Here is a 91,502-nt window from a genome sequence, read left to right as displayed (position 1 = left end):
AAAGCACTAACAACAAAAGTATTAGCTTGTTGACTACTATGTTTCAATCCCGCGAGGGGGTTTCATTGATTTGAGAGTTGTGTAGGGACGTATTGCAATACGTCCCTACTAATGTTTGTTTCAATCCCGCGAGGGGGTTTCTTTGATGAGTAAGGAGTTATGAGTAAGAAGTAATAAGGTTGGGATGTTTGTTTGATGAGTAATGAGTGATGAGGAAGAACTAATAAGGTTAGGAAGTTTCAATCCGGCGAGGGGGTTTCTTTGATTTGAAAGTCCCACCTGGGGCGGTTTTTTATTGAGTATATGGCCCTAGTTTCAATCCCGCGAGCGGGTTTCATTGATTTGAAAGCCCATTGGCTGCGAGGCTGGGTTGGTCAGAGGAAGATTAGTTTCAATCCCGCGAGCAGGTTTCATTGATTTGAAAGTTGTGTAGGGACGTATTGCAATACGTCCCTACTAATGTTTGTTTCAATCCCGCAAGCGGGTTTCATTGATTTGAAAGCTATAGTCTTCTGTGTATTTCAGCTAGGAAGATATGAGTTTCAATCCCGCAAGCGGGTTTCATTGATTTGAAAGTAATAAAGATAAGCCATTTGAAGACATAAATAGGTGTTTCAATCCCGCAAGCGGGTTTCATTGATTTGAAAGTGGAACTATCCAGGGCGAGTTACCCGAGGATTATGTAAAGTTTCAATCCCGCAAGCGGGTTTCATTGATTTGAAAGTCGGGTTGCATACAAAGACGCTCGCGGCATATTGATTGTGTTTCAATCCCGCAAGCGGGTTTCATTGATTTGAAAGTCGGGTGACAACTGCTACCCCTGGGTAGTGGTTACAGAAGGTTTCAATCCCGCAAGCGGGTTTCATTGATTTGAAAGTTATACCTTGATAACTAAAGAAAAAGAGCTAATTGTGTTTCAATCCCGCAAGCGGGTTTCATTGATTTGAAAGTTAACAAGGTCTCAAGTTCATTCTTGCTGGAGATTACTGAGTTTCAATCCCGCAAGCGGGTTTCATTGATTTGAAAGTTGTTTCTGCCGGGTTGCAGCCGGTAATAGTCGATGTTTCAATCCCGCAAGCGGGTTTCATTGATTTGAAAGTACCTCTACCTCTACCGGGTCTACCTCTATCGGGTTGTTTCAATCCCGCAAGCGGGTTTCATTGATTTGAAAGCGGTACAGCCCGGACGCGCGCCGGAGCCCTAGCGTGGTTTCAATCCCGCAAGCGGGTTTCATTGATTTGAAAGCAAAAGAAAGGAGTAAATATTCGCCAGAAAGTTACGAAAGTTTCAATCCCGCAAGCGGGTTTCATTGATTTGAAAGTTTATCAAAGACTCAGCTACTATCCTTGGCTCTTCAACTGTTTCAATCCCGCAAGCGGGTTTCATTGATTTGAAAGTCTGTCAACAACTAACTTATCTGAAGTAGCAAGAGTTGTTTCAATCCCGCAAGCGGGTTTCATTGATTTGAAAGACCGACCGCCAAAAGTTAGTTGTAGAGCCATTCCCACCGGCGATTTTGGCGGGGGAGGTTTAAAACCTTGTTTCAGGGGTTGTCCGAAGACTCTAGAATTATGGTCAAAGGTCTGAAACTATTAACTTGTCAAGGTTCTGAGGTTTTGGCGGGAGGTGGGGGGTTTTCGCCTGTGCTTTCCCCTGCCAAAAAAATACTAACACCATCACAGCAAATTTGCAACACTGCTGTAGAAAATTACCTGTGAATGCTTTTAGGTTGACACGGTGTTTAGGCTAGGGCTATTTCTGTCCTTTTTTTTTAGAGTTCTCACTGAATCACATATTCTTGGGATGTTGGTTTTTCCTTGGGGGTCTTTTTTCACTTTTACTTGACATTTTTTTCGGTGGAATGTTGATATTGTTTATTACTTGGCTTTTTCATTTTGGCTACATCACTCCACCGTCAACACTTAGTCTGTAATAAACCTTGATGTAGGTAAAACCCAGAATTAACCATGGGCTAATTCTAGCAACCCAGGGGGGGGAGTAATTTCAATACGACGACATTGTAAATCTACCACCGGGGCAATTTCTTTGACAAATGGTATTAAAAGGTGCTTTGGGGATTTGGAGTGTAATTTTTCTGCCTCAACAATGTCATTTTCTTCGTGCAGCTTGACTTCTAACAAATCATTACCGGCAGAAATCACATCTACAACCGTACCCACAAGTTTCCCTGATTCCTGCATAAACACCAACATTCCCAATAAATCAGCAACGTGATATTCATCCTCACCCAATTCCGGGCGATGGCTTGCCGGTACCATCAACTTATAATTGCGTAAAGCCTCAGCCTGGTTGCGATTTTCCACCCCAGCTAAGGAAATTACACATAAATTTTTCCCTTCTACATAACGTCCTGACAACAACTCCACTGGTTGTGGTTCCTGGTGACCAGGATGCCATAACCAACGTGTTCCGGGGACTTCAAAACGTTCGGGAAAATCTGACTCGGGATAAACCCGCAACTCTCCACAAAGACCTTGGGGGGCAACAATTTTACCAATTTCTAACCAATCATCAAGATTGGCTGGTTTCTGGGAATTAGGAATTGGGGAAATTTTCTTCCCGGTTTTTTCCTTGTTACCTGTTTTTGTGTTACGGTTTTTTGCGCCTTTGCGGTTCATTTCCATGATTTTAGCTACTAAAGCACCCTTGAATTGAAGGGCCCAGTACTTAGGTTAGCGTGGCCAATTGGGAATTACTACGCGGTGACAATAGCCTGTTGATAAACTTGTTCTGTCACTTGTGCTAAACGTTTCATACCCTTGACAATTTCCTCATCAGTACCGGTCAAACTAATACGTAAACATTGGTGCTTGTGGTGCCATTCCTCCCGCAAACCAGGGAAGAAGGTACTACCAGGTACAACAATTACACCCACTTGCTTAAGTTTTTGGTAAAGTTCCCAGTCAGTAATAGGTAGGTCTTGTAGCCATAACCAAGCAAATATGGCTCCTTCACCGCGATGGAGAAACCAAGGTAAATCCTTGGGCATTGCTGCATCTAAGGTATTTTCTAGTACAGCAAACTTTTGCTGGTAGAAAGGACGAATTACTTCTGCGGCAATGTGGGCTAAAGCACCGGAGTTAATGGCAATGGCGGCTATGGCTTGTCCATAGCGGGATGGATGAATGCACAAGTTGGTTTGAAAGCACTCTAACACTTGGATCATGCTTTCATCACCAATGGCCACACCAATGCGTTCACCGGGTAGTCCCACTTTTGATAAACTCATGCAGTGTAAGATATTCTCACCAAACACTGGTGTCATTTCTGTAAAGTTCAAAGCTGGGAAAGGCGGTGCATAGGCGGAATCGATGAGCACAGGTACATTGTAAGGTGTAGCCAAAGCAGCAATTTTTCTCACTTCATCGTCAGAAAGCACATTGCCAGTGGGGTTACAGGGACGAGAAAAAATTACACAACCTGTGCTTTCTGTAATTGATAGTTGGCTGAAATCTGGACGATATTTAAATCTGTGAGCAGCTGCATCAATATCCAAAGTTGGTTTATAGGCTTTGAGGGCTTGTGGCACTAAACAAACACCGCCATAACCCGTATAGTCGGGGCTGAGGGGCAAAACGATTTCTTTGAGTTCGCCGTTGTTTGTGAAACCACCGAAGGCATTGGCGGCGTAGAAGTAGAGGCTTTGGCTACCGGGTGTAATGAGGATATTACTACTTTTCAAGTTTAAACCGTAGCGTTTATTAAAGTCATTGGCCAGGGCTTCAATTAACGGTGCATAGCCTTGACTAGAACCGTAACGACAAACCACTTCCCCATATTCTGAACTAGCGAGCAATTCCGCTGTGCAGTGTCGCCACAACTGTTCTACCTCTGGCAAAATCAAGGGGTTACCAGCGCTCAAATTCATGAATTCTTGCCCTACCCCTGCTTGTAATGTTTCAATAATGTCTTTCATAATTGCTCTTACGCCGGTTAAGTTAGACATCTGAGCGCCAATTTGAGTGAGGGCAGGGTTCATAGGTTTCCTAAAAATAGCAATGAGGTTGAAGTTGACAAAATTATGGATTTATGGCAGCGGATTGATATTATAGTTTAGGTTCGCCGCCTGTAACTAATGTACCAATGTCATGGAAAAAAGTAATTTGCCAATTTTATGGTTAATTTACAAAACATTATTCAAACTTCCACACCTAGGGACTGCTGTGTAGACCCTAGCCCATTCATCGGGGGAGAGGGGTTTTGGTTCTATTTTCTTTATGGCAAAACAATCACAAGCTGCGGTGATTAAAGCTGTAATAATTTTGTCTAAACTCAAATTTTCGGGTAATTCCATGGTGGGGAGAGATTCTTCACCAAACACTTGAGTAAACAATTCAGCATCGGGCTGTAACCGGATGGAACCATGTTGCAAAATCACTTCACCGGTTCGCAGTTGGGCGCTACCAATGAGCTTATACCCATTTGATAATACTAAATCTGCACTTGTAGCTGTACCAAAACAGTTAGGGTTGTGGATATAGCCCCGACCAGCTGTACCGTAACTCAATTCAACACCGAGCGATCGCCACCCTTGAATTAAAAACTGACAAATTTTTTCATATGCTTGGAAACGGGTACCGGTTATTCCCGAAGTAATGACAGCATAAGTTAAATCACCTTGATGCAGCACCGCCCTACCCCCGGTGGGACGACGCACTAAATCTAGTTTTTTCCTTTTCCAGATTAAATTTTGCCAAAATGGGGGGTATTGGCGTTGGTGATAGCCGAGAGAAATGGCAGGAGGCGACCAAGTGTAAAATCTTAGAGTGGGGGGGTGCTGTCCAGATTTGTGCTGTTCTAACAACCATTTGTCAATGGCCATCTGCACATCCCCAGAAGCTTCCAGCAAGGGAATCAGTCGCCAAACCTGCTCACCTTCAAAATTTTTAATTGGGTTCAACACTGATATTTACAAGGGTGGAAGTGAGATAATTTGCATCAGTTCATCAGTTCAAGGGAATTATCATAGTTTTAACCATTACCAAACTGAGATTGTAGAATTTCATCGTTGTCATCAGCGATGGTACCCACAATGGTAATTAACCGTGAAACCTCAGCTGGAGACAAGTCTTCTACACTGCGTGTTGATATAACCACCACACGATTTTCAATAATACCAAAACGGGCTTCTAGGGTACCGGTGCAGTTCATTTTTAAAAGATGTCGCATTAAATTGAGTTCATCTTTAGCCGGTAAGTTTAGCACCGACGACCACACTGTTATGGTATCGTCATTACTTTGTCCTGTGAGTTGGATGAAAACTTCCACACTCCCGTAGTTAAATTTCCACACATAACCGTCTTCTGGGCTGTGGCTCACCATGGCGCTATTGTCTTGTTCCAAAGATTCAATGACATTTTCAATTACTTCTATGTGGTTAATAGTCACCGTGTCTAAGTTGATTTCACCACTTGTTAGGGTTTCTTGGTAGTTTGCCATAGAGATTTTTGTCTTTATTTAGTTACTGTTTCATCTACACATACTCTATAACCTCGGAACAATAATTGCTTGTGGCAGTAACTGTAATAAATATGACATTTTATTTTTCCTAAAATTACCCTACATTTTTCAGAAAATGGTATATTATGTTAAAAGTTTCAGCCTATGCTATAATATGTCTGCTTTCTTCTCTAAGGTGCAAACCTGTGATGTCCGTCAGCTAGGTATTAATCCAAATCACTGGTATGTAGCTGCACTTAGTAGTGAAGTCACCAATAAGCCGATAAGTGTGGTAATTTGGCACCAGGCCATCGCACTTTATCGAGACAATACAGGTAAAATTCACGCCCTGGAAGACCGTTGTCCCCATCGCCAGGTTAAACTGAGTCACGGGCGGGTGGTGGATAGTGAGTTAGAATGTGCATATCACGGTTGGCGCTTCAATTCATCTGGTGAGTGTGCGGCTGTTCCTTACTTAGCAGCAAATCAAAAGTTACCAACTTGTAAAATTCGTCATTACCCAGTTAAAGAACAAGATGGTTTTATTTGGTTGTTTCCCGGCAATGGAGAACCATGTGTAGAACCTCTGGGTTTACCAGAATGGGAACATCTCAATTATATTGCTTCAGTTGCTGTGATTAATGCCCATGCCCATTATTCTTATTTAATTGAAAACTTGATGGATATGTATCATGGACATTTGCATCAAGATTTGCAAGCTTGGGCAGAAGCATCTTTACAAGATATTCATGAAAATGACCATCGTGTAGATGCTCATTATATAGCTCAAAGTTATTACAAAATAGATAAAATTTGGTCTATATCCCAGCTGTTTTTTCCTAATTTGAGAAAATTACACCCAGAACCATTGGATGTAAGTTATATTTATCCCCATTGGGTTTCTAGTTTGGGGAAAGATTTTAAAATTTATTGTTTATTTTGTCCGGTAAGTCAAACACAAACAAAAGCTTATTTAGTTCATTTTACATCATTAAACTCCTTTTGGCGATTACACAAATTGCCTGTGTGGTTTCGGCGATTTGTTAAAAATAACTTATTTGGTACAGCCCAAAAGTTACTTGAAGGTTTAATAATTCAAGATGTGGAGATGATTGAGGAGGAACAGCAGGGGTATTTGCACAATCCCCACAGGCGCAATTATGAGTTAAATCGGGCTTTGGTCAGTGTGCAACGATTGATGCAAAGTCAGGTGGAACACAGTTGAACTGGGAAACTACAGTAAAAATCTTAAAAATCAATTTTCAAGTTGTTAACAAAAGGTAAATTTCTAAGGATTTTGCGAAGTTAAAAGCTAAGTATATTAACAATAATAACTCCTAAACTCAATAGTTATAAATGTGATTATCAGTATTGATATAACCAATAATCAAGTAAAATTAGACAGGATATAAAGTAAGTTTATTACCATAATAAATTTTAGTTCTGGTGATAGATTCCGGAGCGGCATTTAAGGGAGTAATGTAGAAAAATAAAGTCTGTCTATTTGCTAGGTAATTTGCAATAAGTATAATGATGGAAATTCAGTGGGAAATAAAGCGTATAGAAGAACTGCGCCAGTTGTTGCAACAAGCTAGCTATGCTTATTATGTTTTAGATGCACCAATTATGGAAGATGCAGTCTATGACCAGCTTTATCGAGAATTACAAGAACTAGAAACTAAGTATTCAGAATTAATCACGCTAGATAGTCCTACTCAGCGCGTGGGTGAGAAACCAGCTACACATTTTACTTCCGTACGGCATAATATCCCCCTATACAGTCTCGAGAATGCCTTTAATATTGATGAATTGCAAACATGGGATCAGCGTTGGCGGCGACAAGTACCCAAGGTAGACCAGGTGGAATATGTTGCTGAACTGAAAATAGACGGTTCCGCTTTGGCTTTGACCTATGAAAATGGCTCATTGGTTAGAGGTGTAACTAGGGGCGATGGGGTGGTGGGGGAAGACATTACTCAAAATGTGCGGACAATTCGCTCAATTCCCTTGCGTTTGAATTTTGCAGGTTCAAAAAGCCTGCAAAAAGTCGAAGTACGGGGTGAGGTGTTTTTACCTTTGGAAATGTTTAAACAAATTAACATAGAACGACAAAAAGCTGGGGAAAATTTATTTGCTAATCCCCGGAACGCCGCAGCTGGTACACTGAGGCAATTGGACTCCCGGGTTGTGGCTCGCCGGGGGTTGGATTTTTTTGCTTACACATTGCATATTTCTGGTATGGATGACGCGAGTATTGCTAATACTCAATGGGAAGCTTTGGAATTATTGGCAAAAATGGGTTTTTCTGTTGACCCTAATCACAAACTTTGTCGCTCAATGGCAGAAGTAGCAGAATATTATCAATATTGGGATACACAACGGCTGAATTTACCCTACATGACTGATGGAGTAGTGGTGAAGTTAAATTACTTTAAGTTGCAAGAACAGCTGGGTTTTACCCAAAAGTTCCCCCGATGGGCGGTGGCCTTGAAATACCCGGCGGAGGAAGCGCCCACACGGGTGGAAAATATTTCCGTAAACGTGGGAAGAACTGGGGCTTTAACTCCTTTGGCAGAAATGCGTCCAGTACAATTAGCAGGAACAACAGTTTCCCGGGCTACTTTACATAATAGCGATCGCATTGTGCAATTAGATATCCGCATTGGTGATACAGTAATTGTTCGTAAAGCTGGGGAAATTATCCCGGAAGTTGTACGGGTATTAAAAGAACTGCGTCCAGATGATACTCAACCTTTTGAAATGCCTACCAATTGCCCAGTGTGTGCCCAACCGGTAGTGCGAGAATCCGGTGAGGCGGTGACTCGCTGCGTTAATGCTTCCTGTCCGGCTATTCTCAAGGGAGAAATTGAACATTGGGTGAGTCGGGATGCTTTAGATATTAAAGGAATGGGGGAAAAGTTGGTACATCAACTTGTAGATAGAGGTTTGGTGTATTCTGTTGCTGATTTATATGACTTGACTGTGGAAGAATTATGTGGATTGGAAAGGATGGGACAAAAATCAGCACAAAAATTAATAGATGCGGTGGCGCAATCAAAAAACCAACCTTGGTCTAGAGTGTTGTATGGTTTAGGTATTCGTCACGTTGGCAATGTTAATGCCGAATTGTTAACCCAGAAATATCCCACCGTCCAACAGTTAGCCGCAGCCAAGCAATCAGACATTGCAGGTATTTACGGTATTGGTGCAGAAATTGCTCAATCTGTATATCAGTGGTTCCGCATCGGTGCTAATCAACTGTTAATTGAACGTTTAAAAAATGCAGAACTACAATTAGCTGTCACAGAACCAAGAACAACAGTTAGCACAGGTAATCAAAACTTAACTGGAAAAACTTTTGTCGTTACGGGCACTTTACCAACGTTATCACGGGATGAAGCCAAGAAGTTAATTGAAAATGCCGGGGGTAAAGTCACTAATTCTGTCAGTAAAAAAACTGATTATTTACTGGTGGGGGAAGATGCTGGTTCCAAGTTAGCAAAGGCCGAAGCTTTGGGAATTACTCAGTTGAGTGAAGCCCTGTTGTTGCAAATGTTAGCAAATTAACAAGACATAAGGTACTATTTCCACAGCATTTTATTTCTGTACTTATGAATAAATGCAGTGGATTTCTTGTTTCCCTCTTAACCTAACTATGGGATGATATTTGAACTTTACCACAGTAATCCCCTTGGAAAAACCGATTAATTTTATTGAAACTTACATTTAAATACGGAAGTAAAAGGAATTTTTATTTGTTATCCTCCAGTGAGAGCGCAATTTGGGAATCTACAAGTGGGGGACAGTCAACAGTCACCAGTGAACAGTCAACCCAGACCTTATTAATTTAATTGTCCAGGGTGTCTAAATAACTACCAAAGCCAACCCCTAGTGAAACAACATCACCGAAACAGTTGAGCGATGAATAGTTTGTTTGATAATTGGACAAGCAACCTGAAAAGAAATTCGCTCTTGCTGGTTATAGCAATACTGCTACCAACATTGGTAATTAATGCTTCTACCATTGTAGCAGAGCGAATTTATTCGACTTTTTCTGCCCTAGAAACCTCCATTTCAGTTACAGCTTTGGAGAAATATGCTGAAAATGGTGTAGTTGCTAATGAATTAGCACTTTATCAACAATATCTTCCAGGAAAGCAGCTGCAACAATTGCTTGCAATTTTACAGACACCTGTGAAAGTAAGCCCAACTGTGGTGTCTCAATTTCTCTACACACCTCAAGGGGAATTTCTGCTACAACGTTTGGCTCAAGTAATACAACCAGAATCTAGTCAAGGACAAGGAGGACTTTACCCTTTAAGGTCAGCATTTATTTCCGCCGCTGCTGAACCGGGAGGTTTAACATTATTAAATCTGTTACGCAAATATCCCCATAGCAGTATCCATATTGATTTAAAGCGTAGCTTTACCATAGCTAGGGAACTACAAAAAGTAATTAGTCACACTCAACAGGCCATGGCAACGGTGATACAACAGTCTAATATCGAGGCTGCTAGCACACCAAAACCCCTAGACTTCTTAAAACTAGCAGATTTAGGTAACCAAGGACAGTTTCATCCACAAAAACACACACTGAGATTTTTTGACTCAAAACGCCATCGGCTTTTATTGACCGATGTTTACATACCCAATGTCCACAATCCTGCTCCTGTAATCGTCATTTCCCATGGTTTGGGTACAGACAGCAGTAACTTTGAATATTTAGCTACACATCTAGCTTCCCACGGATTAGCAGTAGTTGTTCCTAATCATCCCGGTAGTGGTCCTCAACAATTGCAAGCATCATTGCACAAACACCCCAGTGAACTTATAGAACCAGATGAATTTAAAGACCAACCCCTAGATGTGACCTATATTTTAAATCAACTGGAAAACATTAACCCCTCTGATTTACCCTTTCAAAATCCATTGAATCTGCAACAAGTGGGAATCTTTGGTCAATCTTTAGGAGGGTACACAGCCTTAGCTTTAGCTGGGGCTAAAATTAACTTTCAGCAATTAGCACAAGACTGCACACCAGAGACCCTGGAAAAATCCTGGAATATGTCTTTATTATTCCAATGCAGTGCTTTAGCCTTGAATAAGAACTTTAATCAAGACTACAACTTGCAGGATCACCGCATAAAAGCAGCCATCGCAGTGAACCCCATCACTAGCTCTATTTTTGGTAAAGCTGGTTTAAGCCAAATCAAAACTCCTGTCATGATTATCGGTGGTAGCGATGATACTGTTGCGCCGGCGTTGTATGAGCAAATTGAACCCTTTTCTTGGTTGACTAACTCCCAAAAATATCTGGTGATGCTTGTAGGTGGAACTCACTTTTCTATCATTGGTAATGGAAAGCCAGGAAGTGAGCAAGTATCATTACCCGAAGATTTAGTTGGCGATGCTTGCCAAGCACGTCACTACATGAATGTTTTAAGTTTACCTTTCTTCCAAACTTATGTTGCTAACAAGCCACAATACCTCCCCTATCTGAATGCAGCTTATGTCAAGAATATTTCCCGTGAATCTATAGCCTTGAGTTTCCTCCAATCCCTGGGGAAACTGAATTAATATCAGGTAAGCTACTCACCGCCGCTGGCTGGCTTAATTATCTGCTACAATAATTAAATTTACAGTGCAAGGTTTTCTTAATTTAAACAAACCCTTTGACTGGACATCTCACGACTGCGTGGCGCGGGTGCGAAAGCTCCTGCATCTTAAACGTGTGGGACACGGAGGAACCTTAGATCCAGCGGCCACGGGAGTTTTACCAATGGCACTTGGTAGAGCCACAAGATTGTTACAATATTTGCCAGACCATAAAGCTTACCAAGCTACTATTCGCTTTGGTGTCCAAACCACAACTGACGATTTGCAAGGTGAAATTATTAATTCTCAACCTTGTCCCGCATTGAATTTTCCAGACGTAACCACTGCATTGGCACAATTTCAAGGTAAGATTACACAAGTACCACCAATTTACAGCGCCATTCAAATAGATGGAAAACGTCTGTATGACCTAGCACGTCAAGGGGAAACCGTGGAAGTTCCTCAACGGAAGGTAGAAATTTTTCACACAGAAATCTTACATTGGCGAGAAGGAGATTTTCCAGAATTGGATATTGCCATTGTCTGTGGTGGTGGTACATATATTAGAGCCATCGCCCGTGACCTAGGGGCAATGTTAGAAACTGGTGGTACCCTCGCGGCTTTAATCCGCACGGAAAGTGGTGGTTTCCAGCTTATAGATAGTTTGACTTTAACTGACCTAGAAACACAATTGCAAGCAGGGACATTTCAACCTAGTGTTCCTGATGTGGCTTTGCAGCATTTACCATCTGTAACATTACCAGCCATACCTGCTCAAAAGTGGTGTCATGGGCAAAAAATACCTCTAACTGTAGATTTTTCTGGTATAACCAGAGTTTACAATCAAGAAGCTTGCTTCCTGGGTATAGGAAAACTAGAGAACGATGCATTAATACCCACCACAGTGTTGAGTTAATGAACAAGCACAGTTCTTGCCCACTTTTGGTGATCTTAGTTGAAGGAAACCAGAAGGAAGAAAAATATCAATGCAGCGCATTTTATCTAAGTACGTAGAGAAGGGCCGGGAAGATACCAAGGCCACAAGATTTATGATATTAAGGTTTGTACTTTATTTACTTGAAAAGTGCTGTGTAATTGAGATATTGAGATACTTCAAACTTCACTTCATCCCTTGGATTTAAACCAGCAAAAAGTTGAAGAAAAAACCCTTTCCCAGATCCCAAGGGTGGGTTTTTTACATTGTCGTCATTATGAGTCCCTACCTCTGTGAGTTCACCCCCAGTGGCGACACAGCTTTACCCGGGGGAGAAGTCAAAGATTTGAAGTTAAACCCACACGCAAAGTCAACCCAGGACTGTAGATACGATTAACTCGTTCATACTGCTCACCAAGTAAATTTTCTACATAAACTGTCAGTCCCACATGAGATGTTAAAGGAATTCGACCACTTAAATCTAAATTCCAGAAAGAAGGTACAAAATCTCTGTTGGTTTTACCAGGTTCATTAAAAAAAGCTCGGCGAGTACCACTGTTATAAGTAACATACAAATTAGCTTGCCAGCCTGAATTTTCATAACCTATACCAGCTTGGGCCACAGAATAAGGGATAAAACCTAACTGTAAACCTTTTTCTGCCCCTGTTTTAATTTGAGCATCTGTGTAAGTATAGTTAAGAAAACTTGACCAGTTATTAGCAATTTGTAATCTTAATGCTGTCTCTAAACCATGAGTATTTACTAACCCAATATTTTCCCATTTACCATTGATAATTCCCAAACGATTATCTAAACTACTGCCAAAGTAGGTCAACTGTCCCATGAAATCATTTGTCAGTTTCACATCCACTCCAGCAGTCCAAGATGAACCTGTTTCCGGGATTAAATCTGCATTAGGTTGCCAACCATGAACTGTATCATACAGATATAATTGGTCTAAATCGGGATTACGCTGTCCCCCAGCCCAACTTCCCCTAATTGCTACTGTGGGTGTAAAGGTATAACGAAAGCCCCCACTGGGATTGAGGTAATTACCAAATTGGCCATCAAAGCTTTGTCTTAGCCCTAGGTCTATCTGGAAGTTATCACTAATGTTTACAGTATTAACGGCAAATAATGCTGTATTTAAGACATTTCTCTTTTCAGTCTCGTTCTGGGCAATTCTATCTGGTCTGGTGCTGAAAGTATCACCGTTTAAGTTAGTGTTTTTTAAATCTAATCCCCAGCGAAATTGATGGCTGGGTGTTAATTGCCATGTATGGTCAACTCTAGCGGTGAGTTGTTGTGTGTCTAAAACACCTGAACGGTCAAATTCTTGTCCAGCAAATACTGTGGGGCCATAAGTACTAAAATAATCCCTATTATAACCAAGTGTGGTTGTGACATTAGAACCTTTTCCTTGACCCCATTGAGTTTTCCAAGATAAACCCACATTCAAGCCATCATGATCTAGTCTATCTCTTTGCAAGGGAAACCCGAAATAAACTAAGCCGCGACGACTGCTCAGTGTTTTGACATCTAAATTTAAAGAATTTTCAGTGTCTAAATCCAAAGTAATTTTGCCAAAGTAAGTACTGGTGGCTGTATCTGCATTGGATAAAAATCCTTGAGGGTCACGATTGGCTGCGCCAAGGGGAACGGGATAACGATTATCTATAAAGTACCTTTCAAAGCTGAAGTTATACTGAGCATCCCCAAGTGATCCACCATAACTCATCTGTTGATTATTTAAATTTAATGAGCCAACTTCCACACTACCGGTGAATCTTTCTTGACCATAACCTTCTTTAGTGATGATATTCACCACACCACCAAAGGCTGATGAACCATACAAAGCGGAAGTGACACCACTATATAGTTCTACTCTTTCAATGGCCTCCACAGGAATGCTGTTTAAGTCAGTTACACCATGATAGGTGTTGACATTATTATTAATTGGTCTACCATTAATTAGAAATACAGACTGATTAATAGAAGCACCCCGATAATATGTACCTGTGTGAATATCAGCACCGTGTCCCACATCGTTAATGGCGAAACCAGGCATTCTTTTTAATACGTCCGCTACACTGGTAGCACCCTGTTTTTGAATTTCTTCTTGATGAATTACGTGAACAGGGGTAGATTCAGGCAAAGAGTATTTTTCGCCAATTACTTCTATGAGAATATCTGTATCTTTGTTGGAAATTGATTCTGTTTCTGTCTGAGTTTCCGGGTTAACTTCAATGGGTATGGATTGTTGAGTTAATAATTGAGCATTGGTCATAGGTAACTCAATTTCACTCAAGTTAAAAATAGTTGAATTGGTCTGTCCTGTGTCAGTGGCTAAAGCAGGAAAAGCTGTTAATAAAGTTGGTAAAGCAGCTGGTAGGAAAAAAAAATACTTGTTCACTTGGTGTTATTACGTTGAGTAAAAGTCACTAAGTGATATTTTTGCTTCCATCATCAATTGAAGTCAAAAGACATTCTGTCATAGTTAGACAAGTTGAGAGTGAGTTCACCCTTGAGGATGTTCTACCCCACAAAGTAATGAACCCGCTCTGTAAAATGGCAATTAAATTAATTGATGTTTGGTTCAATTTCCCCTGGTTGAGGCTGCTGGAAATGAACAGAGTCTCCCGGATGTGCTATTGCGGCCTTGGGAATTTCTATCACTGGGTTATTCAACGCCACCATCAGGGGAGAAGTTGAAACTACGGATTTGTTTGTATCTGGTGTAGACTTCACTGGTTGTTGTGCCAGTTGCGGTGTCTTGAATTCATTACCTGATAGCAAACCAAATATAGCACCGACGACACAAGTTGCCACAGCAACTCCTCTAAATACCCAAGTTGAGAGGGTACGGTGACGGTCAAGCTTTAGTACTTCCTGGGCTGTTACTTCTGGGCTTTGTTCATCTACTGGTACTGGGAAAGTCTGCAACCGTCGTCGCAAATTTATCAGTCTGCTGTACAGGCGTTGAACTGAGGCATCGTTTTCCAGCCACTTTTCTACTTCCCTGCTTTCAGCAGCTGTTACCTCTCCGTCAAGGTAAGCACTTAATAACTCGAAGCGATCGCGCTTCACTATATCCATAGCACCCGTCGATTCATTGGTATGCTGGCCTGTCCCTTTTGACAAATCTTGTGGATTTAGCCTGGGGGAACAGTCATTAAATGGAGAATTAGTATTCATTATAGCATTATGACCAATTCATATGCGGGTAAAGTCAGTGGAAAATCCTGATAAGTTGATTGAATTCACTCCTAATGAAACCAGGACTCTAAACTAACATCACAATTCTTTACCTATGTTTAAATTTTGCTATTAAGCATCCAGATAACTTTGCAACTGAGTTTGCAATCTGGATCTAGCCCTGGCGATTCTGGATTTCACCGTTCCCAAAGAAACACCAGTAATTTCAGCAATTTCTTCGTAGGCCATACCTTCGATTTCTCTCAGGACAATGGTAGTGCGAAACACTTCTGGTAAGTCCGCAATTGCTTCTCGCAGTTGGTCGTAAAATTCCCTAGTTGTCAATTCCTCCTCGGGTCCAGGAGTATCTCCAGGGATTTCCCAATCCATTTCCCCGTCTTCCAGGGTGCGGGGAGCATCTAGTGATAAAGGAGTAGCTACCCGCTTTCGTTTACGCAACTCGTCGTAAAACAAGTTGGTAGTAATGCGGCTTAACCAACCACGAAACTTCCCTGGCTCTTGTAATCGGTTAACGTTACGATACACTCGAATCCACACCTCTTGAGCTAAATCAGCTCTATCAGGCCAATCCGGAGCCAGGTGGTATAAGACTCGATCAACTTGACTTTGATAGCGGCGCAACAGTTCTGCAAACGCAGCACGATCAGGACGCAGTCCCACTTGACAGCGTAAAATTAAATCGTGATTAGAGAGTTTTTCAACTTGCACCGATGCTTCATGGTATCTTGCATCAACAGTTGACCAGGATACAGTAATCGATTGGCTCATAGATCGTACTGAACTTTAAATCATCCCTACCTATTAGACAAGCTAATGGCTGCAATGTTCCTTCCCCAGGGACGGATTCGTGACTGGTACATGACAGTATATAAAGTGAGAAACATTAATAGCTAAACCAAAAGCTTGTTTTCAATGTTTATCATACCATAGCCCCATTTTGTGCAATTGTTTTGCATTTTGAAAATTATGGTAATTTTACTGATAATTTGGCAACTAACACTATCTGACCATATACATTTGACAAAAATCGGTAAATATGCGTCCATGATTTTGTGATCAACTCCATGGCTAAGACTATATTTGCGGTTTCATGGCCAAAATCTCAGTCTTCTGACAGACAAAACCGCGAATTTTTAAGCTTTATGTTTTAAATAATCAATTTCTTTGCTCTTTGAGAAACCCCATAACATAGTTTTCTAGATTCCTAGGGGTCTTTTCAAGAGTCCCTAAAATTTCACTTTTGTTAATATGGATGGATGTAACCACAAAAAAAGTTATTTTTCCGGTGTTTTAACCATAGTTTTTGTTGATATTTCTGTGTGTTGTGGACTATGAATACCATCATGATGTGCATTAATCACCCGGACTTGAAGAAAGAAATTCAAGGAGAATGTAATTGTGACTGCTAGGAATAATTTTTCAAACATGATTTTTCTTTCACCCACACGATTAATGATGAATTGTGGCATCATAAGTGTTCCTGTGGATAAAATTTTTCACATAGTGTTAGTTTCCTCAACACCATGGGCACAGTTATAAGAGAACAGATAACTAACTATAAATTACTGATAATTTGGAATGTACTTATGAACCAACTAGTCCACCGGATTTGTCAGGGATAAAAAATAAGCGATGGCAATGGTAAGAAATGAATCTGTAGCGCGTATAGTCATGTTTCTCTGCTTTGGCACAGCCATCTTATCACTAGCTGTCCATTGGCGCATGACCATTACTCAAGGGCAGTTTGAACCACCAGCTTCCGCCCCAGGAAGCCCACTGGACATTGCCCGTGGCGCGTCTACACCTGGTGATCAGCCTAGTCAGGAGCGAGCTTTCCAGAGGAGTTTTGTACCCCATCAGTCGGTTGCAGTCAGCCAGAAATCAAGAGACCTCACAGAGTTATCCTCAAAGATGCGATCGCTGTTTTCCGCAGCAAGGAAGAATTCCCAGGCTTTATCTTCACAAAAATCATCTCAAACCGAAGTGGTGGTGAATTTAAGCCAGCGCCGTACCTATGTTTACAAAAGAGGTGAAGTCATAGCTAGTTACCCCATTGCTGTAGGTAAAAAAGGTTGGGAAACCCCCACAGGTTCTTTCCGGGTAACGGACATGGAAGAATATCCCATTTGGGAGCACCCTATCACTGGGGAAATATTTCCGTCGGGAGTTAATAGTCCTTTAGGATCCCGATGGATTGGTTTTTGGTCAGATGGACGAAATGCCATTGGCTTTCATGGTACGCCAGACACACATTTGTTAGGATCTGCAATCTCTCATGGCTGCTTAAGAATGCGTAATGATGATGTGCGCTTGTTATATAAACAGGTAAATATTGGCACGATTGTATCAGTACGCAATTGATTTTGACTGTAGACAACCTCGGTTTTTTAATCCAGTGGATTAAAAAACCAGGGTCTAAGCCCCTCAACTCATAACCCTCATAAATCTTGACTTTTGAGTTTATTAATCAACGCCATCAAACCTCCAGGGCACTGGATCAACAGATTGACCATTGACATATAGACCCCAGTGTAAATGGGGGCCTGTGGAAGCACCTGTTGAACCCACTGTGCCAATTAATTGATTAGGTTTAACGAAATCACCTTCTTTAACTTTAATGGTATTGAGGTGTAATAAAATACTAGTTACTCCTTGACCGTGGTCAATGCCAACGGTGTTACCGTGAACTCGAAAGCCTTCAGATACCGTACCCACCAAAGCCACTGTTCCAGCAGCTGGAGCAACCACGGGTGAACCCTGAGGACTAGCGTAGTCAACGCCACGATGGTAGTAATCATTGGCAAATTTGCCATTGTAGTAGCGACGTACACCATAAATTGTAGTAATTGACCCTTTGTTGGGTTGGAGGAATGGGCCGTTCCAATACTTTTGCGCTGTTTGCAGTTGTTTAAAAGCTGCCACCCGCTGGAGTTCATGTTGTGTGGCTTTCACCCCAGCGCTGCGGGGTGGCAAATTAATTCGTTGTGTGGGAAAACTACGATTACGCAAATTGACTGCCAAATTTCGCACCTGACCAGGGACGGAAACTTTAATTGCCATAGTTCCGGGTTTATTTAAGGGAGTTGTAGGAATTAAAGCCCGATATTTATTGGGAGCCATGGCAAATACCGGATAAGAATCTTCACCTACAAACACCATGGGATTACTATTATTGTCGGGATTATTAACGTTAATCACCACAGATAAAGTATCCCCCAGTTGAGGATTACTGGGGGTTACCTCTGCTTGTAACGCGTTTACAGGCAAAGCCAAGATAATTATAAGGACAGATGCAAATATGCCGATAAAAAGATGTTTAATATAACGTTTCAATTTCCAGCTTGTGAAGTTAAAATCAAGCAATCTTTTCTGTGATGATTTGGTATTATTATCCATGGTCATAAAGCTACAACACAATTTCTTAGTTTTATTCCCCAGGTACAGAGGTTTTTTTAACAGTACATGGTACTGAGTAATTTGAAGAAATACCAAATGTGGTATCCCCTCAAGAAAACAACAATTATCTCACAGCACCAAATAAAATAGCCAAGTCAAACAAATTAAGTACATAGGAAACCTAGACCCACATATGTGGACTCTTGAAGAATTCCCCGCCTTCTAGCTGTGGGGACTGTGGACAGTAATTTGCCATCTTCCATGTGAACAATACGGTCAGCAATGTCTAGAATGCGATTGTCATGGGTAACCATTAAGATTGTACAACCTTGTTCTTTGGCAAGTTTTTGCATCAAGTTCACCACATCTCGACCTGATTGACTATCAAGAGCCGCAGTAGGTTCATCTGCTAACACAAGTGGGGGGTGACTAACTAAAGCTCTGGCGATGGCCACTCGCTGCTTTTGTCCACCGGACAACTTATCAGGATAATAATGAAGATGATTCCCTAGGCCCACTTGCTCTAGCATAAGGGACGAACGCCTCTGCATCTCCCCCAAGGCAATGTGCTGGTGCAATTCTAAACCCATTATCACATTCTGGAGGGCTGTCAAACTACCATGCAAATTGTGTCCTTGGAAAATATAACCGTTATGCTGTCGCCCCTGGACTAATTGTTCTGCACTAGCACCGCAAAGTTCTCTGTTCAAAACCTGCAAACTACCAAACTGGGGGGATCTCAGTCCACCCACCAAAGTTAGTAAAGTGGTTTTTCCTGAACCAGAAGGCCCCGTCAAAATAATAATTTCACCACATTGAATTTCCAAATTGATGTCAAATAAAACTTGCTTACGCAATGAACCTTGTCCAAAGTAATGGTTGAGATTATGGATGGAAATGACTGGAAGCATAGCAATTTCAAACTTAAGCTTTTATAGTTGAATGTGGCAATGGGGAGTTATTGACCCTCTAAAACATATCAGCCGGGTCAGCACATCGTAATTTACGCGTGGCGATGGCCCCGGAAATTGAACACATAATGATAGTTAAAATTAGTACATGGAATCCCCGGATGACTGTCATATACATGGGCAAATTTGTGGCGGTGCGGGTGATTTGGTAAAGTCCCAAGGATACTGCTACTCCGGGAATAAAGCCTAATGCTGCTAAAATTAAAGCTTCTTCAAACACTACACTTAGCAAGTAGGAATTACGATATCCCAAAGCTTTAAAAGTAGCGTATTCTTTTACATGGGCATTGACATCAGTGGAAAGCACTTGATAAACGAGAATTACCCCCACTGCAAACCCCATTGAAACCCCCAGGCTAAAGATAAACCCAATGGGAGAGTTTGTTCTCCAAAAGTCATTCTCAAACTCAATAAATTCCCCGTGGGTCATGACCTTCACATCATCTCTGAGGTAGGCTTGCAAATCTAATGCTACCTTTTTCGGGTCATAACCTGGTTTTACCTGTATTAAACCTAAGCTAATACTGCTGGAGGGCCGTGTGGAAAATAACCGTAAAAAGTTTTGATCGCTAGTCATTAAGCTACCATCAGAACCAAAAGAAGCACCCACGGTAAACAAACCACTAATGGTAATTGTGTGCCCTTCTATTTCCGTAGTCAGTTTTTTACCTTGGTCAATTTGAGCAATAGCTTTTTGGTAATCTCCCCTAGCACTACGGTCAAACAAAACAGTACTCGGTAGCTTGATTGACTCTAATTGTTCATTGACATCGGGTAAATCAAAAGCCGGTTTATCTGGATTAAAACCAATAACTTGTACGGATGTTTGACGGCGTGTTTGGGGATTTTTCCAAATAATGTTATTGACATACATTGCTTCCGCTGAATGCACTCCGGGAATATCCATTGCTTGATAAAGCCGCCGCCGGGAAAATGGAGGCATATTTTGCAAACTACGAGCTTGGGGACTAGTTAAAACAATGTCTGCTTGCAAACTGCGATGTAGTCTGGTGTTGCTGTCATACAATGCAGTTTGAAAGCCCATTTGCATAAACATTAAAACATCCGCAAAGGCAATACCTGACAACGCCACCAGCAAACGGCTTTTTTCGTGACTGAGTTGCAACCATCCAAGAGGTGTACGCCGCCGGAGTTGTTTAATTAGTCCGATCATATGAAGTGATGTGTGCTGAGTAGGGATGTGAATGTTCTTAATTGCCAATTACCAATGACAAATTAAAAATTAGATAATTGAATTACTGCCTTAACTTGCATATTGGTTAAGTTGGCAGCTTTTTGACTGGAAGTTTGATCTAGTCGGATATAAACTTCCACCACTCTGTTGTCAATATTGCTGGCGGGGTCAGTGTTAATTACATTTTGCCGTTGCACTTGCAAGCTTTTACGATCCACGGTTCCTTGCAATTCAATGGGCAGAAAATCACCAAATACCTGCACTTTCTGCCCTGGATGAACTTTGCCAATATCGCTTTCGTAAACTTCAGCAACAACATACATTTCAGTGGTTTCGCCAATATCAGCAATACCATTACTAGAAATTAATTCTCCTGGGCGGGAGTGGATCTCGAAGATTTGACCACCTTGAGGCGATCGCACGTAAGCTTGTTGGACATTGACTTGTGCCCGTTTCATGGCTGCTATAGCACGACTCACTTCTGCCTCAGCTGCTGCTATATCAACCTTTGGTACCTCAGCAATTTGATCCAGTGTTGCTAGAGCTGCTTTAATTTGTTCCTGGCTGGTTAATTCAATGTGAATCAACTGTGTTTGTGCTTCTTGCAAATTTTTTTCGGCTGTTTCTAATCTTAAGCCTTTGCTGTCTCTTTGGGACGCTGATATTGCTCCCTCTTGATATAGTTCTTCATATCGTTGATTTTCCACCTCAGCGTTACGCACTTCGGCTTGTAATCGAGCCACCATAATTTTTTGAGCAGCAATATCACCTTGGCCTTTTGCTTGCAATCGAGCAATTGTGGCTTTTTGTGCTGATATTTCTCCAGGTTGAGCACCGGCTTTAATGCGGTTTAACTTTGCCAACTCCACTTTCACTTGTTCTTCAGCCTCTTTCAAAGCTGCTAACAGGCTATCTCGGCTGTCTAAAATCGCTATTACCTGCCCAGCTGTGATTCTATCCCCCTCCTGTACTAAAATTTCCCTTACCCGACTTCCTTCAGGGGAAGTGGTAGCAGAGAGTTTAATCACTTTTCCTCTTGGTTCAATACGTCCTAGGGCTGTGACTGTTTTTGGCTCAGGTAGTACTGTTGCTGATTCTGGTGACCTTTGGTTTACTCTATCCTGAAATTTTAATGCTGTATAAACACTACTACCAATCACAGTTAAAGATACAACCATAGCTATAAAAAACGGTGGACGTAAAATAGATTGGGAAGATATTGATCCATCTAGCTTTGAGTTCTGCACAATAGCATACCTTTGAAGCAATTCCAAATAAGCTGATTCAAATCAGAAAAAAATCAAATTTTGGTAAATGTTCCGCTTAACTCTCTTTTATCACTCAGCACAGGAAAAAAAATCATGCTGTCCCTGAATTTTGGACATAATCAAAGATTGTTTCCACACCTATGGATACCAATCTCCAGTGTCAATTAATTCTTTCCTGTTCTCCACTTTTCTGATCAACTGTAAATTTCCCTGGGTAGATTATTCAGATACCACTTTTACATGGACAGCAAAATGCTATATGGTATACAAAACTAAACTGTATAGTTCTATAATAGAATTATACTAAACCGACTAGTTTAGTCAAGAGATTCTTGAGTGGTGCTTCCCCACCAGCAAAAAATCAGGATCAAATAGTCAAGAATCACCAATGCTCAAAGTTTGATAAAATAAGGGTTACTTGAATATGGCACGCCCAAAAATTGGGGAAATTGACCGCTCACATTCAGCAGACAAAATCGCACAAATTCTCCAAGGGGCCATGCAAGAATTTTTAGCTCATGGCTATGCTTCCACCAGTATGGATCGAGTAGCAGAAGCGGCTGGAGTTTCCAAGGCCACAGTATATAGCCACTTTCAAGATAAACAAGGATTATTCAAAGCATTAATTGAGAAACTAGCAAGAAAGCGGTTTCACTCCATCTTAGGGACAGAACCTCTCACAGGAGAACCCTATATTGTACTGCGGCGATTAGCAGCAACAGCACTGGAACAGATGATTAACGATCAGGAATACCAGTCATTTGAGCGCCTGTTGATGGGAGAATCAGCACGTTTCCCTGAGTTAGCCCAGGTTTTTGTTCACAGCATTGCTAAACCATCCATCGAGACTATCAGTAAATATTTAGCTGCTCACCCTGAATTAAAGATACCTGACCCAGAGGCTACAGCCAGAATTTTAATTGGCTCTTTAGTGCATTTTGTAATTACTCAAGAGATTATGCATGGCAAGGACATCATACCAATGAAAAGCGATCGCTTAATAGATGCCTTGACACACTTAATTGTTAATTGTGCTGAGTAAATTTACTATGGTAATTTTCTCTCATAAAAAAACTCATTTAATGCACCAACTCCTTTGGGAGCATAAAATTTATGTCCAGAAATAGTAAGATAGGTAATACCCCAGGCTTCAAAATTAATAGGAATTTTACCAAAGGACATAGTGAGAAAATTGGCTAATTTTTTAACTATAAATCCAATTAGCACTAAACCCATGAATAGTAGCTAAAGAAATTAGAGGTTGAAGAATTGTTTCATAAGCATTAGTTAAAATTTCTAAATTTAGTAAATCATCTGATTGGCTAACTTTCAATTCAGATACAAATGTTTCAGTATATTTTAACCATTGATTTCTAGCGATATTTTTATAAGAAATACTTAAACCCAAATGTTGTAACTTAATAAACTCAGGAAAATATTGTTGAGATGGTAAATTATTAGATTTAGAAGAATTAACAGATTGTGTAGTAGGGATTAAATTCCATAATTGATCATGTGCAACAAATGACCAAGGCAAATAATGATCTAGTGAAATATTATTTTTATCTAATTTAACTTTAGAGTAAATACACTCAATATTTTTATTTTCTAAAATAGTTTTCCAATACTTAGTTTGATTTACTAAAGAATCTCTCTGTTGGGGCATAAATAACTTATTTACCACATTAGGAATATTTGGATTTCTTTCCTGCATATAATTTAACCATTCCCAAAATACCCACCCTCTAACTATTTGATAATTTTCCTCTAAATATGTTATCCAGTCAGGATGCAAAATAATAGCATTACAATTTTTTTGCTCTTCAGCGTTAAAGCAATATAAAGGCTTTTTACTATCAAAATGGTTTTTTGATAAATTAATAATCCTTGGGTTCACATCATAATCTTTAAATCCTTTTGTTTCTTGATTGAAAAAAGGACGAATTAAACGATAAGGAACATAACGACTAATGAAGATTACAATGTCATCAATTTTTTGGCTATTAATAGTTGTTCGCAAAAGTTTTTTATCTACATCTTTAAATTGTAGAATTGGTTCTGTAATTTGTAGTTCTAAACTATCTAGTTTATTGGCAATATGGTCTTGTCTTCCAAAAGATAGGTTAAAATATTTATGGGAATACCAAGCATTAGCTAACATTTCAACAATAATTTCTTGAAAAATAATTGGTGATAATGTATCAAAATTTCTTCTTTTAACAATGTCTAGCAATGATAAAAAATAAAGATATTTATAAGAGTTAGTTGTGTTATTAAAGATTTGGGCTAGAAGGGTAACGTCTACTTTATCTGATAACGGTAAATTTTGGATAAAACCTATACTCTTATCAGCTATTAAATCTCCCAAATATCCTTGAATAAAATCATTAGCAGCTGATTTACTAATATTATTTAATACCGTAACAATTTCAGCTACATTTTCAGCAGTGGGATCAATTTTTTCATAGTACCAACAAAAGACAATAGAAACCTCAACACCTAAACCCCTTGCCAGTTTGCTTTGGGTAATGTTGTAATAGTCTAAAACTTGCTTTAGTGCTTTTCCTGCTTTGCCCATAGTTTCCATCTTAATGGATCAACAAGACTCTATTACAGTGGTCAGACTTAAGGTGATACTGTTGTTAACCAGCAATAAACATATTTTTTGTCCATTCCTACCCACATTGACCGCTGACATTCAAAGAATCTTAATTTCATCGCTAATTCTCTCTCATGAAAGAACTCATTATCTTGTAAATTGTTTAAGTTGTTCTTAGTAAATGTATAAATTTTCATCAGGAAAAATATCATGGCTAAGGAACCAGACAATCAAATTAATCAGCCAATCAGTCAAGACCCCCATTTACGAAAAGAGCCAACAGTAAAGGAAAGAAACTTAACAGTAAATCCAGGGGATATCATTGTCCATGAGTCCCAATCAGTGGAAGAGAAAGCCCAACAAGTAGCTCTAGATGTACCAGACATTACAGGTGACCGCATTACAGTCCCCACTTACTTCGTGGTAGAATACCCTGACGGCACAAAAAAAGCACTTCACCATGTCAGAGATGCAGAAGAAATTTCTGATGTTATTCGCCAAGCACGAATGGACGAACACGGAAATCGTATTTGGTGGTAATTGCTAGATTTGTGAATATAATCCCTGATTTTAACTAACTAAGGTGATAGCCACTGAACTTCAAACCCTTAAAAAGCAGAAATCCTAATGGAATCCCCTGGCCATTCCTGGATAATGAATATATAAGCTGTTGTTTGTTCAACCTTGAGTGAATCTAACCTCGTGCGTAATCTCCAAGCAACTCACATAAACCGCGCCCGTGCTAGTCTCAGACAAGCCCTGTCTTGGTATGGATATCTATGCAAGTCAGGACAGTTTTCCTCAAATCCAGAATTAGTAGCCTTGCTAAAACCAGAATTAGAAGCCCTAAACTTCACACTCAATAAACTGGACTCTAATGTAATCAGAATTGCGGCTTTTGGTTTGGTGAGTCGGGGAAAATCAGCTGTGTTAAATGCTTTATTAGGAAAAAAGATTCTCCAAACAGGCCCCCTCAACGGTGTCACCCAATGGCCGCGTTCCGTGAGTTGGCACCCAGGAGGTAAAGTATTAGTAGAGTTAATTGATACACCTGGTTTAGACGAAATTAAAGGTGAAACCCGGGGAAAAATAGCCCGAGAAGTGACACGTCAGGCTGATTTGATTTTGTTTGTGGTTTCCGGTGATATTACCAGAACCGAGTATCAAGCTTTGCTGGAATTACGACAAGCACAAAAACCATTGATTTTGGTATTTAACAAAATAGATTTATACCCAGAAACAGACCGTTCTGCCATTTATGAAAATTTGCAGCAATTAAGCTCAGGACACCCCCAAGCCGATCCTTTACTACCCGATGAAATAGTCATGGTGGCGGCGGAACCACCACCTAGGGAAGTGCGGGTTGAGTGGCCTGATGGCCGTGTCACCTATGAATGGGAAACACCAAAGCCCCAAATAAAACAACTACAACAAACAATCTTATCTATTTTAAATCGGGAAGGGCGATCGCTTTTGGCTTTAAATGCACTTATTCAAGCACGGGATGCTGAAAAAGCCATAGCCCAAAAGACTATGAACTTACGCGCACAAGAAGCTGAAGATATTATTTGGAAATTCACTAAATATAAAGCTTTGGCAGTAGGATTAAATCCTGTACCCATATTAGATGTAATCTGCGGTGCAGTTGCGGATTTAGTTTTGATTCGTTCCCTAGCACGATTATATGGCTTACCTGTGACTAGCTATGAAGCAAGCAAAATCTTAAAGACCATTTTCTTCAGTTCAGGTGGTTTGCTGTTAGGAGAAATAAGCAGTAGCGTCATGCTAAGTTTAGGTAAGAGTACTGCTGTTATTGCTAGTGGTGAAAATCCCCTCAATATTACTGCTTATGCTGGTACCGCCATGGCTCAATCCGCTATTGCAGGTTATGGTGCATACGCCGTGGGTAAAGCAGCTCAAGTTTATTTAGAAAAAGGTTGTACTTGGGGACAATTGGGAGCTAGTACAGTAATTCAAGAAATTTTATCTCAAGTTGACCACCAGACAATTCTGTATCGCTTGCAACAGGAATTAGGAGCAAAATATCAATAATCAATTTCAGTGAAATTTTGATAATGAAAAGCCTAAACTACCAACTTCAGATGGAAAGTTGAGAAATTGATGAAAATAAACATCAAGGCGAAAAACCCTAGCCGAAAACTTAATTTCTGTGACTTTTTCCCTTGATTTGAGGGTGTTAACTACCAGAATATTTCTAGAAGTCTCACTAAACTGGAAGTACTAGTCCTGATGAACTTGGCTAGAGGGTAGGTACTCAGGAAAGCAACAGTTAAAAAGTCTCACTCAACAAAGGTGAAAATATCATGACAAAAACCCTAGAAGCTCTCCAATCTGCTGTTAACTCAGGGACTAAAACTCTTGATGAAGCTATTTTAGAATCTATTGAGGAAGCTCGTGAAACCTGCAAACTTGAAGGAAAAAATTCCCACGGCTGTGCTGTAGCTTGGGATATCGTAGAAGAATTACAAGCTGAAAAAGCTCATCAACACCAAGCAAAACAACGCAAAACTGCTTTAGAAAGCTACTGTGAAGCACATCCAGACTCTATAGAGTGTCTTATCTACGATGTTTAACTTCCTCGTAAATCAGCAATGGCTGATTGGGTAATTTGTTTAATCCCATGTAAATCAAGCACTGGTGTATCACTTTCCATTCCTAACCACAACAGATACTCAATATTCCCAGCCGGTCCAGTAATCGGTGACCAAGTTAAGCCTTTGTATTTCCATCCTAATTCACAACCCACTTGCAACACTTGGAAAATGGCATTAGCTTGGTCATCAGGATCACGGACAACGCCTTTTTTACCAACACGGGATTTTCCCACTTCAAACTGTGGCTTCACCAGCAATACCGCATCCCTCGGATACTTAGTTAATCGCCACAAAGCAGGCAAAATCTTAGTTAAGGAAATAAATGATACATCCACCACGGCTAAATCAGGTATCTGGACACCTTCACCACATACACCATACAATTCGTTGGGGGTGAGATTACGTAAATTAGTACGCTCTCTTAAAATCACCCGTGGATCATTTCTTAAACCCCAATGCACTTGTCCATAACCCACATCCACACCATAAACCAATTTTGCTTCAGCTTTTAGCAAGCAATCAGTAAAACCCCCTGTAGAAATACCACCATCTAAACAAATACGTCCCACCGTGGAAACAGGAAATACTTCTAAAGCCTTTGCTAGTTTCTCACCCCCCCGAGACACAAAACGCGATCGCTCTTTAATCTTAATTTCCGCCCCACCATCAACTTCTGTCCCTGGTTTATCCACCACTTGCTGATTAACAGTGACTTCTCCGGCCTGAATTAATCGCTGCGCTAAGGCGCGAGAGCTACATAAATTTAATTCTACTAATAATGTATCGAGTCGCCGCTTGACCAATTAACTGGAATCTCCTGATAATATTAAATCCTAAGGATAAATAATAATTCTCCCTAAAACCCTCCACAACCATATTTATCCACCACTGCAACGTGTGTTTTTTCACCCATTGGCATAACTTCCTTGCGTAGAATACCTCCTTGTCTTCCAAGTCTTGCCTTCAGGACAATGTAAAAAACCTACCCTTGTGACTCCCACCCCGCCCCAACAAACCTGAGTTACCAAAAAAGCGATGGCTTTTCTGGTTTACGCAAAAAGCCATCTTTTTGTATGACTAGACTTTATAATTGTAGTAAAACCACTAAATATCCTTCTCGCTCAACTCACGAGTCATATAATCAAAAGGTTCATCAACAAAAGAAGTATCAGCAATACCCGCGGCTGCAACTTGTGCCTTTACCATCTCCTTAAGAATCTGAATACCAAATACCGTAGGGCTAATAGGTACACCTAAAGAATTGTAAGTTTCTCGCAATCCTTGGAGTACACGTTCATCTAAAACATTCATGTTACCTGCAACCAAGGCATAGCTAGCATAGCGTAGGTAATAGTCCATATCCCGGAGACAAGCCGCATAACGACGAGTTGTATAAGCATTTCCACCGGGACGAATCAACTCAGGCTGTTCTTCAAATAACTTAGAACCAGCCTGTTTTACAAGAGCCGCTGCATTACCGTTAATCACTGCTGCTGCTTGCACCCGTGCTGTACCACTTTCAAAATAGGATTTCAGGCTGTCAATTGCATTGCGGTCAAAATATCTACCAGCAACGTCATAATTCTTAATTAAGCTTGTAACTGCATCGCGCATTCTTTCTTCTCCCAATCAATACTATCTATGGTTTGATATTAATTTGGTTGCAATTATGCACCAGTAAATTTTTGTGCCATTTGTTTAATTAAAATATGATGCGACACAAAAACAATTTATCCGCCATTTAAGGATTTTATGTCAAAGTTGACCCATGATGAGATGAACTTTACGTTTTGTGCAGATCTTCGGTAAAAGGTTAATATAAGCTGTAATCCAGATAAGCTGTAACAAAAAGTACAAAATTCCCTAATGTCCAGGATTTATGATAATTCAGATGTGTCATCCACAACTGGGTTCAAATCATCTGGGTTAGGATGCTTTGGAAAGTTCTCGTTTAATTCTAGAAAATTGCTAGAGAAGGAGTAAGAATGACAACCCCTCAAGAAGTCTTGAAACTGATTCAAGACCAAAAAATTCAGATGATTGATCTCAAATTCATCGATACACCAGGAACTTGGCAGCATCTCACGGTGTACCATGACCAAATCGATGAAAGTTCCTTCTTAGATGGCGTACCTTTCGACGGTTCCAGCATTCGGGGTTGGAAAAGCATCAATGAATCCGACATGATGATGGTACTCGATGCCAACACTGCTTGGCTCGACCCTTTCATGGCTGAGCCGACACTCAGTATAATCTGTAGCATTAAAGAACCCCGTACAGGTGAATGGTACAACCGTTGTCCCCGGGTAATTGCCCAACGAGCAATAGACTACTTAGTTTCCACCGGCATTGGTGATACAGCATTCCTAGGGCCTGAAGCTGAATTCTTTATCTTTGATGATGTCCGCTTTGACCAAAACGCCCATGAAGGTTACTACCATGTAGACTCAGTAGAAGGTCGTTGGAACTCCGGTAGAAATGAAAGTCCCAACCTGGGCTACAAACCCCGCTTCAAAGAAGGTTACTTTCCAGTATCCCCAACGGATAGCTTCCAAGATATCCGTACCGAAATGCTGCTCACAATGAAAGATTGTGGTGTACCCATTGAAAAACAACACCACGAAGTTGCTACTGGTGGTCAGTGTGAATTAGGTTTCCGCTTTGGTAAATTGGTTGAAGCTGCTGACTGGCTGATGACATACAAATACGTCATCAAGAATGTTGCCAAGAAATACGGCAAAACTGTAACTTTCATGCCAAAACCAATTTTTGGCGACAATGGTTCTGGTATGCATTGTCACCAATCAATTTGGAAAGATGGCAAACCTTTATTTGCTGGCGACAAGTATGCTGGTTTGAGTGAAATGGCACTTCACTACATTGGTGGTATTCTCAAGCACGCACCAGCACTTTTAGCTATCACTAACCCCACAACCAACTCTTACAAACGCCTAGTACCAGGTTATGAAGCACCAGTGAACTTGGCTTACTCCCAAGGTAACCGTTCTGCTTCTGTGCGGATTCCTTTATCTGGTAATAACCCTAAAGCCAAACGCTTGGAATTTCGTTGTCCTGACGCAACGTCTAACCCTTACTTGGCATTTGCAGCTATGCTGTGTGCTGGTATTGATGGCATCAAAAACAAGATTCATCCCGGTGAACCCCTAGACAAGAACATTTATGAACTTTCTCCAGAAGAATTGGCGAAGGTTCCTTCAACTCCGGGTTCCTTAGAATTGGCATTGGAAGCTTTAGAAAACGACCATGATTTCTTGACGAAATCAGGGGTGTTCACCGAAGACTTCATCCAAAATTGGATTGACTACAAACTGGCTAACGAAGTTAAACAGATACAGTTGCGTCCTCACCCCTATGAGTTTTACCTCTACTACGATTGCTAATTGAGTTGATTACCCACCTGTTTCCTACCTAAAGGCAAGGTGATTCTAAACTGTTACCCTTAATTTCTTCCAAACTTTTTGCCACCCCGTGAGGGTGGCTTTTTCTTTACTTATCACGCTGAAAAATCAAAATAAGTCAAAATAAGTCAAAATAAGTCAAAACTTAGCTCATAGCAACGTTGCTACTTTCATAAAGTAAGCGAGTGGTGGGATCAATTTTGCCTTGAATGGGATTCCAGTATTCCGATAATTCTTCAGGAAGACCCAGTTCCTGTGCAGCACGCATCAGGATCGATTGTTGACGATTTTTAACTTGCTGATATTGGCGCATTGTTAACGCACGAGATCTATCTTGAATAGACATAACAACAGTCCTCCTGGTGGTTTTAGCTATGAATTATCAGCTCTTTTTGCTGTCTCTTATCAGAATATCAAAATTTCTGTAACCAAAGTTACAGAATTCTATTTTTGTTACAAAATTTTACATTTAGCCAAAATTTGGGATTTGTTTAATTGACAAAAGGTGATGAAGCAAAAAACCTACCCTCCTCAGATCCCCATCCCCCTATAGGAATGGCTCACTTCCATCTAAAATCCAAAATTGCACTATCAAAAGATTTTCTTCACAGCCATTAAATTCGCATTCCTAAGATAGATAAGATAGATAAATTTTTCGTTACAATCTTTTACAGATAATTACTAAAAGTAATAGACTTTTAACTCACTTTTATGTCTGACACTTTAACTAAGGTCACCTATCAAACCTTTCAACAAAGCAAAAGTTATTTTGGTCTCGCTCACAAAACTTTGAGTTCACAGTTGATGAATCTGATTCATCCCCCTCTCACACAAAAGAGGAAATCCCTTCCCAAGGAAGTTTTGTTCAAATTTCAACAAAAAATGAATGACCTCCTAGAAGCAGACTGGCAAGATGCTGAAAAAGGCATATATTCAAAAAACTTGCTCTTTGACAACCCTTGGTCAGATTTTTTCCGCTACTATCCACTGGTATGGCTAGACCTACCGCAAATCTGGGAACGGTCTAAACAAAAGAAATATCAAGACTTTTCCCCGGAAATAGAAACAGATGGTTATCCCAGCTATTATGTGCAGAACTTCCATCACCAAAGTAATGGCTACTTAAGCGACGATTCAGCCAATTTATATGATTTACAAGTAGAGATTCTCTTTAGTGGCACTGCTGACCCCATGCGCCGGCGAATTCTTGCACCTCTCATCCAAGGGCTAAAACCTTTTGATTGTGTTGCGCCAAAACAAATGCGTATTTTAGATGTAGCTTGTGGTACTGGGCGGACATTGAGGATGATTCGAGGAGCATTGCCAAAAGCATCTCTGTATGGTGTCGATTTGTCCCCAGCTTATTTACGTAAAGCAAATCAACAACTATCGGACATTCCCGGAGAGTTACCCCAACTCTTCCAAGCTAACGCCGAACATCTACCCTATCTAAATGACTATTTCCACGGTGTAACCTCTGTTTTTCTCTTCCACGAGTTACCAGCAAAGGTGCGGCAAACAGTTATTGAACAATGTTTCCGAGTGACAAAACCCGGAGGAGTATTCGTAATTTGTGATTCCATTCAAATGAATGATTCATCTGAATTCGCTATGTTGATGGAATCTTTCCCGGAAGTCTTTCATGAACCTTACTATCGGGATTACACCCATGATGACCTGGTAGAACGTTTAGAAAAAGCTGGTTTTGAAAATATTTCAACACAACTTCACTTTGCTAGTAAGTATTTTATTGCCCATAAGCCAGCTCTAAGTTAAATGTTCTATCCTTGAATCAAGTAATAGGACTCCTGGTAAACTTTTTTACCGGGAGAAATTCTTTTCTACAACTGCGTAAAGCAGCCAAAGTGCTAAGGTAAGAATTGTGACCAATAATAAAACCCAGCAATTGATTCCCTGTGTGGAAAAAAAGTAAAATATTACAACATCATTCTGGAAGTGGAAAATGCTGATACTCATCCGCTTAATTTAAAGCTCCAGCCCATGTAGAGTCCGTTGCACCCGGGGGATGCAAAAATGAAAGTTTGGCTTGCTTGTTTTTTAGTCTTGTTTGCTTTGGCAGAACTGTTTGACTGGTTAAAAAAGTTTAATTTGCCCCTACCAATCTATATTTTGGGTGGAGCATTTTTAGCTGTTGCTTCTAACTATGACAAGATTGTTGGCTCTTACTTCAATGATGGAACTATGGAATCATCACCGGAACAACCTGAGTTTAATTCCCCTAGCCAACCCGTGGACTTCACTCCTTTCCCTAATTCTGTTGAACAAGTACAACAATCACAAAGACAACTTTAACAAGATCAGCCTAAATCTCCACCTATAGGAATGTTAAGTGGGGATATCCCCCAGCAATGATTATTCCATCTCCCAAAAATATCAACCGCTTTTTGGTTAGTGAACACATACCCCATGTACGCTAGTGCCACAACGCCGTGATTAATGGAATATTAGAAAAACTCCTAGCCCCGTTTGCTAAAGACAAAACTTACCGTGACTCTTCTCACCGCAACCACTGGTTACAATCCATTTTGGTCATCAGCCTGGGGGTTACTGCTTTCCTGTGGGGAGTTCGGGAACTCAAATGGTTCCAGTCTTGGGAATTAAAAGCTTATGATCAGATGGTGCGATCGCGTCCTGTGGAAGCGCCAGATCCCCGCATACTATTAGTAACAATCACTGAAGAAGACATAGCACAACACAAATGGCCTTTATCCGATGCCACAGTGAATCAGCTATTGTTGAAATTAACATCTCATCAACCCAGGGTCATCGGTCTTCATCTTAACCGACCCCATCAAAACAATTTGGCGAACAATCTTCACAGTGCAACCAAGATTATCACCACTTGTTTATTTAGCAGCATAGGCAGATCAGAAATTCCCCCACCACCTAATTTTCCCGAAGATCATTTAGGCTTTCAGGATTTAATTCCTGATTACCAAGAAGACCAAATTATCCGCCGTAGTTTATTATTTGCACAATCTACAGACAGCCAATGTACAACTCCTTTTTCATTTGCTGGAAGATTAGCTGTTCACTATCTAGAAAAATTGGGTTTTTCCATTGACTTTTCCCATCAATATAACTTCTCCATCGGTAAAACTCTCTTTTCTACCCTAAAAGCAAATTCCGGTGGCTATAAAAGATTAGATGCAGCAGGTTACCAAATACTGTTGAACTATCGCCACAGTGAATATCTAGCTCAACAAGTAACCTTAACACAAGTTCTAAATAATCAACTCGATGCCAATTTAGTCAAAGATAAGTTAGTAATTATCGGCACAACTGCCCCCAGTGTTAGTCCAGGTTTTCCTACACCTTATAGCGCTGCACCTCAGCAACCTTCCAGAACACCTAGCGTCTTAATTAATGCACATATAGTCAGTCAAATTATCAGTACAGTCCTAGATGGACGACCCCTAATTTGGTACTGGTCTGAAGAAGCAGAAATTCTGTGGCTCCTTGGTTGGTCAATTATAGGTAGCATTGCAGGGTGGCAACTGCGACATCCTTTATTTTTGTTCGCAGTGGGAGGCACAACCTTAGCTGCCTTGGTGCTAATCTGCACAGTAGTGTTTTCCCAAGCAGGTTGGATACCGCTTATCCCCCCAGCCATAGGGTTAATTACAAGTGGTCTGAGTACCACCATGTACACTAACTACCAAAATCATCGGCGAACAAAGACCATACTATTACAAATTCAACAACAACAGGAAATCATTGAACAGTTAAATATTATTTTAAAAGATACCACAACTACAGCAATTCAGGACTTACATACTCATTCTACATCCACACCTATAGTTCCAGAAAACAACACTGGGGATTTACTTTTGGGTGGACGTTACCAAATATCTAAAGTCCTGGGTGCTGGGGGATTTGGTCGAACTTATTTGGCACAAGATACTCAACGGCCCGGTAATCCCATTTGTGTAGTTAAACAATTAATGCCAGCCCGACAGGATACAAAATTTTTAGAAATTGCCAGAAGGTTATTTAATACTGAAGCAGAAATTTTAGAAATCTTGGGAAAACATCCGCAAATTCCTGAATTGCTCGCTTATTTTGAAGATAAAAAAGAATTTTATTTAGTCCAACAATATATTGCTGGTCACACCCTACATGAGGAATTACCACCTGTACAGATTGTACAGAATGAAGCTTTTGTGATTGATATGCTCAAAGGTGTTCTGGAAGTACTAGCATTTCTCCATCAGCATCGGATCATTCATCGGGACATTAAACCAACTAATATTATTAGACGTGCTGAAGATAATCGCCTCGTGTTAATTGACTTTGGTGCAGTTAAATTGATGCAACCCCAAAATAGCAATAAAACAGAATTAGCAACTGTGGCCATTGGCACACAGGGTTATACACCACCAGAGCAATTTGCCGGTCATCCCCGCTTATCTAGTGATATTTATGCTTTGGGAATCCTAGCTATTCAAGCTATTACTGGAATACCACCCCAACAACTCAAGTCAGACCCACATACAGGCAATATTGTCTGGCGAGAATCAGCAAAAGTTAACGACAAATTGGCAGAAATTTTAGACAAAATGGTGCGCTATCATTTTAGCGATCGCTATCAAACCGCAGCAGATGTTATCCAAGATTTAAATCACCTCAGTGATTCCACATCTCCTGCTTCTGTTGGACTTTCTTAAATGTTCACATCCTAACTGCTCAATAGCTCAACTACCTCACGGATGAATCCGGAAAGTCCCAACTTACCACCTAAGTTTCTTTTACCCTCACAAATTCCAACTCCTCTGGAGATAACCCCCATAAATAGAATTTAGAGGCTACCGCGCCCCAGTTAATTTGCTGTACCCAATCAAAAACCTAAAATCCCAAAATTTGTATGACCCAGGGACAACAAACCACCATTGCAGGTATATATGAAGTGTGTATTGGTATTCCAGACCCAATTTTTGCAATTCAATATTGGGAGCAATTTGGCTATCGCATCGGTCAAGTGGGTGAATTACCCGCAGATCACGCCTATCAACTGTATGGAGTGAATTCTTCCTTACGTTCCATTCGCCTTTATCACCAAAATGCAGATCATGGTTTGATTAGGTTAATGGTTTGGCAAAAGCCCACAAATCAGGGCTTAGGGTTAGCCTCCATGAAAATTAAGGGAAACCGGTGGGCAACAACTTTAACTGCTGATATTTTAACGATATTAAATCATGCAGAAGATGCCAAAGCACAAGGTTGGGCCATTAAATATACCAATCCCCAATGGGAAGTGATCTACAACAAAGAGCGAAAAAGCCGACCTTTCACAGATCCGAGAGTAGGAGTGCGAGAAATGTTATTACTGCAACCCTTAACTCGACAAATTCTATTTCAAAGATTTGGCTACACAATAACAGATTATGGACAAATTAACTATGGTGCTGCTTTTCAAACTAGCCAGTGTACCCACATGGGCATCATTGTTCAGGATGACACCAAGGAAATTCTCAAGTTTTATGAGGAAGTTTTAGGTTTATTGCGCGTACGTGATGATGTGGAAACTACCTACGAATCTTCACAAGCTGCTGGAGAAATATTTGACCTCCAACCTGGTGAAAAATTTATTGTCACAGCCTTTGACGACCCTCGTTCTGCCAAAAATCACCTAATGGCTGCCCGTAGTGGTAGACTTTACATTGTTCGTTTTCCAGAAGCAATTAATTTAGAATCCCGCTTTGAAGCATCACAACCAGGCTGCTTTGGAATTTCTCTTTATACATACCGTATACGTGACATACAGCAATATTGCCATCGCATTAAGGCCAGTTCAGTGCTGAAATATACTTCTATTATAGAAAATGAGTTTAGAGAAAAGAGTTTTTCTTTCGTTGCACCGGATGGCTACTTTTGGAATTTGGTACAAAGTAACGAATTTTCTCTCAACCCGGAAAGCAAGTAGAATTTATGAAATATGTACCAGTAACCAACCAAAAAAATTGGCTGTGCTAATGAGAAATTGGGCTGCGACGATTGTACTAACTTCTTCTTGGCTGTTATCTGGATTTATAGCTTCTGAAGCCTGGACTTCTTTAGTAGGTAATGGCGTAGCGTCTTCTCAGTCAATTGCTCAGTTGAGTGAGACTAAACCAATTACCGCCACTAAAGCTGAGTTTGGAGTCCTCAGAGTTGATTCCAAAGGTCAAAGGAAATTTACTCCCACCACAAGAATATTATTGCATCAGGGCGGTAAATACGGGTGGCGAATTCAACTAAAAAATTACAAAGGTAAGGTGACGTGGCGAGAAATTCTGCGTTTACCAAAACCTCCTGAAACCTGGGCTACAGATGATGGTCAAAGTTTGACTTTATCAGCAGATGGTATTGAAGCTGTAACAACTCGTACAGAATTCACCCCTGACGGCCACATTGAGAATTTCTGGACGATGGTTCCCGGAGATCCTGGTGGTAAACATCAAATAGAAGTTTACATTGATAACCGTTTGATTGGTTCTTTCAACTTTGAAGTAATTTCTTTGAAAAAAAATTAACTACCAGCAAAAAAATTTTCAGCATTCCTCAGCCTTCCCCTGGGTTTGAAACCTGGGCACAGTATCCTAGAAACAGAGATTTCATCAAAGAAACTCATGGATGCTAAGGAATTAATCCGACTTTACAACGCAGGTCAAAGGTATTTTCCCGCCATTAACTTAAGGGGATCCAAGCTAATTGCAGCTTACTTACCTGGAATTAACTTATGGGGAGCAGACTTGAGTCGAGCAAACCTAGCCAAAGCTAAACTTTGGGGAGCAGACCTAAGTCGAGCAAACCTAGCCAAAGCAAACTTAACTAAAGCTAACTTGTCTGGAGTTAAATTGAAGGAGGCAAACCTCCGGGGAGCGAAACTCAACTTAGCCAAGTTTTATGGTGCTGACCTCAGTGGAGCTTACTATGATGAAAGCACTCGGTTTTCTCAAGGTTTTGACCCCGCTAGCCAAAATATGCAGAAATTTTAGCTCTATTCTCAATTACTAACTACGAACTAAGAACTACAACTCCTCTACTTCCGGGAGTGGGAAAACTTCTCCAGCCAAGTAAGCCTGAAAGTGTTTTTGGAAGTACAGCCAAGAGGTCATGTCTTCACCATCTAAAAAAACTTTTGGCGCTTGCTTGTAGAGAGGAACGCGGTTATTAATCTCATCCTGAAGCAACTGGGGTAACTCTGTCAAACCACTTACTTTACTTCCCGAAGCACTGTAAATGAGATAACCAGAACGATTACCCATTTTCATCCAGGGCAACCATTGACCGATTCTATCCCAACCGAGTCTCACTTGAGACACTGAGGCTAGTTCTGAGTTGAATAAATCTACAGTAGGTACAGCTAATTTGAATAGTTCTGTGGCCTGATAAATTGGATGTGGGCTATATTCAGCAAACTGGGGATTTTCTGCTAGTGGATTAGGATATGTGGGAAAAATATCAAAAATAAAAGTTGTAGTATCCCCTTGGATTTGCGCCGGAAATTTCCCTTGAAATTGACCCTGCACAGGACTATTGGCAACATGTATGACAGGTAGTGTTTCACCCGTCCAGGGATTTTCCCACCGTCGCAAAATCTCGCCTGTTTGTGGATCAAGATAGTAAGTCAATTCCCTCGAAGTAAAATCCCAGCTACCCTCTGCTGTGAGAATGCACCTACTAACGCTGACTCCCGACATTTTAAACAGTAGTTTTCTTTTCTCACCAGGAATAAAACTGTAAATTTTACCTGTCCAGGTCAAAAATGTAGATTCAGTACAGTCAAGGGAAGAACGAGTTTTCACCCACTGCTGGACATCTAATTCTTTAACTTGGGCAACCATATCCAGTCTCCTTAGTTATTGCTCATTGCTCATTGCTTATTAGTCATTGGTCATGGGCCTACCGGAAAACGAGCCAAAGCCCCAGACTTTAGACAGATGTTCCAGCCGTCAAACAGACGGTGAAAATGCTTGCTGTTACCGGAGCGGCACCTTAGCGTCGGTAAATTCATTGGCATCCCTTTGAAGCAAGAATCCCCCGGCTTCTAGCTGTGGGGAGTGTCAATAAACTGACTCTGATAACTGGCTATCAAGACGGCGAAACAAAAATATCCATAGCGGTAGGGAACTATTAATAGCAATAAGTCGTACTAAATGGCCAGTTGTGACAATTTCTACATCATGATTTAGTGCTAGGGATACCAAAATCATTTCTGGTGCTCCTCCCGGTGCTGTAACTAACAGACAAGTTAACCAGTCCCAAGAAGTTAATTCCATGGCCACCATAGCAGCCATCCCTCCAGCAGCGATAGTCATAGCCACAGACATAAACCCATAACCTACAGCTCTTTTACCAAGATTAGGTTTATCTCCCCAATACTCACCAATGGTAATTCCCAGCAGCATTTGACCTAATAATTTGACAAACCCTGGCGGACTAAAATTCACATCATCCAAAATAAGTAGGGAATGGAGCAAAGGATTAAACGCCACACCAACTACTAAGCCACCAAAAAACTCCGCAGCTGGCAATTTAAATAATCCAGCCAGATAAACTACCAAGCTGGTAACCAGCAGTGCCAATAAAAGTAATTCTAGTTGAGAAGTATCAAAACTCAGTAATCCATCCGTAACAGATAATTTTGGCAAGTTGATAACATCATCAGCGTCAACTGATGACCGAGCAATTAACGGAATCAGTAATACTACAGATGTCACGCGAATTGCCTGAATTAAAGCGACAAGAGTCACATTGCGGTCATAATCCGCCGCAATAGATGACATAACTCCCACACCACCGGGAACTGTGGCCAGCATGGATGTTAATAAATTGGTTTTACTCAAGCGCGAGTAGATATAGCCAATGCAGCTACCGCACACTAGCAAAAATAAAGTCAGAAAAATAAATATGGGAATTGCAGAAGCCAGACTAGCTAAATTGCCACTACTACTAGATGCACCCACAGTCAAGCCTACCAGTGCCATTCCTACCTTTCTCGCATTTCGATTAGGCTTTGGGGAATATTGATATAGAATGCGACTTGTTTGTAAAACCATTGCCCCAGAGGCAATTCCCCCGAATATCCAAGCAATTCCGCCGATGTTTAAGTTAACTAAACCTAAACCCAAAGGTATTGCCAGCAACATTTCTAAGCTGAGAATAATGACTTTGTTTAGAGATAACTTTTTTTGGGGAATATTTGGCTTGTCATGAGTGGTTTCTTCTGGGACAGAAGCAGCACTGAGATTTTGTTTCATTTTTTTTATGGGAGATACCCCGACATCAACAAAGCAGCTCGGGGAGGGATAGCAAGTGAAATTCGATAGCTCTATAGGATTAAATTTGACAATTTCCCAGTGGGCACTAAGAATAAACTTCTACTGCGCTGTAACAATCGGCCTTTGTTTTTGCTGAATTGACCTAGCCCTTTCCACTTTTGGTCACAAAGTTTTTTTCACCAATCCCCCTCTTACAGTGGGCTTAGTTAAATGATACTGACTTTTGAAATTAAAATGACCTATCCACATCACATCCAAAGAATGTCAAATATGTGAATTTAATTTACACAAGGCATTGTCGGTTATCCAGGAGAATTTAAAAAATTAAGCACAAAGGATACAAAGCAAAGGATGTCACAGGCTTTTTGGGCAAAACTGGCCTACCTTAATCAAATCTGCCACTGAACCTCAATCATGTTCTTCCACCCCCTAACTGTGGCACAATAAGGAATTGTAATCAGAAAAATATGGTTAAGGTAATTTAGTGACTCCAACTGCTCAATCCACGTCAAGTGCGCGTCGCGTGGTATTTCCATTTACAGCCATTGTGGGACAGGAAGAAATGAAACTGGCGCTGCTGTTGAACGTGATTGATCCCAAAATCGGTGGTGTAATGATTATGGGCGATCGCGGCACCGGCAAATCCACCACTATCCGAGCCCTGGCTGATTTACTACCAGAAATTCCTGTGGTTGCCGATGACCCCTTCAACAGCGATCCCAAAGACCCCGATGTGATGAGCGATGAAGTCCGCCAAATGTTAGCACAAGGGGCGGAAATTCCTGTAGCTCACAAAAAAGTTCAAATGGTAGACCTACCATTGGGAGCCACGGAAGACCGTGTTTGCGGTACCATCGACATTGAGAAGGCTTTATCCGAAGGTGTCAAAGCCTTTGAGCCAGGATTGCTGGCCAAGGCTAACCGAGGCATTCTTTATGTGGATGAAGTCAATTTGCTAGACGACCACTTAGTAGACGTGCTGCTGGACTCCGCAGCCAGTGGGTGGAACACTGTAGAACGGGAAGGTATTTCCATTCGTCACCCAGCACGTTTCGTACTTGTAGGTTCTGGTAACCCAGAAGAAGGTGAACTGCGTCCCCAACTACTAGACCGCTTTGGAATGCACGCAGAAATCCACACTGTTAAAGAACCACCTTTGCGGGTGCAAATTGTGGAACAAAGAGCAGAATTTGACCAAAATCCCGCTGCATTTCTAGAGAAATACAAATCTCAACAAGAAGCATTGCAACAAAAAATTGTTAATGCTCAAAAATTGTTGCCAGAAGTGACAATTGAATACGACCAGCGAGTAAAAGTTTCGGAAATTTGCTCAGAACTAGATGTAGATGGTCTACGTGGTGATATTGTTAGCAACCGCGCCGCCAAAGCATTAACTGCATTTGAAGGTCGTAGGCAAGTCACTGTTGATGATATTAAACGTGTAATTACTTTATGTCTGCGTCATAGATTGCGGAAAGATCCTTTAGAATCCATTGATTCTGGCTACAAAGTACAAAAAGCTTTTGCCCGGGTCTTTGGTATGGAACCACCAGAAGATGATGCGACCAAAAAAAATGGTGTGGGTCAAAAGTTAGGGGCGAGAAATTAAAAGCTTTAAGTGTTGAGTTGTGAAAAGCTACTTCATAACTCAACACTCACCACTCAACTAAGAAGCACTCAACGCTGAATATGAGATTGTGGAACTTTTGGTTAAACAACTTTATTTTAGCTAGCCAATACAACCCACCCCGGTTTGTAGAGTTATTAATGCTCACCCTAGCCATCGCAATGTTAGTTATAGCCACTATTTTACCAGACATACCTTATTTAATATTGGGTTTGAGCCTCGTAGTGGGAGCCTCAGCCTCCATATTAGTACGGGAAGCCATGGCCCCTTCCCCTCAAACAAGAATCACCCAGTTCACAGCACTATTATTACTTTTAATTAGTATCTACGGTTTCTTTGATTTGCTCCATAGGTAAATTTATTCCCAGGGATGGCATCATCAAGAAACAAGAGAAAATCTGAGCAACCATATGCGTTACTCAGATTTATTTGTGCTGTTCTTTATGTCTGTGTATCTGTGCACTTAGTAACTACATTGCCAATTATCAAGATTCCGCAAAATCCCAAAATATACTTTTAACTTGACTTAACGGCATCTAATAAAATACAATCAGAATTTGTCTGTCTAATTCCTGCTCGGATCAGGTAGACATATCACACAAAAGCTAGCAACAGCGATTAATCAAAACCAGATAAATCGCCTTTAAAGCCAGCTACCTGTACGGCAACTTCAAGGACAATTCCATGACCTACGCAATTATTGAAACTGGCGGTAAGCAACTAAAAGTTGAGCCAGGTCGTTTTTACGATATTGAATTACTCCATATCGAAGCCGAAGAAAAAGTTACAATAAATTCAGTATTACTAGTACAGCACCACGGCGAAGTCACCATTGGAAGGCCGTTAGTAGCAGGGGCTACTGTAGAAGGAACAGTGGTACGCAATCTTAGAGGTCGCAAAGTCCTGGTATATAAAATGAAGCCGAAAAAGAAAACCCGCAAAAAACGGGGCCATCGCCAGGAAATCACCAGACTCATGATTGATTCCATTACTTTAAATGGTACAGTGTTTACCGCTGCAGAAGGTGTAACGGCTGAACCTCCTGTCATTGAAACTTCCCCCCCAGAAGCTGTTGCTGAACAATAAATACAAATAACACAAGAGGTAATTATGGCTCATAAAAAAGGAACAGGTAGTACTCGTAACGGTCGCGATTCTAATGCTCAACGCCTGGGTGTAAAGCGCTACGGTGGTCAAACTGTGTTAGCGGGAAATATTCTCGTCCGTCAGCGCGGTACCAAATTTCACCCTGGCAACAATGTTGGGATTGGGAGCGACGACACTTTGTTTGCCTTAATTGACGGTTTAGTTGCCTTTGAGAGAAAAGGCAAAAATCGCAAAAAAGTCAGTGTTTATCCAGTGGCTGCACCAGTTGAAGCAGCAACTGTTTAAATCCACTAGAACATTAGTCGGGTGGGTAACCCCCACCTTAGATAACGAAGGAAAGTGGACAAGGAAGAAGAACCAAGAAAAATTAAAACCCATGAAGATTTAGTGATATATCAAATTATATTTGTTTGGCACCTTGGGATGATGGTTATCAAGCTTCTTGGTTAACTGTTGAGGAGCGATTTTTAAATCTAAACCCGGACTCAAACCCAAAAACACGGCAATTTTAACCAAATCTTTGGATAGTTGAAAAACTAAAAGTAATGATAAAGTACCACGTGCAGTGCTTTCCCCAAGGCTAAACCACCTAAAGAAAATATAAAAATAATTAGAAAAACTTGTTCTTGTTTAAACCCAGCAGTTTGAAAGTCAATTCTTGCCAATATCCCAGCAGAAATAATCAGCAAACTATCAAGAAATCTTCGGAACCAAGCCAGCATTAAAAAAAACAATAATGCGCCAAAAGTAGTAGCAGCAAAAGTCCGCAAGTTTGATCCCACCAATGAACTCGAATATTTGGCTATAGCCGACCAAGGAACAGTTAAGCTAGCCACTAACAGCAAAATACCAAACATGCAAGTTAACCACACATACCAAGAAGCTTGTACTTCCGATAATGCCCAACCCAATGTACTGTAGCTAAACAGTAATAGCACCACAGAAGTCCAAGGAAGTGTTTTGACCATGAGTTGGTTTAATCACTAGCAGGTGAAGCTTGATTGAACAAGTATTGGATCTGACAATCCCCCCGGCTTTTAGCTATGGGGATTCTTGTTTCAAAGGGATTCCAATGAATTTACCCGGGCTAACGCAGCCCTCCGCCAACAGCAAGCCCATACATGAAATTACAAAGGCTAACTAAAAAAAACCTGTATTTCTTTTGATAGATTTTGGCTGCAATGGCTTAGACTATAGGTTTATCATCCTATTTTTCCCAGATGAAATCAATAGGCTGTTATCCTCTGGTCAAGACAACCCAACCACTTGCACCAGAATGATGGCACGAACTAGTTAAATATTTGCGTAAACATTTGTAAACTATTAACAGCCGATTAGCCAAACGTCATATCTTGTTAAGGAATCATTATGAAACAACTTGTAATCGCCGAGCGCGTATGCCTCATTGGTCATATCGTGTCAATGGTGTTTGGATTAGTGGGTATACTGCTGGTTGTACCCAATGCCGAGGTAATCTTCCATTTATCTGAAATTGGACAAACCGCCATGCAGTGGAGTATGTCAGGGGGTGGTGTAGTCTATATGATCTTGGGAACAGCAGCTGTATTTTTGTATGGCTTGCGCACTTTGGGTTTGGGTAGAATTTTGGGATTTATGCTACCTGCAATATGTATCTCTTTAATCAGTGAATTACTAGGAACCAGTACAGGATTTCCCTTCGGTCACTACAGCTATCTCAGCGGCTTAGGCTACAAAATTGCTGGTTTAGTGCCATTCACAATTCCCCTGTCATGGTTTTATGTGGGATGCGTTTCTTATTTACTCGCACGTGCTGGTTTACAAGTGGACACAAAACCCAGCTGGTGGCGACATCTGTGTGCCATTGTCCTGGGTTCTCTACTTTTGACTTCTTGGGATTTTGTACTAGACCCTGCTATGAGCCAAACTTCTCTGCCCTTCTGGTATTGGCAACAACCAGGACCTTTCTTTGGAATGCCCTATCAAAACTTTGCTGGTTGGTTGGGTACTGGTGCAGTCTTTATGACTGTAGCTGCTTTGCTATGGAAAAATAACCCCATCAAATTTGAGCGATGGCAACTCAATGTACCCTTAGTAGTGTATTTAGCTAACTTTGCCTTTGCTACAGTCATGAGCTTGGCCGCAGGATTCTCTATTCCTGTAATATTAGGTTTCCTCTTAGGTGTAGCTCCTTCTCTAGCACTTTGGTCAAAAGGGTCAGCCCTATCTGCTCAAGTTGAAGCAGAATCAACAATCAATGATGTTTCAGTGGCAAATATTAAAGTTGCCTTGAAATAAAATTAGGGGACAGGAAGACCAGGAAGAGAAATGATACTCTATGTCCCCTGGCCAATTTTTTGTGTAATTACCATTCCCATTGCAAAACATTTTTACTGTGGAAAACGCTTTAACAGTAGAAAGCGTCACAACTTTTCTATTGCTACTTATCCAAATACCAGCAACCGCGATTTTACTTTCCCGCCTGGTAAAGGGGCCAAGAAGGCATCCCCCCATTCAACCCCAACAGCCAACTCCTGATCTTTTGGGTACCGTCAGCGTAGTTGTTCCCACCTTAAACGAAGCTCTGCGCGTTAGTCCTTTGTTATCAGGCTTGAGTCGGCAAAGTTACGAAGTCCGGGAAATTATTGTAGTAGATAGTAATTCCCAGGATGGTACCCCAGACTTAGTGAAAACCGCACAGCAGCAAGATCCTCGTTTTCGTCTAATCACAGATGACCCCTTACCGGATCATTGGGTAGGTCGCCCTTGGGCTTTGCATAACGGCTTTTTGCATAGTTCTGAAGCCAGCAAGTGGTTTCTGGGTATGGATGCTGATACCCAACCAGATCCAGGTTTAGTTGCTAGCTTGGTCAAAACCGCAGAAGCACAAGGATACGATTTGGTTTCTCTATCACCTCAGTTTATTCTTAAGTATCCCGGTGAATGCTGGCTGCAACCAGCATTATTAATGACTCTGCTTTACCGATTCGATCCGGCCGGAATCGCAACCGAACAACCAGAACGAGTCATGGCAAATGGGCAATGCTTTTTGTGTCGCCGTTCTGTTTTAGCCGCAGTGGGTGGTTATACCAGTGCTAGTAATTCTTTTTGTGATGATGTCACTTTAGCCCGATATATTGCATCTCAAGGCTTTAAAGTGGGCTTTTTAGACGGCGCAAAAGTCCTCAAGGTGCGGATGTATGAGGGAGCAAAAGAAACTTGGAAAGAATGGGGGCGCAGTCTCGACTTGAAAGATGCATCCTCATCTGCTCAACTGTGGAGCGATTTATGGTTACTCTTTGCAGTTCAAGGTTTACCTGTATTAGTCGTCCCAGCTTGCTTTTTAATTTCCTCCCATTCCCTCTTATTATGGCTGAATGTATTTCTGTTAGTAATTCGTTTTGCTATGCTACTAGCCATCGCACCTTCTTACCACCGCAAAAATGCTCAAGGTGGCTGGTTATTTTGGTTCTCTCCTTTGGCTGACCCCATAGCTGTACTGCGAATCTTCTTATCAGCATTTCACACCCCACGGGAATGGCGAGGAAGAAAGTATAACTGAATGGCGAGTGCTGAGTCATGAGTTTTCCACCTTGACTCTTTTGTTAATTACGAACTACGAATTACGACTCGTCTTCAGTTTCTAAGCGATCCCCTCTTTCCAATTCCCAGAGAATTTGATTTCCTTCCCGTCTGACCCTTGACACAATCCAGTTCCGCCAGCGCCATTGGTCTCCCCTACTGGTAACAGCGCTGGCGTGGACATCCATCAAGTCTGCTAATTCAGAACTAGTGATCAAGTAGCCTTTTTCCGAAATTTCCTCAGCTATCCGCAGAGTCTCCAGCAAGTTGCTGAGTTGTTTGACCCTTGTTGTAGACTGGGTTTCTTCATTTGCGGCCGCAGATGGTGCGGTGGATGGTTCCATAACGTTTACATCTGATATAAAAGTACTGTTATATTCTGTACTTTCGTTGAGTATTGTAGAGTTACATTCATAATCAGCTATGTTTTCTACATTGGCCTCACCAGAAGAATGTAAAGATTTGTAGGAATCAATAAAGCATAACTCTTGTAGACATGGGACTTGACCGCTAGCAAAGGAGCGAGCAATCACATCACAACGCTCGTTACCTATGTTACCAGAATGTCCCCGGACATGCTGCCAATTTATTTTTCCTGTATTGAGTTGATCCAGAATTTCTAAAAGTTCCTGGTTCTGGACAGGTTTACCATCGGCTTTTTTCCAACTCCTTTTTTTCCATCCTGGTAACCACTTAGTCACGCAGTTAATCAGGTATTCGCTATCGGTATAGAGAGTGATAGATTCCGCTTGTGCAGATGCATGGAAGAATTTTAAAGCCGCGATCGCAGCTTCCATTTCCATTTTATTATTGGTGGTATGGCTGACAGCACCACCCATTTCGTGGATCTCACCATCACTGAAGAAAGCTACGACACCCCAACCCCCAGGGCCAGGGTTACCAGTGCAAGCACCGTCAGTATATATACTTTGAATTTTGCGTTGGTTGGACATAGTGAAGATATCCCTTTGCATTGGGATGCAGAACAAATTTAGCGGCGAAAAATGGAAAGTAAAATATAGGTTAACAGCATAGAAATTAATCCTACACGAAGATGCTTGCCGTTAGCCCAGGTAAATTCATTGAAATTCCTTTGAAGCAAGAATCCCTGGGCTTCTAGCTGTGGGGAATGTAAACTAAACTCTAGACACCATTGTTATATTTTGATACATTTACATACAAAGCTATTTGAGAAAATCTATCTATAGTAGTGTAAATTAATTGAGATTAGTTGTTTTTTAGGGCAGCCCATGGCGAATATTGTTTCACTGGCACATTACCAAGAATTGTGGAGAGAACGCAACCAAAATACCAAAGCCCCAGATCCATCAGATCCATCTGATATTATTAACTTATGTCCTCAAGAATTTGGTAGTGGATATGAACGTTGGATTGAACTTCGTGAGATTAATTTACTAATTATTGATGCTAATTTTCATCAGAACTTAATTATTGAAAGAGCCCCAAAAGCAATTTATAATGAAGGTCTGGAATTTGGTTTTCATCTGTTAGGATATTGGAATAATACTCATCCAGGACAAAATTTTTTTTGCAGTGGCGGTGTCCACCAAACCGCCAAATCTGAATTTTGCCGACATCAAAGACTTTTAAAAGTTGATATACATCTAGAATCCACTGAATTACTCAGTAATTTTATTACAAATAGCTTGAGTGCCATCTCGCCGCCAATCATTAAAAAACTCACGGAACCCAATCAAGAGCAAAACTTTCAAATTGATAATATTACTCCAGAAATGCATATAGCTCTTGAACAAATCATTAATTGTCCTTTTACAGGTTTAACTAAAAAAATTTATTTAGAAAGTAAGTGTTTAGAATTAATTGCATTAAAACTGGAACAATTAGCCAAAAGCAAAAATATTTCCGCGAAAGTAACTGCTTTAAAACAAGATGATATTGATAGAATCTATTATGCTAAAGAAATTTTAGCTCAAAATTTAAACAATCCACCCTCATTACTAGAACTAGCCAAGAAAGTAGGATTAAACGACTATAAACTAAAGTTAGGCTTTCGCCAAGTATTTGGTACAACTGCATTTAGCTACTTACAGCAACAACGCATGGAAAAAGCACGCCAATTGCTGTTAGCAGGTGAAATGAATGTCAAAGAAATAGCTCGTGCTGTTGGCTATGCAAATCAAAGCCGTTTTGCAGCAGCTTTCCGTAAGGAATTTAACACCAATCCTAAATCTTATGATTTACTTCTAAGAGGATGTTTGAAAAATCTGAGAGAGTAACAGTGAAGCAAATTGCTGACTACAAAATTATTTTATTTTTTTCATAACTTAATGTAATTTGAAAGTCGAATAAAGCAATTATCAGCAAACATACAGTTAGTTGCTGTAAAATCTAGATAAAAAATCCGTTTCAGGCTCAAAAAAGTCCGTTTCAGATTCAATCAGGTCTTCAAAATCACATCATTCTAGATTAAGCTTATTGAAAAATATTCTTAGTATAGTCATAAAAGCCTCTAGCATTTATAGAGGCTTGTCTAGGTGAGGAGATATGAAAAGACAACCGCAATTATTGATGGGTTTGTGGTTAACAGGGGTAGTAGTTGCTGCACAACCAGCCTTGGGAAGTGAGAACAGCCTAAAAACTTCTCCCCTGTTTGAACAAGTTAGTACCTCTGGAAATGTCAAACAATTACTATCTCAAGCATCCACCTTGACATCTCCAATTGTGGTCAATGGAGTACGGGTTGATACCATACATACAGGTATAGAAGTAATTATAGAGACCAAGCAAAGTCCAGAATTGCAAGTAGCAAGCAGCATTTCTGGTAATAGTTTAATTGCTGATATTACCAACGCTCAACTGCGTTTAACATCAGAGAATACATTTCGTCAAAAACAACCTGTTGCAGGTATTGCTGAAGTCCTAGTTATCAATCAAGACAATAACACTATCAGGGTAACTATCATCGGTGAAACAAAAACACCCACTTACACACTACTTGACAGTGATGAAGGTTTAATTTTTAGCATCACAACTGCAACATCTTCCACATCCCAACTAGAAACCCCACAACAGCCATCAAAGGATAACCCGACTAGAGAAACTACAGCAAAACCAACCACTGAAACCGATGCACCTATTGAACTACTAGTTACAGGTGAACAAAATAGCTATCGAGTTACCGAAGAATCAACAGCCACAAAATTAGATGTACCAATGGGGGATGTTCCAGCATCAGTACAAGTAATCCCTAAACAAGTTATTCAAGACCGTCAAGTAGTTAGACTCAACGAACTAGCCGATAATATTAGTGGTGTGCGTCCTCAAGGAACTTTAGGTGGACTCGCATCACAAGGTTATTTTATTCGTGGTTTTGCTACAGGTTTTGAAGCTCTGCGTGATGGGTTTAAAGATTTTGGTTTTACCAGTCCCCGTGATGTGGCCAATATTGAAAAAGTGGAATTTCTCAAAGGGCCTGCTTCTGTTTTATATGGAAGTGCTAGCAATCCCGGTGGTGTAGTTAACACAATTACTAAAAAACCCCTACCAGACCCCTTCTATCAAATTAGTGGAACAATTGGCAGCTATGATTTTTATCGTGGCACAATTGATTTCACAGGTCCACTCACAGAAAATAGGGCTGCACTGTATCGGTTAAATGTAGCTTATGAAAATGCTAACAGTTTCCGGGATTTTGTAGATAATGAAAGTACATTTATTAATCCCGTTGTTAATGTCAAAGTAGCAGAAAACACCAATGTCACCTTTGCCTATGAATATCAGAAATACAACTACGGGTTTGATCGGGGTTTTACTTCTGATAGCACAGTAATTTTTGACCTTCCCATTACCCGCTCTTTAGATGAACCAAATCTCCAGGATGCTGAATATAGATCCAACAACTTCGCCTACAATTTAGAAAGCAAATTCGGGTACAACAACAAGTGGAAATTCCGCCAAGCCTTTAACATCCTGAAAGTTAGCGGTGCTTCTCAAGGTGTACAATCTAGGGGAATTACAGCAGATGGGCAGACAGTACGCCGCAGATTTCGTCGTTCCGAAAGTGACACAACAAACTTTGCTTTTCAAAATGAAATTACCGGTAAATTTAATACAGGCTTAATTCACCATAATTTATTACTTGGATTAGAGTTATCTAGTTATCAATTCAAAAGCAATTTTTTCCAAGGTAATATTGCAGAATTAAATATCTTCAACCCAGTATATGGCGCACAACCAGAAAATATACGTCGCACTTACATTGGGGAATATGGTGCAGAAAATATTGCAGTTTATTTACAAAATTTAATTGAACTTACACCCAATCTTAAATTCTTAGCTGGCGGTCGTTTTGACTGGGTAGACTCCTACGACATATACGAAGACGAACCAGATTTAAACACTAGAAATTCAGATGCGGAATTTTCTCCCCGTTTAGGTATAGTTTATCAACCTACAGACACCACCTCCATTTATGCCAGTTGGACAAATTCATTCAACCCGCAATATTTTGGTAGAAGCCGCAATAATGAACCATTTAAACCAGAAACATCAGAACAATTTGAAATAGGAATTAAACAAGATTTTCTGAATAATCAGCTTTCTACAACTTTAGCTTTTTTTGATATTTCTAAGAAAAACGTATTAACTCCTGACCCAATTGATACTGACTTTAGTGTGCAAACAGGTGAGCAAAAAAGCCGAGGTGTTGAACTAGATATAGTAGGAGAAATTCTTCCTGGATGGAAAGTAATTGCTACTTATGCCTATACACATGCTTATGTCAGTGAAGATAACAGCCCAGAACTAATTAATGATCGTTTACCTGGTGTACCTTATCATAGTGCTAGTTTGTGGACTACCTATGAACTCCAACAAGGTAATTTACAAGGTTTGGGACTAGGATTAGGATTAGTTTATGCTGGTGAACGTGCAGGCTCTTTACCAAATCAAATCCAAATTCCTTCTTATGTGAGAACAGACGCGAGTATTTTCTATCAGCGGAATAATTGGCGCGCTGCTGTCAATTTTAAAAATTTGTTTGACACCAAATATTACGAGTCTCAAACCTTTTTCATTGTTCCAGCCGCACCTTTGACGGTTTTAGGAAACATTTCCTTCGATTTTTGATATTGACTTTCCTAATGGCAGATACTACCATAGGCTCCGTACAGATTCATTTCGTGGAATTTTAACCAGAACAGCCAATATTGAATTAACAAAACCTATATACCGCCTTTGGGGAATATTACCAATAGCGGTACAAATTATCCTCTGGAATAGTTCAATTACAAAATTCCTGCTGAAATAATAAAACCAAGTAATAATGAGGATTTTACCTAGGTTAAATCACTTTAATAAAACCACATTATTCTGGTATTACTACTTTAGCAGATGTACTATTTGCCCACAGTCAACCACTTTATTTAATTGGTTAATATCATGGTATAAAAAATAATTATTATGAATTATTATCTCAATTTTGCGTTAAAAATCTGTTAACATAATGAACAAAAATCTTTTTTGTTACTTGAGATTATCTCTACTAATAGTTTTTTTGTTCTGCATATTTACTGCTTGCCATACTTATCCAGATGCTAATTTACCAACACCAAAATTATTCAAATCACAATGTCATTTAATTAAGCATCAATTAGGTGTAACTTGTGTTCCTAATAACCCACAGCGTATTATTGCTACAGAACAAGTATCTTTAGAAGCTTTAATCGCGTTAGGTTTAAAACCAATAGGTACAGTCGATACAGCTTTTGTGGCTAGTAAAGCTAATTTACTCCAAAATGAAATGAAAGGTATAGTTTATATAGGAAAGGAGCATAATTTTAACTTAGAAACAATATTGAAACTAAATCCCGATTTAATTATTAGTTTATATGGTATTGAAGCAGAAAATTATAAATTATTTTCCCAAATAGCACCTACAGTTAAACTGAACTACGTACATAAACAATGGCAAGAAACTTTGCTAGATATTGCTAAAATAGTAAATAAAACTACAACAGCTAAAGCATTATTAAACGAATATCAACAACGCCTAGCAAAATTACGCACTGCATTGGGTGACAAAATCCATAAACTCGAGGTTTCTGTGAGTCGTTTTCACGGTGGGGTTAAGCTTCCTGAGTTTCGTTCTCAGTTTTCTTTTCCTGGCAGTATTTTGGCAGAGGTAGGAATTAATATGCCAGTTCATCAACGTCAACTAATCAATAGTCCTGATGATACTTTGGTAAAATTGACCTTGGAACGGATAGATTTACTTGATGCTGATGTTTTATTTATAGCAGTAGACCCTGGAGCTAAAAAATTATTTACTCAATATCAAAATACTCATCTTTGGCAGACTCTCAATGTAGTTCAAAATCAGCGTGTTTATACCGTCGATTCTAGTTACTGGATTTTTGGCAGCATTTTATCGGCTCATGCAATACTTGACGATTTATTTAAGTACTTACTGGTTACAGAGCCACTGAACAGGTAATCCCTAGTTTTGCAACTTCACCTGGGGATAATTCACTAAGTGATCTAAGATTGTTGGGTATTCTCTATTTTCCTGTCACTAGACCGATGATTGAAGTAGAACACTTGAGCAAAACCTATGGTTCTACCCCAGCTATTCATGACGTTACCTTTAGAGTAGAACCTGGGGAAATTTTGGGCTTTTTAGGGCCTAATGGTGCTGGTAAGACCACAACCATGCGTATTTTAGCAGGTTATTTACCCGCTACTGATGGTAAAGCCAGAATTGCTGGCTTTGATGTGAATGAAAATTCTCTAGCGGTGCGCCAACGCATTGGCTATTTACCAGAAACCCCGCCATTATATCCAGAAATGACGGTAGAAGGATTTTTGCATTTTGTCACGAGAATCAAAGGAATACCCCGAGTCCATCGCGCTAATAAAGTCACAGCAGCCATTGAACGGTGCAACTTACAAGACAAGCGTCAGGTTATTATCCGCAAACTTTCCAAAGGATATCGCCAAAGAGTCGGCATTGCTCAAGCGATTGTACATGATCCACCAGCCATTATTTTAGATGAACCTACCGTAGGACTTGACCCCCGGCAAATTATTGAAGTTCGCAATTTAATTAAAAGCCTCGCCGGTACTCATACAATTATTCTGTCCACCCATATTCTACCAGAAGTGAGTATGACCTGTAGCCGAGTGGCAATTATCAACGGAGGCAAAATTGTAGCAACCAATACACCAGAAAACTTGATGACCCAGTTGGCAGGTGGGTCAGGATATGAATTAGAAATTGAGGGAGAGACTAATTTAGCAAAACAAGTTCTCCAAAATCTCCCTGGTGTAGGTCTGGTGGAATCCGTTTCTGGTCATCACCCATCTGGTGATAACCGCGCCTCCCTCCGGGTAATATCAAAACCTGGAATTGAACCAGGAAAAGATATTGCTACAACCTTAGTCAATGCAGGTTTTGGATTGTATGAAATGCGGCGTGTCAGCGCTACCCTAGAAGATGTGTTTTTGCAATTGACCACAGCCGAAAAGAACTTAGATTCCCTTGCAGATTCAGAAACTACCGAAGGAGAAGCAGCATAAATGGGTATAGTGCTGAGTAATATTATTGCCATTTATCGCCGAGAATTACAAAGTTATTTTGTCTCTCCCCTAGCTTATGCCATCGCTGCTGTGTTTTGGTTTATAGCTGGATTATTCTTGGTGACAATTTTGCTCGGGCCAGACGGCATTTTGCCCACCGTGGCACAATTAGATTTACAAGGACAACAACTAGGTGTACCAATACCACCCATAGATGTACCCTACGAATTTGTCCGGGCATTTTTAGATCGTATGGGTTGGCTATTGTTATTTATCCTGCCAATTCTATCCATGGGACTCTATGCTGAAGAACGCAAGCGTGGCACTTTAGAACTTTTAGCTACCTCACCTGTTACAAACTGGGCGGTAGCTGTAGGTAAATTATTAGGCGTACTGACATTTTTTATAACGCTAATTATACCATTGTTCCTATTTCAGTCTATGGCTATTAGTGCGTCAAATCCTCCCATGTCCCCCATGATTCCTTTGCTCGGGCATTTTGGCTTAATCTTGCTTGCAGCAGCAATTTTATCATTAGGAATGTTTATTTCCTCTCTCACCGACAGTACAATTTTGTCTGCTGTTCTAACCTTTGCCTTAGTTTTATTATTATTGTTTATTGATGTAATAGCTAAAACTGTCGGCGGATCAGTGGGAGAAATATTGGGTCATTTCTCCTTGTTAAAACATTACAACACTTTGATTCAAGGTATTTTTGATACCAGTGCTTTAATTTTATTTACCAGTTACATTTTTTTGGGGATTTTTCTTACAGCCCAGTCTATTGATACATTGCGGTTTCAACGTCAGTAGTTAAAAGTTAATTAATTGACTCATAACTAATGACTATTGACTGATGAAAAATAACATGAACATGATCAAAAAAAACAAAGTTGGAAAATATCTATTTTGGTTAGGCTCGTTCTTACTGAGTGTCGGCTTAACTTCTGGTTTGGTTTCGGGAAACTGGAGAATTATTCCTTTAATATTTCTGATTACAGGAATTGTCATTATTAGTTTGTGGATAGTGTTCCAAAGTCTGCAAACTAAATGGTGGAATCGCCGTTCTACCCAAGCTGGTACTAACGCTTTACTGGCCACTGTAGCTATGTTCGTGATTTTAGGCTTAGTTAACTTTTTGGGGATTCGCTACAACTTACGGAAAGACTTAACTGAAGCCCAATTATTTACTTTAGCTCCCCAGTCCCAAGAATTAGTGCGTGGCTTGGGTCAGTCCGTCAAGGTGTGGATATTTGATATCAATGTCCATAGCCAAGATCAGGAATTATTAGAAAACTATCGTCGAGAAAATAGCAATTTTCAATTTGAGTATGTTGATCCCCAAGGTAAACCAGGATTAGCAAATAAGTTTGGTGTTCAAGACTATGGAGAAGTTTACCTAGAATCTGGAGATAATCGCCAATTAGTCCAAACGTTAAATGTCAATGAACGTTTGTCAGAAGTAAGATTAACAAATCGTCTACAACAAATTACTAATGCAATAACAACTCCAGTTTATTTTCTCCAAGGTCATGGCGAACCACCAATTACATCTAGTCAAGGAGGAATTTCACAAGCCGTTCAGGGGTTAGCTGACAGAAATTACACTGCATCACCACTGAATTTGGTAGAAAAATCCCAAGTTCCACAAGATGCAGCTGTTGTTGTAATAGCAGGTCCTAAACAAGAATTATTCGATAACGAACTGAAAGCCTTACAAGATTATCTTAATGGCGGTGGTAATTTACTATTAATGATTGATTCCAATACTGATACTAATCTCGACAGCCTGTTACAAAAGTGGGGTGTTAGGTTGGATAATCGTTTAGCAGTAGATATTTCAGGTGCAGGTGTGGGACTAGGCCCTGCTGTCCCCATTGTGACAAATTATGGGCAACATCCAATTACAAAAGATTTTCGTAATGGCATTTCTTTTTACAGATTAGCAAGACCTTTAGATATTACCTCTGTGGATGGCATTGAATCCACTACTTTACTCGAAACCAAAGCTTATCCTGACAGTTGGGCCGAAAGCGACCTGAACAGCGAAAAGTTAGAATTTGATTCAGAAACAGACATCCCAGGCCCTTTGACTTTGGGGGTGGCTTTAAGAAGAACAATACCAGCCAAAACCAACCCTCCTCAAGCTTCACCCACACCATCACCCACAACTACAAATGAAACCAACCCTCCTCAAGCTTCACCCACACCATCACCCGCAACTACAAATGAAACCAAGTCCAATTCCCCTACCGAAGATAAGCCAGAAGAACCTAAAAATGAGTCGCGACTAGTAGTGATAGGAGATTCTGATTTCGCCACCGATGGACTATTTACACAGCAACTCAATGGAGATGTTTTTCTAAACTCTGTTACCTGGTTAAGTCAACAAGATCAGCAACCCCTTTCTATTCGTCCCAAAGAACCGAGAAACCGTCGAATTAATCTGAATGTCCTACAAGCTAATGTGTTAGCATTCTCGTCTTTGCTGATCTTACCTTTCATAGGTTTAATGACCGCAACTATTATCTGGTGGAAACGGAGGTAATTAACAATGAAATTACCACGAACAACTATAGTTTTAATATTACTAGCCCTGGGTTTGGGTGGTTTTGTTTATTTCTACGAAATTCGCGGCAAAACTCAGCGAGAACAAGTAAAGACCCAACAGCAGCAAATTTTTTCGTTTAAAGAGGATGACATACAGTCCTTAACAGTTACAACTAAAGATTTTACCTTGAATCTAAAACGTAACACCGGAACACAGGATTCTCAGTGGTTACTAATATCCCCAACAACAGAACCAGCAAATGATGCTATTGTTTCTTATTTGACAGATTTACTAGTTGCATCTCAAAGCGATCGCACTCTATCTATTCCAACTAGCCAAAAAGCAGAATTTGGTTTAGCTCCACCAATAGCAACTATTAATATTAACCTCAAAAATCAAAAAACTCATTTGTTAATTTTGGGTAAACCTGACTTTAACCGTCGTTTTTTGTATGCTCAAACTGACTTGAATACCCAAGAAAATGGTAATACCAATATCCTGCTAGTGTCCACAAATTTTGAAAATGCCGTAAATCGGGAACTTTCAGAATGGAAAAAATCTCAAGACACCAGTGAACATCAAGGAAACCCAGAAAACGAAACCAATCAAGATGAAAAACCAAAGAATAAAAAATAAAAATAATTAACAATAACTCAGGTTACATGACCAGTCCCACCGCCACATTACTTATTTGCTGTCCTGACCGTAAAGGACTAGTTGCCAAATTTGCCAATTTTATCTATGCTAATGAAGGTAACATTATCCATGCTGACCAACACACAGACTTTGGTGCCGGCTTATTTTTGACAAGGATTGAATGGCAGTTACACAGTTTTAATTTGCCACGACAACTCATTGCTCCTGCATTTAATCCCATCGCTCAATCCTTAGATGCAACATGGCAACTACACTTCTCCGACAATGTACCACGTGTTGCTATTTGGGTAAGTCAGCAGGATCATTGTTTATTTGATTTAATTTGGCGACAACGTGCAAAAGAATTTGCCGCTGACATTGCCCTAATAATTAGTAATCATCCAAATTTACAGCCAATAGCAGAACAGTTTGGTATTGATTTTCACCACATCACTATCACAAAAGATCACAAAACCGAACAGGAAGCTAAACAACTAGAATTACTACGACAATACAAAATTGATTTGGTAATTTTAGCAAAATATATGCAAATTGTCAGTGCGGATTTTATTTCTCAATTTCCCCAAATTATTAATATTCATCATTCATTTTTACCAGCTTTTGTTGGTGCAAATCCATATCACCAAGCATTTGAACGTGGAGTTAAAATTATTGGGGCTACTGCCCATTATGCCACTGCTGACTTAGATGCTGGGCCAATTATTGAGCAAGATGTAGTGCGAATCAGTCACCGCGATGAAATTCATGATTTAATTAGAAAAGGTAAAGATTTAGAAAGAGTTGTATTAGCAAGAGCTGTGAGATTACATTTACAAAATCGGGTATTAGTATATGGTAACAAAACCGTAGTATTTGGCTAGTTATTAGTAGTCAATAAATCACCAGCCCTTGGGGAAGTTCTCTTTGAGTCCACTGTTTTATTTCATTAATCAACAAAATGTATAAGTTTGAAACAAACCACATTTTGCATCTTTGCTGGAAAATTAATATCTTCGAGCTTTTCCACCCCGGCTTAAAAACACCGGGATACCAAGCTCCCGTAGTTTCCACTTATTAATGGAGCTTGTTTTTAATCTCTACGGCCAAATTTTCTAGCGTGACTTCAATTTGTTCACCTGATTTTAAATCTTTGAGAGAAGCCCTTTTCCCTGCGGCTTCCTCAGAACCAATAATTACACAAAATTGAATTCCTTGCTTGTCAGCAAGTTGGAATTGTTTACCCAATGGACGTTTATCAAAATTTGTCACAACATTAATTCCAGCCCGGCGCAAATTTTGAGACACATTTAAATAAATAGGTATTAAATCCTCCTGGATATTTACCACCATCACCTGGGCTGGTGTAGCAGACAAAGCATTAATAATACCAGCTTTGAGCAAACGACTAATTAAACGAGTTAAACCAATAGAAATACCAACACCAGGCATTTTCTCACCCAAAAAAGTCCCCACTAATTCTTCATATCTACCTCCAGAACAAATACTACCTAAAGTTTCATGTCCTAATAAAGATGTTTCGTAAACCGTACCTGTGTAGTAATTAAGACCACGAGCAATAGATAAATCAATACAAAAACGATTTTCAGGCACTCCCAGATTACGCACCCCTGTAATCACAGTGGCTAAATCAGTTACCCCTGAATAAAATTCCTCTGCTTGTGGCAGATTTGTCGCCAGATGATTCAACTTATCTAATACCTCGTCCACTGAACCATTAATCTTAATAAAATCAATAATTTTTTGACTTTGCTCAGGTAAAACTTTTTCTGTTTCCAGAGATTGCTTAACTTTAGCTTCACCAATTTTTTCTAGATTATCAATAATGCTAATACAGGCTTTAATTTGACTTTCAGCAACTCCCACAAACTGAAAGAACCCTGTGAGAATTTTGCGATTATTGATGCGAATCAAAAAATCACCAATGTTTACAGCTTCAAATATTTCAGTGATAATTGCAGGCATCTGAGCATCGTATAGTAAACTGAGTTCACCACGAGAGATCACATCAATATCACACTGACGGAATTGCCGAAAACGCCCATCTTTTGCACGTTCTCCGCGAAAAACTACATCCATTTGATAACGGGCAAAAGGAAAAGTTAATTCATTTAAGTGACGAGCAATATAAGCTGCTAAAGGCACAGTTTGGTCAAACTTTAAACCTCTAGGTTCTGAACCTGTTTCCTTTGCTTTGTCTTTCTCCCCTTGGCGACTTGGTGGCAATATAGGGTCGATACCATAAATAATATTATCCCCTTGGTTTCCCTTGGCTTGTAAAACTTCTAAACGTTCTACTGCCGGGGTTTCAATGGGTGTAAAACCGTAACTTTCAAACACGCCACGAATAATATCTAACAAATATAATTCTAAGCGCTTTTCACTAGGAAGAAATTCTGGAAAACCACTAGGAGTAGAAAAGTTAATTTTGTCACTTTTTGCCATGCTTCTACGTTTCTAATTATTAGTTTGAGATTTTAAATTATAACGCCTTGGCAATACAGAATATACAGATAAAGTAATAATGCCACTCACACAGCCATCCCCCAACATAATATTTATTGTCAGTTAATTAGTTAACTAAACCAAAAATCTGTTGTGCGATTCAATTTAATTGAGTAAAAATCAGCGATGAAATCCCTGTGTTCCCTGGAAACAAAGTAATAATCTTACCAGAAAAAAAGCCAAAGCCCCTGGCTTTACAAGTAGGGGTGTAGGCGACTTATGACTTTAGCCACTGTAGTTCCATGATTTTCCTTTAGCTTAACAATTTGAATTATTGTTAAACCACCAAGGGTCATAATTGGAGTTAGTTTTAATCAAAAATGCTTTTTTTCGTAGAAAGCGTTTAATTGACCCCGGCCCCATGCGTGACCCGCCAAGACCGGAAAATTGGAAGGAATTTTTTTCTCCCTCATACATAATGGCAGTCAGCGCAGCGTCATTAATACTGATAGCACCTGCATTGATTTCCTTAGCAACTGCTAAAGCTTCTGATTCCGTCTTGGCAAACACCGCCGCACTTAATCCATACATAGAGTCATTTGCTAAGTATACTGCTTCTTCCACCGTGGGAAATGGCATTACTGGCATAATGGGGCCAAATGTCTCTTCTGTCATTACTTTCATGGAATGGTTGACTTGGGTGATTACTGTGGGACGACACCACCAACCCCCACCCAGCTGTTCTACTTTACCGCCACAATGAACTACAGCACCCTTTTCCACTGCATCCGTAATATGGTGGTTAATAATTGCAGCTTGTTTTTCAGAAATGATGGGGCCAATTTCTCCACTGTCAACTGTGGGATATGCTAACTGTAAACGATGGGCTTTGGCCACCAGTTGATGATAAAAATCCTCGAATATCGACTCAGCAACGTAAATCCGCTCAATTGAAACGCAAGATTGTCCAGTATTCGCCACTGCACCCCACAAAATTGCCGAAGTTGCTAATTCTAAATTAGCTGATTCTAAAACAATGGCCGGATCTTTTCCCCCTAATTCCAAAAAAGCCGGAATAAACCGTCTAGCTGCGGCTTCTGCCACTTTTCTTCCTGTGGGGACACTGCCTGTAAAGCATACTAAGTCTACGTTTTCTATCAAGTTAGCACCCGTTTCACCTGCTCCCTCAGCAAAACTTAATACATCACGTAAGTTAGGGACAGTATTCACCGCTGTAATTAATGGTGCAACAAAACGGGGTGCAATCTCACTGGGTTTGACCACCACTGCACAACCGGCTAACAATGCCGGAATAGTGTCAATTGTAGACAGCAACAGGGGAAAATTCCAAGGACTAATTACCCCCACCAGCGGGTAGGGTACTGATGTTTGTTCCAGGGCGATAAATGGAACCCCTGTATTTTTCGCTGAGGTTGCTAGTAATTCCGGTGCTAACCCACACCAACGGTCAATGCTAGCCAGAAAAGAGTCTATTTCTAATACTGAAGTTGACAATCTCCCCGTGTCACTTACCAAAGCTCTTGTCAAATCTTCCCGGCCAGACAGTATAGCTTGCTTCCATTGTTGTAAAGCATCAATTCTTGGTTCTAAACCCATGTGTTGCCAGTTAACTTGGCACCTGCGGGCGCGGTTACATTTGTGTACCAACAACCTGGGGGGCGGCGGGAGAATGATATAGTCAAATTTTCCAGTTCGGGGGTTACGGACTTCAATTGGTTTAGTCATTAGTCGTTAGCACTCGTTGTGATGTTTTATCCCCCTGTTACAAGTTAAATTATGCCCAATTTCCCTGAGTGTTCAATGGTTTTTTGCTAGTTTTTTATGAAGTGTAAATTAAATTTTATATACTTTGTATAAAGTTAATTCCTAGGCCGAAATGGTGTGTAATTACCTCCCAATGCTTGAACAATAGTGCGGGTGTTTGCCACCATCATTTTGACGTAAGAATCTGCATCGCTACCTTTTGCCCCAATGGAATCAGAGTACAGTTGATGTGGTGCTAATTTTACACCTGCTTCTTCAGCAACGGTTTTAATTAAGGCTGGGTTAATTGTAGTTTCGGCAAAAATTGCTGGTGCGTTGGTTTTTTTAATTGACTCCACCAAACGTTGTACTGTTTGAGCACTGGGTTGTTCTTCTGTGCTAATACCAATTAAAGTCCCGGCCATGGTCATACCATAAGCTTGACCATAATATTGAAAAGCATCATGGGTGGTGACAAGTTGGCGTTTTCCTGGGGGGATAGTTTGAATTTGTTGATTAATCCAGTTATGTAACTGCTGTAATTCATCAGTTAATACTGATGCTCTTTGGGTAAATTCCGCCTGCTCTGCGGGGGATAATTTAATCAACTCATCTCGAATGACATTTATCATCGCCATGGCGTTTGCTGCACTTCCCCACACATGGGGGTCTGGTACAACTGTTCCTTCATATGCATCTGACTGCAAAGGTTTGACAACTTCCCCCACAGCTATCTTAGGTACGTTCTCCCCAGCCCCATTCATTAAGTTAATCAGTCCTGGTTCCAAATTGTAGCCGTTATATAAAATCAAATCAGCTGTTTCTAAAACCCGACTGTCTGCTGGTGTCGGTTCATAAACATGAGGATCAACTCCTGGTTGGAGAAGACCAATTAACTCAATTTCCTCACCCCCAACTTTTTCCGCCCAGTCAGCAATGATGGTGCTAGTTGCAACTACTTGCGGTAGGTCATTTTTTGCCGTAGAAAGGCGGTTAGTATCTACTTGGTTACATCCACCTAGAGCAAGTCCCAACAAAACTCCCACCACAGCTGACCAGTATGATCTGGCCTTTGATTGAGTAATCATTTTAATATGGTTGTTAAACTGGTTTTCATATTTTTCTCATTTTTAAAGTACACTATTTTCATATTCTTTTCATTTTTCCTGGATATTCCCCAAAATGAGAACTGTTAACTTTTCTTTAAACGCTGTTCACCCCATGGAAGACAACCACACAGGCACAACCATAAGCATTAATATTGCCCACGTCGCCGTGCATTACCGCACAGCAGAAGCTTTAAGAGATGTTAACTGCATAATTAAGTCAGGTAGAATCACAGGGATTTTTGGTCCTAATGGTGCAGGGAAAAGTACGTTGATGAAAGCCATGCTGGGCTTAGTTCCTCTCAGTACCGGCACAGTACTCCATCAACAAAAACCTTTAATGCAACAACTAGAGAAAGTGGCATACATACCACAGCGTAACCAAATTGACTGGACTTACCCCGCCACAGTTTGGGATGTGGCGATGATGGGAAGGGTAAAAAAGACAGGTTGGTTACGTAATTTTTCCCCAGTAAGTGGACAAGAAACCAAAAACGCTCTCAAACGTGTGGAAATGCTTGCACACAGTCATCGCCCCATCGGAGAATTATCAGGGGGACAACAGCAAAGAGTATTTTTAGCTCGTGCTCTGGCACAGCAAGCAGATATATATTGCTTTGATGAACCATTTGTAGGTATTGACCAAAAAACCCAAGGGGTCATTTTTGCAGTTTTTCATGAACTGGCCGCGGCTGGTAAAATTGTGCTGGTGGTAAACCACGACTTAGGTGAATCTATTGCCCACTTTGATGATTTAATTTTACTCAACCGTGAATTAATCGCCACAGGCCCACGCCAGCAAGTATTGACAAAGCAAAACTTGTATCGCGCCTACGGTGGTCAAGTCATGTACTTTTCTACTGCTGCTTAAATCTCACCTATTTGACCCTCTCCGGTAGTTAGTATAAAGATTTTTCTATAAATATTTTCCTATAAACCCCATAAATAGCATAAATATTTATGATTCAAGCGTTATTTGAGCCATTGCAATATAGCTTCATGCAGCGATCCCTCGTGATTGCCATTATAGTTGGCTTACTGTGCGCTGTAGTAGGCAGTTACTTGATGGTGCAAAGACTAGCGTTACTCGGTGACGCCATTAGCCATTCAGTATTGCCAGGATTGGCCATCGCGTTTATCCTGGGAGGAAATATTTATTTTGGTGCATTCATAGCCGGTGTTGTGAGTACCATAGCTATTGCGTGGATTAAAACACGCTCCCCAATCAAAGAAGATGCGGCAATGGGCATAGTACTTTCGGCTTTTTTTGCCCTGGGGATTACATTAATTACAGTCATTCAAAAAAATCAAAAAATCGACCTGAATCACTTTCTGTTCGGCAACATTCTCGGCGTGACATCTGACGAAGTGCGAGACACTGCCATTATTGGCGCCATAGTTTTAATAGTAATCTTCTTATTATATAAAGAACTTTTATTTTACACCTTTGACCCCTTAGGCGCCCAAGCAGCGGGTTTGCCAGTTAATCGACTCAATTTTGGATTAATGCTGCTCATTGCTTTAACAATAGTTGCCAGCATGAAAACAGTAGGCGTTGTTTTAGTATTAGCAATGTTAATTACACCAGGAGCAACCGCCTATCTGTTAGTCAAACGCCTCAATCAAGTTATGATTCTGGGGGGTTTTATTGGTGTAATTTCTAGTATTAGCGGTATGTACCTTAGCTACTTTTATAATTTACCCTCCGGCCCCGCCATTGTTTTAGTAGCATCAGGACTATTTGTCCTAGCATTACTTTTTGGTCCCAGACACGGAATTTTTACGCCAAAATTCCACCAAAAATCATAAATTTGAGCATTAACATCATCAATAAAACTTCAGCTTTTTGGTGACGGGCAACACCAACGCAATAAGCTAAAAATTTGACTACAAACACTTTTAATATACGTAATCAATGCTTGAGATGTAATCCCATTTACAAATAAATTATAAAATACTGACAAAAATTACCCCTCTAAAGGAATTTCTCAGGTAATCTAACAACAGCAGTTTATTTCCCAACATGATGACCGTGAGTAGTCCCACAATTTTAGCCCTAGACTTTGATGGAGTAATTTGCGATGGATTAATTGAATATTTTGAAGTCGCATGGCGCACTTACTGTCAAATTTGGTTGCCGATAAACAATACACCAGCAGATGATTTAGCTTTGAGATTTTATCGCCTTAGACCTGTAATTGAAACAGGTTGGGAAATGCCAGTTTTAATCAAAGCCTTGGTAGATAATGTACCTGAAGAAAAAATTCTGCAAGATTGGGTCAACGTTGCACCAAAAATCTTATTAAACTCCGATCTTTGTTCCCCAACAATTGCCACAGCACTAGACAACTTGCGGGATCAATGGATTAACACAGATTTAGACGGTTGGCTAAGTCTGCATAGATTTTATCCAGGAGTAGTTGAAAAAATTAAACTCACTATTGCTAGTGAAGTCAAATTATATATTGTTACCACTAAAGAAGGACGCTTCGTACAACAGTTATTACAACGAGAAGGCGTAAACTTACCATCAGCAACAATTTTTGGGAAAGAAACTAAGCGCCCTAAATACGAAATTCTGCGAGAATTAATTGAGACAACCGGGAAAAAACCAGTTAGTTTGTGGTTTGTAGAAGACAGATTTAAGACATTACAGCTAGTTGAACAACAAACAGATTTGCAAGATGTCAAACTTTTCTTGGCAGACTGGGGCTACAATACGCAAACAGAAAGGAAAAAAGCCCAAGGGCATCCACGCGTTAAGCTATTGAACTTACCTCAGTTTACTAGAGATTTTTCTGGCTGGCTGTAATTTAACGCCAACAATTCTCAAACCCCCCATGAGTAAAATTTAGCTACGCTGATTTTCACCACCGGGGGGCTATTAAACTTGAGGGTTATTCCTGGGAAATAGAGAGTGAGCAAATTGACTATCCTCCACTCCTCATTCCCGTAATGCTACGGTCGCTCCTCAATTACACGGTCTATTAAACCGTATTCTTTGGCTTCAGCAGCAGACATAAAAAAGTCACGATCCATATCTTTTTCAATTTTTGATAAAGGCTGACCAGTCTTTTCAGCATAAATACCGTTGAGCTGGCTACGAATCCGCAGAATTTCTCTGGCCTCGATTTCAATATCGCTGGCTTGTCCACGAGTACCACCAGAAGGCTGGTGAATCATGATCCGAGAATGAGGCAATGCCATTCGTTTACCCTTAGCGCCAGATGCCAGCAGGAATGATCCCATGGAAGCAGCTAAACCCACGCAAATTGTCACCACATCTGATTTGATATGTTGCATGGTGTCAAAAATCGCCATGCCGGAAGTAACCATACCGCCAGGGGAATTTATGTATAAATAAATATCCTTACCTGGATCATCCGAATCCAGATACAGCATGACAGCAATAATTTGATTAGCAATTTCATCATCAACTTCTCGCCCCAAGAAGATAATTCGTTCCCGGTAAAGGCGATCATAAATACTAATCCAATCTGTATATTGTCCTCCGGGCATCCGATAAGGAACTTTAGGAACACCTATAGGCATCTTCGTTACTCCGCTTGCAATCAGTCATTTTATTAGTCATTAGCCATTGGTTAATTTCCCACAGCATAATGACTATCCACACTTAAAGTACACTGGCAGGTAATGGGGGATTAGCCAGTTCTTCTTTTTCAAAAACTCGGTCAATCAAACCATACTCCTTAGCTTGGTAGGGAGTCATATAGAACAGACGATCCATATCTTTGGTAATTTTTTCTGGAGCCTGTCCTGTGGTGTGAGACAAAATATTCACTAAGGAAGCTTTGTTGATCAGGACTTCCTGGGCTCGAATTTGAATATCCGTCGCTTGACCTTGGGCATAGCTCTTAGGTTGATGCAGGATAATAGTAGAGTGGGGTAAACTAGCGCGGCAACCTTTTGTGCCCGCACTAAGTAGCATTGCTGCCATACCCATTGCTGAACCAATACAAATAGTGTGGATAGGAGGCTTGATGTATTTCATTGTGTCATAAATGGCGAAGGCTTCGGTTTCAAAACCAATGGGTTCGCCACTGTAGCCAGAAGTACCCGTTGAGTTGATATAGATTTTAATGGGCTTTTCGGGGTCGTCGGACTGTAAATAAAGCAATTCGGCGATGATTAATTCCGTAACCGCTGGGACTAATGGCATTCCCAAATAAACAATTCGTTCCTTCATCAATAAGGAAGGTAAATCTGGCGGCGGTGTCCGGTAAAAACTATCACCTTGGTAAGGGGCTTGCACAGCCTTGATGGGGGAATTGTCCATAGCAACTGATCGCCTGAAACTATGCCGTTAACTGTAATACATCCTAACGCGATGCCAGCTGACATCGAGTGTGGATTTCTCGCTAATTAGTCATTTTAGTCATTTGTCATCAGTCATTACTTTCCACTCTCTAGTCCCCAGTCCCTAATTTTTCCATAGTGCCGATGGGGCAGTTTGAAGCTACTTATTATATCCTAACTAGGAATTTTGGGTTATGAAGGTGAATTTGCAGCCTATATTGAGTGATGCTAATTTAGACCCGCATCAACTGAGCAGTCAACGTCAGTTGGCAATATCGATTTCGGCAAGCTCAGAAATTCAAGACCGCAATGTTCCACTAAATTTATGCTTAATTCTCGACCATAGTGGTTCGATGCACGGGCGACCCCTGGAAACTGTCAAACAAGCAGCTATTGGTCTGGTTAATAAACTTAAGCCTGGCGATCGCCTCAGTGTTGTAGCTTTTGACCACCGTGCCAAAGTTTTGGTACCAAATCAAATCGTCCTCAACCCAGAAGAAATTAAAAAACAAATTAACAGTCTCTCTGCCGATGGTGGTACTGCCATTGATGAAGGTTTGCGTTTGGGAATTGAGGAATTAGCCAAGGGAAAAAAAGAAACAGTTTCTCAAGGCTTTTTATTAACTGATGGTGAAAACGAACACGGTGATAACCAACGCTGTTTAAAATTTGCTCAACTGGCTACAGGCTATAATTTGACCTTAAATGCCTTAGGATTCGGGGACAAATGGAATCAGGATGTTTTAGAAAAAATTGCTGATGCTGGCTTAGGTAGTTTGTCCCATATTCAAAAACCGGAACAAGCAGCAGATGAGTTTAACCGCCTGTTCAGCCGCATACAAATAGTGGGACTAACAAATGCTTATTTACTCATTTCCCTCATGCCCCATGTCCGGCTAGCAGAACTCAAACCCATTGCCCAAGTAGCCCCAGATACCATTGAGTTACCCGTTCAGCAACAAGCAGATGGGCGCTTTGGTGTACGCCTGGGAGATTTAATGAAAGATGCAGAACGGATAATTTTGGCTAATATTTACCTGGGACAGTTGCCAGAAGGTAAACAGTCCATCGCTAATATCCAGGTCTGCTACGATGACCCTGCTCAAAATCGGATGGGCTTATTCACAGATAATATCCCAGTGTATACCAATGTCACTGGGGCTTACCAACCAAAGATAGATTACCGTGTGCAGAAGTGTATTTTAGCTTTAGCCAAGTACCGACAAACCCAGCTGGCTGAAGTAAAATTGCAACAAGGCGATCGCGCTGGTGCTGCTACAATGCTGCAAACTGCTGCTAAAACTGCTCTGCAAATGGGAGATAAAGGTGCAGCAACAGTATTACAAACTTCTGCAACTCGACTTCAAACTGGGCAAGAATTATCTGATAGTGATCGCAAGAAAACCAGAATTGTCTCAAAAACCGTGTTGCAAGATACTCCTCACCAATGAAAGTACAATTGCTTTGTGCCTTAAATGATACTAATGTTGATGCGGCGAAATCAAGTAACCAACGTCAACTGGCTATTTCAATTTCGGCGCTTGCTGATAAACAGACCGAGCATTTACCATTGAACTTATGTTTAATTTTGGATCAAAGTGGTTCCATGCATGGTAGACCCATGGCCACAGTTATTCAGGCGGTAGAGCAATTATTAGATCGCCTACAGCCAGATGACAAAGAAACACCCACCCTAGTCCATCGCATTTCGGTTGTAGCTTTTGCCGGTTTGGCTGAAGTGATCATTCCCAACCAAAAAGTCCAAGACACCGCCAGTCTCAAAGCCCAAATTAACAAGAAACTCAAAGCCGGGGGTGGTACATCCATTGCCGAAGGTTTACAACTGGGAATCACAGAACTTATGAAAGGCACAAGAGGATCTGTTTCCCAAGCATTTCTACTCACAGATGGTCATGGTGAAAGTAGTTTTCGGATTTGGAAATTTGAAATTGGCAAAGACGATCATCAGCGCTGTCTACAACTAGCCCAAAAAGCCACTAAAATTAATCTCACCATCAACACTCTTGGTTTTGGTGATGATTGGAACCACGATTTGTTGGAAAAAATTGCTGATGCAGGTGGTGGTGCTCTCGCCTACATTGAGCGTCCTGAACAAATACTGGATCAGTTTCATCATCTGTTCCAGCGTATTCAATCAGTCAGGTTAACCAATGCCCACCTGCTGCTGTCTTTCATTCCCCAAGTCCGCCTAGCAGAATTTAAACCCATTGCCCAAGTCTCCCCAGACACCATCGAGTTACCAGTACAACCAGAAACTCACGGAGGCTTTGCCGTACGCTTGGGTGATGTAATGCAAAATATGGAAAGGGTGGTTTTAGCTAATATCTATCTGGGACAATTACCGGAAGGCAAACAAATCATCGGACACCTACAAATTCGTTACGATGATCCATCTGTGAATAAACAGGACTTATTTTCTCCAATGGTGCCCATATACGCAGATGTAGTGAACTCCTATCAACCCGCCCCCAATCCTCTAGTGCAACAGTCTATTTTGGCATTAGCTAAATACCGACAAACTCAATTAGCTGAAACCAAATTGCATCAAGGCGATCGCGTAGGTGCAGCGACAATGTTACAAACGGCGGCCAAAACCGCCTTACAAATAGGAGATCAAGGTGCAGCGACGGTACTGCAAGCTTCCGCCACCCGTCTGCAAGCTGGGGAAGAACTTTCCCAAGCAGACCTGAAAAAAACTAGGATGGTATCAAAGACAGTTTTGCAAAATTCCTAAGACTAGGGCGGGTATACTTTGAGTAGGTTCAGTACAAGTCTTGCCTGCCGGGCAGGCAAGATGCTCACCCCCAAAAAATTTTCCCATTATCTGTGCCTCACATTCCTGGAAAGTCCTGGATCTATTTATTTTTTTCGAGCTTTCCAAGTTCCACCATAAACATAAAACGGGTTATTTTCACTCACATTCCGCCAACATTGACCACAAACAAAAATCCAGTTCCCTGCTTGTTCAAACCTCACCCTATACAAAATCGGTGCAGCCTGACTACACCGATGGCAAAACTTAACTCTATTTTTACCTGACATTTACCTCACGCCAAAGCAGAAGCTTGTGGTTTAGCAAAAATCATTCGTCCTGCGGAGGTTTGTAAAGCACTGGTGACTACCACTCTGACTTCACCACCAACATAATTACTACCTTCCTCTACCACAACCATTGTCCCATCGTCTAGATAGCCCACACCTTGACTCGGTTCTTTGCCTTCCTTGAGAATCTTCAAGTCAAGATTATCACCAGGTAAATAAGTAGAACGCACAGCATTTACCAAGTCATTAACATTCAACACAGGTACTTTCTGCACACTGGCTACTTTAGATAAGTTGTAATCATTCGTCAGAAGTGTACCGTTAATTTCTTGGGCAAAGCGCACTAATTTGGCATCGACTGTACCGATATCTTCATAGTCAACCGGATGAATCAAAATACGGTCTGGGTAATCTTTCTTAATACGGTTGAGAATTTCTAATCCCCGTCTTCCCCGTACCCGCTTTTGATCTTTACTAGCATCGGCTACTTGTTGCAATTCCTGCAAGACAAACTGTGGTACTAAAATTTGTCCTTCCAGAAATCCGGTTTCTAGTAAGGCTTCAATACGACCATCAATAATACAACTCGTGTCTAAAACTTTAGTGTGGGCAGGCTTGAGTGTTCCTTCCACCACCATTGTCTCTACGGTGTTGGGGGTAATGAACCGCAACAAACCCCGTCCGTGGGTGTCGGCCAAATTCATCCCCGTTACAGCTAGTAAAATACTGCCCACAACTGCTACCAGTGGCTTAATAAAGCCAAAATCCGTTGGGATAGGCAGCAAAAATAACGGTGCTAGCATTAAGTTAGCTAGCAATAATCCAATTACTAAGCCAATAGCACGAGTCAAAATCATTTCCAGGGGCATTTCCCGGACTTGTGCTTCTAATCGACGATAGGATGTTTGAAAACTCAGCCCCACCGCACCACCAATGATGGAAGCAAATACGGCAACAACTAAGCGTAAAGCGTCTAGGTTTGTCACGCCATCTAGGGAACCATCGGGTAGTAGTTCAATGCTATAGAACCCTATTCCCGCAGCAGCTAGGATAAATGAGAGAATGATAATGGCATCAAGCATAGTTATGTTTTTTCCTGCGATTATGTGACCCGATGAAGTCAAGTATTTTTGATCAGTACGAGAGATTCATTAATATTGACTTACACTAGGCGTTGAAGCAGGTAATATCTGCAAATATTATAACGAAAGTCATTTCTCTTAATATTTTTCATGATTTTGTTGTCAAATGATAAAAACTTGTAAAAAATTACTTATTTTCGCTGTTTTAATTTTTAGTTGAGTTAATCAATTGTTTCTCAAAATGAGTCCAAAAAATAATGGTTCTCACATTGCCAGTTCTGCTTATGTACACATTCCTTTTTGCCGACGACGCTGTTTTTATTGCGATTTTCCGGTGTCTGTTGTGGGCGATGGCCAGCGAGGTGAAACATCTGGTCCCATTTCTCGGTATGTCAACGTACTATGTCAAGAAATCGCCATGGTGACAGGGACTAGTGAACCTCTAAAGACGATTTTTTTCGGTGGTGGTACCCCTTCTTTACTATCAGTTGAACAGTTACAAAATATACTAGTAGCCCTGAAAAAACATTTTGGCATTGCTTCTGACGTAGAAATTTCTATGGAAGTAGACCCAGGTACCTTTGATTTGGCACATATATCTGGCTATCGTAGCGCTGGTGTCAACCGGGTAAGTTTGGGCGTACAAGCATTGCAATCCGAGTTATTACGAGTTGCGGGGCGATCGCACTCTGTTGTGGATATTTTCACATCTGTGGAATTAATTCACCAAGTAGAAATTCCCGAATTTAGCTTAGATCTGATCTCTGGCTTACCACATCAATCTCTAGAGCAATGGCAAGCTTCTCTGAAGCAAGCAGTAAAATTTATGCCTACCCACATATCTATTTATGACCTGACCATAGAACCCGGTACAGTTTTTGGTCGTTACTACCAACCGGGAGACAAACCATTACCAACCGATGAAACCACAGTCAAAATGTACCAAATGGCACAGCAAGTTTTGACCAGTGCAGGTTATGAACATTACGAAATTTCTAACTATGCCCGTCCTGGGCATCAATGTCGGCATAATCGAGTTTATTGGGAAAACCGCCCTTATTATGGTTTTGGTATGGGTGCGGCGAGTTATGTGGATGGTAAGCGCTTCACTCGTCCCCGGAAAACGAAGGAATATTACCACTGGGTGGAAGCAGGGGGTGTAATTGATTGCGAAGTAACTCCACCAGAGGAAGTTTTATTAGAAACCCTAATGTTAGGGTTGCGTTTAGCCGAGGGTGTGAGTTTGGCAATGTTGTCCGAGAGGTTTGGGGAGGATAATGTAAAAAAAATTCACCAATGTTTACAGCCTTATGAAGATGAAGGTTGGGTAGAAGTTGTTGGGGGAAGGTTGCGGTTATGCGATCCCCAAGGGTTTTTATTTTCTAATGTAGTATTGGCTGATTTATTTGAACAATTAGGTTAAACAGCTACATTTTTCCTTCACCAGTTTCCGACAGATGAAAAAACTGACTCAAGGGGTCAGGAATTCCATTTTATGCCAATTTACAAATACCTGTTGATTAAAACCCTGGTATTACCTATTCTGATTTTCTTTTGCTTTCCCGGGTGGAGAAGTAAAAAAGCACTAAGTCATGTTTGTGACGATTAGCATGTAGCACACAAGTGATAAATAGCATTTTCCATATCTTGTCGTTGGGGATTTTTCAGGACTGTCACATCTCCCTCAGAAAAATCACCCATTTCTGGGTTGACTAGAAATCGCTGCATCGCTTCTAAATCATTTACAGCCTTGGGTAAAGGTGCTAACCCTGGATCACATTCACTAATGCCCATCAGCAATGTTATTTTGGCCATCTTAGTTTTTTGATGTCCCGTTGAGAAAATCTTGTGCTCTTTGGTAAGCAAATTCAAATTCTTTTTGACTGCCGGCTTCTATGTTCAGTTCTCTGCCGTCAGGTGCTTTAAGTAACATTTTAATTGGTTTGTTGCCCAGTCGATCGCCCAAAAAAGTAAACAAAGTCTTAATATTAGCAATGTTCACTTCTGCATTTAACAACCCTAACAAAAAACCGCCTAAAGCCTTTGTATTCTTAGGTGCAGTTTCCACTGAGACTAAATCTGCATCTTCCACCCCATCCACTTCTCTTAGCTGGGGTAGCAAGTTTTGTACTTCTGCTTGTAAATCCTCATCGTCTAAACCAAGTTCAGTTAAAGAAATTGTCACCTGAATGTTAGATGTTCCCAGCATATTAATCGTTTCCATAGGATTTACAGTCATTTTAAACGATTATATCGAGTATGGAAGCTTTTGTGCTGTGGATTGGAACTAAGTAATCGCCACAGCATTCTCTGGTGCTGATGACACCAGAGGATTTTCACTGGATGGAGAGAGGGTCAATTAACCTGACAGACAACACGAAAACCAAGATTGATGTACGGGTCGTGGCGGGCAGCGTAGCCGCGATAGGCGGAACGGCATATTTCTATGTTGTCGTACCAGGAACCGCCCCGTAGGCAGCGCAACTCACTATCGTGATCATTTAGCCAAGGTGTACCGTCTGTTGGTGCATTGTTATAATTTTCGTGCCACTCATCCTGACACCACTCCCATACATTACCATGGATATCATATAAACCAAAGGCATTGGCAGGAAATTCACCTACATCAGTTGTTTCGCCCGGATATTCAGCGTTAGGAGTACAATCATAACTGTAATTGCTCTGATAATTTGCTAACTCTGTAGTAATCGTCTCACCAAAATAAAACGCTGTGGTGGTTCCTGCTCGGCAAGCATATTCCCATTCAGCCTCACTGGGTAAGCGATAGATTTTTCTAGTCTTTTGAGATAGTCGGGCGCAAAACTCCACAGCTTCATCCCAAGCAATACATTCCACAGGACGGTTAGCACCCTTAAATTTAGATGGGTGGGGATGTAAATCGATATTTACCTTATCGAAAGCTGCAACGACTGACCATTGAACTTGGGTAACGGGAAATTTCCCCATGAAAAAAGGTTGAATGGTGACGGTATGCTGAGGACTTTCAGATTGATCTCGTTTTGGCTCATTTTCTGGTGAACCCATGAGAAATGTACCACCGGGAATTGCTACCATCTCCAGAAATACGTTATTACCTAAGTCCTCTGTTGTAAACAACTCAACCTGTTTTTCACAGAAGTTGAACAATTCCCCTTGAGCATCGACAGTTACTATGTCAAACTCAAATTCATTGGCTGGATTTTGTGGAATGGATTTAGATATGTGTTTGACGGATGGCCTTGATTTTGGTTGACCAATAATTAGTGTTTGTATTGGTGCGACATCTTCATCTCTCAAGCCTAAATGTTGCTGATAGTCTTTGAGGTCTTTGAGAGTTGTTTCACTTAGGTTAGGCTCATCTGCAATTGTTGCAGTCAGAGTGTCTTCGTATTCTTTTAACCTCCTTTGATACTCCCGATATGGTTGGTGAACTTCTGCTTCAATAGCATCAGCAACATCAGGGTCAAGGTTCAATTCCAAGCGCAATAAGTTTAACAAGTGACGAGCAGGAATGGTAAATTTACCACGATTGAAGCGGCGTTCAACTTCCTGGCGATATTTGAGCTTGGGGTCATCCTTGGGCGACTTGGCTAGAAAAATTCGATAACCTTCCTTATGGGGATAAAATTCTGGTGTCATGGCCGGGGATGCTTCTTGCACTTTACTTTTGGCGTACTGATGCAGTTCATCCACTGCAATTAAACCATCTCCATCTTGATCTGCTACACCTGTGTCAATTCCCTCTACTAAATAATGAGTGTATATCGACAAGTCCAAGCCATCGGACTCAAAAGCATATTGTGTGGAAGTAGAAGCTGTGAGAATTGCCCTTCCTTCACCTCCTAAGTATTGTTCTAGGTCAATTGTTCCACTATTTTTAGTTGTCAACCCCTTGGCAAAAGCCGCACTAAAGCAGCAATCTAAAATTACTACCAGTCGCTTAGATTTGCTTTTGTTCATCCAACTATGTACATTTGTCGCTGCTACAGCTGTGGTGGGAATCAATTTATTCTGATTTTTTTGGGTTTGGCGAGTGGAGAAGTAAAAATCACCACTCTCATCAGTCACCCCATGACCAGAAAAGTAAAAAAGCACTAAGTCATCTTTGTGACGATTAGCATACAAGTGATAAATAGCATTTTCCATATCTTGCCGTTGGGGATTTTTCAGCACTCTGACATCTCCCTCAGCAAAACCACCCATTTCTGGGTTGACTAGAACTCGCTGCATCGCTTCTACATCATTTACAGCCTTGGGTAGGGGTGCTAATCCTGGGTCATATTCACTAATGCCTATCAGCAATGCTATTTTGGCCATCTTAGTTCTTTGATGTACGGTTGAGAAAATTTTGTGCTTTTTGTGCTTTTTGGCAAGCAAATGTAAATTATTCTCTATTATTGGCTTGTGTGTTCAGTTTTTGCCATTAGGCGCTTTCAGCACCATCTTCATTGGTTTGTTGGCCAAGGGAGCGCTCAACAAATTGAACAAAGTCTTAATACTAGGAATGTTCACCTCTGCATTGAAGAACTTAAACTAAAAGCTGCTTAAAGTCTTGGTGTTTTTGGGTGCGTTTTCCACCGGGACTAAATCTGCATCTTCAACCCTGTTGACCTTTGTTGACTGGGATAGCAAATTTTGTCTTTTTGCTTGTAAATCCTCATTGTTTAAACCAAGTCCAGTTAAAGAAATTGTTAACTGAACGTTAGATTTCACCAGCATATTAATTACTTAAAATTTAAGTCTATATTGTAATAGTGTCACTTTAAACAATTATACAGGTTATCAGCTTTATTTCAGTGTGATGCTTGTTACATTATGGCAATATTTTCTAGGGTAAGAAGTGAAACTAAACACCAAAACGTCCTCCGAAATGTTGCCTTTGTTTTTATACCCAATCTCAGTAGATATTGAATTTTATGTAAAACAGCTAAAAACCCAAATCAGCTTTTGCTAATTCCGCAGCAGCAAACACTTCTGCATCTGCTTTTTCATCCCAAGCCGGATCACCGATTTCAGTGTAAAATTGTGTATCATAAGGTCGCGTCCTCACCACCACTGGCATGGGAACAGCATGACCTAAAATTAGGGCTTGTTGCTTAGAATCTAATTTTGCTAACACTGAGCGCAAACTACCGGCACCAGATACACCAGTAAAAATTGCATCAATATCTTTCTCATCATTTAGCAAAGCGGTGATGCGTGTACCAATCTGGGACATAACTTCATTGTCAATTCCTGATGGACGTTGATCTACCACTAGCAAGGTTACAAAATATTTTCGCAGTTCACGAGCGATGGTACCAAAAATTGTACTTTGTACTATTGTCGGGTCAAGGAAACGGTGTGCTTCTTCAATGGTAATCATTAGCGGTGTCGGGCGATGGCATGGATTTTTGCTTTGCAGAAATTTATCTGCTTTTTCTACGTAATGTTCATGAATCCTTCTGGTGATCATGTTAGTCACTAACATATAAGAAAGCATATTGGACTGGGAACCAAATTCTATCACTACGTTTTTCCCACCTTCCAAAGATTGCACAATTTTATGCACATAATTCTCGGGACAAACACCCCGCATATATTTCAAACTATCTAAGCGCAGGAGTTTACGCTGTAAGGAAGTAATGGAACCCGGATGTCCTGGTTTTTCTTCGCAAAAAAGTTTGACATCCTCACTTGTCATGTTAAACAATTGGGGAATCCAAGATTTACCAAATTCATTAAACAAAATACTGGCGTTATCTAAAGCCGCTTCCGAAAGTCCTAATTCTCGGCTGCATAATTTAATATCTTCAACTTGAATTTGTTCATAACTCAAATACAGTTCTTGTGCATCACGTACACCCCGACGTTTTGTGGATGTGGGGTCAAGGGTGTAGACTTCTACCTTACCAGGAAATAATTGCTTTAAGCCTTTAACAGTATTCACATTTTTACCTTCGGCCACCGCTTCCCAGCCATACTCAGAGTGCATATCAAATATCAAGTTTACTGCCGCACCTTTGCGGATTACTCCAGCTAATAATAAACGTGTCAAGAAAGACTTACCAGTACCAGATTTACCAAACACGCCATTACTACGTTCAACAAAGCGGTTTAAATCAATGCAGACAGGTACATCCATATCTAACGGTTTACCAATGGAAAAATTACGCCTTTGGGGGTCATCTTCCCAACCAAATACTCGGCGGAAATCTTCTTCAGTGGCTTCATAAACTTGGCTAAAATGACTGGGAATAGTTTTAACCGGTAGTAATTCTATTGTGGTACTGGTTTGGGGCTGGAATGATGCCAGACCATTTGCCGATGGTAGTAAATTATGATCTGATTTACCATTGGTTGACGACAAAGATTCATGAGATTCCGGTGTAAACATCAACATGGGTGAGAGGTTGATAGTACCGTATATACCACTACCGGCTAAAACTTCTCGTAAAAAAGTGTCTTCCCAACCAGGGGGATTAGCAATAATGCGTGCATTAGCGTTTCCCAGTGCCACATCTGTGAGCATACAGAAAAAGCGCGATCGCAAACCATGCACAACTAAAAATTTACCCACCCGCATATCTTCAACGGAAACATCCGGGTGTAATCGTACTTCTAATCCCCCAGTTAGAGAACCTTGTGTTACCGAACCTAATGGTTGTGCCGCATTCATATTTTAAGTGCTGAGTGCTGAGTGGAAGTAAGGAGACTTTCATCCTGGGTTGAGAACTGGATCATCAGTCTCCATATCAAGTTGAATTGTAGTTTATTCTCCCTCATCCCCTCATCAACACTCATCACTTATTCAATTTGAATCGCAGTCGGTGCTGTTGTAGTTGTAGCTGCACCAATTAACGGTTTACGAAATTGAGCATACAAGCCATCGCGCCAGGTAAAGAATGGTTGATAATCAGGATTATCTGCCAATCCCGGCACACCTTTTCCTCTAATACCGGCCGGTAAATCTAGATAAGCGATTTCGGGGAACTTGAGCAGTATTGATAAACTAGCCACTGCTAAGTCAGCTAAAGTTGGCTCGTCTCCTGTTAAATATGGACTATTTGCTAATATTAGTGTTAACGATTCTAAGTCCTGTTTCAAGTCCGCGATCGCTGATTTGATCACATCAGGGCCATAACCTACCCCAAAGCCTAACACAGTCAACACATCACTAGGAACCCCAGCCACTAGAGTTTTGAATATATCAGGTGTAGAATTAGGCAACAAAGACTTGCGGAAATCTTGGTCTTGACTAATGGCAGAAAAAAAAGCCGTCCTGCTTTTGACACCTATTGATGTATCTGCCCATTCTTCCATCAATAAGCATAAACCCCGGGTCTGGGGGTCTTGAGGTATGAGTGGGCGATCAGGATATTCTAAATCTAAATACTTAGCAATTTCAGTGGAATCAACAATATATCTATTACCGTCTTTTAAAACTGGCACTTGTCTTTGACCAGTCACGCGGAATAAATCTACTTGTCCCATGCCTGGTGTAACTTCTATTTTCCGGTAATCTAGCCCTTTATAATCCAGGATTAACCGAACTTTCTCTGAATAGTGAGATAACTCCCATTGGTATAATTCCAGCATAATCTCTACTTTTAACACATTAATAGAACAATGCTCTTATTGTATCTTTAGTTCAAGTAATTTTCCTGAAAAACGCAGCAATTTTCTCCAAAAATATGGACAAAATAGGCGTTTTTATGCAATTGTCGGTGGTTAAGTGTTTTTATTGAAAAACTTATTTTTTGATTGATTTAAATATTAAATAAACAAATTTAATAGATAAATATGCTCAGTTTACTTGATTTTAAAATCCAGATGCTCAAAAACATAGATAGTAACCTTATATACTCATATTGACCAAAAATCTTGATCCTTAATTTACATATTTTGGCGAGTGAAGTGTTATAAAGCTTTATGTGACCTGTATGAACTCAAAGACAAACAAAATTTATGAAGGCAAATTACGGCAAATTGCATACTAAGTTGGCAAGGGTAGTGGGGTTAGCAGGGATTAGTCTCCTGATTGCTTTACCATCCCAAGCCAACCAGCCAAAGGATAATTTAGTAGCACAAGCAGATAGTAGAGGTCTTAATCCTAGACCCAGCATTTTCAATGAACCTCCCTATAACCGTAGTCCTCGGACTGCACCTTCGGCTACCCCTCCGGATACACGCACCCCTAGAGCAACACCCCCCAAAACTACACCAGAAACCGAGACTCAAACTCAAAAGAAAACCTTGTTAGCATTGGCAGAGTCCAGCCCCTCCTTTACAACCTTAACCACAGCTTTAAAAGCAGCGGGATTAACAGACGTTTTACAAGGTCAAAACCAACTCACAGTTTTTGCTCCCACTGATGCTGCATTTGCCAGATTACCCCAAGACGCTGTGAGAGATTTGTTAAAGCCAGAGAATAAAGAAATTTTGTTGAAACTCTTAACTTACCATGTAGTAAGCGGTACAGTTTTATCTACTGATTTATCATCTGGCACAGTGAAAAGCCTTGAAGGCGGGAACATTGAGGTCAAAGTTGACGCTAATGGTGTCATGGTCAATGATGCCAAAGTAGTTCAGGCAGATATTAAGGGTAGTAATGGTGTAATCCACGCCATTGACCAGGTAATTTTGCCTCCTGACTTGTAAGTACAATCGGTCAAGCAATTAATTTCTAGGGTGGGCATACTATGGCTAGGTTCAGTACAAGTTTTGCCCCCCCACTGCCCATTGTGGGGTGTGTTGCTAAACTGTGGTCAACTGAAAAAAGTAAATAAAAATTAAGTTATCACAACTTTTTGTAACATTTTCTGGAGCTTCCCCCTTTGATTCTTGAAATTCTGTGTCAGAATTGGAATGAGAATTAATTCGGCGACAGCGTTTGTTTTTAGTATTGACAGGCTTTTCCCTTGTGGTATTTACAGACTTCTCTCCGAAATCTAAATCTCTACATAGTTTGTGATTTTGGAGACAATTAATGTCAATTTATATAGGCAACCTATCTTACCAAGTGACCCAAGAGGCACTAACTGCGGTATTTGCAGATTACGGTACTGTAAAACGGGTTCAAATACCTACCGACCGTGAAACAGGCCGTGTGCGTGGGTTTGCTTTCGTAGACATGGGTACAGACACTGAAGAAACGGCAGCCATTGAAGCCTTAGATGGTGCTGAATGGATGGGACGCGACTTAAAAGTGAATAAAGCTAAACCCAAAGAGGACAGAGCTTCCTTTGGTGGTAATCGGGGTGGTAGCGCTGGTAACTTTCATAACCGCTACTAAAAAACACTCCCGGGTTTTCCCACCGGGAATTAGAACTTTTAGTTAGGGCTTGTCGCCCTCCCCAATGTACGGGGAGGGTTTCAATATTACTTACCTTTTTTTAGGTTAAAACTAAGATACTCCCAAAGCCCCTACATCCCAACTACCTGCGCGTATAACGATGTTTCACACCTGTAGGGAAATATTCAGAATCACCCATTTGAGCTAATGTGACTTGTGGCATTTGATATTCTGGGGGAACATAGTGAGCAAACTCACTGTTCAGGCGCAAGAGTTGTGAAAGAATTGAGGCCATTATAGCTTGTCGCTTGTCTTCACTTCCTTCTACCCCTGGTGCTAACTCAACCACCACATATAAAAATCGATTTTGATCTGCATCTTCTTTCACCTGCAAGACGAACTTTCCCGTCACCCATTCAGTAATTCCGGCTTGTTCTAATCCCACTGTGACATTTTCTGGATAAATATTCGCACCAAAGTAGGAAACTGTAAAGTTAGAGCGACCGAAAACATAGACAAAGGGTAATGGATAAATTCCTCTAGGTAAATGTTGAGTTTGACAACGCAGATGTTCCACAGGATCAAATCCCCACTCAGTTAAGAAATGGAGCATGTCATCATAACTAATTATCCCACCATTGTCCATGATGTTATAGCGAATCAAAGGAATACCATTATTTCCTGAAAATAGCAATTTGCCATCCTCAACTTCAAAAAAACGACTAATGGGGTCGTATTGTACCAATGTCGGTAAACGAGATTCACCAAATAAAGCTTTAGCTGCATCTGGATGTTCAGCCAAGAAACGACGAATGCATATGCTCAAAGGTGTTTCATTACCCAATACACCTGCGTCCGCAGTACCATACATTGAGGCAAAATCGTAACAAGCATTTTGCGCCCCTACTCTCTCACCTACCAAACTCCGCCATTCTTCACTAAATACTTCTCCCGCCATCACTAATTTAATATAATATTGCTGCCACTCCACACCACGGGCAATACCAGTGTCTATTACATCTTTAAGAAATGGCGGATATCCTAACAAAACTACCTGCTCAAAAGCTGCACCTATTTCCTGTATAACACGTAAAATTTCTTCTTTATTATTACCAGGGGTAATTACAGTCACAGGATAGCCTTTACTAGCAAGATAGCGACAGCAATTGGTAGTGAACATTCCACCTACCCAAGTGCCTAATGAGAAACAAATAACAGCTAAAGTGCGTGTGACATCAGCATAAAAACTATCATAAAATATTTGTTCAAAGCGTGTAGCAATCTGCAATTCATCAGTGAAAAAACGCGGCCAAAATGTGGGTTTACCCGTGGAACCAGAAGAGGCGGCTATCATATCGCAGGCTTCTAACTTTCCGTAGCGGCACAACTCAGCCAAAGGATAACGAGATATGTAATTTTCTTTATTAATTATAGGTAGTTTCTGAAAGTCCTCAAATGTTTGGATAGCCCTGGGATCAATTTCTTGTTCTGCTAAAAAAGCTTTGTAAGCAGGTACATTAGTAGCTACATCATTAAATAAATTTATCGCTATTGATGGGCTGGAAAGATTGAGATTTTTTTGTAGTCGTGTTTCTAAGGAAGTAGATACAAAATCTTCAAATGCCCTTATGGCTCGCTTTCCTTGTGATTTGTCGTTCATCATATTTATGGTGAGGTGTTGCCAGTATTGTAGCTATGATTTAACTTTCTCAAACCTTTGATCAGGGAATTTTCTGATCCTAACCGTAACTGGAACTGTGCTAGTTGTAGTAAGTTAATAAAACCTTAGTTCAGCCTTCAGCATTATGCGGGTATATTGCAGTAGACAACACAGCAACATCGGTGGTAACCGTTTTTGTATCCACTGTGGTGATCCATTCCCTCTGGCTTTTGGGGAGGTTGTCGATGATCGTTATCGCATCATCCGTCAATTAGGTCAAGGTGGTTTTGGCCGCACTTATTTGGCAGAAGATAACTATAAATCTCAGCAACCCTGTGTGCTGAAGGAATTCGCCCCCCAAGTAACAACACAGCAAGATTTACAAAAAGCTAAAGAATTATTTGAGCGAGAAGCCAATGTTCTTAAAACACTCCAGCATCCTCAAATCCCCCGTTTTCGTGCTTCGCTACAAGTGCTGGTAGGAAGTAAAGATTTTTTCTTCTTAGTGCAAGATTATATAGATGGTAGTAGTTATTACCAATTGTTAGAGCAGCGCCAAGGTCAAGGTAAAAATTTTACCGAAGAGGAAGTAATAACGATGCTGGAGCAGATTTTACCTGTGTTATCCTACATCCACTCACGAGATGTGGTTCACCGTGATATTTCTCCCGATAATTTGATTTGGCGAAGTTCTGATCATCTACCTATGCTGATAGACTTTGGTGGTGTGAAGCAATTGACAGGTTTTCAAGGTTTGTGGTTTACTCGGTTGGCTGTGAATAATACTTTATTGGGTAAAAAGGGCTATGCACCAGAAGAACAATTACGCCAAGGTAAAGTGTTTTTTAATAGCGATTTATATTCTTTGGCAGTGACAGCTTTAGTTCTGCTCACGGGTAAAGAACCCCAAAAACTCTACAATACCTATGAAGGAATTTGGCACTGGGGAAAGGAAATTAAAGTCAGTAGTCAATTGGAAGGTGTGTTAAAAAAAATGCTTGCTCATCGGCCAAGCGATCGCTACCAAACCGCAGAACAGGTACTTGAGGATTTACCCTCTAGCATCAAAATTAAACCACCCACCACATACCTGACTAAAATGAAGACAATGGTGGTTGCTCCTGGACAAATTCTCAGTAAAATCCACAATAAAGCCAAAATACTTGATAAAAGCATTACCCTTCCAGTTTGGATATCCCCCTTTGCCGTTAGTCTTGCGGGAACAACTTTAGTCGTTTTAACTAGTGCAGGTATCTGGGCAATAGCAAATTCAATCCTTCGCAACGTCACTTCCACTACCGTACCCACAATTTCTATACCTAAAATTCCTAGCTTACCCAATCCTATGGCCAGGCCAGTCAGTGACAGAGGTTCTGATGGCATCACTGAAATTTTAAGCCACCGGGAACAGCTACAAATACCAGAAGGATTTTTTACAGAGTTTGTCGATAATTTATTTTATGCTCAGAAACCAGAATTAAATGGGCGTAGCCTCAGTTCTGGACCAGAAGACGCACTGTTAAGAGATGAATGGATTTCTATGGCCGAAGATTTGTTATATAAAATAAAACGAGCCAATCTAAGTACACCAGCTCGTCGGCAATTAGGAAGCTATAGTTCAAAAAATGAGAAAATTTGGAGAGAACAAGCAAGAGCAGGACAGTGGGGGAATTATACAATTAACCAACTCAACAAAGATACAAACGAAAAATTTGAGCAGTTGTTTCCAGGACAACAGCCTGGGAAAATGAATCCACGGACTTTAGGTCAAATTTGGTATGCGCTTGCCACTGATCAAGTCAGCAAAGTAAAAATAAGATAACGGTTGACCGTTGACAGTTAGCAGTTAACGGATAATTTTTCCTATGACCAGTCAAATGTGAAAAAAAGTATACTCTTGCCAGCAGCCAATGACTAATGACTTATGTATATAAATAATAGTATTCAACCGGGTGTGACTTTAAGCGAGCGCTATATAATAGTTCGTCAAATTGGTCAGGGTGGTTTTGGACGTACTTATTTAGCTGAAGACATTAACCGCTTCCGTGAACTTTGTGTTTTAAAGGAATTTTCCCCTCAAGTTCAAACTGATTATGTTGTTGAAAAAGCTGAAGAATTATTTAAGCGAGAAGCCAGTGTTCTCTACAAGCTGCAACACCCCCAAATTCCCAGTTTTCGAGAATTGCTGCGAATTAATTTACAAGGCAAACAATACCTGTTTTTAGTGCAGGATTACGTCGAAGGAAAAACCTACAGTCATATATTAAATGCACGTCAACAGCAAGGGTTGCGTTTTACTGAATCTGAAATCCGGCAATTGTTACTACAAATTCTCCCAGTCGTAGATTACATACACTCAATGGGGGTAATTCATCGCGATATTTCACCAGATAATTTAATTCTTCGCACCAGTGACCAATTACCAGTATTAATTGACTTTGGCGGAGTTAAACAGGTAGCAGCAACAGTGGCCTCAGAATATTACCAAGCTGATAAACAAACATCTTCCCCATCACCAACTCTACTAGGTAAAGTAGGATTTGCACCTCCAGAACAGATGCAAACAGGTTTAGTCTCTACTCATAGTGACTTGTATGCCTTGGCCGTAACAATGCTGGTTTTATTGACAGGTAAACAGCCCCAAGAACTAATCAATCATGACAATCTGACTTGGCAATGGCGCAGAGAAACTAGTCTTACTCCAGCTTTTGGACAGGTATTAGATAAAATGCTATCTCCTAGACCAAGCGATCGTTACCAATCAGCTCGTCAGGTATTGCAAGCCCTCAACCCGCCACAATTCAGCTATTCCCCAACTCAATATCCCACCACTTCGGAACCAACATCAGCCACGCTAGCGGTCTCTCCATCACTTCCATCATCTCCATCACCCCCATCACTCCAGCCCACAACCTGGTGGACAGCAGTAAAAGTCTTTGTATCAGTACTTGTACTAGCTACCGCGGCGGGAGGAGTTTTCTGGGTGGTCACCGATGACGATGGCGATCTAGAAAAAGTTGCACCCACACCCAGCCCTACTCCCACCGTCAAAGATCCCACTGATTCCTCAGCCGAATTTTCCTTAGCAGAACGACAACGCAAACTAAGATTAAATAATCGCCGTGAACAATTGGGTATTGATTCTAGCTTTTATGTGAGCTTAGTAAATCAAATTTTTTGGCAGAATAACCCCAGTTCACAAAGAGAAAATCTCAGCGCTGAACCGAAAGATGAGAGTTTACGTGCAGAGTGGGATGAAACCGCCGCCCAATTACTAGAAAAACTCGCTCCATTGAGTACCAGCGCCCGGCGACAATTAGGAACTTACACAGTAGCAGAACGGGAAGCTTGGCGAGTTGAAGTGAACAAAATCAATGTTAGTACTACTTCTTTGTATGATTTAGCAGATACCGCCTTCTTCAACGAATTTCCTCAACAGCAAGGCAAAAACTTTATTAATCAACCCATTGGGCAAGTTTGGCACGGGTTTGTCAGTGATAAACTTAATGCTCTCCGTTCCCGTACAGCTTTGGCAAAAATTACATTTGATTCAGGTGCCACGAGCAAAACCGTGAACGGCAATCTTCAGCCTGCTGCTCACCCGGCTGGTGGTAAAGTTTTTATTGCTAACCTTGCCCAGAATCAATTAATGGAAGTGCGGCTAAAAGCAAGTTCTCCAATTTTACTTTCAGTATATTCACCTTCTGGCAAAGTCAAATTTTTAGAAGATTCCACAGAACGCAATTTATCTGTTAAATTACCAGAATCCGGATTTTATGAATTTGTCCTGGCCTCCACGGCATCAGAACCACTGAGTTATCAACTCACCATTAGCGCAGAAACACCCACACCAGAACCCACACCCACACCAGAACCCACACCCACCCCAGAACCCACACTCACCCCAGAACCCACACCCAGCCCAGAACCCACACCCACCCCAGAACCCACACCCATAGAAAGCCCAACACTTGGTGATACTCAATCCAACTGAGTTTGATAATTTGATGAAAGTTAACAATGACCAGCCATCAAAGCATGATACTGATCACTGTTAACCACTAAGTAGTTACGCTTCGTCTAAAGCAGCAATACCAGGCAAGATTTTACCTTCTAGCAACTCCAAGCTAGCACCGCCGCCGGTAGAAATGTGGCTCATTTGATCAGCTAAACCGACCTTTTCCACAGCGGCCACTGAGTCACCGCCGCCGATGATAGTGGTTGTACCAGTTTTGCCAATTTCCGCCAGAGTCTGCGCGATCGCTTCTGTACCTGCGGCAAATTTATCAAACTCAAATACACCCATTGGCCCATTCCAAATCACGGTTTTGCAATCAGCCAATGCTGCTTGGAACACCTTAACCGACTCGGGTCCAATATCCAAACCCATACGATCATCAGGAATATCTTCAATGCTGACAGTTGTAGCATTGGCATCATAGGCAAACTTATCAGCCGAGACAATATCTGTGGGTAGTAATAAAGCCACGCCACGTTCCCTTGCTTTAGCCTCTAAACTCTTAGCTAGTTCTAGTTTGTCTTCTTCCACTAGAGACTTACCAACACTCAAACCACGGGCCTTGTAGAAAGTGAAAATCATCCCACCGCCGATGATCAGCTTGTCGCATTTCTCCAGTAGAGTTTCAATGACACCAATTTTGCTAGAAACCTTAGAACCGCCAATAATCGCTGCCAAAGGACGTTGTGGATTTTCAATGGCGCTTTGCAAGTATTGCAGTTCTTTTTCAATTAAATATCCGCCCACGCAAGGACTCAAGTAGTGGGTTACACCTTCAGTAGAAGCATGGGCACGGTGTGCAGTACCAAAAGCATCATTTACATAAAAATCAGCATTAGCTGCCAGTTTTTTGGCAAATTCTGGGTCGTTATTCTCTTCTTCTTTGTAAAAACGAACATTTTCTAAAAGCAGAACTTGTCCATTTTGTAAAGCATCTACTTGGGCAGAAACTGCATTCCCGATGCAATCATCAGTTTTAACCACTTCTTGACCCAGCAATTCCGACAGACGTTTAGCAACTGGGGTTAAACGCAATGTGTCATCCACACCCTTGGGACGACCAAAATGGCTGGCTAAAATTATCTTAGCTTCCTTCTGGATCAAATCCTTGATAGTCGGCAGTGCCGCACGAATACGAGTATCGTCTGTAATGTTGGCTTTGTCATCCAGAGGTACGTTAAAGTCAACCCGAACTAAGGCACGTTTACCAGAGATATCTGTCGCCGATAAATTTGCTAAAGTTTTTTTGGACATAGATAGACTCTCCTGATTGCCTTTTTGTTATTGTTTTGAAAGTAGAACTATCAAGATTTTACCGGAGTCAGGGGTGCTAGGAGAGCAAGATGTTCAAAACAGTGCTATTTCCAATTGATCAAAGCCGAGAAGCACGCTCGGCTGCTGATGTAGTGGCCAACGTTGTGCAAAAATACGGCAGTCGTTTGGTGCTGCTGTCTGTGGTAGAAGAAACCCCCGCAGATGCACCAATTCCAGATCCGATGGTATCATCAGACGTTGTTGCCAAACTGCTGGAAAATGCCCAATCTTTGTTTTCACAGCAAGGAATTCAGTCTGAGATTCTGGAAAGACAAGGCAAACCAGCCTTTACTATCTGCGATGTTGCTGATGACATTGGGGCAGATTTAATTATTATGGGCTGTAGAGGTTTGGGCTTGACTGAAGAGGGGGCAAGTGATAGTGTTACCACTCGTGTTATTAACCTTTCCCCTTGCCCAGTGCTGATTGTCCCTTAGAGAGTGCTGAGTCTCCAGCCCATCGCTAGGGATGAGTCGATATTAACTTCGTTAGTTAAATTCCAAATGATTTGACTATCCTCAAATTCCAACGTTCGTAACATCCCTCCATCTTCACAGGTGACACAGTTCGGTTATCCGGCTACATATAAGCAACTGAGGAAGCTTTTTTAGCGTCACTATAGATATAGTTGATGGAATAGAGGGAATTTTTTTTTCACAAAACAGTTTTGCATTATAATTGTGGGATTTGTCCAAGTTACTTTACTATCTAGTTGATTTGTCTTAATATAATAGAAGTAAGTAGAACTCATATCGACTTCATATTTTACAGTTGCAGATCGCTGCTGAAGATAAAAAGATTTTTCCTTAATCATCAAGTGTGCTTCTAAGAGATTCAAAAATTTAGGGAAGGTAAAGGAACCTATATCAGGGATGCATCTTCTTGATCTTCCATACGCGGTGTATGAATTGACTTCTTTTGGTAGCGCCCTATGTTCCGTGATATGTGTACTACCTTTCCAGACCAGATTTAGTTATAAAAGATCCGTTGTATTTACGGAGTAGAGGACAACGCACCAATGGCTATTGTTAACAATAAAACCGAAAACATCAATACCAAATTCACGGCTGATATGGTGAGAACCTATCTGCGGGAAATTGGTCGTGTACCATTGCTAACTCGAGAAGAAGAAATTATTTTTGGCAAGCAGGTACAACAAATGATGGCGCTTTTGGAGGCTAAAGAAGCTTTAGCCAAAAAGCTAGATCATGATCCCAGTTTATCAGAGTGGGCTGCCCATGTTAATCAACCTGAAACAGAGATTAAACATACTGTAGCTTTGGGTAAACGAGCAAAGCAAAAGATGATTGAAGCCAACTTGCGCTTGGTTGTGGCGATCGCTAAGAAATATCAAAAGCGCAACATGGAGTTCTTGGATCTGATCCAAGAAGGAACTCTAGGACTAGAACGTGGTGTAGAAAAGTTTGATCCCACAAGGGGTTATAAATTTTCCACCTATGCTTACTGGTGGATTCGTCAAGCAATTACCCGTGCCATTGCCCAGCAAGGACGTACCATTCGCTTACCGATTCACATCACCGAGAAACTGAACAAAATCAAAAAAGTACAGCGAGAACTGGCGCAAAAATTTGGGCGATCACCTACTCCTGGCGAAATTGCTCAAGAGTTGGAACTAGAGCCGATTCAAATTCGCGAGTATCTCAACATGGCTCGTCAACCAGTTTCTTTGGATGTGAAAGTGGGTGATAACCAGGATACTGAATTGCAAGAAATGCTCGAAGATGAAAGCCCATCTCCAGAGTATTACACCACCCAAGAATTCTTGCGTCAAGACCTGAATAACTTGTTGGCAGAACTAACCCCTCAACAGCGACAAGTTTTGTCCTTGCGCTTTGGTTTAGAAGATGGTAACGAAATGTCTTTAGCCAAAGTAGGTGAACGCTTAAATCTCAGCCGTGAGCGCGTTCGCCAGCTAGAACATCAAGCCCTTGCTCATTTGCGCCGTCGTCGCGCCAATGTGAAAGAATACGTTGCTAGCTAAAAGCAGATCCCTTGCGGTGACGCGCCTCCTGAACTCAGGGGGCGATTTTTGTGTTTTTTTCTGTAGACGCCCTCCATCTTGAGATCAATCTGTCACCAGAAATATAAGCGGCCAAAATGGCAACATTATGCAATTGCAGCCCAAAATTACATGAAAACTTTTGTTTTACTGCATTGTTTTTCTAGACAATAGAAATATACAGCCAACCTTTAACAGATTTTTTAACAATCAGTATTTGGTTATGGTTTAAGTAAGTTTCAGAGGAAAGAGTTACTTTTTTTGACGGGAGGGATAAGTGCTGAAAAACATTACTAAATTCTTGACTGCGCGTAAGTTGACACTTCCCATGATTGGCTTACTTCTCACTCTAGGGGTTGTTAGTGAACAAATTAAACCAGTATTAACTAACCAAATACAAACAGCATTTACTTCCACAACCATAAATCCCGATTTTTCCCAATCAAATAAAACACCTCTTCTATCCCGTCTCAGACAAGTTCAAGAACAAAGAAGCCTAATTCACAAAATTAAGGCTAACCGTCCAATTAGAAATCATACTGAAGAGTCAGAAATTACCACCTTAAACACTGACTATGGTTCAATTGAACAGCATTCTAGATTTGTGTCCTCTGACAAATTATTAGAGAATATAAACCTTACACCTGAAACTACATCGTTAGTTAGCAGCAATTCAAGATTTTCAAGGGCAAATTTACCCAAAAAAGATGGCACTTATCTTTATGGCCAATCGTCACAAGCTAGCCAGATTGGTCAAAGGTATGTCCTATTTGAGAAGCGCCAAAGCAGGATAACTGGTGTGTTATATATGCCAGAATCAGATTTTAGTTGCTTTCAAGGAGCTATAAACCAATCGGGAGAATTGGTAATGACAGTTAGTGCTTCACCTGGTGAAGTTGGGGTAGATAAATTAGCTACAGTTAATCAACTACAAATACCCAACTACAATGATGACCAGATGAGTAGTTATCCCTACTCTGTAGCATTGCAAGACTATCATGAGATCAACTCCATCAGCGCCAGGGATCTCCGCATTTTAGAAGTTTGTAAAGAAGTTTACAAAAGTGTGAATTAAAACTCAATCCCTGGTTGCGCCTTGACACCCTGATCTCGGAAAGGATGTTTAATTAAAGTCATTTCCGTGACTAAATCTGCTAGCTCAATTAAAGCAGCTGGCGCGCCTCTACCTGTGAGAATTATATGCTTATTAGGTGGTTTTTCTGCTAAACCAGCCAAAACTTGCTCTACTTGTAAATAGCCCATTTTCAAAGCAATATTGATTTCATCCAAGAGCACTAACTGAAAATCTGGATTGCGGATATACTCTAACGACTTTTCCCAAGCTGCGCTGGCTTTATCGATATCACGATCGCGGTCTTGAGTTTCCCAGGTAAAACCTTCGCCCATAGCGTGAAATTCTATCTGGTCTTCCCAAAGGCTGAAAACTTTCTTTTCTGATGGTTCCCACGCACCTTTGATGAATTGGACAATTGCCACCTTATAGCCATGACCAAGCGATCGCAATACCATCCCCAAAGCCGCAGTTGTCTTACCTTTACCATTACCAGTATTGACAATAATTAATCCTTTTTCTGGCACAGCCTGGGCTATACGCCGATCCTGTATCTCTTTACGCCGTTGCATCTTTTGGCGGTATTGTTCATCAGTTAAATCAGTTAGGGTTGAGGACATCACTTCATCTATTAAACGTTCAATTTCTCTATCTGAGTTTAACTCTTCTGGTGTATCGCTTTTCATCAACCTTACCTGCAAATAACTGTTGCAATCAGTAAAATTATCTGTTCCTACTTAAACAAGTCAAAAAAATATGCTGACTTAGGCTTTATTCTCCTGTACACATTAAATAATTTTTTGAGACACCTCCTGCAAAAAAGAGACACTCAAAAACATTCGTAAATTTCTCTGTTATGAAAATAACTATTCTCAGGACTTAACAAACATGGCAAAGAAAATAATGAGAAATTCATAAATTAATCTTTAACCAAATCAATACTATTTTATGAAAAAAAATTGGACTCATTTGTGCTCAAAAAATTAAAAATACTATGTTAATTGCCAATAATATAACCTTGAGACGATGAAAAATGTTGAATATCTACATTTTTACAGAATTTCATAAATCTACAAATTAAACGTGTAACAGTTACAGCAAATTTCAGGTTGATGAGGCACAGTAGTAACAGTTAGTAAACCAGTTTTTTAAATGCTTGGGATTAATTAAATCAAGAGCAGTGGCAATAAGAATATCAACCATTTGTGCAGTAGTAGGAGAAAAGGAGCGTAAAAAAGCTTTTAATTGTCACCACCAGTGTTCTATAGGATTAAAGTCAGGAGAATAGGGGGATTGATAAAGAACTTTTGCGCCCACAGATTCAATTAAAGGTTTAATTTCTTGTACTTTATGGGCG

The 91,502-nt window shown here is 40.7% G+C and carries 78 protein-coding genes, 2 pseudogenes and 1 CRISPR repeat array; of the genes and pseudogenes, 43 read left to right on the top strand and 37 right to left on the bottom strand.

Annotated elements, in window-relative coordinates:
* Window positions 1-40 precede the first annotated feature (40 nt).
* Window positions 41-1,472: a CRISPR direct-repeat array (repeat unit 38 nt; unit sequence GTTTCAATCCCGCAAGCGGGTTTCATTGATTTGAAAGT).
* 489 nt (window positions 1,473-1,961) lie between these two features.
* The 4 genes from rimM to NWP25_RS06035 form a co-directional block, all read right to left on the bottom strand.
* Window positions 1,962-2,645 carry a ribosome maturation factor RimM gene (rimM, locus tag NWP25_RS06050; protein ID WP_280650708.1) on the bottom strand — a complete coding sequence of 228 codons (684 nt, stop codon included), beginning with the start codon at window positions 2,643-2,645 and terminating at the stop codon, window positions 1,962-1,964.
* Window positions 2,646-2,716: 71 nt separating this feature from the next.
* A complete protein-coding gene (locus NWP25_RS06045) occupies window positions 2,717-4,000 on the bottom strand; it encodes a valine--pyruvate transaminase (protein ID WP_280656952.1) in 1,284 nt (427 codons plus the stop codon).
* Between the two features lie 144 nt (window positions 4,001-4,144).
* Entirely contained in the window at window positions 4,145-4,924 is a 780-nt protein-coding gene (locus NWP25_RS06040) for a lipoate--protein ligase family protein (RefSeq protein WP_280650706.1), read from the bottom strand.
* A gap of 68 nt (window positions 4,925-4,992) precedes the next feature.
* Window positions 4,993-5,460, bottom strand: coding sequence for a YbjN domain-containing protein (locus NWP25_RS06035; RefSeq protein WP_280650705.1), 468 nt, complete (start codon window positions 5,458-5,460; stop codon window positions 4,993-4,995).
* 175 nt (window positions 5,461-5,635) lie between these two features.
* Here NWP25_RS06035 and NWP25_RS06030 point away from each other — a divergent pair, with 175 nt between their 5' ends.
* From NWP25_RS06030 to truB, 4 genes are all read left to right on the top strand, one after another.
* On the top strand, window positions 5,636-6,685 hold the full coding sequence (locus tag NWP25_RS06030; RefSeq protein WP_280699023.1) for an aromatic ring-hydroxylating dioxygenase subunit alpha: 1,050 nt from the start codon (window positions 5,636-5,638) through the stop codon (window positions 6,683-6,685).
* 305 nt (window positions 6,686-6,990) lie between these two features.
* Window positions 6,991-9,027 carry an NAD-dependent DNA ligase LigA gene (gene ligA / locus NWP25_RS06025; RefSeq protein ID WP_280650703.1) on the top strand — a complete coding sequence of 679 codons (2,037 nt, stop codon included), beginning with the start codon at window positions 6,991-6,993 and terminating at the stop codon, window positions 9,025-9,027.
* A 354-nt stretch (window positions 9,028-9,381) separates the two neighbouring features.
* Window positions 9,382-11,037 (top strand): alpha/beta hydrolase, encoded by a 1,656-nt coding sequence (locus NWP25_RS06020; protein ID WP_280650702.1) that lies wholly within the window; start codon window positions 9,382-9,384, stop codon window positions 11,035-11,037.
* Window positions 11,038-11,101: 64 nt separating this feature from the next.
* A complete protein-coding gene (gene truB, locus NWP25_RS06015) occupies window positions 11,102-11,971 on the top strand; it encodes a tRNA pseudouridine(55) synthase TruB (protein WP_280650701.1) in 870 nt (289 codons plus the stop codon).
* A 356-nt stretch (window positions 11,972-12,327) separates the two neighbouring features.
* On the opposite strand, the gene NWP25_RS06010 is transcribed toward truB, so the two are convergent.
* The 4 genes from NWP25_RS06010 to NWP25_RS05995 form a co-directional block, all read right to left on the bottom strand.
* Window positions 12,328-14,403, bottom strand: coding sequence for a TonB-dependent receptor plug domain-containing protein (locus NWP25_RS06010; protein WP_280650700.1), 2,076 nt, complete (start codon window positions 14,401-14,403; stop codon window positions 12,328-12,330).
* 167 nt (window positions 14,404-14,570) lie between these two features.
* Window positions 14,571-15,185, bottom strand: coding sequence for an anti-sigma factor family protein (locus NWP25_RS06005; RefSeq protein ID WP_280650699.1), 615 nt, complete (start codon window positions 15,183-15,185; stop codon window positions 14,571-14,573).
* Window positions 15,186-15,317: 132 nt separating this feature from the next.
* Window positions 15,318-15,974, bottom strand: coding sequence for a sigma-70 family RNA polymerase sigma factor (locus NWP25_RS06000; RefSeq protein WP_280650698.1), 657 nt, complete (start codon window positions 15,972-15,974; stop codon window positions 15,318-15,320).
* 506 nt (window positions 15,975-16,480) lie between these two features.
* Entirely contained in the window at window positions 16,481-16,678 is a 198-nt protein-coding gene (locus NWP25_RS05995) for a hypothetical protein (RefSeq protein ID WP_374912113.1), read from the bottom strand.
* A gap of 160 nt (window positions 16,679-16,838) precedes the next feature.
* On the opposite strand from NWP25_RS05995, the gene NWP25_RS05990 reads away from it, so the two are divergent.
* Window positions 16,839-17,567: a L,D-transpeptidase gene (locus NWP25_RS05990; protein ID WP_280650697.1), complete on the top strand. Its 729-nt coding sequence runs from the start codon at window positions 16,839-16,841 to the stop codon at window positions 17,565-17,567.
* Between the two features lie 102 nt (window positions 17,568-17,669).
* On the opposite strand, the gene NWP25_RS05985 is transcribed toward NWP25_RS05990, so the two are convergent.
* The 4 genes from NWP25_RS05985 to NWP25_RS05970 all read right to left on the bottom strand — a co-directional run bounded on the left by NWP25_RS05985 (window position 17,670) and on the right by NWP25_RS05970 (window position 22,015).
* Window positions 17,670-18,608: a M23 family metallopeptidase gene (locus NWP25_RS05985; protein ID WP_280699021.1), complete on the bottom strand. Its 939-nt coding sequence runs from the start codon at window positions 18,606-18,608 to the stop codon at window positions 17,670-17,672.
* Window positions 18,609-18,766: 158 nt separating this feature from the next.
* The gene (locus tag NWP25_RS05980; RefSeq protein WP_280650695.1) at window positions 18,767-19,513 is read right to left on the bottom strand and encodes a DevA family ABC transporter ATP-binding protein; all 747 of its coding nucleotides are present in this window, start codon (window positions 19,511-19,513) and stop codon (window positions 18,767-18,769) included.
* A gap of 58 nt (window positions 19,514-19,571) precedes the next feature.
* A complete protein-coding gene (devC, locus tag NWP25_RS05975; protein WP_280650694.1) occupies window positions 19,572-20,747 on the bottom strand; it encodes an ABC transporter permease DevC in 1,176 nt (391 codons plus the stop codon).
* Between the two features lie 62 nt (window positions 20,748-20,809).
* Window positions 20,810-22,015: an ABC exporter membrane fusion protein gene (locus NWP25_RS05970; protein WP_280699019.1), complete on the bottom strand. Its 1,206-nt coding sequence runs from the start codon at window positions 22,013-22,015 to the stop codon at window positions 20,810-20,812.
* A gap of 445 nt (window positions 22,016-22,460) precedes the next feature.
* On the opposite strand from NWP25_RS05970, the gene NWP25_RS05965 reads away from it, so the two are divergent.
* A complete protein-coding gene (locus NWP25_RS05965; protein ID WP_280650692.1) occupies window positions 22,461-23,078 on the top strand; it encodes a TetR/AcrR family transcriptional regulator in 618 nt (205 codons plus the stop codon).
* Window positions 23,079-23,116: 38 nt separating this feature from the next.
* Here the strand turns inward: NWP25_RS05965 and NWP25_RS05960 are convergent.
* Together NWP25_RS05960 and NWP25_RS05955 are read right to left on the bottom strand one after the other, a co-directional pair.
* Window positions 23,117-23,209, bottom strand: a pseudogene (locus tag NWP25_RS05960) (aminotransferase class V-fold PLP-dependent enzyme); the annotation flags it as partial.
* 31 nt (window positions 23,210-23,240) lie between these two features.
* Window positions 23,241-24,614, bottom strand: coding sequence for an HNH endonuclease domain-containing protein (locus NWP25_RS05955; protein WP_280699017.1), 1,374 nt, complete (start codon window positions 24,612-24,614; stop codon window positions 23,241-23,243).
* Window positions 24,615-24,845: 231 nt separating this feature from the next.
* Here NWP25_RS05955 and NWP25_RS05950 point away from each other — a divergent pair, with 231 nt between their 5' ends.
* From NWP25_RS05950 to NWP25_RS05940, 3 genes are all read left to right on the top strand, one after another.
* Window positions 24,846-25,175: a hypothetical protein gene (locus NWP25_RS05950; RefSeq protein WP_280650689.1), complete on the top strand. Its 330-nt coding sequence runs from the start codon at window positions 24,846-24,848 to the stop codon at window positions 25,173-25,175.
* A 162-nt stretch (window positions 25,176-25,337) separates the two neighbouring features.
* Window positions 25,338-26,687, top strand: coding sequence for a GTP-binding protein (locus NWP25_RS05945; protein ID WP_280650759.1), 1,350 nt, complete (start codon window positions 25,338-25,340; stop codon window positions 26,685-26,687).
* 272 nt (window positions 26,688-26,959) lie between these two features.
* Entirely contained in the window at window positions 26,960-27,229 is a 270-nt protein-coding gene (locus NWP25_RS05940; protein ID WP_280650688.1) for a Calvin cycle protein CP12, read from the top strand.
* Here NWP25_RS05940 and NWP25_RS05935 read toward each other — a convergent pair.
* Complete coding sequence (locus NWP25_RS05935; RefSeq protein WP_280650687.1) at window positions 27,226-28,053, bottom strand: TlyA family RNA methyltransferase; 828 nt, start codon at window positions 28,051-28,053, stop codon at window positions 27,226-27,228. The genes NWP25_RS05940 and NWP25_RS05935 overlap by 4 nt on opposite strands.
* Window positions 28,054-28,354: 301 nt before the next feature.
* Complete coding sequence (apcB, locus tag NWP25_RS05930; protein ID WP_280650686.1) at window positions 28,355-28,864, bottom strand: allophycocyanin subunit beta; 510 nt, start codon at window positions 28,862-28,864, stop codon at window positions 28,355-28,357.
* Window positions 28,865-29,235: 371 nt separating this feature from the next.
* Between apcB and glnA the strand changes: the two genes are divergently transcribed.
* Window positions 29,236-30,651, top strand: a complete 1,416-nt coding sequence (gene glnA, locus NWP25_RS05925) for a type I glutamate--ammonia ligase (RefSeq protein ID WP_280650685.1) — start codon at window positions 29,236-29,238, stop codon at window positions 30,649-30,651.
* A gap of 163 nt (window positions 30,652-30,814) precedes the next feature.
* Here glnA and NWP25_RS05920 read toward each other — a convergent pair whose 3' ends face one another.
* Window positions 30,815-31,015: a hypothetical protein gene (locus NWP25_RS05920; protein ID WP_280650684.1), complete on the bottom strand. Its 201-nt coding sequence runs from the start codon at window positions 31,013-31,015 to the stop codon at window positions 30,815-30,817.
* 365 nt (window positions 31,016-31,380) lie between these two features.
* Here NWP25_RS05920 and NWP25_RS05915 point away from each other — a divergent pair, with 365 nt between their 5' ends.
* From NWP25_RS05915 to NWP25_RS05890, 6 genes are all read left to right on the top strand, one after another.
* Window positions 31,381-32,445 (top strand): class I SAM-dependent methyltransferase, encoded by a 1,065-nt coding sequence (locus NWP25_RS05915; protein ID WP_280650683.1) that lies wholly within the window; start codon window positions 31,381-31,383, stop codon window positions 32,443-32,445.
* A gap of 258 nt (window positions 32,446-32,703) precedes the next feature.
* Window positions 32,704-32,982 carry a hypothetical protein gene (locus tag NWP25_RS05910; RefSeq protein WP_280650682.1) on the top strand — a complete coding sequence of 93 codons (279 nt, stop codon included), beginning with the start codon at window positions 32,704-32,706 and terminating at the stop codon, window positions 32,980-32,982.
* A 137-nt stretch (window positions 32,983-33,119) separates the two neighbouring features.
* Entirely contained in the window at window positions 33,120-35,357 is a 2,238-nt protein-coding gene (locus tag NWP25_RS05905; protein ID WP_280688536.1) for a CHASE2 domain-containing serine/threonine-protein kinase, read from the top strand.
* A 197-nt stretch (window positions 35,358-35,554) separates the two neighbouring features.
* Window positions 35,555-36,613, top strand: a complete 1,059-nt coding sequence (locus NWP25_RS05900) for a VOC family protein (RefSeq protein ID WP_280650680.1) — start codon at window positions 35,555-35,557, stop codon at window positions 36,611-36,613.
* 49 nt (window positions 36,614-36,662) lie between these two features.
* Window positions 36,663-37,202 (top strand): hypothetical protein, encoded by a 540-nt coding sequence (locus tag NWP25_RS05895; protein ID WP_280650679.1) that lies wholly within the window; start codon window positions 36,663-36,665, stop codon window positions 37,200-37,202.
* A gap of 96 nt (window positions 37,203-37,298) precedes the next feature.
* Window positions 37,299-37,667: a pentapeptide repeat-containing protein gene (locus NWP25_RS05890; RefSeq protein WP_280650678.1), complete on the top strand. Its 369-nt coding sequence runs from the start codon at window positions 37,299-37,301 to the stop codon at window positions 37,665-37,667.
* Window positions 37,668-37,700: 33 nt separating this feature from the next.
* On the opposite strand, the gene NWP25_RS05885 is transcribed toward NWP25_RS05890, so the two are convergent.
* Both NWP25_RS05885 and NWP25_RS05880 read right to left on the bottom strand, forming a co-directional pair.
* A complete protein-coding gene (locus NWP25_RS05885) occupies window positions 37,701-38,516 on the bottom strand; it encodes a DUF1838 domain-containing protein (protein ID WP_280699015.1) in 816 nt (271 codons plus the stop codon).
* Between the two features lie 219 nt (window positions 38,517-38,735).
* Window positions 38,736-39,932, bottom strand: coding sequence for an AbrB family transcriptional regulator (locus NWP25_RS05880; protein WP_280650677.1), 1,197 nt, complete (start codon window positions 39,930-39,932; stop codon window positions 38,736-38,738).
* A gap of 505 nt (window positions 39,933-40,437) precedes the next feature.
* On the opposite strand from NWP25_RS05880, the gene bchI reads away from it, so the two are divergent.
* The 4 genes from bchI (at window position 40,438) to rpmA (ending at window position 42,972) form a co-directional block, all read left to right on the top strand.
* Window positions 40,438-41,562, top strand: coding sequence for a magnesium chelatase ATPase subunit I (gene bchI / locus NWP25_RS05875; protein WP_280650676.1), 1,125 nt, complete (start codon window positions 40,438-40,440; stop codon window positions 41,560-41,562).
* Between the two features lie 80 nt (window positions 41,563-41,642).
* Complete coding sequence (locus NWP25_RS05870) at window positions 41,643-41,936, top strand: hypothetical protein (RefSeq protein WP_280699014.1); 294 nt, start codon at window positions 41,643-41,645, stop codon at window positions 41,934-41,936.
* 328 nt (window positions 41,937-42,264) lie between these two features.
* A complete protein-coding gene (gene rplU / locus NWP25_RS05865; RefSeq protein WP_280650674.1) occupies window positions 42,265-42,666 on the top strand; it encodes a 50S ribosomal protein L21 in 402 nt (133 codons plus the stop codon).
* Between the two features lie 24 nt (window positions 42,667-42,690).
* Window positions 42,691-42,972: a 50S ribosomal protein L27 gene (gene rpmA, locus NWP25_RS05860; protein ID WP_280650673.1), complete on the top strand. Its 282-nt coding sequence runs from the start codon at window positions 42,691-42,693 to the stop codon at window positions 42,970-42,972.
* Between the two features lie 251 nt (window positions 42,973-43,223).
* Here rpmA and NWP25_RS05855 read toward each other — a convergent pair whose 3' ends face one another.
* Window positions 43,224-43,655 carry a hypothetical protein gene (locus tag NWP25_RS05855; protein ID WP_280650672.1) on the bottom strand — a complete coding sequence of 144 codons (432 nt, stop codon included), beginning with the start codon at window positions 43,653-43,655 and terminating at the stop codon, window positions 43,224-43,226.
* Window positions 43,656-44,055: 400 nt separating this feature from the next.
* On the opposite strand from NWP25_RS05855, the gene cruF reads away from it, so the two are divergent.
* Together cruF and cruG are read left to right on the top strand one after the other, a co-directional pair.
* Window positions 44,056-44,964 carry a gamma-carotene 1'-hydroxylase CruF gene (cruF, locus tag NWP25_RS05850; RefSeq protein ID WP_280650671.1) on the top strand — a complete coding sequence of 303 codons (909 nt, stop codon included), beginning with the start codon at window positions 44,056-44,058 and terminating at the stop codon, window positions 44,962-44,964.
* A 97-nt stretch (window positions 44,965-45,061) separates the two neighbouring features.
* Window positions 45,062-46,228, top strand: a complete 1,167-nt coding sequence (gene cruG / locus NWP25_RS05845; RefSeq protein WP_280650670.1) for a 2'-O-glycosyltransferase CruG — start codon at window positions 45,062-45,064, stop codon at window positions 46,226-46,228.
* A 61-nt stretch (window positions 46,229-46,289) separates the two neighbouring features.
* Here cruG and rnhA read toward each other — a convergent pair whose 3' ends face one another.
* Entirely contained in the window at window positions 46,290-47,201 is a 912-nt protein-coding gene (rnhA, locus tag NWP25_RS05840; RefSeq protein ID WP_280650669.1) for a ribonuclease HI, read from the bottom strand.
* A 297-nt stretch (window positions 47,202-47,498) separates the two neighbouring features.
* Between rnhA and NWP25_RS05835 the strand changes: the two genes are divergently transcribed.
* The 8 genes from NWP25_RS05835 (at window position 47,499) to purU (ending at window position 57,873) form a co-directional block, all read left to right on the top strand.
* Window positions 47,499-48,506, top strand: coding sequence for a helix-turn-helix transcriptional regulator (locus NWP25_RS05835; protein ID WP_280699013.1), 1,008 nt, complete (start codon window positions 47,499-47,501; stop codon window positions 48,504-48,506).
* A 268-nt stretch (window positions 48,507-48,774) separates the two neighbouring features.
* Window positions 48,775-51,357 carry a TonB-dependent siderophore receptor gene (locus tag NWP25_RS05830; RefSeq protein ID WP_280699011.1) on the top strand — a complete coding sequence of 861 codons (2,583 nt, stop codon included), beginning with the start codon at window positions 48,775-48,777 and terminating at the stop codon, window positions 51,355-51,357.
* Window positions 51,358-51,733: 376 nt separating this feature from the next.
* Window positions 51,734-52,723 carry an iron-siderophore ABC transporter substrate-binding protein gene (locus tag NWP25_RS05825; protein WP_280650666.1) on the top strand — a complete coding sequence of 330 codons (990 nt, stop codon included), beginning with the start codon at window positions 51,734-51,736 and terminating at the stop codon, window positions 52,721-52,723.
* An 86-nt stretch (window positions 52,724-52,809) separates the two neighbouring features.
* Window positions 52,810-53,805, top strand: coding sequence for an ABC transporter ATP-binding protein (locus NWP25_RS05820; RefSeq protein ID WP_280650665.1), 996 nt, complete (start codon window positions 52,810-52,812; stop codon window positions 53,803-53,805).
* Entirely contained in the window at window positions 53,806-54,618 is an 813-nt protein-coding gene (locus NWP25_RS05815) for an ABC transporter permease (RefSeq protein ID WP_280650664.1), read from the top strand.
* A 55-nt stretch (window positions 54,619-54,673) separates the two neighbouring features.
* Window positions 54,674-56,353: a GldG family protein gene (locus tag NWP25_RS05810; protein WP_280650757.1), complete on the top strand. Its 1,680-nt coding sequence runs from the start codon at window positions 54,674-54,676 to the stop codon at window positions 56,351-56,353.
* 6 nt (window positions 56,354-56,359) lie between these two features.
* Window positions 56,360-56,992: a DUF4340 domain-containing protein gene (locus tag NWP25_RS05805; protein ID WP_280699009.1), complete on the top strand. Its 633-nt coding sequence runs from the start codon at window positions 56,360-56,362 to the stop codon at window positions 56,990-56,992.
* Between the two features lie 26 nt (window positions 56,993-57,018).
* Entirely contained in the window at window positions 57,019-57,873 is an 855-nt protein-coding gene (gene purU / locus NWP25_RS05800) for a formyltetrahydrofolate deformylase (protein ID WP_280657148.1), read from the top strand.
* A gap of 193 nt (window positions 57,874-58,066) precedes the next feature.
* Here the strand turns inward: purU and hisS are convergent, their stop codons facing one another.
* From hisS to NWP25_RS05785, 3 genes are all read right to left on the bottom strand, one after another.
* Window positions 58,067-59,455, bottom strand: a complete 1,389-nt coding sequence (gene hisS, locus NWP25_RS05795) for a histidine--tRNA ligase (RefSeq protein WP_280650661.1) — start codon at window positions 59,453-59,455, stop codon at window positions 58,067-58,069.
* Between the two features lie 318 nt (window positions 59,456-59,773).
* A complete protein-coding gene (locus tag NWP25_RS05790; protein WP_280650660.1) occupies window positions 59,774-61,201 on the bottom strand; it encodes an aldehyde dehydrogenase family protein in 1,428 nt (475 codons plus the stop codon).
* A gap of 134 nt (window positions 61,202-61,335) precedes the next feature.
* On the bottom strand, window positions 61,336-62,307 hold the full coding sequence (locus tag NWP25_RS05785; protein WP_390903483.1) for a metal ABC transporter substrate-binding protein: 972 nt from the start codon (window positions 62,305-62,307) through the stop codon (window positions 61,336-61,338).
* A gap of 94 nt (window positions 62,308-62,401) precedes the next feature.
* On the opposite strand from NWP25_RS05785, the gene NWP25_RS05780 reads away from it, so the two are divergent.
* The 3 genes from NWP25_RS05780 to NWP25_RS05770 all read left to right on the top strand — a co-directional run bounded on the left by NWP25_RS05780 (window position 62,402) and on the right by NWP25_RS05770 (window position 65,137).
* On the top strand, window positions 62,402-63,196 hold the full coding sequence (locus NWP25_RS05780) for a metal ABC transporter ATP-binding protein (RefSeq protein WP_280650659.1): 795 nt from the start codon (window positions 62,402-62,404) through the stop codon (window positions 63,194-63,196).
* An 89-nt stretch (window positions 63,197-63,285) separates the two neighbouring features.
* The gene (locus NWP25_RS05775; protein WP_280650658.1) at window positions 63,286-64,134 is read left to right on the top strand and encodes a metal ABC transporter permease; all 849 of its coding nucleotides are present in this window, start codon (window positions 63,286-63,288) and stop codon (window positions 64,132-64,134) included.
* A 217-nt stretch (window positions 64,135-64,351) separates the two neighbouring features.
* Window positions 64,352-65,137, top strand: coding sequence for an HAD family hydrolase (locus NWP25_RS05770; RefSeq protein ID WP_280657150.1), 786 nt, complete (start codon window positions 64,352-64,354; stop codon window positions 65,135-65,137).
* Between the two features lie 146 nt (window positions 65,138-65,283).
* On the opposite strand, the gene NWP25_RS05765 is transcribed toward NWP25_RS05770, so the two are convergent.
* A complete protein-coding gene (locus NWP25_RS05765) occupies window positions 65,284-65,877 on the bottom strand; it encodes an ATP-dependent Clp protease proteolytic subunit (RefSeq protein WP_280650657.1) in 594 nt (197 codons plus the stop codon).
* An 82-nt stretch (window positions 65,878-65,959) separates the two neighbouring features.
* Complete coding sequence (locus tag NWP25_RS05760; RefSeq protein WP_280650656.1) at window positions 65,960-66,622, bottom strand: ATP-dependent Clp protease proteolytic subunit; 663 nt, start codon at window positions 66,620-66,622, stop codon at window positions 65,960-65,962.
* Between the two features lie 214 nt (window positions 66,623-66,836).
* Here NWP25_RS05760 and NWP25_RS05755 point away from each other — a divergent pair, with 214 nt between their 5' ends.
* Both NWP25_RS05755 and NWP25_RS05750 read left to right on the top strand, forming a co-directional pair.
* A complete protein-coding gene (locus tag NWP25_RS05755) occupies window positions 66,837-68,093 on the top strand; it encodes a vWA domain-containing protein (RefSeq protein WP_280699007.1) in 1,257 nt (418 codons plus the stop codon).
* Window positions 68,090-69,397: a vWA domain-containing protein gene (locus NWP25_RS05750; protein WP_280650654.1), complete on the top strand. Its 1,308-nt coding sequence runs from the start codon at window positions 68,090-68,092 to the stop codon at window positions 69,395-69,397. The genes NWP25_RS05755 and NWP25_RS05750 overlap by 4 nt, the downstream gene beginning before the upstream one ends.
* 313 nt (window positions 69,398-69,710) lie before the next feature.
* Here NWP25_RS05750 and NWP25_RS05745 read toward each other — a convergent pair whose 3' ends face one another.
* Window positions 69,711-70,787, bottom strand: coding sequence for a PIN/TRAM domain-containing protein (locus NWP25_RS05745; protein ID WP_280650653.1), 1,077 nt, complete (start codon window positions 70,785-70,787; stop codon window positions 69,711-69,713).
* A 241-nt stretch (window positions 70,788-71,028) separates the two neighbouring features.
* On the opposite strand from NWP25_RS05745, the gene hemW reads away from it, so the two are divergent.
* A complete protein-coding gene (gene hemW, locus NWP25_RS05740; RefSeq protein ID WP_280699005.1) occupies window positions 71,029-72,210 on the top strand; it encodes a radical SAM family heme chaperone HemW in 1,182 nt (393 codons plus the stop codon).
* 182 nt (window positions 72,211-72,392) lie between these two features.
* Here hemW and NWP25_RS05735 read toward each other — a convergent pair whose 3' ends face one another.
* From NWP25_RS05735 to NWP25_RS05710, 6 genes are all read right to left on the bottom strand, one after another.
* Window positions 72,393-72,602, bottom strand: coding sequence for a caspase family protein (locus NWP25_RS05735; RefSeq protein ID WP_280699003.1), 210 nt, complete (start codon window positions 72,600-72,602; stop codon window positions 72,393-72,395).
* A 1-nt stretch (window position 72,603) separates the two neighbouring features.
* Window positions 72,604-73,026: a sugar ABC transporter permease gene (locus tag NWP25_RS05730; RefSeq protein ID WP_280650650.1), complete on the bottom strand. Its 423-nt coding sequence runs from the start codon at window positions 73,024-73,026 to the stop codon at window positions 72,604-72,606.
* A 116-nt stretch (window positions 73,027-73,142) separates the two neighbouring features.
* Window positions 73,143-75,104: a caspase, EACC1-associated type gene (locus NWP25_RS05725; protein WP_280699001.1), complete on the bottom strand. Its 1,962-nt coding sequence runs from the start codon at window positions 75,102-75,104 to the stop codon at window positions 73,143-73,145.
* A 216-nt stretch (window positions 75,105-75,320) separates the two neighbouring features.
* Window positions 75,321-75,506, bottom strand: coding sequence for a hypothetical protein (locus NWP25_RS05720; protein ID WP_280650648.1), 186 nt, complete (start codon window positions 75,504-75,506; stop codon window positions 75,321-75,323).
* 208 nt (window positions 75,507-75,714) lie between these two features.
* Window positions 75,715-77,445, bottom strand: a complete 1,731-nt coding sequence (locus NWP25_RS05715; RefSeq protein ID WP_280650647.1) for a helicase HerA domain-containing protein — start codon at window positions 77,443-77,445, stop codon at window positions 75,715-75,717.
* 128 nt (window positions 77,446-77,573) lie between these two features.
* On the bottom strand, window positions 77,574-78,365 hold the full coding sequence (locus tag NWP25_RS05710; RefSeq protein ID WP_280650646.1) for a glutathione S-transferase family protein: 792 nt from the start codon (window positions 78,363-78,365) through the stop codon (window positions 77,574-77,576).
* Between the two features lie 369 nt (window positions 78,366-78,734).
* Between NWP25_RS05710 and NWP25_RS05705 the strand changes: the two genes are divergently transcribed.
* Window positions 78,735-79,427 (top strand): fasciclin domain-containing protein, encoded by a 693-nt coding sequence (locus NWP25_RS05705; RefSeq protein WP_280650645.1) that lies wholly within the window; start codon window positions 78,735-78,737, stop codon window positions 79,425-79,427.
* 328 nt (window positions 79,428-79,755) lie between these two features.
* Window positions 79,756-80,061: an RNA recognition motif domain-containing protein gene (locus NWP25_RS05700; protein WP_280650644.1), complete on the top strand. Its 306-nt coding sequence runs from the start codon at window positions 79,756-79,758 to the stop codon at window positions 80,059-80,061.
* Between the two features lie 142 nt (window positions 80,062-80,203).
* Here the strand turns inward: NWP25_RS05700 and NWP25_RS05695 are convergent, their stop codons facing one another.
* Window positions 80,204-81,721 carry a phenylacetate--CoA ligase family protein gene (locus tag NWP25_RS05695; protein ID WP_280650754.1) on the bottom strand — a complete coding sequence of 506 codons (1,518 nt, stop codon included), beginning with the start codon at window positions 81,719-81,721 and terminating at the stop codon, window positions 80,204-80,206.
* A 145-nt stretch (window positions 81,722-81,866) separates the two neighbouring features.
* On the opposite strand from NWP25_RS05695, the gene NWP25_RS05690 reads away from it, so the two are divergent.
* Window positions 81,867-83,543, top strand: a complete 1,677-nt coding sequence (locus NWP25_RS05690; RefSeq protein WP_280650643.1) for a serine/threonine-protein kinase — start codon at window positions 81,867-81,869, stop codon at window positions 83,541-83,543.
* 102 nt (window positions 83,544-83,645) lie between these two features.
* Complete coding sequence (locus NWP25_RS05685) at window positions 83,646-85,715, top strand: serine/threonine-protein kinase (protein ID WP_280650642.1); 2,070 nt, start codon at window positions 83,646-83,648, stop codon at window positions 85,713-85,715.
* 75 nt (window positions 85,716-85,790) lie between these two features.
* Here the strand turns inward: NWP25_RS05685 and NWP25_RS05680 are convergent, their stop codons facing one another.
* Window positions 85,791-86,993, bottom strand: coding sequence for a phosphoglycerate kinase (locus NWP25_RS05680; RefSeq protein WP_280698999.1), 1,203 nt, complete (start codon window positions 86,991-86,993; stop codon window positions 85,791-85,793).
* An 89-nt stretch (window positions 86,994-87,082) separates the two neighbouring features.
* Here NWP25_RS05680 and NWP25_RS05675 point away from each other — a divergent pair, with 89 nt between their 5' ends.
* From NWP25_RS05675 to NWP25_RS05665, 3 genes are all read left to right on the top strand, one after another.
* Entirely contained in the window at window positions 87,083-87,490 is a 408-nt protein-coding gene (locus NWP25_RS05675; RefSeq protein ID WP_280650640.1) for a universal stress protein, read from the top strand.
* Between the two features lie 581 nt (window positions 87,491-88,071).
* Window positions 88,072-89,055, top strand: coding sequence for an RNA polymerase sigma factor, RpoD/SigA family (locus tag NWP25_RS05670; protein ID WP_280650639.1), 984 nt, complete (start codon window positions 88,072-88,074; stop codon window positions 89,053-89,055).
* A gap of 295 nt (window positions 89,056-89,350) precedes the next feature.
* Window positions 89,351-90,148: a hypothetical protein gene (locus NWP25_RS05665; protein WP_280650638.1), complete on the top strand. Its 798-nt coding sequence runs from the start codon at window positions 89,351-89,353 to the stop codon at window positions 90,146-90,148.
* On the opposite strand, the gene cobO is transcribed toward NWP25_RS05665, so the two are convergent.
* Both cobO and NWP25_RS18650 read right to left on the bottom strand, forming a co-directional pair.
* Window positions 90,145-90,831, bottom strand: a complete 687-nt coding sequence (gene cobO, locus NWP25_RS05660) for a cob(I)yrinic acid a,c-diamide adenosyltransferase (RefSeq protein ID WP_280650637.1) — start codon at window positions 90,829-90,831, stop codon at window positions 90,145-90,147. The genes NWP25_RS05665 and cobO overlap by 4 nt on opposite strands.
* 565 nt (window positions 90,832-91,396) lie before the next feature.
* A pseudogene (locus tag NWP25_RS18650) lies at window positions 91,397-91,502 on the bottom strand (transposase); the annotation flags it as partial.

The organism is Umezakia ovalisporum Ak1311 (genome assembly GCF_029891685.1).
Classification (GTDB): Bacteria; Cyanobacteriota; Cyanobacteriia; order Cyanobacteriales; family Nostocaceae; genus Umezakia; species Umezakia ovalisporum.
Note: the sequence above shows the minus strand (reverse complement) of the source record. Positions and strands in the feature narration are given on the sequence as shown.

Bases quoted from the DNA above. Each gene is read 5' to 3' on its own strand.
- rimM (WP_280650708.1), bottom strand. From the start codon at position 2,645: ATGGAAATGAACCGCAAAGGCGCAAAAAACCGTAACACAAAAACAGGT.
- NWP25_RS06045 (WP_280656952.1), bottom strand. From the start codon at position 4,000: ATGAACCCTGCCCTCACTCAAATTGGCGCTCAGATGTCTAACTTAACC.
- NWP25_RS06035 (WP_280650705.1), bottom strand. From the start codon at position 5,460: ATGGCAAACTACCAAGAAACCCTAACAAGTGGTGAAATCAACTTAGAC.
- NWP25_RS06030 (WP_280699023.1), top strand. From the start codon at position 5,636: ATGTCTGCTTTCTTCTCTAAGGTGCAAACCTGTGATGTCCGTCAGCTA.
- ligA (WP_280650703.1), top strand. From the start codon at position 6,991: ATGATGGAAATTCAGTGGGAAATAAAGCGTATAGAAGAACTGCGCCAG.
- NWP25_RS06020 (WP_280650702.1), top strand. From the start codon at position 9,382: ATGAATAGTTTGTTTGATAATTGGACAAGCAACCTGAAAAGAAATTCG.
- NWP25_RS06005 (WP_280650699.1), bottom strand. From the start codon at position 15,185: ATGAATACTAATTCTCCATTTAATGACTGTTCCCCCAGGCTAAATCCA.
- NWP25_RS06000 (WP_280650698.1), bottom strand. From the start codon at position 15,974: ATGAGCCAATCGATTACTGTATCCTGGTCAACTGTTGATGCAAGATAC.
- NWP25_RS05995 (WP_374912113.1), bottom strand. From the start codon at position 16,678: ATGATGCCACAATTCATCATTAATCGTGTGGGTGAAAGAAAAATCATG.
- NWP25_RS05990 (WP_280650697.1), top strand. From the start codon at position 16,839: ATGGCAATGGTAAGAAATGAATCTGTAGCGCGTATAGTCATGTTTCTC.
- NWP25_RS05985 (WP_280699021.1), bottom strand. From the start codon at position 18,608: ATGACCATGGATAATAATACCAAATCATCACAGAAAAGATTGCTTGAT.
- NWP25_RS05980 (WP_280650695.1), bottom strand. From the start codon at position 19,513: ATGCTTCCAGTCATTTCCATCCATAATCTCAACCATTACTTTGGACAA.
- devC (WP_280650694.1), bottom strand. From the start codon at position 20,747: ATGATCGGACTAATTAAACAACTCCGGCGGCGTACACCTCTTGGATGG.
- NWP25_RS05965 (WP_280650692.1), top strand. From the start codon at position 22,461: ATGGCACGCCCAAAAATTGGGGAAATTGACCGCTCACATTCAGCAGAC.
- NWP25_RS05955 (WP_280699017.1), bottom strand. From the start codon at position 24,614: ATGGGCAAAGCAGGAAAAGCACTAAAGCAAGTTTTAGACTATTACAAC.
- NWP25_RS05950 (WP_280650689.1), top strand. From the start codon at position 24,846: ATGGCTAAGGAACCAGACAATCAAATTAATCAGCCAATCAGTCAAGAC.
- NWP25_RS05940 (WP_280650688.1), top strand. From the start codon at position 26,960: ATGACAAAAACCCTAGAAGCTCTCCAATCTGCTGTTAACTCAGGGACT.
- apcB (WP_280650686.1), bottom strand. From the start codon at position 28,864: ATGCGCGATGCAGTTACAAGCTTAATTAAGAATTATGACGTTGCTGGT.
- glnA (WP_280650685.1), top strand. From the start codon at position 29,236: ATGACAACCCCTCAAGAAGTCTTGAAACTGATTCAAGACCAAAAAATT.
- NWP25_RS05920 (WP_280650684.1), bottom strand. From the start codon at position 31,015: ATGTCTATTCAAGATAGATCTCGTGCGTTAACAATGCGCCAATATCAG.
- NWP25_RS05915 (WP_280650683.1), top strand. From the start codon at position 31,381: ATGTCTGACACTTTAACTAAGGTCACCTATCAAACCTTTCAACAAAGC.
- NWP25_RS05910 (WP_280650682.1), top strand. From the start codon at position 32,704: ATGAAAGTTTGGCTTGCTTGTTTTTTAGTCTTGTTTGCTTTGGCAGAA.
- NWP25_RS05900 (WP_280650680.1), top strand. From the start codon at position 35,555: ATGACCCAGGGACAACAAACCACCATTGCAGGTATATATGAAGTGTGT.
- NWP25_RS05895 (WP_280650679.1), top strand. From the start codon at position 36,663: ATGAGAAATTGGGCTGCGACGATTGTACTAACTTCTTCTTGGCTGTTA.
- NWP25_RS05890 (WP_280650678.1), top strand. From the start codon at position 37,299: ATGGATGCTAAGGAATTAATCCGACTTTACAACGCAGGTCAAAGGTAT.
- NWP25_RS05885 (WP_280699015.1), bottom strand. From the start codon at position 38,516: ATGGTTGCCCAAGTTAAAGAATTAGATGTCCAGCAGTGGGTGAAAACT.
- NWP25_RS05880 (WP_280650677.1), bottom strand. From the start codon at position 39,932: ATGAAACAAAATCTCAGTGCTGCTTCTGTCCCAGAAGAAACCACTCAT.
- NWP25_RS05870 (WP_280699014.1), top strand. From the start codon at position 41,643: ATGAGATTGTGGAACTTTTGGTTAAACAACTTTATTTTAGCTAGCCAA.
- rplU (WP_280650674.1), top strand. From the start codon at position 42,265: ATGACCTACGCAATTATTGAAACTGGCGGTAAGCAACTAAAAGTTGAG.
- rpmA (WP_280650673.1), top strand. From the start codon at position 42,691: ATGGCTCATAAAAAAGGAACAGGTAGTACTCGTAACGGTCGCGATTCT.
- NWP25_RS05855 (WP_280650672.1), bottom strand. From the start codon at position 43,655: ATGGTCAAAACACTTCCTTGGACTTCTGTGGTGCTATTACTGTTTAGC.
- cruF (WP_280650671.1), top strand. From the start codon at position 44,056: ATGAAACAACTTGTAATCGCCGAGCGCGTATGCCTCATTGGTCATATC.
- rnhA (WP_280650669.1), bottom strand. From the start codon at position 47,201: ATGTCCAACCAACGCAAAATTCAAAGTATATATACTGACGGTGCTTGC.
- NWP25_RS05835 (WP_280699013.1), top strand. From the start codon at position 47,499: ATGGCGAATATTGTTTCACTGGCACATTACCAAGAATTGTGGAGAGAA.
- NWP25_RS05830 (WP_280699011.1), top strand. From the start codon at position 48,775: ATGAAAAGACAACCGCAATTATTGATGGGTTTGTGGTTAACAGGGGTA.
- NWP25_RS05825 (WP_280650666.1), top strand. From the start codon at position 51,734: ATGAACAAAAATCTTTTTTGTTACTTGAGATTATCTCTACTAATAGTT.
- NWP25_RS05820 (WP_280650665.1), top strand. From the start codon at position 52,810: ATGATTGAAGTAGAACACTTGAGCAAAACCTATGGTTCTACCCCAGCT.
- NWP25_RS05815 (WP_280650664.1), top strand. From the start codon at position 53,806: ATGGGTATAGTGCTGAGTAATATTATTGCCATTTATCGCCGAGAATTA.
- NWP25_RS05810 (WP_280650757.1), top strand. From the start codon at position 54,674: ATGAACATGATCAAAAAAAACAAAGTTGGAAAATATCTATTTTGGTTA.
- NWP25_RS05805 (WP_280699009.1), top strand. From the start codon at position 56,360: ATGAAATTACCACGAACAACTATAGTTTTAATATTACTAGCCCTGGGT.
- purU (WP_280657148.1), top strand. From the start codon at position 57,019: ATGACCAGTCCCACCGCCACATTACTTATTTGCTGTCCTGACCGTAAA.
- hisS (WP_280650661.1), bottom strand. From the start codon at position 59,455: ATGGCAAAAAGTGACAAAATTAACTTTTCTACTCCTAGTGGTTTTCCA.
- NWP25_RS05790 (WP_280650660.1), bottom strand. From the start codon at position 61,201: ATGACTAAACCAATTGAAGTCCGTAACCCCCGAACTGGAAAATTTGAC.
- NWP25_RS05785 (WP_390903483.1), bottom strand. From the start codon at position 62,307: ATGATTACTCAATCAAAGGCCAGATCATACTGGTCAGCTGTGGTGGGA.
- NWP25_RS05780 (WP_280650659.1), top strand. From the start codon at position 62,402: ATGAGAACTGTTAACTTTTCTTTAAACGCTGTTCACCCCATGGAAGAC.
- NWP25_RS05775 (WP_280650658.1), top strand. From the start codon at position 63,286: ATGATTCAAGCGTTATTTGAGCCATTGCAATATAGCTTCATGCAGCGA.
- NWP25_RS05770 (WP_280657150.1), top strand. From the start codon at position 64,352: ATGACCGTGAGTAGTCCCACAATTTTAGCCCTAGACTTTGATGGAGTA.
- NWP25_RS05765 (WP_280650657.1), bottom strand. From the start codon at position 65,877: ATGCCTATAGGTGTTCCTAAAGTTCCTTATCGGATGCCCGGAGGACAA.
- NWP25_RS05760 (WP_280650656.1), bottom strand. From the start codon at position 66,622: ATGGACAATTCCCCCATCAAGGCTGTGCAAGCCCCTTACCAAGGTGAT.
- NWP25_RS05755 (WP_280699007.1), top strand. From the start codon at position 66,837: ATGAAGGTGAATTTGCAGCCTATATTGAGTGATGCTAATTTAGACCCG.
- NWP25_RS05750 (WP_280650654.1), top strand. From the start codon at position 68,090: ATGAAAGTACAATTGCTTTGTGCCTTAAATGATACTAATGTTGATGCG.
- NWP25_RS05745 (WP_280650653.1), bottom strand. From the start codon at position 70,787: ATGCTTGATGCCATTATCATTCTCTCATTTATCCTAGCTGCTGCGGGA.
- hemW (WP_280699005.1), top strand. From the start codon at position 71,029: ATGAGTCCAAAAAATAATGGTTCTCACATTGCCAGTTCTGCTTATGTA.
- NWP25_RS05735 (WP_280699003.1), bottom strand. From the start codon at position 72,602: ATGGCCAAAATAACATTGCTGATGGGCATTAGTGAATGTGATCCAGGG.
- NWP25_RS05730 (WP_280650650.1), bottom strand. From the start codon at position 73,026: ATGACTGTAAATCCTATGGAAACGATTAATATGCTGGGAACATCTAAC.
- NWP25_RS05725 (WP_280699001.1), bottom strand. From the start codon at position 75,104: ATGGCCAAAATAGCATTGCTGATAGGCATTAGTGAATATGACCCAGGA.
- NWP25_RS05720 (WP_280650648.1), bottom strand. From the start codon at position 75,506: ATGCTGGTGAAATCTAACGTTCAGTTAACAATTTCTTTAACTGGACTT.
- NWP25_RS05715 (WP_280650647.1), bottom strand. From the start codon at position 77,445: ATGAATGCGGCACAACCATTAGGTTCGGTAACACAAGGTTCTCTAACT.
- NWP25_RS05710 (WP_280650646.1), bottom strand. From the start codon at position 78,365: ATGCTGGAATTATACCAATGGGAGTTATCTCACTATTCAGAGAAAGTT.
- NWP25_RS05705 (WP_280650645.1), top strand. From the start codon at position 78,735: ATGAAGGCAAATTACGGCAAATTGCATACTAAGTTGGCAAGGGTAGTG.
- NWP25_RS05700 (WP_280650644.1), top strand. From the start codon at position 79,756: ATGTCAATTTATATAGGCAACCTATCTTACCAAGTGACCCAAGAGGCA.
- NWP25_RS05695 (WP_280650754.1), bottom strand. From the start codon at position 81,721: ATGAACGACAAATCACAAGGAAAGCGAGCCATAAGGGCATTTGAAGAT.
- NWP25_RS05690 (WP_280650643.1), top strand. From the start codon at position 81,867: ATGCGGGTATATTGCAGTAGACAACACAGCAACATCGGTGGTAACCGT.
- NWP25_RS05685 (WP_280650642.1), top strand. From the start codon at position 83,646: ATGTATATAAATAATAGTATTCAACCGGGTGTGACTTTAAGCGAGCGC.
- NWP25_RS05680 (WP_280698999.1), bottom strand. From the start codon at position 86,993: ATGTCCAAAAAAACTTTAGCAAATTTATCGGCGACAGATATCTCTGGT.
- NWP25_RS05675 (WP_280650640.1), top strand. From the start codon at position 87,083: ATGTTCAAAACAGTGCTATTTCCAATTGATCAAAGCCGAGAAGCACGC.
- NWP25_RS05670 (WP_280650639.1), top strand. From the start codon at position 88,072: ATGGCTATTGTTAACAATAAAACCGAAAACATCAATACCAAATTCACG.
- cobO (WP_280650637.1), bottom strand. From the start codon at position 90,831: ATGAAAAGCGATACACCAGAAGAGTTAAACTCAGATAGAGAAATTGAA.